Below are 81,897 nucleotides of genomic sequence, written 5' to 3'. Positions count from 1 at the left end.
CGCGGGGGCTGAAAGAGTACATAACACGCTCTACGGCTTAATGAAGTGTTTGCTTTCCGGCAAAGAAACACAACAGCCATTTGCCATTGTATTGACGGACATTGCAGAGGACACATGAAATCGATTTGCGTATATTGCGGTTCTTCCCCCGGCGCTACCCCGGCTTATGCCGAAGCGGCGCGCAAGCTGGCCCAGGAAATGGTCAAGAACAACATCGCGCTGGTGTATGGCGGCGGCAACGTCGGCCTGATGGGCATCATCGCCACTGAAATCATGAAGCTGGGCGGCGAAGCCACCGGCGTCATCCCCAAGGCGTTGCTGGACAAGGAACTCGGCCACAATGGCCTGACCCGCCTGCACATCGTCAAGGACATGCACGAGCGCAAGGCGATGATGGCCGAACTGTCGGACGGCTTCGTCGCCATGCCCGGCGGCATGGGCACGCTGGAAGAGCTGTTCGAAGTGCTGACCTGGGCGCAGCTGGGTTTCCATTACAAGCCGATCTGCCTGTACAACGTCGAAGGCTTCTACAACAATCTGATCGCCTTCGTCGACCATCTGGTATCGGAACGTTTTGTCAGCGCCGACCAGTCCAAGCTGATGATGCATGAGGCCGATCCGGCGATGCTGATCGAGCGCTTCCAGACCTTCACGCCCAGCTACATCACCAAGTGGGCCGACCGCGAGGCGGTGGCCAATCTGGTGCCGTAAGCGGCGACGTTTTCAGCGCATCGTCACCTGTTGAACGTCACCGGCCCCAGATTTTCGCCAGGATGATGGAAATAAAAATGCCCGCAGCTCTTTCGAGCACGCGGGCATTTTTTATTTCAGCTTCGGTGGCGATCAGGCATCCAGCGCCTGGCGGAAATCCCCGACCAGGTCATCGGTGTCTTCCAATCCCACCGATACGCGGATCAGCGATTCAGCGATGCCCATAGCGGCGCGGCGCTCGGCGCCCATCTCATAAAAGATGGTATGCGCCACCGGGATCACCAGCGTACGCGTGTCGCCCAGGTTGCTGGCAGGGACCGCCAGTTGCAAACGGTTCAGGTAGTCGAAGCAGTCGATGCCCTCTTTCAACTCGAACGACAGCAGGCTGCCGAATGAGCGGAACAGTTCTGTCGACAACGCGTGCTGCGGATGCGACTCCAGGCCAGGATAGTACACCGCCGCCACACGGGAATCGGCATCCAGCATCTGCGCCAGCGCCAGTGCGTTCTTGCATTCGCGCTCCTGGCGCAGCGCCATTGTTTCCGCTCCCACCGCGATGTGATGCGCCGCTTCCGGCCCCAGCGAGGCGCCGAAGTCGCGCAAGGCCTTGGCGCGGATCTGCGCCATGCCCCACTGCGGCGCCGGATTCTTTTTATAGTTGTCAGCGATATGCGGGTATTGGGCCCAGTCGTATTCGCCGGTATCGGTCAGCGCGCCGCCCAGCGCATTGCCGTGGCCGGCAATGGACTTGGTCAGCGAATTGACCACGAGGCCCGCTCCCACGTCCTTGGGCTGGAACAGGTAAGGCGAGGTCATGGTGTTGTCCACCACGTAGAGGATGCCGCGCTCGCGGCACAGTTCGCCAATGCGCTTCAGGTCCGCCACCTGGGTGCGCGGGTTGGCAATGGTCTCGACGAACACCAGGCGCGTTTGCGGGGTGATCGCAGCTTCCACGTTCTTCACATCGGTGGCATCCACCATCGACACCTTGGCGCCCTGCGCACCCACCGTCATCCACAGGCTGTTGGTGTTGCCGAACAAGAAGGCCGACGACACTACGTGGTCTCCCTCGCGCAGCAGCCCCTGGACGATGGCGCCGATGGCGGCCATGCCGGTGGCGAAGCAGATGGTGGACTTGCCGCCTTCCATCTTGGTGATCTTCTCTTCCAGCGCGGCGACCGTGGGATTGCCCTGGCGGCCGTAGCGGTAGCCGGGCTGCTTGCCCTGGAACACTTCGGCCAGTTGGCGCGCATCCTTGTAGCCGAAGGCGACGGCGGTGTGGATGGGCTTGTGCAGGGAGCCGTGTTCGATGTCTTTTTGCCGGTCGCTGTGCAGGATGGTGGTGGTGAAGCCGTAGGTCTTTTTATCGTTCATCGCGGAATCGGGAGATACTGAAGTTGGGCCAGGAGCGCGTGGCCGGTGGCGGAAAGCAAAATGATAAGCCAGTTTGGCTGCGCCCGCTCCAATGAAAAACGCCGGCGCCGCATAAGCGGCAACCGGCGTCGTTTCCAGGCGGTGCGAAGAGTATGGAATCAGTCCACGCGCGCCAGGTTCAGGTTCAACTGCGAACGCACCGCATCTTCCAGCGCCGGCTTCGGATTCTTGCGGGCGTATTCGATGCGATCGAGATATTCCTGCGTGATGTCGCCGGTGATGTAATTGCCGTCGAAGCAGGAAGCCTCAAAGTTCTTGAGCGCCGGATTGCATTCCGAGATGGCGCGCTTCATCGCTTCCACGTCCTGGTACACCAGCGAGTCGGCAGTGATCTCGCGGCACACTTCTTCCTCGGTACGGCCGTAGGCGATCAGTTCGTCGCGGGTCGGCATGTCGATGCCGTAGACATTGGGGAACTTCACCGGCGGCGCGGCCGAGGCGAAGATCACGTTCTTGGCGCCGGACTCGCGCGCCATCTGCACGATCTCGCGGCTGGTGGTGCCGCGCACGATGGAGTCGTCCACCAGCAGCACGTTCTTTCCCTTGAATTCGCTGCCGATGGCGTTGAGTTTCTGGCGCACCGACTTACGGCGCAGCGCCTGGCCCGGCATGATGAAGGTGCGGCCGATGTAGCGGTTCTTGATGAAGCCTTCACGGTATTCGATGCCCAGCTTCAAGGCCAGCTCCATGGCGGCCGGACGCGAGGAATCGGGGATCGGCATGACCACGTCGATCTCGCCGTGCTTGAATTCGCGGCGGATCTTGTCGGCCAGGAATTCGCCCATCTTCAGGCGGGTGCCGTAGACCGAAGCGCCATCGATGATCGAGTCCGGACGGGCCAGGTAGACGTATTCGAAGGCACAGGGGTTCAGTGTCGGGTTCTCGGCGCATTGCTGGTTGTACAGCTTGCCGTCGTTGTCGATGAAGATCGCTTCGCCCGGCATGACGTCGCGCAGGAAGCGGAAGCCCATGCCTTCCAGCGCCACGGACTCGCTGGCCATCATGTATTCGATGCCCTTGTCGCTCTCGTTGAAGCCCAGGCACATCGGACGGATACCGAACGGGTCGCGGAAGCCCAAGAGGCCATGGCCGGCGATCTGCGCCACCACTGCGTAGGAGCCGCGCACGCGCTTGTGCACCATGGCTACCGCCTTGAACAGCGCCGCCGGGTCCAGCGAATAGCCGGTGGTGGCCAGTTGCAGTTCGTGGGCCAGCACGTTCAGCAGCACTTCGGTATCGGAATCGGTATTGAGGTGGCGGCGATCGTTCTTGAACATCTCGATCTTCAACTGGTCCGCATTGGTCAGGTTGCCGTTGTGCGCCAGGATGATGCCGAACGGTGCGTTGACATAGAACGGCTGAGCCTCTTCTTCGCTGGACGAACCGGCGGTCGGGTAACGCACCTGGCCGATGCCGGTGTTACCGGGCAGCGAGCGCATGTTGCGGGTACGGAACACATCGCGCACCAGGCCGTTGGCCTTGTGCATCGAGAAACCCTGGTGATGGTTGGTTGCGATGCCCGCCGCATCCTGGCCGCGGTGCTGCAGCAGCAGCAGCGCGTCGTACAGCATTTGGTTGACGGGGCTATGAGAGACGATACCGACGATGCCACACATGGTGGACTCCTAACGAAAAACGAAAACGAAAATGAACCGCTACTGCAAACCGCGACCGATGCCCCGAACCACGGGAATGGCATCAGACAGGGACGGAAAAACTCACATGTTCCGCAAACTTGCCCGGGAGGAACGGCATCACCGACAGCGCTGCCTCTTCCACCCACGGGCTTAATACCGCATCTTTCCAGAATGGCTGCTGCGGGATCGAGGTGGTGCCGCACAACAACGCCACCGCCACCACGATCAGCACACCGCGCGCCACACCGAAGATGCTGCCAAATCCCCTGTCAACCAGCGTCAGTCCGCTGGCCTTGATCAATTCGCTCAAGGTTCTCGATACCAGCGCCATCAACAGCCGGGTACCGATGAACAAGGCGATGAACGCCACAATCAGTCGTGTCGATTCGCCGGGTATCACTTCCGGCAACATGGCCGCCAGCGCTTCGCCATAGGCATTGGCCACCACCAGCGCCACTATCCAGCTCGCCAGCGACAGCACTTCGCGCACCAGGCCACGCAAGGTGCCGATGATCACCGAACAGACCATCACCAGCAGCACCAGGTAGTCAAAGATCGTCACGATGACAATATGGAGCTATCGGCGATCAAATTCAAGCCGGAACGATCGTCGCATTCAGGCCCAGCTTCTTGATGCGGGCGCCCATCTTCTCGGCCTCGTCGCGGCTGGCAAACGGGCCGACTCGGATGCGCGTGCGGTCGCCCGACTGGGTCGCGATCTTCTGCGTAAAGGAATGGATACCCGCGCCACTGAGCTTGTTGCGCAATTCATTGACCTTGTCCTGGGTAGCCAGCGCAGCTACCTGGATCACAAACTTTCCGCCCGCTGTCGCCGGCTTCTTGTCGGCGGTGGAAGTCGACTTGCCTTCCAGGATTGCCAGCGCACGCGAATCATCGCTCTGCTCGGCCACCTTGGGCTTGGGTGCCTCTTTCTTCGGCGCTTCCTTCTTGGCTTCTTCCTTGCGCTCGGCCACGGCCGGCTTCTCCACCGGCTTGGCTGGAACCGCCGGGGCTACCGGCGGCGGCGTCGCCGCGGCGGGAGCGGGATTGACGCTTGCCGGCTCGACAATCTCTTCCTTCTGGTCCAGGGCCGACGCTGCCGACGCCAACTTCTCGCCGGCAGGCGGCGCAGCCTGGTCGGGCTGCGTGCCGCTGGCAACGGCATTGGTGGCTGGCTGGTCCTTGGATGGAATCTGGATGGCGATGTCTTCGTTCAGGGACTTCGGTTCGGAATCGAGGATCATCGGCAGCACGATGACTACCGCCAGCGCCAGCGCAACGGCCCCGATCAGGCGGCGGCGGGCGCGTTTCTTTTCCGGCAACAGCGGGTCGGCTGCGGCTTCCTTCCCTGCTTTGCCGCGTCCGCCTGGGGCGCGGCCTGATGTATTGGATGCGCGGCTGCTGCGGCTACGCAGGACGGATGTTTCCTCCGCGGAACGCGAACGGAATTCGCCTTGGTCTGAAGCAGATTCCTGCTTGTTTTTACGGAAAAACGAGAACAAGCCCATGCGGAGTCGAATTGAATTGATCTGAATGTCTGAAAAAACTGCCCGGCACATCAGGCCCTGGCGCGAATTGGAGGGAATGCACCCGTCTCTCTCGCATTCGCGCCTTGCGGCGGATGCGGCGCACGTATGAGCACCTCTGCCGGCCTTTGAGTCCGTTCCGGAATCAGTGCAAACCGGGACGGCGAACTTGCATTACGCCCGCCACGGTGAGGAAGGATCCGAAAACCACAATTCTATCATTCTCCCCTGCTCTGCTCAGGGCATTTGCGTACGCAGCAGCGGGCGTTTCGAAGGTCTCGATGCTGCGCGCCGCATCGGGCTTGAATTCCGGCTCCACACCGGCTTCCAGCAGGGCATCCTTGAGTTGTTGCGCCGTAGCAGCGCGCGGCAGCGGCAAGTCGGTCACGCACCAGTGGTCGATCTTGTCCTTCAGGTGGGCGATGACGCCTTCGATATCCTTGTCCAGCATGGAGCCGAACACCGCATAGGTATAAGGATGGAAGCCCATGTTGTCGAGGTTTTGCGCCAGCGTGGCAGCCGCGTGCGGATTGTGCGCCACGTCCAGGATCACCAGCGGCTGGCCCGGCAACACCTGGAAACGCCCAGGCAATTCGACCGTGGCCAGGCCCGTGCGCACATCCTGCGCACCCACCGGCAGCACTTCGCGCAGCGCTTCCAGCGCGGCCAGCGCGGCCGATGCATTCAATATCTGGTTGGCGCCGCGCAGGCTCGGGTAAGCCAGCGAATTGCGGCGCATGCCGCGTCCGCCGTAGGCCCACTGCTGCTTGTCGCCCTGGTAATTGAAGTCGCGCCCCAGCAGCCACAGGTCGGCGCCGATCTTCTCGGCGTGGGCAATCAGCGACTTGGGCGGTACCGGATCGCCGCAAACGGCGACCTTGCCAGGACGGAAGATGCCGGCCTTCTCGAAGCCGATTTCCTCGCGCGTATTCCCTAGGTATTCGGTGTGGTCAATATCGATGCTGGTGACGATGGACACATCCGCATCCACCACGTTGACCGCATCCAGCCGCCCGCCCAGGCCGACTTCCAGGATCACCACATCCAGCCTGGCATCGGCCAGCAGCTTCATGATGGCCAGCGTGGTGAATTCGAAATAGGTCAACGAGACATCGCCGCGCTGCGCCTCGACCGCGTTGAAGGCGGCCACCAGCTGTTCGTCGCTGGCCATGTCGCCGTCGATGCGGGCGCGCTCGTTGAAGTGCAGGAAATGCGGCTTGATGTAGAGGCCGACGCGGTAGCCGGCGCGCCTCAGGATCGATTCCAGCATGGAACAGGTCGAGCCCTTGCCGTTGGTGCCGGCCACCATGATGACCGGGCAGCCGAACTGGAGGTCGAGCTTTTGCTTGACCTGCATCACGCGGTCGAGCCCCATGTCGATCTGCTTGAAGTGGCGCTGCTCCAGCAGGGCCAGCCATTCGTTGAGGCTGCTTGGGGTCGGGGATACTTGCGATGTCATGGCGCCGCTCGATGGAAAAAACAAATCTGCAAAAAACAAAGCCCGGATTTGCTATCCAGCAAATCCGGGCCTGAAGTATACCGCGTATCAGGAAATGGTTTCGGCCGCCTGGTTTTGCAGCAGGGCCAGCAAATGGGCGATTTCCTCGCGCATCTGGCGGCGGTCGACGATCATGTCGATGGCGCCCTTGGTCACCAGGAATTCAGCGCGCTGGAAGCCTTCCGGCAGTTTCTCGCGCACCGTGTTCTCGATCACGCGCGGGCCGGCAAAGCCGATCAGCGCCTTGGGTTCAGCCATCACCACATCCCCCATGAAAGCGAACGAAGCCGACACGCCGCCCATGGTGGGATCGGTCAGCACGCTGATGAAAGGCAGTTTCTTTTCCGACAACTTGGTCAGCATGGAAGTGGTCTTGGCCATCTGCATCAGCGACAGCAGGCCTTCCTGCATGCGCGCACCGCCGGTAGCGGTGATGCAGATGAACGGCACCTTCTGCTCCAGCGCCGCCTGGGCGCCGCGGGCGAAGCGCTCGCCGACCACCGAGCCCATGGAGCCGCCCATGAATTCGAATTCGAAGCACGCCACCACCACCGGCAGGGTCATGATCGCGCCGCCCATGACTACCATGGCATCGGTTTCGCCGGTGGACTCCATCGCGTCCTTCAGGCGATCAGGGTACTTCTTGCTGTCCTTGAACTTCAGGGTATCGACCGGCAGAGCTTCCTGGCCGATCTCATAGCGGCCGCCTTCGTCGAGCAAAGCATCGAGACGAGCGCGGGCGCGGATGCGCATATGGTGGCTGCACTTGGGGCAGACGTGGAGGTTGGACTCCAGGTCGGTACGGTAAAGCACTGCTTCGCAGGATGGGCACTTGACCCACAAGCCTTCCGGGATCGACTTGCGGCTTGCGGAACCGCTGCGTTGAATTTGGGGTGGCAATAACTTCTCAAGCCAGCTCATAAGATCCTCTTTCAAATTTCCGGTGGCGCATTGTACCAGAGGCGATCAAGCGCGAATGTAAAGCCGGATTTCATTTCCAAAATGCAATAAACGCCGCTATCACCCCCGCGAAGACAGGGATTCAGCGGCGTTTTATATGAAGAAAGGACACTGGGTTTCTGCTTTCGCAGGGACCGCTGACTGCAGATCAAGCATCCAGCGCCTGGCGGATATCGGCCACGAAAGCCTGTACCGCTTCGCATGCCTTGTTCGGCGGCGTGTTTTCCAGCTCCGAGATGATACGGCTGCCGATCACCACGGCGTCCGCCGCCGCGCCCACTGCTCTCGCGGTGGCGCCGTCGCGAATGCCGAAGCCCACACCGATAGGCAGCTTGACGTGCTTGCGGATGGCGGCAATGCGTTCGGCCACTTCGACAGTGTCGATATGGCCGGCGCCAGTGACGCCCTTGAGCGACACGTAGTATGAAAAGCCGCTACTGACCTTGGCCACCTGGCGAATGCGCTCTTCGGTCGAGGTCGGCGCCAGCAGGAAGATCGGGTCCATGTCATTGGCTTGCATCTTCTGCGCGAACTCTTCGCACTCTTCCGGCGGATAGTCGACCACGATGGTGCCGTCGACACCGGCCTCCTTGGCTGCCGCGATGAAGGCATCGACGCCGAAGCGCTCGATCGGATTGGCGTAGCCCATCAGCACCACCGGGGTGTGGCTGTTGGTCTTGCGGAACTCGCGCACGTAGCCGAGCACGTCGCGGGTGCTGACGTTGAACTTCAGGGCGCGCTCGCAGGCGCGCTGGATCACCGGGCCCTCGGCCATCGGGTCGGAGAACGGCACGCCGAGCTCGAGGATGTCGACGCCGCCGGCCACCAGCGCGTGCATCAGCGGCACGGTCAGTGCCGGCGACGGATCGCCGGCGGTGATGAAAGTGATCAGGGCCTTGCGTTTCTGCTCGGCCAGCTTGGAGAAAGTCGGTTGGATTCTGGACATGATCTTTGCGTGTTCTGTGGTTGTTCAGGCTGCATGCCCGGACGGCGGCGCCGGCCGGGCCACGTGAAGTACCAGGCCGGGGCTCAGCCCTGGCGCTGCTGCACGGTATGCATGTCCTTGTCCCCCCGGCCGGACAGGTTGGCCAACACGATCTTGTCCTTGGGCAGGGTGGCTGCCAGCTTGGCCGCGTAAGCCAGTGCGTGGCTGGATTCCAGCGCCGGGATGATCCCTTCGATGCGGCAGCAGGTGTTGAACGCTTCCAGCGCCTCTTCGTCGGTGATGCACTCGTAGCTGGCGCGGCCGCTGTCCTTCAGCCATGCGTGTTCCGGGCCCACGCCTGGATAGTCGAGGCCGGCCGAGATCGAATGGGTCTCGATGATCTGGCCGTTCTCGTCCTGCAGCAGGTAGGTGCGGTTGCCGTGCAGCACCCCCGGCGAGCCCAGCGTCAGCGAGGCTGAATGCCGGCCGGAATCCAAACCGTCGCCGGCGGCTTCGACGCCGACCAGCTTGACGTCCTTGTAATCGATGTAAGGATAGAAGATCCCCATGGCGTTGGAACCGCCGCCCACCGCCGCCACCACATAGTCGGGCTGGCGCGCGGCGATTTCGGGCATCTGCACGATGCACTCGTTGCCGATCACCGACTGGAAGTCGCGCACCATCATCGGGTACGGGTGCGGGCCGGCCACGGTGCCGATGATGTAGAAGGTCGATTCGACGTTGGTAACCCAGTCGCGCATGGCTTCATTCAACGCATCCTTGAGCGTCTTGGAGCCGGACTCCACCGGCACCACCTTGGCGCCCAGCAGGTTCATGCGGTAGACGTTCTGCAACTGGCGCTTCACGTCCTCGCTGCCCATGTAGACGATGCACTCCATGCCGAAGCGCGCGCAGATGGTGGCCGTAGCCACGCCATGCTGCCCGGCGCCGGTCTCGGCGATGATGCGCTTCTTGCCCATGCGCTTGGCCAGCAGGGCCTGGCCGATCACGTTGTTGATCTTGTGGGCGCCGGTGTGGTTGAGGTCTTCGCGCTTGAAGTAGATCTGCGCGCCGCCGGCCAGTTCGGACCAGCGCTTGGCGTGGTAGATCGGGCTCGGGCGGCCGACAAAGTGCTTCAGCTCGGTGTGGAACTCGGCCAGGAACTGTTCGTCATGCTGGTAGTGGGCATAGGCTTCGCGCAGCTCGGTCAGCGCCAGCGTCAGGGTCTCGGCCGCAAAGCTGCCGCCGTAGGGGCCGAAATGGCCGCGCGCATCCGGCAGGTTATAAGGCGCCGACTGGTGCAAGGCGGCAGGGTCAATGGCTTGGCGCTCGGCGAAGTTGCCGAGCGGATTCAGTTCTTTCATGGAAATCCTCTGTACAGGTTGTGCGCTACGCTTGCGTAGCATCCGCCAGATGAACCGCCTCGATGAAGGCGGTAATTTTGGCGGCATCCTTGATGCCCTTGGAGGCTTCGACACCGCTGCTGATGTCGACCGCGTAGGGGCGAACGCCGGCCACCGCCTCAGTGGCGTTGTGTACGCTCAAGCCACCACTTAAAACGGCCCGAGGCGCGAGTTCTTTTGGAATGACTGACCAATCGAAGACCTTTCCGCTGCCGCCATAGTGCTCGACCAGGGTGTCGAGCAGCAACCCGTTGAAGAACGGGCTGGCAGAGCGATATTGAAGCTCGTATTCTAGCAAATCGGCAGGCTGCGTAGCGCTTCCGATGCGCGCTGCGCGCATGAAGGGCCGCACCACGGCGGCGGCGATGCCGGCGCATTGCTGCGGCGTCTCGTCGCCGTGGAATTGCAACAGCGTCAACGGCACGTGCGCCAGCACCTCCCTCACCTCTTCGATGCTCGGGTTGACGAACAGTCCCACCGTGCTGACGAAAGGCGGCACGCCGGCAGCCAGTTCGGCGGCCTGCTGCGCCGTCACATAGCGCGGACTCTTGGGGTAGAACACGAAACCGACGGCATCGGCCCCGCTGCCGACAGCGGCAGCGACGTCTTCCTTGCGGGTCAGGCCGCAGATCTTGATTCGGGTACGGTGGGTCATGGCGATTGCACCTGCAATAGTTGTCGGTCGTTCATGGTCTTGCTGTTCGCGTCGCAGCTACAGCCAGGGCCAGGAGCGCGCTTCCTGCGGCAAGGCCCAGGTGTCCGGATAATCGACGCGCGCCAGGTACAAGCCGTCCGGCATGAAGGTCGGCGCGGCGCGGCTGCGATCGCGCTGGGCCAGTACCTGGGCGATCCATTCCGGCGGCTGGTTGCCGTTACCCACGAAGATCAGCGAACCCACGATGTTGCGCACCATATGGTGCAGGAAGGCATTGGCCTTCAACGTGAACACGATCATGTCGCCGTGGCGGCGTACGGTGATGCTTTCCATCTTGCGCACCGGCGACTTGGCCTGGCATTCGACCGCGCGAAAGCTCGTGAAGTCGTGCTCGCCGATCAGGTGCTGCGCGGCCCGATGCATGCGTTCGGTATCCAGCGGCCGGAAGGTCCATCCGGCCTTGCCGGCCAGCAGCGGGGAACGCACCGGATGGTTGTACAGCACGTAGTGATAAGTGCGCGCCATCGCGGAAAAACGCGCGTGGAAACCGAATCGCGCCAGCATGTCGGCGCGGCTGGCGCCATGCACTTCCTCCGCCTGCGCTGCTGAGGCTGCAATGGCCGCATCATCCACATAAGGCAGTTCGCAAGCCCAGCGCACGGCAATGGTAGGCGGCAAAAAGGCATTGGTGCCGCGTACCCACGAGAACAAGTCGCGGGCGATGGTCGTGTCGAAATGCACCACCTGCTCCAGCGCATGCACGCCCGAGTCGGTACGGCCGGCGCACGTGGTGGCAATGCGCTGCAAGGTGAAACGCTCCAACGCGGCTTCCAGCTGATCCTGCACCGTCTGACGGTGCGGCTGGGTCTGCCAGCCCTGCCACTGCGAGCCATCGTATTGCACGCCCAGCACCACGCGGCGCAGGCCTGCGCCCTGTTCTGCCGCCAGTGCGTCCGATTGTCCTGATGTATCTGTCATTGCCTTGGTTTGTATTGCACGTATGCGGCCCGATATGCGGGACCACAAAAACAAACGGGCACCTCATGCGAGGTGCCCGCGAGATGGGGCTATTGTAATCGTTCGAAGGACTCAGGCCAGCTTCGACAACATGTCCTTGGCCCGCGCCACTTGTGCGTCGTTGCCGCCGCGCGTGACTTCTTCCAGCAATTCGCGCGCACCTTCCTTGTCGCCGATCTCCTGATAAGCAGCCGCCAGATCCAGCTTGGTCGTCATCTCTGCCTCAAAAGCCGATTCTTCATCTTCTTCCAGCAGGTTGGCCGATGCCGATGGTGCCACCGGCGACTCGGCCGGCAAATCCAGATCCAAGTCGGCCAGGCTCATGGCCGGCTTGGCATCGCCGCTATCGAGCAAGGATGAGGCTGAAGCCGAAGCGGGCAGGATCGGTTCGTTGTCGTCCGGCTTGGCGCCATTCTCCAGGTCCAGATCGAAATCGATGCCCTTGCCCAGATCGACCGCCGGCATGGCGGCAGATGGCTGGATCTCGGCGCCCTTGAAGTCGCTGAGGTCGAACTCCATGCCCTGCTCTTCCGGCTCGGGCGCTGCCGGCTCCTCAGGCGTTCCGCCATACAGGGGATTGGTCGGATCCAGCACGATGCCCAGGCTGGCCGCCTTGACCCATGCCTCATTAAGGCCGCCGCTCAACTGGTGCAAGTCGAGGGCAACCTTGTTGAAGTTGCCCACATCCTGGCGCTTGGCATAGATTTCCAGCAGCTTGGAATGCAGTGCCTGGCGTTCTGGTTGCGTCTGCAGGGCCAGCTTGAGGATGTCTTCAGCCTGCTCGTCGCGGCCGTAAGCGATATACATGTCGGCTTCGGCAATCGGATCGACCGGGCTTTCTTCCTCGGCCGCCGCTGCTGGTTCCTCTGCTACGGCTGCTGGCGGCTCTTGCTCGACGGCAGCTTCAGCGACGGCAGCCGCTGCCGATTCGGACGCAGGTGCGGGAATGGGTGCAGGTGCAGGCTCAGGCTCCGCGGATTCTTCGGCCGCCGGTTCTTCCGCCTTCTTCTTGCGGCGGCGCACGCCGACCACGCCCAGTGCCGCAACCAGCAATGCAGCGGCGCCGCCGACACCCGCGAGGATGTACGGATTCTCCAGCACACTGTCGATGAAGCCGGACTTGGAAGCGGGCTTGGCAGGCGCCGGGGCAACTGGCGCTGCCGGAGCCGCCGGGGCCGGTGTTGCAGCCGGCTTCTCTTCAGGCTTGGCAGCCTCCGGTGCCGGCGTGGCCTTGGCGGCATCGCCCGGCTTCTGCTGCTCGCCCAAATCGGCGATGGTCTTGTTCTTCATCTCCAACAGTTTCTGGAGATCGCCGACGTTCTTCTCAAGCTCCTTGACGCGGTCATTGGCATCGGACAGCGCGCGATCTGCAGCGGCTTTCTCTTCCGCCAAACCGGCATTGCCGGTGTTGCCCTTGCGGCCATTGGCGCGCGACAGTTCCAGCCGGTCTTTGGCGGACGATGCGCCGGAACGCTCCTCCACACGGGTAGTGATCTTGCCGCCCCCACTCTGGCGGTCGGCGCGAGGCTTGCCGGCAGGTGCGTTGGCGACCTGCGAAGCCAGCTTGTTGCGGTAGGCGTTGAAATCCTGCGCCTGCGCTACCACCATGCCATGCGCTTCATTCTGGTCGACTGCCGACGCGGTCGGCTGGTCGGGGATAGCAAGGACCCGGCCGGCGCGCAGGCGATTGATGTTGTTGCCCATGAACGCGTCGGGGTTGGCCCGATATAGCGCGATCAGCATCTGGTCCAGCGAGACGTTGGCTTGCTTGTTGCGCAAGGCGATGCCCGCCAGGGTGTCGCCCTGTTTGACGCGGTAATCCGCTGCCTTGCCCGCCGCCGGCGCGGCGGCTGCTGGCCGTACCACTTCGCCCGACGCAGACTGCCCTGTCGTAACGGGAGCTGCCTCAGGACTGGCAGATGCCGGCGTAGCGTCCGGGGAGGCTTGCTGGCGACGGATAAGTTCTTCCGCCAATGCCGACGGTGCCGCACGCTGGACAATCGTGGTCGCAGGTTCTTCACCGCTGACCGGAATCGGCGCGCTCGCCGCTGGCGCTGGTGTTACAGCAGGCGCCGGGGCTGGACTGGAAATCGGAGCTGGAGCTGGAGCTGGAGCCGGTGCAGAAGCTGGAGCTGCAGCAGGTGCCACCTGCTGGAGAGCCGGCGACGGCGCCTCAGATGCCGCTGACGGCGCCGGTTCGCTCTTGGCGGCCGGCGCGCTCGGCGTCAGTGGTGCAACCTGGGCGTTACGCGGCGTCTTGCTGTCGGCGGGGTCAAGCAAGAAGGTATATTCGCGCACCAGCTTCGCATTGCCGGCGGACAGCTCCAGCAACAAGTCGACAAACGGGTCGCTGACCGGCTGCGACGAGCTGATACGGATGAAATAACGTCCCTGGCGCTGCTCGACAGCGAAGCTCAGCGACGACAGGACGGGGTTGTAATCGACATTGGCGCGGCTGAATGCATCGGCCGATGCCAGCTTGGCCGAAAGCTTGCCCACCTCGTCGGCGCCCACTGAGGTGACTTCGATCTCGGCGCGCAGCGGCTGGCCCAAGGAGGACAACACGGTCAGCTTGCCCAGGCTGGCGGCATGCGCCCCCAGCGGGATGGCCAATGCAAGCGCCAGTGCGGCGCTGAGTTTCTTGATCTGGGACAGAGGAAGCTTCTTGTTTGTATTCAGAGGCATGTTTATATGGCGTAGAGAAACGTTCCGCTAATAACCCGTCACGCTCTTGTTCAATCAAAATGGAAGCGGTGATTGGGGGCATGTTGCCGCTCGGATCCCGGATGTTGCTCCGGTCCCGGCTCTGCTCTCTGTCCATCGGCTGCCCCACCGGGGGCACGCCTCTCACAGGGGCCGAAGAGCCAGACTTCAGACCCATTTCATCAAATCCAGCAAATCCGGCCTGTGGGCCTGCCGGCGCGGGCGCACCAGTCTTTACGGGCGCCATCAAGCCAGCATGCAAGCCACATTTTGTTGGCTTTCATGAAATGAATTTAGATTTTCAACTTATCATCAAGAACTTACACCCGCAAGTGTAACCAAGTTCTCAAGACGAGAAAAACCCGCCAGTCACCACTTGCACGGTCACTGGCGGGCTATTGTTGCAGACTGACAACGATGTAGGCAAGCCCTAAACGCATCAGACCCGCATATCCGACCGGGCCGCAACGGACCGGCCGCCGGGCAAACTTAGCTCAGGTTGCCCAGGATGATACGCAGCATGCGGCGCAGCGGCTCGGCGGCGCCCCACAGCAGTTGGTCGCCGATCACGAACGCGGAGATGTATTCCGGCCCCTGGTTCAGCTTGCGCACGCGGCCCACACCGATTTCCAGGCCGCCGGTGATGGCTGCCGGGGTCAGTTCCTTGACCGTGACCGGACGCTCGTTCGGGACCCATTTCACCCACTGGTTACCCGCGCGGATGATGGACTCGATTTCCGACAGCGGCAGGTCGCGCTTCAGCTTGATGGTCAGCGCCAGGCTGTGGCAACGCATCGCACCGATACGCACGCACAGGCCGTCAACCGGGATGACCTTCTCGTTGCCGAGGATCTTGTTGACTTCGGCCTGGCCCTTCCACTCTTCCTTCGACTGGCCGTTTTCCAGCTGCGCGTCGATCCAGGGGATCAGGCCGCCCGCCAGCGGCGCACCGAAGAATTCGGTCGGCACGTCTTCGCGGATGGTCTTGGCCACTTTGCGGTCGATGTCCAGGATGGCCGACGACGGTGTCGCCAGCTCATCGGCCACGGCCGCATTGATGACGCCCATGCCCTTCAACAGCTCGCGCATGTGGTTGGCGCCGCCGCCGGAAGCGGCCTGGTAGGTCATGGAACTGACCCACTCGACCAGGCCTTCCTTGAACAGGCCGCCCACGCCCATCAGCAGGATGGAGTTGGTGCAGTTGCCGCCGATGTAATTCTTGACGCCCTTGGCCAGCGCATCCTTGATCACATTGTTGTTGACCGGGTCCAGCACGATCACCGCATCATCCTTCATGCGCAGGGTCGACGCCGCATCGATCCAGTAACCGTCCCAGCCCGCTGCGCGCAGCTTGGGGAAGATCTCGGTGGTGTAGTCGCCGCCTTGCGCGGTAATAATGATGTCGCATTTTTTCAGCTCATCGATGCTGTTGGCGTCTTTCAGCGTCGTTGCCGTTTTGGCGAACGACGGCGCTTTGCCGCCTGCATTCGAGGTCGAGAAAAATACCGGTTCGATGTGATCGAAATCACCCTCGTCCTGCATGCGTTGCATCAGGACCGAACCCACCATTCCACGCCAGCCAACTAAACCAACCAGTTTCATCATCTTTCCCTATTTAGAACTTCCATGGTTATCAACTTCGATTGAACACATTTGCCGGACCATCCGGCGAGCAACCCGCCTCACGGCGGGATTGTCCTTTAGCCAAGCGCCTTGACCACGGCCTCGCCCATCTGCTGGGTGTTGACCTTGGTGGTGCCTGCCTCATAAATATCGGCGGTGCGCAGGCCTTGCGCAAGCACTTTCTTGACCGCATTCTCGATACGGTCGGCCTGTTCGGCCTTGTTCAGCGAGAAACGCAACATCATCGCCGCCGACAGGATGGTCGCCAACGGATTGGCGATACCCTTGCCGGCGATATCAGGCGCCGAGCCGTGCGACGGTTCGTACAGGCCCTTGTTATTGGCATCCAGCGAGGCCGACGGCAGCATGCCGATCGAACCGGTCAGCATGGCCGCTGCGTCGGACAGGATGTCGCCGAACATATTGCCGGTAACGATCACGTCGAAGTTCTTCGGCGCCTTGACCAGTTGCATCGCGGCATTGTCCACGTACATGTGCGACAGCTCGACATCCGGGTATTCCTTGCCGACTTCAGTCACGATGTCCTTCCAGAACTGGAAGGTTTCCAGCACGTTGGCCTTGTCCACGCTGCACAGGCGCTTGCCGCGCTTGGCTGCCGCCTGGAACGCGACGTGCGCGATGCGGCGGATTTCCGGTTCGGAATAGCGCATTGTATCGAATCCTTCGCGTGCGCCCTTGAACGGGCCGTCCGGCGCTTCGCGCATGCCGCGCGGCTGGCCGAAATAGATGTCGCCGTTGAGCTCGCGCACGATCAGGATGTCGAGGTTGGCCACCAGTTCGGGCTTGAGCGAGGAAGCGCCGGTCAGCTCTGGATAGCAGATCGCCGGACGGAAGTTGGCGAACAGTTGCAGGTGCTTGCGCAGGCCCAGGATCGCCTGTTCCGGACGCAGTGCGCGCTCGAGCTTGTCGTACTTCCAGTCGCCGACCGCACCGAACAGGATGGCATCGGCTTCCTTGGCCAGCTTGAGCGTACCGTCCGGCAACGGATGGCCATGCGCTTCATAGCCTGCGCCGCCGACCGGTGCGCTTTCCATCTCGAACTTTTCGCCCAGCGAATTCAGGACGCGCACGGCCTGGTCGACGATTTCGGGACCGATGCCGTCACCCGGCAGGATTGCAATCTTCATGGCACTCTCTCTTCTAGGAATGTTCAGGATTCTTCAGGGTTGTTTATTCAGGGGCATCAACGACAAGGGCGGTCATTTGACCGCCCTTTGCTGGTTGCTACGATCCTCAGATCGTGTTGCTCAGCCAGGGCTGTTCGTGCAGGTGTTTCTCTTCGTAAGCACGAATGGTGTCCGATTTGCGTAGGGTCAGGCCGATGTCGTCGAAACCATTGATCAGGCAGTACTTGCGGAACTCGCTGATGTCGAACGGGAAAGCCTGGCTGCCGTTGGTGGTGGTAACGACCTGCTTTTCCAGGTCGATGACCAGGCGATAGCCCGGGAAAGCCTTCACTTCGTTGAACAGATGATCGATCTGCTGCTCCGACAGGACGATGGGCAGCAAGCCGTTCTTGTAGCAATTATTGAAGAAGATGTCCGCAAAGCTGGGCGCGATCACGGCGCGAAAACCGTATTGATCCAACGCCCACGGCGCATGCTCGCGCGAGGAGCCGCAGCCGAAGTTCTTGCGCGCCAGCAGGATCGAGGCGCCCTGGTAGCGCGCCTGGTTCAGCACGAAGTCGGGATTGAGCGGACGCCTGGAATTATCCATGCCCGGTTCGCCGTGGTCGAGGTAACGCCATTCGTCGAACAGGTTGGGGCCGAAGCCGCTGCGCTTGATCGACTTCAGAAACTGCTTCGGAATGATCGCATCGGTATCGACGTTGGCGCGATCGAGCGGTGCAACCAAGCCGTCGTGGACGATAAATTTATTCATGGCACTGAGTCGGCGCGGCATGCACAAACGGCAACCGCGCCCTTCCTATTTGCTGTTCAACTGTTGGCCGCCCCGACATAACGTACGGAGCGGTTTTTCCTGTTACTTCTTGCTGGCGTCCTGCATCTTTTCGCCGACGTTCTGCACATCCTTGCCGAAACCATCGACGGTATTACAACCGGCCAGCGAACCGAACACGGCAAACAACAGGAACAGAGCGGAGATTTTTTTCATGGTTTTCTCTCTCAATGACAAGTTACAGGGAACGGACATCCACAAAATGCCCCGCGATGCCTGCCGCAGCAGCCATCGCCGGACTCACAAGGTGGGTGCGGCCGCCGGCGCCCTGGCGGCCTTCGAAGTTGCGGTTCGAGGTCGAGGCGCAGCGCTCGCCCGGCTCCAGGCGGTCGGCGTTCATGGCCAGGCACATCGAGCAGCCCGGCTCACGCCATTCGAAACCTGCGTCCTTGAAAATCTTGTCCAGGCCTTCGCGCTCGGCCTGTTCCTTGACCAGGCCGGAGCCTGGCACCACCATCGCCAATTTGACGTTGGAGGCGCGGAATTTGCCGCGCACTACCGATGCCGCTTCACGCAGGTCTTCAATGCGCGAGTTGGTGCAGGAACCGATGAACACCTTGTCGATACGGATGTCTTCAATCGGGGTATTCGGCTTCAGCGCCATGTAGGCCAGGGCCTTTTCCATGCCGTCGCGCTTGGTCGGATCCTTTTCCTTGTCGGGGTCCGGCACGCGCGCATCGACCGACACCACCATCTCGGGCGATGTGCCCCAGGTGACTTGCGGCTTGATGTCGGCGGCGTTGAGCATGACCACCATATCGAACTTGGCGCCCGGATCGGAATGCAGCGAACGCCAGTAGCTGACGGCACGCTCCCAGTGCGGACCCGATGGCGAATACGGACGGCCCTTCAGGTAATTCATCGTGGTGTCGTCAAAAGCCACCATGCCGGCGCGCGCGCCAGCCTCGATGGCCATGTTGCACACCGTCATGCGGCCTTCCATCGACAACGAGCGGATGGTCGAACCGGCGAACTCAATCGCGTAGCCGGTTCCGCCCGCTGTGCCGATCCGGCCGATCACGGCCAGCACGATATCCTTGGCGGTGACGCCGGCCGGCAGCGCGCCGTCGACCTGCACCAGCATGGCCTTGGACTTGCGCGCCAGCAGCGTCTGCGTGGCCAGCACGTGCTCGACCTCGGAGGTGCCGATACCATGCGCCAGCGCAGCGAAGGCGCCGTGGGTGGACGTGTGCGAGTCGCCGCACACCACTGTCATGCCCGGCAGCGTGGCGCCCTGTTCAGGGCCGATCACGTGCACGATGCCCTGACGCTTGTCGTTCATGCCGAAATACGTCAGGTTGTATTCTTTGGCATTGTCGTCCAGGGTCTCTACCTGCAGGCGGGAGATGGGATCGGCGATGCCGTGCGCCCGGTCTGTGGTGGGAACGTTGTGGTCCGCCACCATCAGGTTGGCCGAATTACGCCAGGGTTGACGTCCGGCTAGCTTTAAGCCTTCGAAGGCTTGCGGGCTGGTCACCTCGTGGAGCAGATGGCGGTCGATATACAGGATGGCGGTGCCGTCATCTTCCGTATGAACGACATGCGACTCCCAGAGTTTGTCGTAAAGCGTCTTGAGCATGTTGCAGTCCTGCAAAGGGCACTGAGCGTTGAAAATAGCATTTGATTATGCCATAAAGCGACAGGTCTTACCCTTCCTGGTGCGTTTTCCGCCGCGCGGCAACAACGGTCAATAATGCTGCGAAGCAGCAACAAAAGCGCAGAAGAAGCGGCACATGCAAAAAGAACAGCATTTCCGGTCACGGACTTTAGTCACTAAAGCCCTGCCGTTCAGCGTGTCTTGCGGGTCTGCTGGTACAAGGGGTCGACACGCTGCGCGTACACCGTCAGGTCGGCAATGCGATCCGCGCTGGAAGGATGGGTCGACAGGAACTTCATCGGCTCCTCGCCGCCCAGCTTCGACATCTTCTGCCACAAGGTCACCGCCGCCTTGGGATCGTAGCCGGCGCGCGCCGCCAGCTCGACGCCGATGCGGTCGGCCTCGGTCTCATTGGCGCGCGAATTGGGCAGCCCCATCAATCCCATGTAAGCGTACTGGGCGCCTTGCTGGCCGATATCGCCCAGGCCCAGCAAGGCGGCGCCGATGGAGATGGCCGAATTGGCCACCGCCTGCTGCGAAGCGCGCTCGCGCGCATGCTCGCGCAATGCGTGGGCAATCTCATGGCCCATGACGGCGGCCAGCTCGTCATCGGTAATCTTGAGTTTGTCGATCAGGCCGCTGTAGACCGCTATCTTCCCGCCGGGCATGCACCAGGCGTTGGTCTCGTCCGACGCCAGCACGTTGACTTCCCACTTCCATTGCAACGCATCCGGACGGAACACGCCGGTCTGCGGAATCAGGCGGTTGGCGATGGCCTTCACGCGCTGCGTCTGCGCGGCGTTGCGGTTCAACTGGCCCTTGCCCTTGGCTTGGGCCAGCACTTGCGCGTACTCCTTGCTGGAGGCCGCATCCATCTCTTGCGACGACACCAGCATCTGCTGCTTGCGGTCGATGCCTACGGCGCCGCCCTGGGTGGTTTGTACCGTTTCGCAAGCGACCAGTCCGGCCAGCGTCAAGGCCAGCATGCTGTTTTTCAATATGGGTTTAATGAGCGCCACGCCCGCCTCCATTGGATTTGATATTTGATGTCGGGAAGGAATGCCTGGCCGCGATGATACCGCCTTGGCCACGATTCTTCATCCCCGCCCTGCCGATTTCAAGTGAGCGATTCGACTGGCAACATCCGCAGGTGGTTCGCCAAAAATAAAGCCGGCGATCGCTTGGCGATGGCCGGCCTGCTGTCGAAAAAGATCGATCAGCGTAATTGCGGCGTATCGACCTTGACGTCGCCGCATTGCGCGCGATGACGCAGCGCGTGGTCCATCAGCACCAGCGCCAGCATGGCCTCGGCGATGGGCGTGGCGCGGATGCCCACGCAGGGATCGTGGCGGCCGAAGGTTTCGACCGCGATCGGGTTGCCGGCCTTGTCGATGGACGGACGCGGGGTGCGGATGCTGGAAGTCGGCTTGATGGCGATCGAAGCCGTGATGTCCTGGCCGGTGGAAATGCCGCCCAAGACGCCGCCGGCATTGTTGCCCACAAAGCCTTCCGGCGTCAGCGCATCCCCATGCTCCGAACCCTTCTGCGTCACCGAGCGGAAACCGGCGCCGATTTCCACGCCCTTGACCGCGTTGATGCCCATGAGCGCATAGGCGATCTCGGCGTCGAGCTTGTCGTACAGCGGCTCGCCCAGGCCGACCGGCACGTTCTGCACGACGACATCGATGCGCGCGCCGATGGAGTCGCCATCCTTGCGCAATGCATCCATGTACTCTTCGAGCTTCGGAATGATGCCGGCATTGGCGGCGAAAAATGCATTGTTGGGAACGTGCTCCCAGGATTCGAACGGAATCTCGATTTCACCCAATTGGCTCATGCAGCCCTTGAAGGTGGTGCCGAATTTCTCGAACAGCCACTTCTTGGCGATCGCAGCCGCGCCCACCGCCGGTGCGGTCAGGCGCGCCGACGAGCGGCCACCGCCGCGGGGATCGCGAATGCCGTACTTGTGCCAATAGGTGTAATCGGCGTGGCCGGGGCGGAAAGTCTCGAGGATGTTGCCGTAATCCTTGCTGCGCTGGTCCTGGTTGCGGATCAGGAGCGTGATCGGCGTGCCGGTAGTCTTGCCCTCGAACACGCCGGACAGGATCTCCACCGTATCCGGCTCCTGGCGCTGCGTCACATGGCGCGAGGTGCCGGGACGGCGACGGTCCAGCTCAGGCTGGATATCGGCCTCGGACAGCGCCATTCCCGGCGGGCAGCCATCAACCACGCAGCCGATAGCCGGGCCGTGGGATTCGCCGAAAGTGGTGACGGTGAAGAGAGTGCCAAAGGTATTGCCGGACATGGTTCTTTATCGCAGTGGACGAGGGAAGTAGTCGATTCTACCAGCGTCGGGGCCAGGCGGCGAGCGGCAGGCTTGCCGGCGCAGCCCCGACGGCATCCTCCGATTACTTCCACTCGCCCCGCAATCCCGCCACCTTCTGCTGCAGCAACTCCGGTGTTGCCTGCTCCGGCGGCACCGCCTCCCCCACCACCAGTTCCAGCCGCGAGAACAGGCCGCGCTTGAAGGAGCGCGCGAAGGGATTGCTGGTATCGCGCGACAGCAGGCTGCCCCACAGACCGCGCAACGCCATCGGCAATACCGGCACCGGTGTGCGCTCAAGGATCTTCTGCACCCCGCCGCGGAAAGGATTGATCTCGCCGTTGCGGGTCAGTTTACCCTCCGGGAAAATGCAGACCAGCTCGCCCTCATGCAAGGCCTGGGCGATGTCGACAAAGGCCTTCTCGGTCAGCCATGGGTCTTCCTTGACCGGCGCAATCGGTATCGCGCGGGCGGTACGAAACACCCAGGACAGGACCGGAATCTTGAAAATCCGGTGGTCCATCACGAAACGGATCGGACGCGGGCTGGCCGCCATGATGACGATGGCGTCCATATAACTGACGTGGTTGCACACGATCACACCCGCGCCATGTGCGCTGATCGCATGGCCATTGGTGATACGCACCCGATAGAAGGTATGGATCAGCAGCCAGGCCAGGAAACGCATCAGGAATTCCGGCACCAGCGAGAAGATATAGATCGCCACCACCGCATTCATGATCGCAGTCGCGAGGAAGATCTCGGGAATGGTCAGGCCGGCCTTCAACAGCACCATCGCCACCAGTGCCGCTACCACCATGAACAGCGCGTTCATGATGTTCATGCCGGCGATGGTGCGCGAGACATGGGCCGGATCGCAGCGCGTCTGGATCAGCGCGAACAGCGGCACGATGTAGAGTCCGCCGAACACGCCGATGCCCAGGCAATCGGCCAAGATGCGCCAGCTGCCGCCCTGCGCCAGGAAACCGACGACATCGACCGCCGCGCCCGGCGCCGCATAGCCGCGGCTGGCCAGGTAGAGTTCCACGCCGAACACCGACAGGCCGATGGAGCCGAACGGCACCAGGCCGATTTCCACCTTGTGGCCGGACAGGCGCTCGCACAGCAGCGAACCGGCGCCGATGCCAACCGAGAATACCGCCAGCAGCAGCACGAACACACTATGGTCGCCATGCAGGTAATTCTTCGCATAGAGCGGGAACTGCGCCAGCATGATGGCGCCGTAAAACCAGAACCATGAATTGCCCAGCAGCGACAGGAACACCGGCCGGTTGCGGCGCGAGAAACCGATGTTGCGCACGGTCTCGGTGAACGGGTTCCAGTTGACCTTGAGGTCGGGCACCGGCGCCGGCGAGTTCGGGATGCCCTGGCTGGCCAGCCAGCCGAGCACGGCGATACCCAGCGTCACGCCGGCCACCAGCTGCAGCCCCCAGGGCTTATGCACGACCAGCACCGCCCCCAGGATTTCGCCCAACAGGATGCCGACGAAAGTCCCCATCTCGATCACGCCGTTGCCGCCGATCAGCTCCTCACGCTTCAACTGCTGCGGCAGGTAGGCATATTTCACCGGCCCGAAAATGGTCGAGTGAATGCCCATGCCGACTACCGCTGCCACCAGCAGCCAGAGATGATGGGTCATCCAGCCATATGCGGCCACGGCCATGATGGCGATTTCCAGCAGCTTGACGAAACGCGCCACGCGCCCCTTCTCCAGCTTGTCGGCCAACTGGCCGGCGGTGGCGGAGAACAGGAAGAACGGCAGGATGAACAGGCCGGGAATGAGGTTGTTGAGCAGCCCGGTATCCATGTCGGTCCACGACAACGCGTCGTAGGTCAGGATAGTCAGCAGCGCGGTCTTGAAGACGTTGTCGTTGAGCGCGCCAAGGAACTGGGTCCAGAAGAAAGGAGCGAAGCGTCGTTGGGCCAACAAGGCGAACTGATTATTCTTTTGCATGGAGAAGTCGGTGGCTGTAATCGGATGGACGGCAAAACTTCAAACAATAACGAGACGCAGCGGGCAATAAAAAACCGTTCCCCGAGGAACGGTCTTGATATGGCCTGGTGGGAGCAGGCCCCAGTATAACGGAGCCGCCATCATGGCCGGGCTACACCGGCGTTGGCTCAGGTGTTGTTCTCTTCGTGCTCGGCCGGCCAGTCGCGGATATAGGCCTTGAGCATCTTGTTCTCGAAACCTTGCGCGTCCAGCACCGCCTTGGCCACGTCGTAGAAGGACATCACGCCCAGCACGGTGCGCGCCTCCATCACCGGCACGTAGCGCGCGTGCTTTTCCAGCATGATGCGGCGCACTTCGTTGAGATCGGTGTCCGGGGTGACAGTGATGGGCGCATCGTTCATGTGCCTGCGCACGGTCGACGAACCCAGCGCGCCGCCGCTCTTGTGCAGCGTCAGCAATACCTCGCGGAAGGTCAGCATGCCCACCAGGTCGCCGTACTCCATCACCACCAAAGAACCGATGTCTTTCTCCGCCATCGCAGCGACCGCCTCCTGAATCGGGGTTTCGGGCGTGACGGTGAACAGAATGTTGCCTTTGACCTTGAGGATTTCAGAGACTTTCATGATGTCATCCTAAATTTATATTGTGCTGTTTTGACTGTAGCCGATGGTGCCTGAAAAATCCAATTCGTGCAGGCAACATCGCATGGCTGCGCACGCTCTCGGCGTAAGTAGCATGGTACGGGCAAGGGCGCGGTTTCGGCAACCGGCAATCGCGCTGCTTTGCAACTATTTCATTGAATATCCGACACGCGCTGACTAAGCTGAAATTACCAAGACTTTGGGAGATGAGTGTGTCCACCGCGCTGCCCGACCGGGAATATGCCAGCTTCAGCGACTTCTATCCGACATATCTGAGTGAACACTCGCATCGAGTCAATCGTCAACTGCATTTCCTCGGTTCGACGCTGGCGTTGCTGAGCCTGATGCTGCTGCTGATCACCCACCAGTGGTGGTGGCTGCCGGCCGCCATCGTCTGCGGCTACGGCTTTGCCTGGATCGGCCATTTCATGGTCGAGAAAAACCAGCCGGCCACTTTCCGCCATCCTCTGTATTCGTTCCTCGGCGACTGGACCATGTATTGGCAAATGCTGACCGGGCAGATTTCTTTCTGAGAAAGCCTAGCGCTCCCACATCTTGCGCCGTTCCTCCAGCGGTACCGTCGCATAAGGTGCGGGCGCGACAGCCGCCATGACCTTTTGCTGCACCACTTCCTGTGCGCTGCAATATTCGTCCAGCGACTGGTCCAGCGCGGCATCGACCGCCCCTTCCACGCGCGTGGCCAATGCCCCTTCCTCGCCCGTGTGGATCAGCACCGCCGGGTCGAATACGAACAGGCGATACACCTGCGCCAGCTTCAGCCCGGCAGGATTGGCGACCAAGGCCCAGCGGTCCATGCCATCGACGATGCGCTTGTTCCATGATGCTTTGCGGGAGACCTCGGGCCTGATCGACGCGACCCAGCCGGCCTCCTCCATCTTGCGCAGCAGGTTCTGCAATTCGCCCAGGCCGAGCCTGGTGGCGCGCCTGATATCCCCCATGTCGACCACGGCAGTTTCCTCGCCGGTGCGCGCGGCGTGCAGGAACTTGAGGATCTTGACCGCATCGATGAACTCCGCCCCCGGCGATGACACATGCCACCAGCGTTCGTAGCGCACCACCGGCAGTGCCGCCGTCAGCAGCGCGCCCATCAGCGTGATCATCCACATCATGTAGATCCACAGCAGGAAAATCGGCAGCACGGCCACTGCGCCGTACACCATCGTGTAGGTGGGGAACTTGAGGATATAAACCGCGAACAGCCGCTTGGCGATTTCCACGCCGACCGCCGCCACCAAACCGCCTGCCAGCGCATCGCGCCAGTCCACGGCCCGGTTGGGCACCGTGCTGTAGAGCAAGGTATACGCCACGGTCGACAGCATCAGCGACACCAGGGTGTAGAAGCTGGCGCCCAGCCAGGGCAAACTCTTGACCGCGCCGCCGGTGGCCGTGGACAAGAACGATGTCACGCTGATCGACACCCCGATCAGCAACGGCCCCAATGTGATGATGGCCCAGTACACCAGCACGCGCTGCACCAGCGGGCGCGATTTCTTGACGCGCCAGATCTGGTTGAACACGCTTTCGATGGTCGACATGGTCATGACCGACGTCAGAATCAGCGCCACCGCGCCCAACGCCGACAGCCGCGCCGACTTCGAGGCGAACTGGTTGAGGTAGCCCAGGATGGTATTGGCCACGCCCTTGGGCATCAGGTTCTCGACGAAATACGCTTCCAGCGAAGCACGAAGGGTGGAGAACAGCGGAAAGGCAGTAAACAGCGCCAATGCGATCGTCAGCATCGGCACCAGCGAGAGGATGGTGGTGAAGGTCAGGCTGCCGGCCACTTGCGGCAAGCGGTCCTCGCCCAGCCGGCTCACGGCAAAGCGGAACAGATCGCGCAACTGCTGACGGGTCAAGCCACGCATATGGGTCAGGGAAAAACGGAAAGAAGACATCGGATCGGTTCACTTCAAATGCAAGGAGCGCAAGGAGACCTCCTCGCATGCCCACTGGTTCCTGCCGGCCAGATTGCCATCGAATCGCATCAGCCATGACATCAGCCATACGCCGACCGGTCAGCAGGATTAATCCAATCCGGTTCAGATGGGCCTGAAAATTGGATTATCGCCAATATTTCTTCATTTTCCGAACTTTTAGTGAAAAGTTTTCAACAAAAGGCTCATCAATCAACTTAATGTCGACTAAACTTTTTCCGGGGACATCGACAGTATCGCAAACCGGCCAACGCAGCCGGACTCGGCGGCGTCGACCATCCGGGTAACTGACCATCGACCATGCGCTCTGGCAAGCCGGGACAACGTCTCCTGGCATCGGGCGCAACGGTAATCTTTTCGGGGGATTTCCAAATGCGTCACCTTGTCGGAATTTCACTTGCCGCCCTCCTCCTGGCTTCCGTTGGCAATCATGCCGTCGCCGCCCCGGCCGCCGAAACCAGCGTGGCGTACATCGGCTTCGCCTGCGCGCTGTCGAGCCCGGTCGAAGCTTCTGTACGCATCGGCAGGAGCATGGCCAACGCGGCGCAACTCGCCGTCGACGCCGCCAACCGCCAGAAGATCAGGATCAACGGCAAGGAAGTCACCTTCGAACTGCTCACCCAGAATGACAATTCCGACCTGCGTACCGCGCCAATCGTCGCCGAATATTTTGTCAAACGTGGCGTGATCGGCGTCATCGGCCACGGCAATTCCGGCACCAGCATGGCCGCCTCAGCCGTCTACAGCCGCGCCGGCATACCGCAACTGGCGCCCTCCGCCAGCAGCCGCGCCTACACGCAGCAGGGCTTCCAGACCACCTTCAGGATGGTCGGCAATACCGAGAAAGGCGGAAAATACTTGGCAGAATATGCGGTCCAAACCGCCGGCCTCAAGCGCATTGCCGTGATCGACAATGGCATCGCCTCCGGGCACGCGTTCGCCGAAACGTTCGCGCAAGCGGTGCGTGCACAAGGCGCCGAGATCACCAGCCATGACTCGGTCAGCTACAAGACCTCGGATTTCAGCAGCGTCCTCAGTGCGGCCAAGAACAACAATCCCGACGCCATCTTCTGGGGCGGCCTGTACGACCAGGCGGTCATGCTGGTGCAAGCCATGCAGCGCCTCAACATCAATGTCCCGCTCATCAGCGGCGCCAATAGCATCATCAGCCCGCGCTTCCCGAAACAGGCCGGGACGGTGGCCAACCAGATCATCTCGCTCGAAGCGAGCCAGCCGATAGAAAAGCTCAAGGGCTGGAAAAACTTCCAGCGCGGCTACGAGGAAGATTTCGGCAGTTATATCGATCCGTATGCGCCGCTGGCCTACGACGCGGCGCAGGTATTGATCGCAGCGGTCAAACAGGCCAATTCGCTGGCGCCGGACAAGATCACTGCGGCATTGCACAGCATCCGCTTCAACGGCCTTACCGGCGCGATCGCGTTCAACGGAGAGGGCGATCTGGTGGCGCCGGTGTTCAGCATCTACGCGCTGCGCAACCAGCAATGGCAGTTGCTGCAGGTCATCGACGGGAAATAGCGGCGGCGCCGCTCACGCGCTGCAGCATCGACGCCCGCCCTCACCGGCGTGCCAGCGCGCCGGAACGCGACTCGCCTTTGGCCACTGCGCCATCCGCTCTTCACTGATGGCAAGAGAAAAAAACAGAAATATAATAAGTTGCATGAACACTGCACATTCCCACTCCGCCTCCGTCAACGCCACCATCCTGGTGCTGTATTACTCGCGCCATGGCGCCACCCGCAAGCTGGCCGAACTGATCGCCCAGGGCGTGGAAAGCGTACCGGGCTGCGATGCCCGCCTGCGCACGGTGCCTGCGGTATCGACGGTAGCCGAAGCGGTGGAACCGGATGTGCCCGCCAGCGGCGCCCCCTATGTAGAGCTCTCCGACCTGGAAGAATGCGACGGCCTGGCGCTGGGCTCGCCCACGCGCTTTGGCAACATGGCCGCGGCGATGAAATATTTCTGGGACGGCACCGCGCCGCAATGGCTCTCGGGCGCGCTGTCAGGCAAGCCGGCCGGCGTGTTCACCTCCACCGGCAGCATGCACGGCGGACAGGAATCCACCCTGCTGTCGATGATGATTCCCTTGCTGCATCATGGCATGCTGCTGGTCGGCCTGCCCTATACTCATCCTGAACTGATGAATACCAACAGCGGCGGCACCCCTTACGGCGCCAGCCACTGGGCGGGAGTCAACGGCAACCAGCCGCTGTCGGACGACTCGCGTACCCTGGCAATCGCACTAGGCAAACGGCTGGCAGAAACTGCCAAACAATTACGGAGACCATCATGAGCAGCTCTCAGGCACACATTGCACGCTATTTCCATGCTGGAGCCATCGTCAGCCTGATTTCCCTGATCCTGTTGTGCGTAGCGTGGGAGCTGGCGCTGGCGCCGCTGCGCCCGGGCGGCTCCTGGATGGTGCTCAAGGTAATTCCCCTGCTGCTGCCGCTGCGCGGCGTATTGAAACGCGACGTCTACACCATGCAATGGTCGTCGATGCTGATCCTGGTCTACCTGGCCGAAGGCCTGGTGCGCGCCACCAGTGACGCTTCGCACACGTCCATGCTGCTGGGCTGGGCCGAAGTCGCGCTGTCCTGCGTCTACTTCCTGTGCGCCCTGCTCTACCTGCATCCATTCAAAAAGGCCGCCCGGGAAATCGCCCGCCAGGCGATCCAGAAGGCCTCGCAATAAGCCTTTGCTGCCCCGCGCCATGTCCGGCGCGGGCTCCCCCATACAGGCGGGCATGCGCCCGCATCGTGCGATGAACCAATTCCTGCAAGCCTGCCGCGCTGCCATCGGCGCGGCGCATGTCCTCACCGAAACCCACGACACCGCCGGCTACCTGACCGACCAGCGCGGCCGCTTCACCGGCCGTGCGGTGGCGGTGCTGCGCCCGGCAGACACCACCGAGGTGGCGGCCATCGTCAAGCTGTGCGACCGGCATCGCGTGCCGCTGGTGCCGCAAGGCGGCAACACCGGCCTGGTACTGGGCAGCGTGCCCGACCAGCAAGGCAATGCCGCCGTGCTGTCGCTTAAACGCCTGAACCGCGTGCGCGCCGTCGATCCGGTCAACAACACCATGACGGTCGAAGCCGGCTGCATCCTGCAGCACATCCAGCAGGAAGCGGCTGCCGCCGGCCGGCTGTTCCCGCTGTCGCTGGCCGCCGAAGGCAGCTGCACCATCGGCGGCAACCTCTCCACCAATGCCGGCGGCACCGGTGTTCTGCGCTATGGCAATACCCGCGAGCTATGCCTTGGGCTGGAAGTGGTCACGGCGCAAGGCGAAGTGATGAGCAGCCTGCGCGGCCTGCGCAAGGACAATACCGGCTACGACCTGCGCGACCTGTTCATCGGCGCCGAGGGCACGCTGGGTGTGATCACGGCGGCGGTTCTGAAGCTGTTCCCGCAACCACGCGCGCAAGTCACCGCGCTGGCCGCGCTGAAGACGCCGGCGCAGGCGCTGCAATTGCTGAACCTGGCGCAATCACGCTGCGGCCCGGCGCTGACCGGCTTCGAGCTGATGTCGGACTTTTGCCTGCAACTGGTATGCAAGCACTTCCCCGACCAGCGCCTGCCCTTCGCACAGCGCCACGCCCAATACGTACTGCTGGAATTGTCGGACAACGAATCGGAAGAACACGCACGCGCCATGTTCGAAGAAGTGATCGGCAACGCGCTGGAACAGCAATTGATCGACGACGCCGTCATCGCCTCATCGATCGCGCAATCGAAAGCGCTGTGGCAATTGCGCGAAAATATTTCGATGGCCCAGGCCCACGAAGGCAAGAACATCAAGCACGACATCTCGGTGCCGATCTCGCGCATTGCCGAATTCATCGAGGCCACCGACACGCTGGTGCAGCAGGCATCGCCCGCTTGCCGCATGGTGACCTTCGGCCATCTCGGCGACGGCAACCTGCACTACAACGTCTCGCCGCCGCTTGGCATGGCCGATACCGACTTCATCGGCCAGCAGCATGCCATCAACCTGGTGGTGCATGACAGCGTCGACCGTTTCGGCGGCTCCATCTCCGCCGAACATGGGCTCGGCGCACTCAAGCGCGATGAGATCACGCGCTACAAGTCGCCGGTCGAACTTAAACTGATGCGCACCATCAAAACCGCGCTGGATCCGCATAACCTGATGAATCCGGGCAAGGTCATCTGACCTGCCGCGACGACGGCGCCAGTCCGTCGCACACACAATCGGGAGCGGCAGGGAGAACAGGTGCGCGCCATCGGCGGCGCACAGTTCTTTCCTTGCCGCGAGGACGCCTTGATGCATCTCCCCCTGTTTTTCTCCCGCCTTTCGCACGCGCTCAGCGCATCAGTGTCGGCCTTGTCCCTGCTCAGTCTCTCGCCGATGGCATCGGCTGCGATCTACAAATGTATCGATGCGGCCGGCAACGCCACCTACAGCGACCATGCCTGCACCGGCGCGCAAGAGCTCGCGCCACCGCCGCTGCCCGTTGTCCCTGCCGTCAAACCGGCCAGACCGGTGCCGCCGGATTCCGCCAAAGAAAAAACCGAAGCCGCGAAGAGCGCAATGCAAACCCGCAACCATGAACGGCAGCAGTTGCGCGCCGAGGCCGCACAGAAAAAGGCATGCGCCAAACTGGCATTGCGCCGCCGCTGGGCCGAGCAAGATGTGCAGCAAGCAAGCACCTTGCCCCTGCGACCCAACGATAAAAAGCTGGAAAACGCCCAGCGCAAAGCCAGGCGCGCCGATGAGCAATACCGGCTTGAATGCGGTGGCAACTGAAGCCCCCTCCCCCCGCTGGCATGCATTCCGCAAAAAATAAAGGGGCGGAAGCCATATCCGGTCATCCGCCCCAAACTTCCCCCTCAGGAATGCTTGCGTCCAGGTTCGTGAGTCGCCTGCCGCCGTATTACGGCAACCGCGCCTGCGCCGGCGTGACGTCGATGACATAAGGCGCAGTTGAGCCATTCGATACCGTTTCGCCGTGCAGGTTGAATACGCTGACCAGTTGCGACAGCTTGGACGCCTGCTCCTGCATCGACTGCGCAGCGGCCGCCGCTTGCTCCACCAAGGCGGCATTTTGCTGGGTATTCTCATCCATCTGCGTAATGGCGCGATTGACCTCTTCGATGCCGTTGCTCTGCTCCTGGCTGGCGGCGGTGATCTCGGCCATCACATCGGTCACGCGGCGCACGCTGGCCACGACTTCATCCATGGTGCGTCCGGCCTGGGACACCAATTGGCTGCCCGTACCCACCTTCTCCACCGAATCGTCGATCAGCGACTTGATTTCCTTGGCCGCCGCTGCCGAACGCTGCGCCAATGAACGCACCTCGGACGCCACCACGGCAAAACCGCGCCCCTGCTCGCCTGCGCGCGCGGCTTCCACCGCGGCATTCAACGCCAGGATGTTGGTCTGAAAGGCGATGCCGTCGATCACGCTGATGATGTCGACGATCTTGCGCGATGAATCGTTGATCGATGCCATGGTCTGCACCACCTGATTGACCACCGTCCCGCCCTGCTCGGCCACCTGCGAAGCCGATGCTGCCATCTGGTTGGCCTGGCGCGCGTTGTCGGCGTTCTGCTTGACGGTAGAGGTGAGCTGTTCCATCGCCGATGCAGTCTCCTCCAGCGAACCGGCCTGCTGCTCGGTGCGCGCGGAGAGGTCGAGGTTGCCGTTGGCGATTTCGGCAGATGCCGTGTTGATGGTCTCGGTACCGACGCGCACGTTGCTCACGATATTGCGCAGGTTGGAATTCATGTCCTGCAGGGCCTGCAGCAGCTGGCCGGCTTCATCCTTGGTCTTGACCGTGATCTCAGCCGAAAGATCGCCCTGGGCCACCTGGCGCGAAACCTTCACCGCGGTATTGAGCGGCCGCGTGATGCCCACTGTCAGGAACCAGGCGCAAGCCACGCCGAACACCAGCACCAGCGCTTCCAGCACACCCAGCAATATCGCGCTCTGTTTGGCGATGCGCTCGTTGCTCGTCGCCAGCGCATCAAGCTCTTTGCGCTGCAGGTTCATCAAGGCCTCCACCCCTTCCTGATAGGCCTTGGCCGCCGGCAGGTAATCCTTTTCCAATGCGTTCTTGATCAGCTCCTGGTCCGGATTGTCCTTGGCCTTTTCCTTGTAGATCACATCGCGGGTAGCGAGGTATTGCTTGCGCAGGGTGCCGACGATTTTCCCGAGCAGTTGCTTTTCCTCTTCGGTCACGACCAGTTCCTGGACCTTCTTCTGCAGTTCGCTGGAGACACGCGTGGCTTCGTCGGTCTCCGGCTTGAAGAAAGCCGACAGCGAAGGGTCGCTGCTCTTGGCCACCGCGGTAGCGCGCCGGATGCCGCTATAGGTGTTGCGATACCAGTCGGAGATATAGCGCTCCTTGGCGATAGGCTTGTCCATCATCTGCTGGGTGGCCTCGGCCAGCGTCTGCAAGCGCCAGATGCCGATACCGGTAATCGCCACCGACAAGCCAAGAATGATCGCAAAGCCCAGTGCCAGGCGTTTGCCGATGTTCATATTGCCGATAATGCTCATGGTCTGCTCCATCCTCCGCCGGCTGCTGCCGGCATGTATCGTTTTTGATCCTCATGTCCATCCGCGCCGGCGGCCAACAAGCCAAGCCCCGAAAAGCACCCGGCTCGCCATTGCATCTTGCATCAAGCCCATCGGCGCGATCGTTGGAATAACCGGACGGGCACCTGCCAATTTATTGGATAGGAAACGTGGCACAGCCGCGCGGGCTACGGGTTTCCGTGCGGATATAGGGAAATGCGCCTGGATGCTCCCAAGCGCTGGGAAAACGATGGAAACCGGGTCGCCGTCAGGCCTGGCGCATGGTTGGCTGTTGCGGCTGAATTGCCTGCAGGAATTGTTCCGGCGGCACCGGGCGCCCCATGAGGTAGCCCTGCAGCGCATCGCAGCCGACCGATGTGAGGAACGCCTGCTGTACTTCGGTTTCCACCCCTTCGGCCACGATGCGCAGGTTGAGCGTGCGCCCCAGCGCCACGATGGCCGAGACGATGGCGGCATCCTCGGTGCCCGCCGAAAGGTCGCGGACAAAGCCGCGATCGATCTTGAGTTCGTTGGCCGGCAAACGCTTGAGGTACAGCAGGCTGGAATAACCGGTGCCGAAATCGTCGATGGAGATATCCACGCCCAGGTCGGCGATCTTCTGCAGCGTCTGCATGCTGGACGCGGTGTCGTACATGGCAGTCGATTCGGTCACTTCGAGCGTGAGGCAATGCGGCGGTAACTGGTGCTTCTCCAGCACCGCCTGCACCACATCGAGTAACTGGGGATCGTTGAACTGCAACGCCGACAGGTTGACCGCGATCTTCCAGTCCTGGTAGCCGAGCGTGAGCCATTCGCGCATCTGGCGGCAGGCTTCATCGAGCACCCAGGCACCGATCGGGATGATCAGGCCGGAGCGTTCGGCCAGCGCGATGAAGTCATCGGGGCCAACCATGCCATGCACCGGATGCTGCCAGCGCAGCAGCGCCTCGGCGCCGATCACGGGACCGTCGGGCGACATGAACTTGGGCTGGTACACCAGGCGGAACTGGCCGCGTTCCAGCGCTACGCGCAAGTCCTGCAGCCATTGCAACTGGTTGTGCGCATTGGCGTTCATCGATGGTTCGAAGAAGTTGTAGCCGTTACGGCCGCTGCGCTTGGTGTGGTACATGGCGGCATCGGCATTGATCACCAGGTCATGGCGCGTGTTGCCGTCATCCGGATAGATGGCGATGCCGATACTGGCCGAGACGCGCAGCTCATGCTTTTCCACCATAAAGGGCTGGTTGACTGCCTCGACCAGTTTCTCGGCGACCGGCATGGCGTCGTCCGGCTTGTCCAGCTCCACCAGGATCACGAATTCATCGCCACCCAGACGCGCCACCGTGTCGTGCGCGCGCATGGCATTGCTCAGGCGCTGCGCCACCTCCACCAGCAAGCGATCACCGATATGGTGGCCGAGCGAGTCGTTGATGGCCTTGAAGCCATCCAGGTCCATGAACATCAGCGCAAAACGGCCTTTGCTGCGCGAAGCCTTGTTGATGGCCTGGGTCAGGCGGTCTTCCAGCAGCGTACGGTTAGGCAACTTGGTCAGGTGGTCGTGCAGCACCATCTGGGTCAGCTCCTCGTTGGCTTCGGCCAGTGAGCTGGCCAGCTTGGCGGTGCGCGACTCAAGGCGGGCATCCAGCACCGACGTCAGCAGTGCGATGGTCAGGACGGCCAGCGTCACCACGATAATCAGGATCGCCAGCCAGCCGGGGCTGACGCCTTCGCGGGCGGCCATGCAGATCGAGTTGGCCGGGAAATTGGCGGCATCCATGCCGGTGTAATGCATGCCGACGATGGCAATGCCCATCACGATCGACGCGGCGGCGCGGGCGGCTTTCACATGCGGGGTATTGCGGCGCAGGCGAAAGGCAATCCACAACGCCGCGGCCGACGCCACGATTGCGATGACCAGGGACGCGACGAACAAGAGCGGGTCGTATTCGATGCCGGGACTCATGCGCATGGCCGCCATGCCGGTGTAATGCATGCTGGCGATGCCGGTTCCCATCAGCAGCGCGCTGCTCAGCAACCGGCGCAGCGGCAGTTCCGGACGTGTGGCAATCCACAGCGCATAGCCGGACACGGCAATGGCGATCACCAGCGACAGCATGGTGATCCAGGGGTCGTAGCCCAGCAGGATGGGCAAGCGGAAAGCCAGCATGCCGATGAAGTGCATCGACCAGATGCCGATCCCCATCGCCACCGCGCCGCCGGCCAGCCACAGGCGCGCCGCCATGGAATGCAGGTTGCTGGTGGTATTGATGCGCTCGGCCATATCCAGTGCCGTATAGGAGGCGAGGATGGCAACGAACAGCGAAACGGCAACCAGGAGGCTGTCGTAGGATGCGCTTAACATGGCAGTGGGGCGATGCGTATCAGAACGTCTGGTTTTCGGGATAACGACGTCACCGCTGGCGGCCCTTCCGCAGCAGCGGGCGTTCAGTTTTCCCATCCCGACGGGGAAAAACCGCCTGCATCAAAACAAATCCGGACAAGTACGACGGGGAGCTTATAAGGCGCGTCATTCTGCCACAATCAGGAAATACCCTTTGTCGAATTGCTATTTTAACAATTTCCTGCAGTCCAGACATTGCCGTCACAGCGCTTCTTGCGGCAAATACCACAACTTTATTGCGTATGGTCGATCAGTTGACGATCAACAGGATCTTTACAAGGATCAGGAATCTCATCGATTCTTCAGTATCGGCAAGGCCTCCCTTTTAACGGCCGGCATCGAGATAAACTTTACCAAGGACAACATGCTTCGTCTCCTTTTGTTCAGACAACCGACCCGATTCACGCTTGAGCTTTCCTTCGCCTGGGTATTGTGCGCCTGCCCGTTGCTGGCTTTTCTTCCCGGCACTGCACACGCCGGCATTGCTCTCGTCCAGCCGCCCAAACAGGTGGACGCCAGCAAACCGCTGGAGTTGACGCTGCTGGTCAGCGAAGACGATGAAGATGAACACACCTATCAGTTGCCGGAAACCATCACGGTGTCGGCCTCGGCAGACATGATTGCACCGATGCGGGTCCCGCTGGCGCGCGAGGCAGGCAATGGCGGCCAGACCAGCCTGACGCTGAAAAAAGGGGAATTCCGCAAGATCCGTTATCGCGGCATGTTGCCGGAACGTTTGCGGGGCATGGTGCGCATCGAGCCCATCGATATCGATGCTTCGCCGGCGCTGGTCATGGTGATCCGCCCCGCCCCCGGGCAGCCCCCGCTGGCCGATGCCGCGTCACTACCGCCTTCGGCCTCAGTTGCCGCGCCGGGTGCGGATACACCTGCCAGTGCGCCGGTGGCTCAGGATCTCCTGGACAATAGCCGCCTGTCGTTCAACGAACCGGTGTATTTCCTGGTTGGCGACAGCGGCAACAACACCAATGCCAAGTTCCAGCTGAGCTTCAAATTCCGACTGTTCATGCCGGACGATCCGCGCTCGCGCGGCCTGCTCGACAATCTCTATTTCGGCTACACGCAATTCTCGCTGTGGGATCTCTCCGCGCCGTCCGCGCCATTCCGGGACACCAACTATCGCCCCAGCCTGTTCTACTACCTGCCCGACACCGGCATTCGCAATGGCTTCGTCAGCCGCATCGCCCTGGCCACAGGCCTGGAACACGAATCCAACGGCCGGGACGGGGTCGAGTCGCGCAGCGTGAACACTTACTTCATCCAGCCCACCTTCAGCTTCGGGAACCTCAACGACTACCACCTGACGGTTTCCCCCAAGGTTTACGCCAGCCTCGGTCCGACCAACGACAATCCCGACATCAGCGACTACCGCGGCCATGTCGACCTGAAGCTGGCCTACGGCAAGCCGGACGGCTGGAAATTCGCCACGACCCTGCGCAAGGGACAGCGCAGCAACTATGGCAGCGCCGATACCCAGATCTCGTATCCCTTGTCCCGCCTGATCCCCGGCACCGCCGGTTTCCTGGTGGCGAGCTATTTCTACGGCTACGGGGAAAGCCTGCTGACCTACAACCAGAAGGAACATCCGCAGTTCCGCATCGGCTACGCACTGTGGCGCTGACGGCCTGCGGGTCTATCTGAGGCCAGCAAAAGAAAACGGGGATGACATCGTCATCCCCGTTGTTCATGACGCAACGCAATCGCTCATGCAACCGGCGTACGCATCGTCACGAACTCCTCGGCAGACGTCGGGTGAATCCCGATCGTCATGTCGAACTGCGCCTTGGTGGCGCCGCATTGCAAGGCCACGGCAAACCCCTGGACGATCTCGCCGGCCTCGCCGCCAACCATGTGCACGCCAAGTACGCGGTCGCTCCTGGCATCCACCACCAGTTTCATGAAGGTGCGCTCGGTGTTGCGTGAAAGGGTATTTTTCAGCGGCTTGAAGTCGGTCTTGAAGATCTTCACCTCGCCGACTTCCTTGCGCGCCTGTTCCTCGCTCAAGCCGACGGTACCGATGTTGGGATGACTGAACACCGCAGTCGGGATGTTCTGGTAGGACATCACCCGCTCGCCATTGCCGAACAGGCGCGACACTACCGCCATCGCCTCGGCCAACGCCACCGGCGTCAGCGCCACGCGGTCGATCACATCGCCCACGGCGAGGATGGAGGGTACGTTGCTTTCAAAATTCTCGTTGGCCTTGATGGCGCCATTCTTTTCCAGCGCCACGCCGACCTTCTCCAGGCCCAGCTTCGATGTATTGGGTGTGCGGCCGGTAGCGAACAGCACGCACTCGGCCTCCAGCACATCGCCATTGGACAGGCGCACGGTCTTGACCACATGCTCGCCGGCTTGCGCCGCCTCGACCGCATCGATGTTGGCATTGAATACCAGCTTGATGCCCTTCTTGGCCATCTCGTCGGCCAGGAACACGCCCAGATCGGCATCCATCGAGCGCAGCAGGCGGTCGCGGCGGTAGACCAGCGTAACTTCGCTGCCCAGGCCGTTGAGGATGGACGCCAATTCCACCGCAATGTAGCCGCCGCCCAGGACCACTGCCCGCTTGGGCAAGGCCTTCAGATGGAAGAAGTCGTCGGACGTGATGCCGAATTCCTTGCCTGGAATATCCGGACGTTCGGGATAGCCGCCGGTGGCCACCAGGATATGTTTGGCGGTGAAACGCCGGCCATCGACGTTGACCGTATGCGCATCCTCCACGGTGGCGAAGCCGCGGTGCAGCGCCACGTTGGCGCCGTCCAGCAGGCGCTTGTAGATATCGTTCAGGTGCGCGATCTCGCGGTCCTTGTTGGCGATCAGCGTGTTCCAGTCGAAGCTGGGCTGGGCATTCAGGCTCCAGCCATAGCCTGCCGCATCGCCGAAATCGCTGTGGTAATGCGCGCTGTAAGACATCAGCTTCTTGGGGATGCAGCCGACATTGACGCAGGTTCCGCCCAGGTCGCGGCTCTCGGCGATACCCACGCGGGCCCCGGTTTGCCCGGCAAAACGCGCGGCGCGCACCCCGCCGGAGCCACCGCCGATGGTGAACAGGTCGTAATCGTATTGGCTCATAATTTCTCCATTAGCATGGCTTGCTTGTTGTCCTGTAATGATGCGGGCGGCACGTCCGATTGCAAGGGATCAGTTCTTGCGCGTATCCAGCGCGCGCATCACCACCAGCACCGGCACCAATCCGACCGCGACAATGGACAATGCCGGCAGCGCCGCCTCGCCCAGCCGTTCATCGCGCGCCAGGTTGTGGGCAATGACGGCCAGGGTGTCGGTATCGAAAGGCCGCAGCAACAAGGTCGCCGGCAACTCCTTGACCACATCGACAAACACCATCAGCGCCGCCGTCGCCAGCGAGCGCCACAGCAGCGGCACATGCAGGCGCCAGGCGATGGCGCCGCGGCTGCTGCCCAAGGTGCGCGCCGCCTCATCCACGCTGGCGGGGATGCGCGTGTAACCTGCTTCCACCGACTGCACCGCGACCGCCGTGAAGCGTACCAGATATGCGTAGATCACACCCAGCGAGGTGGCCGTCAGCAAAATACCCAAACTGGCCGCCGGCCACACTGCCTGCAACCAGGCAACCGGCAGCAGGATGCCCACCGCGATCACCGAGCCTGGAATCGCATAGCCCATCGACGCCAGCCGCGCCACGCCGCGCAACAGCCATCCCGACACGCGGGACATGCCGCCGGCGCGCTGCGCGAAGCACAACGACAGCGCCAGCACGATCGCCACCAGCGCCGCCATGCCGCCGAAGCGGAAACTGTTCCACACCCAGCCGGCATAGCGGGAAAAACTGAACAGCGATGCCGAACCGCCCTCGAAACCGGTCTGCGCCGTGCGTCCCAGCTCGCCCCACCACAATTGCAGCAGGATCAGCACCGGCAGCACGAACCCGAGCAACACCGGCAAACCGCACACCAGCCAGGCCAGCACTGCCCGGCCGCCACCCAGCACCGGCAAGCGCGCTTCGGCGCCGCCATCATCGCCGCGATGGCCGCGTACGCTCGAAAAACGCATGCGCTGCTGCTCGCGCCGTTCCAGCCACAGCAATACCGCCACGAACAGCAGCAGCGCCGACGCGTACTGGGCAGCGGCGATGCGGTCGTCCAGCACCATCCAGGCCTTGTAGATGCCGGTGGTAAAGGTCGTCAGGCCGAAGTAGGCGGAGACGCCGTAATCGGCCAGCGTCTCCATCAGCGCCAGTGCGGCGCCGGCCATCAGCGCCGGGCGCGCCAGCGGCAGCGCCACGCGCACGATGCGTTCGCGCAGCGGCGTGCCCAGCATGCGCGCGGCCTCCATCAAATGCGTGCCGCGCTCGGATAAGGCATTGCGGGCCAACAGGTAGGCATAGGGATAGAGCGTGAAAACGAACAGAAAAATGGCGCCGGGCAAGCCGCGCACATCGAACCGGAACCCCGGAAACCAGCCGCGCAGCGTGCCTTGCACGATGCCGGCGTATTGCAGGAAATCGGTATAGGCATAGGCGCAGACATAAGCCGGCATGGCCATCGGCAGCAGCAGCGCCCAGGAGAAGAAACGCTTGCCGCGAAATTCGAACAGGCTGATCGCCACGGCAACCGTCCCGCCCACCAGCGCCACGCCCAGCGTCACCATGAGCGCCAGCCAACCCGACGTGACAAGGTAGCCCGGCAGCACGGTCTGCATCTGCTGGCGCAAGCTGTCGATTCCGGCCGCATCCAGGCCGAACCAGGCGCCGAGGATACCGAGGATGGGCAAAGCGATCAGGACTGCGAGCAAACCGATGATGTGCATGAGCTAAAAAGAATCAGAAGGACGGCAACAACAACATGGAAATACGGCAAAGGATGCATATCGGCATGGCGCGGGAGCAGTTTGTCCCGGCGCATACGCTACACTGCAGCAAATGCGAATTGTAACCATTTAAGTGAGTACTACATGTTTCTCGAAGTCGATCAGGTCAGCATCCGCTATCCGCGCACCCCGACGCCGGCGGTCGACGCCGTCTCGCTGCAACTGCAGCCGGGCCAGTTGGGTGTGCTGCTCGGCCCCTCCGGCAGCGGCAAAACCAGCCTGCTGCGCGCCATCGCCGGCCTGGAACAGGCGCAATCCGGCAGCATCCGGCTGGACGGCCGCGTACTGGACGGCCACGGCATGCGCGTACCGGCCGAGGAACGCCGCATCGGCATGGTATTTCAGGACTTCGCGCTGTTCCCGCACCTGGACATCGCCGCCAACGTCGGCTTCGGCCTGCGCGGCATGGCGCGCGCGCAACGTGCCGCGGTAGTTGACCAGATGCTGGCGCTAGTCGGCCTGCCCGACGCCCACAAGAAATTCCCGCACCAGCTCTCCGGCGGCCAGCAGCAGCGCATCGCCCTGGCCCGTGCGCTGGCGCCGCAACCGCGGCTGCTGTTGCTGGACGAACCCTTCTCAAGCCTGGATGTGGAATTGCGGGAAAGGCTGGCGCATGACGTGCGCGACATTCTCAAGCGCACGCACACCACCGCCCTGATGGTCACGCATGACCAGATGGAAGCCTTCGCCGTAGGCGATGTGGTCGGCGTCATGAAACAGGCCCGCCTCGAGCAATGGGACACGCCCTATTCCCTCTACCATCGCCCCGCGACGCGCTTCGTGGCCGACTTCATCGGCCATGGCGTGTTGATGGAAGGCCGCTTGCAGCAGCCTCGGCAAGATGGCGTATTCGAAGTGGAAACCGCAGCCGGACGGCTGCGTTCAATGACGATGAGCGGAAAAAATCCGAATTACCACGGCTACTCGGAGTACCTGGATAACCAGCCCCGCCAATCTCATCAGCGTCATCAGGATGAAGTACCGGAAAATCCACCCGGCGCACACCCGGCAGTAATCGACATACTGCTGCGCGCCGACGATGTGATGCACGACGATGCATCGCCCTTCAAGGCACAGGTATTGCGCAAATCATTTCGCGGTGCGGAATTCCTCTACACGCTGGAACTGGAGAACGGCCAGCAGCTACTGTCGCTGGTTCCCTCGCACCATGACCATGACATCGGCGAATGGATCGGCATCCGGCTGGATGTCAGGCACTTGGTCACATTCCCGGCCAGCCATCGCACGCAGAATCTGGACGCGGATGTCTGAACTGCATCTTCCCATCGAGCCGGTGGGGACGGTAGCGGCAGCATGGCCGCCATCGTCCATCACCAGCCAGTCGAGCGCGCGACGCATTAGCCGCGCGCCTTGGACAGCACCAGCAACCAGCGGCGGAACAACAGGATTTCAACGTGGCCGGGCTCTATGCCGGCGCTGCATTCAATGACGGGGTTGACGCGGTAGCGCCGTACGTAAGTATCGCGGCAGGCGAAGATTTCGCGGCGGCCGATACGCAGGCTGAACGACGACGGCGTGGAAGAAACAACGGCGAAGCGTGTGTTTGAAGCAAGATCGAAGTGTGTCATGGCAGTGATTCCTCTTCTTGTCTGTAAGAGACTTCACTGTAGCACATATACTGTACAAATACACAGTATTTTTCATACAGTAGTTTTGGCGCGACGGCCCACTATACAACAAAGCCGCCAATAGGCGGCTTTCCCCTTCCGGCGTGGCGCTCAGGCCACGCCATGCTCCAGCCGCGCACGGACGAAACCGATATGCTCGCGCAGCACATAGAACTGGTCGGCAAAGGCCAGCGGCATCTTCATGCGGTTGACCGCCGCTTCGATCTCATCCAGGCGCTTGAGCATCTCGGCCTGCTGCTCCTGCGTCTCGCGCGAAATCCCCCGCTCCAGCGCGATCAGCTCGCCATACCAGTGATAGATGCGCGAACGGATGCGCCAGCCGTACAGCATTGGCACCAGTCGGATGCCGGGAATCAGCAGCAGGATGATCGGCAGCAGGATCACCACCGCCCGGTCGACCAGGCTGGCCATCCAGAACGGCAGCGTACGGTAGAAGAAGGTCTTGCCCGACTTGTAATAGCGTGCGGCATCGTCGCTGATCGGATATTCATGCTCCAGCGGCGCCGGAAACTCCCCCGCCTTTTGCATCACGTTGGCCTTGCCATGTACTTCGTGCGCCGCCTCGATCAGCAGGTCGGACAAGGCCGGATGCAAGTCGTCGCGCGCCACCAGTTCCGCCGTCGGCGCCACCAGTTGGGTATCGCGCGAAGGCAGGTTGCGCGCCAGATCGAACACGCCCATCGGCATCTTCAGGATGTTCAGGTAGCGGAAGCGCCGCACATAGGCATCGGCCTGCGAGAAATCCAGCAGCCGGATGCCAGGCGTGCGCAGCAGCTTGCCCATGGTCGCCACCGATACCGAATCCCCCATCAGGAAAGCGGCATCGATCTTGCCGCTCGTCAGCGCCTGGGCCGCGTCATCACCGCCGATGCTCAACAGCTCGGTGCCGCCGCCCTGCTCCACGCCATTTGCCTTGAGCAGCGTCAAGGCCAGCACGCTGGAGCCGCTACCCTCGCCGCCGATGGCGATGCGCTTGCCCGCCAGTTCCGAGAGCTGGCGCAACGGCGGCGCGGGCTTGCCGTCCTCGCGCAGCGGCGGACTGCGGTAATAAATGGATACCGGCACATAAGAGATGCTGCCCAACGACACCAGCGGCGCCAGCGCATCGGCGCTCACCGCGCTGGCCAAACCGCCCTGAACGAAGCCCACATCCACGTCTTGCGCCGGATCGGCCAGCCGCTTGAGGTTATCCAGCGAGCCGCCGGTCTCGACGATATTGAGCTTGATGCCGTCGCGCGCCAGGATGGTGCGGTAGCGTTCGGCCACGCGCCAGAAATTACTGTCCTTGGGGCCGGCCGCGATGGTGATGTCGGACGGCGGCGCCGGCCTGATCAGCCAGATCACCAGCCAGGCGCCGACCAGGATCAGCAGGATGAAGGGCCCGAAACTGACTGCCAGGTCGCGCCAGGAGATGGCGACGAAGCGCGCCTTGATGCGGGTAGCCGAGGGCTTGTAGGCGGAGAGTTTTTTGTCTTTGAGCATGCGCCCTATTCTAGGGCCTCTTCGGCCGGAATTGCGACGTACAAATGCCCGCTCGCAATTCCGCCACAGCGCTCAATAGGTTTTGTACGGCAAAAACTTGCCGGAAAGCATCACATTGACGCGATCGCCATTCGGATCGGCCTGGCGCTGGATGTCCATCTTGAAGTCGATGGCGCTCATGATGCCATCGCCGAATTCCTCATGGATCAGCTCCTTGATGGTGCTGCCATAGACGCTGACGATCTCGTACCAGCGGTAGATCAGCGGGTCGGTCGGCACCGGCGTGGGCAGCGAACCCTTGTAGGGCACGATCTGCAGCCACAGGGTTTCCTCGTCGGTCAGCGCGAACAGCTCCTGGGCGGCGGCGGCCTGCTTGGCGGTCAGCGTCATCTGGCCGAGCATGGCGGCGGTCGTCCACTCCTTGCTCTGGCCGATGCGCTCGGCGATCTGGGCCCAGGTCATCTTGTTCCTGACCTTGGCGGTGATGATCTTCTGGGTGACTTGGTTGCGGTCCATGTGCTCTCTCCTCGAATCGGTTGACGAAAATAGCGGGCGACGACTCATGCGTCCCGATTCGTCATTGAGCAAGGGATATGCCAGGCCGGAGGCAAAAAGGGCTGCCCGCAGGCAGCCCTTTGCTATCGAACGCGGTGCACTGTCACGGCATGTACTGCCCCCCATTCACCTCAATGATCTGCCCCGTCACATACCCCGACATCTGCTCCGAAGCCAGATAGAGGAAAGCCCCGCTGCACTCGTCCGGATCGCCGATGCGGCCCATGGGAATGGTCTTGCGGAACGCTTCCAGCTGCTCCGGCGTGGTGAAGCGTTCCTGGAACGGCGTCATGATCACGCCCGGCGCCACCGCGTTGACACGGATCTTGTCGGCCAGCAGTTCCTTGGCCATGCCGCGCGTGATGGTGCTGACAAATCCCTTGGAAGCCGCGTAGATCAGCGCGCCCGGGCCGCCGCCGTGGCGGGCCGCGACCGAGGTGACGTTGATGATGTTGCCGCCGCCCTGGCGGCGCATGACCGGGATCACGGCGCGCGTGAAGGCGACCACCGAACGGGCGTTGATGTGGACGATGTCGTCGAACAGTTCGTCGGTGACCTTTTCGAGCGGCTCGCGCTTGACCAGGCTGCCGGCGTTGTTGATCAGCACGTCGATGCGGCCGAGCTGCTCGACTGCGCTGGCGATTGCCTGGTTGATGGCGTTGCTGTCGCGCACATCAGCGCCGATGGTGATGGCTTTGCTGCCGGTTTCGCGCACGTCGGCGGCAACCAGTTCAGCTTCCTTTGCCGAGCTGTTGTAGTGGACGATGACGTGTGCGCCGCGCGCGCCGAAAGCGCGGGCTGCGGCGGCGCCGATGCCGGTGCTCGCGCCGCTTATGAAGACGACTTTTCCAGCCAGATCTAGCATGCTGTTCTCCTGTGAAAATTAAACGGTGATTGATCGTTCATGCTCCGGCTTATGGGATTGGGCGGCCCTGCGCCCTGCCGGTATCGCTTGTTCTGTATCGGGCATCGCAGGCATGGCGCCGCGACGGTGCTGCCAACGCCGCCGTTGTGGAGAGCCGCATGGGAGCGGCAACGGCGGCGCGTCATGCTTGAGTGGTCTTAATCGTGTACCGATTCGTCCTTGTTGCGCGCCGCGCCGCGGTAAGCGTCGCGTACGTGAATCAGATGGTTGCGCATGGCATCGGAGGCCTTCTGCGGATCGCGCGCCTTGAGCGCATCGAGGATCTCGCGGTGGTCCTGCAGGCTGCGCTCCAGCGTGGCCGGGATGCGCGAGGTGATGGTGCGGCTCTTCTTGCCCAGCATGTAGAGGCTGCCGGCGATGCTTTGCAGGAATGGGTTGTCGCAGGCTTCGATAATGGCTTCGTGGAATTCGACATCGGCGGCGGCGAAGGCGGCCGGGTCGGACAACAGACGCGCTTCGTCTTCCACGTTGCGCACCAGGTGCGCCAGTTCGGCCTCGCCGATGTGGGTGGCGGCCAGTGCGGCCACGCCGGTTTCGATGATCAGGCGCGCGTCGAACAGCGCTTCAAGCGTGCCGGCGTTGAGGTCGATGATCATCTCCAACGGCTCCAGCAGCTCACGCGTTTCCAGCGAACTGACGAAGGTGCCCTCCCCCTGGCGGATGCGCAACAGGCCCAGTAGCGCCAGGCCGCGGATCGCCTCGCGCACGGCCGGGCGTCCCACGCCCAGCATGGCGGCCAGTTCGCGCTCGGGCGGCAGCTGCTGGTCGGGTTTCAGCAGGCCGCTGCGGATCATGGTCAGCAAGCGCTGTGCGACTTGCTCGGAAATGGACTTCTGGACGATGGGATCAAAAGACATACTGTCGGAGTGAGCGCCTAAGGGTCGGATGAATCATTGCCATGGAGGCAATGCCTTGCTGGCCGCCGGCTATGCCGGGAAAGGTAAGACCAATGGCTGTGGAGGATAGGTACCCGGCGGTGAAGTGTCAAGCCATGAGAATTTCTGCTGCACTGCAGAACAAACCTGAACGAAACGGGCCCGCAGGCCCGCTTCGAAACAACTCATCCGTATCAGAACATCCAATGCCACTTTCCTTCTTGCATGCTCGCCTCCTCAACCGCCATGACTGGGCTTGGCTACGCCGGCATGCAGGCACGTCTGGCGGCTCAGCATCAGCGTCACGATTGCCGAAATCGCCAATGTGCCCGCCACCACGTACAGGCCGGCGGTGTAGCCGCCCGTCACGCTCTTCAGCCAGCCGATGGCAAACGGGCCGACGAAACCGCCCAGGTTGCCCAGCGAATTGATCATCGCAATGCCCGCCGCTGCACCGGCGCCGGAGAGAAAGGTGCTTGGCATGGCCCACAGCGGCGCCTTGGCCGAGCTGATGCCCACGTTCACCACCACCAGCGACAGCACCACGAACAACGCAGTGGTGGCGTTGCCGGCCAGCAGGAAGCCCACGCAGGCCAGCACACAGGGAATCACCACGTGCCAGGTACGCTCGCCACGGCGGTCGGAGTGACGCGCCCACAGCACCATCGCGACCACCGCCACCACGCTCGGCACGCCGGTCAGGAGGCCGGTCTGGAACGGCGTGAAACCGAATTCGCGGATCATCAGCGGCGCCCACAGGCCCAGTGTGTAGAGACCGGCGGAAGTGCCGAAGTAGATCAATGCCAGGGTCAGCACGCGCATGTCCTTCAACGCACGCCAGGCACTGGCGGTATGGCCGTGGCCGCCCTTCTTCGCATCCGCCTCGGACTTCAGGCGCGCCACCAGCCATTCGCGCTCATCGTCGTCCAGCCACTTGGCCTGCTCCGGCTTGTCGGTAAGGAATTTCAGCACCACGAAGCCGAGGATCACCGCCGGCGCCGCCTCGATGATGTAGAGCATCTGCCAGTCGGCCAGGCCGAACACGGAGGGCATCTGCATGATGGCGCCCGACAAGGGCGAACCCAGCGCCACCGAGATCGGCGCGGCGGCCATGAACCAGGCGGCCGCTACCGCGCGCTGCTTGGCCGGGAACCATAGCGAGAGGTAAAGGATGATGCCGGGGAAGAAACCGGCTTCAGCCACGCCCAGCAAAAAGCGCAGCACATAGAAGCTGTTGGGGCCGACCGCGAACGCCGAGATGGCCGAGATCAGGCCCCAGGTCACCATCACGCGGGCGATCCAGATGCGCGCGCCGACCTTGTGCAAGATCAGGTTGGACGGCACCTCGAACAGGAAGTAGCCGATGAAGAACAGCCCGCCGCCCAGGCCGAAGGCAGTCGGCGACAGGCCCAGCGCCTTGTTCATCGTGATGGCGGCGAAGCCGACGTTGACGCGGTCGAGGAAGCTGATGAAATACAGCAGCATCACGAAGGGAATGATGCGCCACATGAGTTTGCGGGATACGCGTGTTTCGATATCGTTTTTCATTGTCTCCTCCTTGGAGAGGGTGGCGGGGTTCGCGGCCCCGTCTTGGATTTTTGTTGGAATGCGCAAACAGCTTCCCCCGCAGTGCCTTGCGGCACTGACGTTCAGTACACACGGAAGAAGTGGCGGCCGCGCGGGCCGCCGGTTCAGGTTCAGGCCGCCCGTTGCACTTGCGTGGCCTTGGTGACAAAGGCGCACACGGCCTCGGTCACCTGCACCGTCGTAGCCTTGCCGCCGAGATCGCCGGTGTGCAGCGCCGGATCGGCGGTGACCACCTCGACCGCCTGCATGACCTGTGCTGCAGCCTCATGCTCGCCCAGGTGTTCCAGCAGCATCACCACCGACCAGAAGGTGCCGACCGGATTGGCCAGCCCTTTGCCCATGATGTCGAAGGCCGAGCCGTGGATCGGTTCGAACATCGATGGATAGCGGCGCTCGGGATCGATATTGCCGGTGGGCGCGATGCCCAGGCTGCCGGCCAGTGCAGCGGCCAGGTCGGACAGGATGTCGGCGTGCAGGTTGGTAGCCACGATGGTGTCCAGCGTGGCGGGACGGTTGACCATGCGCGCGGTGGCGGCGTCGACCAGCTCCTTGTCCCACTTCACGTCCGGGAACTCCTTGGCAATCTGCAGCGCGATCTCGTCCCACATCACCATCGCATGGCGCTGGGCGTTGCTCTTGGTGACCACGGTCAGGAGCTTGCGCGGACGCGACTGCGCCAGCTTGAAGGCGAAGCGCATGATGCGCTCGACCCCGGCGCGGGTCATCATCGAGACGTCGGTTGCGGCTTCGATCGGATGCCCCTGGTGCACGCGGCCGCCGACGCCGGCGTATTCGCCTTCGGAGTTTTCGCGCACGATGACCCAATTCAAATCTTCCTGCTTGCAGCGCTTGAGCGGCGCATCGATGCCGGGCAGGATGCGCGTCGGGCGCACGTTGGCGTACTGGTCGAAACCCTGGCAGATTTTCAGGCGCAGGCCCCACAGCGTGATGTGGTCGGGGATGTGCGGGTCGCCGGCCGAACCGAACAGGATGGCATCCTTGCCGCGCAACGCGTCCAGGCCGTCGGCCGGCATCATGGCGCCGGTCTTGCGGTAGTAGTCGCCACCCCAGTCCAAGTCTTCGAATTCGAAGGCGAACTTGCTGCTGGTGGCGGCCAGCGCTTCCAGCACCTTGCGGCCGGCGGGAATCACTTCCTTGCCGATGCCATCGCCCGGGATGGTTGCGATGCGATATGTCTTCATGTCTCCGGCCTTTCGAAAAATGTGTTGGTGACCGGTACTGTATCGACATTGATTACTAAGAACCGACGCTATACTTAAAGCATTCTTAACTTTAAATTAAAGATAAGCTCATGCAGGATACCGTCCTCCCTGCCGACCTGCGCTTCTTCTCCGTGCTGGCCATGGCCGGCAGCCTGTCGGCCGCGGCGCGGGAAATGGGGCTGACCACGGCGGCGGTCAGCAAGCACCTGGCGCAGATGGAAAGCCGTGCCGGCGTGCCGCTGGTCAACCGCACCACGCGCCGGATGATGCTCACGCCCGAGGGCGAGCTCTATCTGGAGCATGCGCGCCGCATCCTGGATGAGATCGATGAATTGTCCGAGCTGCTGGGCAGCTCCAAGCGTCGCCCGGAGGGCCTGTTGCGGGTCAACGCCACGCTGGGCTTCGGGCGCAGCCACGTGGCGCCGGTGATTTCGAAGTTCGTCGGCGAGCATCCGCAGGTGTCGGTGCAGTTGCAACTTTCCGTGATGCCGCCGCCGCTGACCGACGACAGTTTCGATGTCTGCATCCGCTTCGGCGAGCCGCCCGACACGCGCGTGGTGGCGCGCCGGCTGGCGGCCAATGCGCGCCTGCTGTGCGCTACGCCGGACTATCTCAAGAAACGCGGTATGCCGATTACGCCGCACGACCTGACCAAACACAACTGCGTGGGCATCCGCCAGGGCGACGAAGCCTATGGCGTGTGGCGGCTTTCTTCCGGCTCAGGTACGGCGCGCAAGACCGAGACGGTGAAGATACGCGGCAACCTCACCACCAACGACGGCGAGATCGCCGTGAAATGGGCGCTCGATGGCCACGGCATCCTGATGCGCGCCGAGTGGGACATCCGCCCCTATCTGGAAGACGGCCGCCTGGTGCAGGTGCTGCCGGGCTGGCAAACGCCCAACGCCGACATCTTCGCGGTGTATTCGCAGCGGCACCAGATGTCCAACCGCATCCGCAGCTTTGTCGATTTCATTGCGCGCGAACTGGCTGATATTTCACCCCGGGGCTGAAAGCCTCTTACGCCCACATTCCGGCGGGGTCCTGACTTTCGTCAGGACAACGGATCAGTACGCGCTGGCCTGATCCAGCAATGCAATATCCTCGGCCGGCAACGTCAATTGCGTCGCCTCCACCAGCGCATCCAGCTGCTGCAGCGAGGTTGCGCTGGCAATCGGCGCCGTCACGCTGGGGCGGGCGATCAGCCACGCCAGCGCGACCGATGCCGGCGTGCTGGACTGGCGCTGCGCCACCGTATCGAGCGCACCGAGGATCTTCAGGCCGCGCTCATTGAGATATCCCTTCACGCGGCCACCGCGCGCGGCGCTCTTGCCGAGATCGGCTTCGGAACGGTACTTGCCGCTCAAAAAGCCGCTGGCCAGCGAATAGAAACCAATCACGCCCACGCCATGCTTGAGGCAATACGGTTCCAGCTCCGTCTCGAATGCGGCGCGTTCGATCAGGCTGTATTCCGGCTGCAGCGTCTGGTACAGCGGCAATCCCAGCCGCTCCCCCACCTCGCGCGCCTCGGCCAGCCGCCTGGCGTCATGGTTCGATGCGCCGATGATGCGCACCTTGCCCTGCTTGACCAGCGTGCCGTAGGCATCCAGGGTTTCTTCGAAAGGCGTCGACCTGTCGTCGTCGTGCGATTGGTAAAGGTCGATGTAATCGGTCTGCAGGCGGCGCAGCGAATCTTCCACTGCACGCAGGATGTAGTCCTTCTTCAAGCCGATACGGCCCTCGCCCATGTCCTTGCCGACCTTGGTGGCGATCACCACCTTGTCGCGCCGGCTGCCCTGGGCCAGCCACTTGCCGATGATGGTCTCGGATTCGCCGCCCTTGTTGCCCGGCACCCAGCGCGAGTAGACGTCGGCGGTGTCGATCAGGTTCAGGCCCGATTCGACGAACTTGTCGAGGATAGAAAAGGATGTCTTCTCGTCGATACTCCAGCCGAAGACGTTGCCGCCGAAGGCCAGCGGCGCGACGGCGATATCGGATTTGCCCAGCTTGCGGTGCTGCATGAAGCTCTCCTTGTTGTGCATGCGGCACGCTTGTCCATGAGGCGCCGCCAGTGGATGGAAGGAAAAACTGATCCTGCAATTTTATTCCTCGACTGCAATATCTGCTTGGGCCCCACGTCTTCTATACTTGCGACTTAGCAGCGAAAGAATCGGTTGGCCCCCATGCCACCGATGGACGCACGCCAATAACACCAACACCACCCGCAATAATGGAAATTGTCTTCACCGTTCTGATCCTGCTGCTCGCCGTTGCCGTCTCCGGCGTGGCAGCGCGCCTGGTCCCCTTCAAACTGCCGCTGCCGTTGTTCCAGATCGGCCTGGGCGCCGTGCTGGCGTTGCCGCTGTTCGGCTTGAAGATCAGTTTCGACCCGGAACTGTTCTTGCTGCTGTTCATCCCGCCGCTGCTGTTTACCGACGGCTGGCGCATGCCCAAGCGCGAATTCTTCCGCCTGGCGCAACCTATCCTGGCGCTGGCCCTGGGCCTGGTTTTGTTCACGGTAGTCGGCGTGGGCTACTTCATCCACTGGATGATCCCGGTGATCTCCCTGCCCTCGGCCTTCGCGCTGGCTGCGGTGCTCTCGCCCACCGACGCGGTGGCGGTGTCGTCCATCATCGGCAAGGGCCGCTTGCCAGCCTCGATGCAGCACGTGCTGGAAGGCGAGGCGCTGATGAACGACGCGTCCGGCCTGGTGGCATTCAAGTTCGCCATCGCAGCGGTAGTGACCGGGACCTTCTCGCTCCTGGATGCCAGCCTGAGTTTCGTCCTGATCTCGGTGGGCGGCATTGCCGTCGGCCTGATCGTCGCCTGGGGTTTCGGCCTGGTACGCCGCAAGATCATCGAATGGGCCGGCGACGAACCCGGCATCCAGGTGGTGCTGCTGATCCTGATCCCCTTCACCGCCTATATCTTCGCCGAACACTTCGGCCTGTCCGGCATCCTGGCGGCGGTCTCGGCGGGCATGCTGATGCCCTACATCGAAACCGCCGGCGGCGAATCGGCCGCGACCCGCATGCAGGGCCGCAGCATCATGACGATGATGGAGTTCGTGTTCAACGGCATGTCGTTCCTGTTGCTGGGCCTGCAATTGCCGGGCATCGTCAGCCTCGCCCATGCCGATGCCAAGACTGCCGGCGATGTCCCGGTGTGGCACCTGTTCGCCTACATCCTCGCCATCACCGTGGCGCTGATCGTGCTGCGCTTCATCTGGGTGTGGATCAACCTGCGCATGCGCCGCTTCGCCAACGCAGTGCGCGGCCAGAGCGGGCGCAACCGCAAGTTCGACCTGCGCCTGATCGGCATCACCGCGCTGTCGGGCGTGCGCGGCGCTATCACGCTGGCCGGCGTGATGTCGATCCCGCTGCTGCTCAAGGAACATACCCCCTTCCCGGCGCGCGACCTGCTGATCTTCCTGGCCACCGGCGTGATCGTGTGCTCGCTGCTGTTCGGCAGCTTCCTGCTGCCGTGGATGCTGAAGGACCTGCAACTGGATGCCGAGGCCAAGCGCCGCCGCACGGAAGAAATGAATGCGCGCATGCGCCTGTCGGAAGCGGCAGTGCGCCGCATCGAGGAAGCCCAGGAGCGCATCGGCCACGGCCTGGACGAGTCCGACCTGGCCTTGCTGACGGAAGTCAGCGGCAGCCTGCTGGCGACCTACCGCATGCGCATGAATGCCGAGAGCGATTCGGAAGAAACCCATCGCGCCGCCAACCGTTTCAAGCAGTTCGAACGCGAACTGCGGCTGGAGGCGATTCGCGCCGAGCGCATGGAAATCCACTACCTGCGCGCCGAGCAACGCATCAACGACGAAACATTCCTGATGCTGATCAACCAGATCGACATGGCCGAAACCTGGCTCCTGGGCTCGCTCAACGCTTCAGACTAAGACGCGCCAAAACCGGAAAAGAAAAAGCCCGCAACGGCATCGCCGTGCGGGCTTTGTTCATGCAGAAAGTACGCTCAGGCTACGGCGTTCACCGTGGTGCCGATGACTTCGCCATTAGAATTACGGGAAATCTGTTCGCGGCGGTTGCGCTGTTCAAGTTCAGCCTCTGCGCGCTTCTGGTCGGCCTGGATCTGTTCCTGGCGGAGCTGCTCGGCCTTTTGCGCCATACGCGCTTCATCGGCCCGGCGAACCGCCTCCGGATCGGTGACCGATGAGGTGGCGGATGTAGATGTGGTGCTGCTGGAAGTGGGTACGATTGCGAGATCGACAGACACGTTAGCCTCCTGTTGCTATCGCTGATGTTCGGTGCCAATGCTTTATGGTACGCCCATTGCCGGGCTCTGCCACGCGGCGAAAGCATGCATCGGCAAAAAAAACTGCGGCATCGGCACAGTCTGTTATACGGGAAGCAATCAATTCGGAAGAAAAGATGCCAAAAGGCAAAGCCGAATTGCCGCGCCGGCAAGTTTGGCGGGACTGGAAACTCAGTGGCAATCCGGTACGTTCTGGTCCAGATAAACCTCGAAGGCTACGCTGTTGGACCACTTTTTCCTGACGCCGGCCCAGAAGGCAGCATCCCAGCGGCCGGCCGCCTGCCTGAGCGCGGCGAGATCGGCAGCGTCGGCGCCGCGCACCTTCAACACCAGCGCCTGGCGGCCGACGGGCGCCAACTGGGCGGAGAATTTCTTCCACTCGGGCAGCTTCAGCAATTCCTTCATCATGCTGTCGTCATGCACGGCCGCGTCGCATTGGCCGGTGCGCACCGCCAGCAGCGAATCGGCCGGCGCGCGCATCACCTTCTCGATAGCGCCATAGCGCGAGGCCAGCGTGCCGACGTAGGGCGAGCCTTCCGAAACGCACACGGTGCGGCCCTTCATGTCGTCCCACTTCCTGATGGTGGTGTCGGTGCGCATGATGGCCATGCCGCCGGCGCGGTAGCCGGTGGAGATGACGACGGTATCGGCATCGCCCGCCTCGCCCTCGGGCGCCAGCGTCAGCACCACATCGGCGCGGCCGCTCTTGAGCGGCTGCATGGCGTTGCCGCCGGGCGCGTTTTTCAGGTAATCGGATTTGAGCTTGAACTGGGCGGCGAGATCGTCGGCCAGCACGGTATCGACGCTCTCGGGCGTGCGGAATTTCATGCCGCCCTTGTAGGCCGGCGGCACGTAATCCAGCCCCACGCGCAGGACACCGGCCTGCCGGGCCGCATCGAGCACGCCCGCCTGCACGCTGCCACAGACCAGCAGCAAGAGCGGGAAGAACAGGCGGTCGAGCTTCATGGCCTCAGGTTCAGACGTATTGGTAACGCAACAGACGGTGCTTCAATTTTTCCAGGATCACCTGGTCGATCAGTGCGGCGAGAATGGCGATGGTCAGGATATTGGCCATCACCCCCACCATGTCGGCGGTCTCGCCGGAATACGCCAGTGTACGGCCCAGCCCCTTGCCGAAGCCGACCAGCATCTCGGCCGAAATCAGCGCGCGCCAGGCATTGCCGAAGGCCAGCTGGGCGCCGGTGATCAGCTCCGGCATCACCGCCGGCAGGTAGACCCGGCGCAGCATGCCCAGGCGCGACGCGCCCATCACGCGCGCGGCCGACACATGCACCTGCTGCACGCTTTCAGTCGCGTTCATCACCGACAGTGCGGCCGGGAAGAATGCGGCGATGGCCACCACCACGATCATCGGCAGGTTGCCGAAACCCATCAGGATCAGGAACAGCGGCACCCAGGCGATCGACGGAATCGACTGCAGGATCACGATGGCCGATTTGAGCACCTCGCGGAAGAAGAACAGCACCGCGCCGACCAGCCCGAAACCGATGCCGAACAGCAGCGCCGAGCCATAGCCCAGCCCCAGCCGGTACAGGCTGCCGTACAGCGCCAGCCGGAAATTATTGGACTGCACTTCCTCCCACAGCCGCACCACCACCGACGGCACGCCCGGCATCAGGAACGACGGCAGCGACCACGCGGCGATCTGCCACATCAACAGGATGGAAGCGATCGCCAGCACCATGGCGAGTTTCTTGCGGAGACCGGTAACGCGACGCTGAGAGCTCATAACGCTTATAAATGACGATGGCCGGAAACCTCCGGCCAAGGAAAATCGGGATTGGAGTTCTGCGCGGCGATGCTGCCACCGCCGCGCAGGATATTACAGCTTACGGGCGTTTTGCCAGGACAGGTCGGTGATCGAGTTGACGTCGAACGGCTTGCCGTCACGCGTCTTCAGTGCACCTTGCTCCTGCAGGATGTTGGAAATTTCCTGCATGCGGTCCTGGTCCTTCTTGGAGATCTTGGGGGTGAAGGTCTGGCTCTTGATGGCGTCGCGGATCACGTCTTCGCGCAGCACTTCGCCATGCTTGAGCGTCTTCAGGGTAGGCTCGGCGATGAAGTAGCCGGCAATCAGCTTGGAGGCTTCGGCAGGCTTCTTCTGCAGCAGCGCGATGGCGTCGCGCTGGGCATCCAGCGACTTCCACACGGCGTCGCGGCGCTTCTTCAGCGTATCGCCCGAGGTGATCACCACCATGCAGGGGAAGGGCCAGACTTCACCGATTTCATAGATCTGCTTGACCGGCGCGATCAGTTGCGCGATGCGCGCCTGCGGCTCGAACAGGAAGGCGGCGTCGACGCGCTTGCCCACCAGCGACTGCACCGCCACCTGCGGCGACACGCCCATCACGTTCACGTCGTCCGGCTTGACGCCGGCATCCTTGAGCACCACCCCCTTCAGCACGGTGTCGGCGGTGCTGCCTTCGGCTTGCGAGGCCAGGGTCTTGCCCTTGAGGTCGGCCACCTTGTTGATGCCGGAGTCTTCACGCGCCACCAGCGCGTGGTAGCCCAGCTGCGCGCCGCCCACCACTTTCAGGTCGGCGCCCTTGGAAGCCCAGGCCACGGCGTTGGAGAAGCCGAACACGCCGCTGTCGAGCTGGCCGCCGACGATGGCCTTGACCAGGTCGGTACCGGACTTGAATTCGATCAGTTCCACATCCAGGCCGTACTTCTTGTACAGGCCGGCTTCATAGGCGGCCATCGCTTGCGCGTCGTCCATCACGCGCAGGTAGCCGATCTTGAATTTCTCCAGCGCCAGCGCGTTGTTGGCGAAAGCCAGTGCGGCCAATGCGGGAACCAGGATGCGTGCGAGTTTCATACTCCAACCCCTTCTAGTGTTTTTGAAAAATCATCCTGTTCGGCATGGATGCCGAGCAGGCAAAGGATCTCGCGGCGGATGGCCGCGAATTCGGACAGGTCGTGCGTCTTTTCGTGATGCACCAGGTTGAATTCCTTGAGCACCTTGGCCGGGCGTGGGCTGAACACGAAGATGCGGTCGGCCAGGAACAGCGCCTCATCCACATCATGCGTGACCAGCAGCACGGTCGGTCCCTGCTGGCGGATCAGGTCGCGCAGCGCGTCCTGCAGCGTCATGCGGGTGAGCGCATCGAGCGCACCGAAGGGTTCATCCAGCAGCAGCGCCTTCGGCTGCGAAATGAAGGCGCGCGCCAGGGCCGCACGCTGGCGCATGCCGCCCGAGACCTGGTGCGGGTAATACGATTCGAAGCCCTTGAGCTTGACGTTCTCCAGCCACACGCGCGCCTGTCCGGCCGCCTTTTTCTTGTCGACCTTCTGGAATTCCAGCGCCAGCGCCACGTTCTGCTCCAGCGTGAGCCAGGGATACAGGGCGTTTTCCTGGAACATCAGCGTGCGTTCCGGATGCGGCGACTTGATTTCCTGGCCGTCGCCGGTGATCGAGCCCGAACTGACTTTTTCCAGGCCGGCGGCAATGTGCAGCAGGGTCGACTTGCCGCAGCCGGACGGGCCGACCAGCGCAACCAGTTCGCCCGATTCGATGTCGCGGCTGAATTCGTCGATCACATGCAAGCCGCCGAAATGCTTGGCGACGTTCTTGAAAGATAGCTTCATGTCGTCCCGCGGCGCATGGGCAGCCGCTGCAGTGGATAGGATTGGTTGGGAAGGAGGATGACTGGCGAACGATCCGGCGGTGTCTTGCGCGGCGCCGATGCCCTGCGGCCTGTGGCCGTCTTGTCTGGCATGCGGGCGAAATCCCCATTTATTTCACGTTAGCGCTGGACTTTACTGTTGCTGCCAAGACAAGACAACTACTTTAAATTCTTATGCTTATTCGAAATTCGAATAAGGAGGCCTCAAAAATTGCATAAAGAGAAAAAGATTTGCCAATGCAACCTCAGGGCAACTTGATCTCCCTCTTGGCCAGGAGAGCCTGCACACTGGGATAATCCAGCCGCAAACCCAACTCCTGCTTGAGCCGCCGGTTATCCAGCCGGCGCGATTCCGACATGAACGACAGCATCATCGGCGATACGCCACGTTCCAGCTCAGCCCGCGGCAAGCGGGGTGGACGCGAAAGTCCCATGGCATCGGCCACGGCGTCGAAATAATCGGCCATCTTCAACTCGGTGTCGTCCACCGCATGGTAGATGCGGTTGGGCGAGCCGCGCCACAGGGCCGCGACGGCTGCACGCGCCAGGTCGTCGGCATGGATGTGGTTGGTGTAGACATCGTCGGCGGCCACCAGCGCGGGCGTGCCTTTCTGCAGGCGCTCGACGGGCAGCCGGTCGGCTGCATAGATACCGGGAACGCGCAGGATGGACAAGCGTGCGCCGCAGCGCCTGGCCCAGGCGCGCAGCACGTTTTCCGCATCCACGCGGCGCACCGCACGGGCATTCTGCGGCCTGACCGGATGGGTTTCATCAAAACGCTCGCCGCCGCAATCGCCGTACACCCCGGTGGTGCTGATATAAACCAGGCGCGTGCCCTCGGGTAAAATGGCGGCCAAATTGCGGGTGCGGCGGTCATATTGGCCTGCCGACTGCGGTGGCGCCAGATGTAAGACGGTCGGCGCCAGTCGCGCCAGCCGGCCCAGCGTATGCGGCCGGTCAAGGTCGGCCACGATGGGGACCGCGCCGGCCGCGCGCAGTTCGGCACAGCGTTGCGGGTTGCTGGTAACGGCCAGCACGCGGTAGCGCGGCAGCAACAGCGGCAGCAAGCGCAGACCAACATCGCCGCAACCCAGTATCAAAACACGTGGCAAGCCAAGTTTTTTCACAGTTTCCTTAACCTATTTTCCTTAGTCCAGAAGCAGAATTGTATGAGTTTCCAAGTCACAGTCCAGCCAAGCGGCCGCCAATTCACCTGCGATGAAGGCGAAACCATCCTCAATGCGGCCATCCGCGCAGGCGTGGGCCTGCCCTATGGCTGTAAAAACGGCGCCTGCAGTTCGTGCAAGGGCAAGCTGGTCTCGGGAGAAGTCGAGCACGGCCCGCACCAGGAGCGCGCGCTGTCGGCCAACGACGAAAAGCTGGGATTTTCGCTGTTCTGCTGCGCCAAGCCGCAGTCGGACGTGACGATCGAAGCGCGCGAAGTGGCCGGCGTGGGCGAATTCCCGGTCCGCAAACTGCCGGTGCGCGTAGCCGCGCTGGAAAAGAAGGCCGACGACGTCATCGTGCTCTCGCTGCAGTTGCCGGCCAACGACCGCCTGCAGTACAAGGCCGGCCAGTACGTCGAGTTCCTGCTGCGCGACGGCAAGCGCCGCAGCTACAGCATGGCCAACGCGCCGCACAAGGACGAGCACATGAGCCTGCACATCCGCCACCTGCCGGGCGGCCTGTTCACCGACCAGGTGTTTTCCACAATGAAGGAACGCGACATCCTGCGCATCGAAGGCCCGCTGGGCACCTTCTTCCTGCGCGAGGATTCGGAAAAGCCGATTGTGCTGCTGGCCTCGGGTACCGGCTTCGCGCCGATCAAGGCGATCGTCGAGCAGCTCGAAAACGCCGGCTCGACGCGCCCGGTCACGCTGTACTGGGGCGGCCGCCGCCCGCAAGACATGTACATGAACGAACTGTGCGAAGCATGGGCGCGCACGCTGCCCGCCTTCACCTATGTGCCGGTGGTGTCCAATGCGCAGCCGGAAGACAACTGGAACGGCCGCACCGGTTTTGTCCACCAGGCGGTCATGGCCGACTTCCCGGACCTGTCCGGCCACCAGGTCTATGCCTGCGGCGCCCCCATCGTGGTGGAATCGGCGCAGCGTGACTTCGTGGCCCAGTGCAAGCTGCCGGAAGACGAGTTCTACGCCGATTCCTTCACCTCGGAAGCCGACCTGGCCAGCAGCGCACCGGCCACCAACTGAGGCTGCACAAGCCCCGGCGAGGCCCGCGCGTGTCACGCAGCCGTCATGCGCGTTTGCGATCATGGCGCAAGTCGGTGCCGATTTCGGAAAAGGTGTGGTGCGACGGCAGGCGATGCAAATGCAACGCTTGCCGGATTCAGGCAGAATGACGGTCAATTCTTTTTGACGCTGTGCGCAAAACGTCCTAATATTGAACGCATGATCGCCAACGCCACATTTTTACGACGTCGCAGCCAACCTCAAGGAGGTTTGCTGCTGTGCGCGTGAGATGAAACGAATCGCGAAGCCACAGGCAAACCCTGTGGCTTTTTTTTATCCGCCATTTCGGGTTGCCGTGCGCTTTCCACCGTTTCAGAACCTGTTCAACGTCTCGGCGGGAGTTGGGCAAATGTCATTTCAGGATGGGATGCAAGGCGCAAAACGTAGTCGGGCCGATGGCCCGGCGAGGCTTTGCAACGCAGCAGACCGCCTGAAAGGGCATTTGAACAACCCCGATGAGACGTTGAGCAGGTTCTTAGGCCGGTCTGCCCCGCACCATCCCCATCCACCCATTCTTGCAGGAGCCCATCGATGGAATACAAAGATTTCGACAGCAACAAGCTGATGTACGTCACCAACCGCCCCGAACTGGTGTTCACCGAAGGTGACGGCATGTGGCTGACCGACCATCAGGGCAAACGCTACCTGGATTACCTGCAAGGCTGGGCGGTCAACGCGCTGGGCCACTCGCCGCAATGCATCCAGGACGCACTGGTGGCGCAATCCAAGAAGCTGCTCAATCCCTCGCCCGCGTTCTACAACGCGCCGTCGATCGAGCTGGCCAACCTGCTGACCGCGAACTCGGTGTTCGACCGCGTGTTCTTCGCCAACAGCGGCGCTGAAGCCAACGAAGGCGCCATCAAGCTGGCGCGCAAATGGGGCAAGAAGAACCCGGCCACCAACGGCGACTCCCGCTTCGAGATCATCACCTTCAAGCACAGCTTCCACGGCCGCACCATCGCCACCATGTCGGCCAGCGGCAAGGACGGCTGGGACACCATGTTCGCGCCGCAAGTGCCGGGCTTCCCCAAGGCCACGCTGAACGACCTGGCCAGCGTCGAGAAACTGATCACCAAGCACACCGTCGCCGTGATGCTGGAGCCGGTGCAAGGCGAAGGCGGTGTGATCCCCGCCACCCGCGAATTCATGCAAGGCCTGCGCCGCCTGACCAAGCAGGCCAACCTGCTGCTGATCGTCGATGAAGTGCAAAGCGGCATGGGCCGTACCGGCGAACTGTTCGGCTACCAGCTCTCGGGCATCGAGCCGGACATCATGACGCTGGGCAAGGGCATCGGCGGCGGCGTGCCGCTGGCGGCACTGCTGGCGCGCGAAGAAATCGCCTGCTTCGAAGCCGGCGAACAGGGCGGCACCTACAACGGCAACCCGCTGATGACGGCGGTAGGCGTGGCGGTGATCAAGGAACTGTTGAAGCCCGGCTTCCTGGAAACCGTGCGCGAACGCGGCCAATACCTGCGCGAACGCTCGCTGGCGCTGTGCGAAAAGTACGGTTTCGAAGGTGAGCGCGGCGAAGGCTTGCTGCGTGCGCTGGATCTGGGCCGCGACATCGGCCCGCAGATCGTCGAGACTGCGCGCGACATGGGACCGGTGGGCCTGCTGCTGAATTCGCCGCGCCCCAACCTGCTGCGTTTCATGCCGTCGCTCAACGTCAGCAAGGACGAAATCGACCAGATGTTCTCCATGCTGGAAGACGTGCTGGTCAAGATCGGGCAATAAGCAATGCGGACGCGTCGCTTACCGGGAATGTCCGATCCGGCGGTTATGCCGCCTGCTTCTGCCGTCCCGGCTGCGATGCGCCCGGCCGGCGCCATTGCGGCGCTGTGCGTCGCCTTGGTGCTGGCTGCATGCGGCACAGCGCCCCCTGTCGAACGCCTGCCGGGCGCCCCGGAATCGAATACGCCGGCGCTGCCGGCATCCGACGCCGGCAATGAAGTCGCCATCTATGCCCTCTCGCTGATCGACACCGGCTACCGCTTCGGCGGCAAGAATCCCTCGGCCGGCCTGGATTGCAGCGGCATGGTCAGCTACATCTTCGGACAGGCCGCCAACTACAGGATCAGCGGCAGCGCCGCCGATATCGCCCGCAAGGGCCGCCAGATCGATGCCAGCCAATTGCGCGCCGGCGACCTGGTGTTCTTCAACACCATGAACAAGCCCTTCTCGCACGTGGGCATCTACCTCGGCGACGGCCGTTTCGTGCATGCGCCATCGACCAACGGCCGTGTGCACATCACGCGCATGGACAACCCCTACTTCTCCAAACGCTTCGAGATGGCGCGCAGCTATTTCAACTGAACTCCTCGCCCCGCTATTCCAGCTTTTGCGCGTTGGCTTCCCAGTTGCGGCCATCGAAATCGGTGTACGCGATCCCGCTGCCGGCCAGGTCGAAATCGTCCAGACAGCGCACATTGATGGTGTAAAGCTCGGGAGCCGCGCGCGGCCGCGTAAAGACATGGATGCCGCAGCGGGTACAGAAATGGTGCCTGGCCGCCATGCTGCCGAACTGGTAGGTTCCCAGGCTGGCCTCGCCTGACAGTAGCGTGAAATTTTCCGGCTGCACGCGCTGGTGCAGAAAACCCTTCTTGCTGCAGATGCTGCAATTGCAGACGGTCACGCGCTCTATCGCCACCTTCGCTTCAAATGTCACCGCGCCGCAATGGCAACTGCCGTGATAGGTCGGAAGGTCCGGTTGCATGTCGCGCTCCTGGCGAACGGAATGGGGAAGATCAGGCCGGTAGTTTGCGCGCGGCACGCACGCGCGGTTTGGCGGCTGCGGTGCCGGCTTTGGATTTGGCAGTCACCTTGGATACCGGCGTCTTGGTCTTGGCCACGATCTTGCCCGGCGCGCGCTTGCGTCCAGGCGCCTTGCCGGCGGTCTTGGCATCGCCGGCCTCGTGCTTTTCCTGGCCGCCATATTGTGCCGTCAAGTTAGCGCTGTAGCGGGTGAACGAAATATCCATGTGCCGCCGCATTGCCTCGCGCGCCTGTTCGGGGTCGCGCGCATGCAGCGCCTTCATCACCCGCGAATGCTCCTCGATCGCCTCGTACCACACCACCTTGCTGTCGAAATGGCTGTGCAGGCGCTTGAACAGCGGCCCCAGGCGCGCATCGAACAACTGCGTCACCAGCCCCACCAGCACGCTGTTGCCAGTGGCTTCGGCCACCCGGATATGGAACAGGCGATCGGCCTGCAAGGGATTGATCCCGGCATTGGTGTGCTCGATCATCAGCTGGAAGGCTTGCTCGATGGCTTCGATCTGCGCCTGGTTGGCATTGCTGGCGGCGGCATAAGCCACCTCGCCTTCAATCATCTCGCGCGCACGGATCAGTTCCAGCGGTCCTTCTTCGCTGGAGAGATCGATCTGCCCTTCGCGCGGCGCCGGCGGACAGACATAGATACCCGACCCCATGTGCACTTCAATATAGCCTTCGACTTCCAGCGCGATCAGCGCCTCGCGCAACGAAGGCCGGCTCACGCCGAGCTGCACCGCCAGGTCGCGCTCTGACGGCAATCGGGAGCCGACCGGAAATTCGCCGTCGACGATCAGTTTGCGCAACTGGTCGCTGATCTGCCGGTATAACCGCTGCGGCTCAATCGCTTCTATGGGCATGGATGAATCCGATCAAGTTTTTATCTGCCTGGAAACCGCATGCAACAGCTAGATGGCTTCCCATGCGACTTCCTTTTATGACGCCGGATTGTATCTCAGGCCCGGCAGGTCTCCACCACACCGGGCCGTTTTTCCATCAGCTCAATGCCGATGGGAACGACAGGCCATAAGGCACAGCCGCATCGCGCAACATCGGCGCAATGGTCGGGTGCAGTGCCACGCCCTCTTTCAGTTGTAGCGCGCGCCGCTGCATGCCGCGGTCGCCCGGCATGCGCACCTGCTCCACGCCGGGACGCGGCGGGTTGCTACGGCAGGACTCGGCAACAAAATCCATCTGCCGCAGGAAATCATCCTTGCCGCCGAAAGCCGACGGGTCGTACAGCGACATGAACACGGTCGCACCCCAGCCCGCCGGCGGATCGGCGCGGCCGAAGCCCGACAGCCCGCCGGTCAGCGCCTCGATCAGCACCGCCAGGCCGAAACCCTTGTGCCCGGCCGACAAGCCGCCCAGCGGCAGGATGGTGCCTGGCGGATCGGCCGCCAGCACGGCCGGGTCGCGGCTGGGATTGCCCTGGCCGTCGATCAGCCATTCCTCTTCGAATTGCTTGCCGGCCTTGTGGAGCCGGTTGCTCATGCCATTGGTGGTGACCGAAGCCGAGATATCGATCAGGAACGGCGTGCCCGAGGTCGGGATACCGGCGGCAATCGGGTTCGGCGTGAACACCGCGCGCGTGCCACCGAACGGCGCCACGCTTTGCACTGCGGGATCAGAGCTGGCCAGAATCATCATGAAGCCCTCCTGCGTGGCGCGCAGCAGGTAGGCCGCCAGGCAGGCAATGTGGTGGCTGTGGTGGATGGTCAGCGAAGCACTGCCATAGTCGCGCGCCTTGGGGATCAGCGCGTCGATGCCCTGGTGCACCAGCCACGGCCCCGGCAGGCGGCGGCCATCCCAGGCCAGCGCGGCGGCGCGTTCGGACAGCACTTCCGGCTGGCCGCTCTTGGCCATCGCGCCTTTTTCCAGCTCCTTCACATACGGCGCCAGCAGCGCCAGGCCGTGGGTATCGTGGCCCAGCAAGTCGCCATCAACCAGCGTCGCGGCGACGCTATCGGCCTTGGGTGTTTCCAGTCCGGCCTTTTGCAGCAGGTCACTGGCGAAGCGCGTCAGTTCGGCAGCGGAAAAACGTTCGGGTGAAGCCATTGAAAACAACCATCCTTTCATTGGGTGAAATAAAGAAACAATATTCAGGTCGCGGCCCATGCTTCTGCATGCTTTGCCTGCGTGGGAATTAATTCCGGATTCCGTCTCTGATGCGCAAGTCCGGTGCCTCGCCGCTTTTTGTCTTGTCTGTTTGGTTATTTCTTGTCGCCGCACTTTGCTGTACGATGATTCGATACGGACAGGTAATGTGGTCAGACCAATTGGATTAGAATTTCATATCCGATAGCGAGTGTCAAGGATGAATCCTGTGCATCAAAACAATTCATCCATCTCGCGCCGCAACAAATTCCGAGGCCGTATCTTGCCTTGCAAAGCCTTATCCAGCCTGCCTTCTGCAGCCATGGCACCGAGCCTGCGATGCTGCACCGGCACAGCGCCGGATACGAACTCCCTCCTTCTTTCAAAATTGCCGTTTCAATTTGGTATTACCACTTGACCAAACAAAGAATGCTGCAATAGACTCGCTGCCAATCGAACAAGTCACGTCGCATGCTGCGGCCATTTGCAACGTCGGGGAGACGGGCACAAGGCAGCAGATGCAGGAACGGGCAACACCATGACCCAGCCGCCGCAGTATCCAATACCGCAGGCAGCAACAGGCAACGGAGACATCTCTTGGCATACGCAGCAATGAGCGCGAACGGCAAGTCACACGGCAGCTGGACCCATGCCGCCGTGGCCGCATTGCCATCTACTACATGCGCCCGGCTCGCGCTGCACCGTGCCTCCTCTTTCGGTTCCCTGCTGGCCTTCCTGCTGATCGACTTTTCCCGCTATTTCTTTGACCAGGGCGACAGTTAATCCTGGCACCCGCAGGACGGCGCATGCACGCTTGCGCCGGAACCACGAAACAGCACCGTATCGCGCCAATGCGCGCACGGCATTTTGATGTTGCACAGGCAGTGTCCGGTTTTACCGGCCGACACGCCCGTCATCGAGGGAATCCCAAATGACTGACACTACAAAGAAACTCACCCGCCGCAGCCAAGCCTGGTTCGGTCGCCAGGACCGCGACGGCTTCATCTACCGCTCCTGGGTCAAGAACCGCGGCATCCCGCACGACCAGTTCGACGGCCGTCCGGTCATCGGCATCTGCAACACCTATTCCGAACTCACCCCCTGCAACTCGCACTTCCGCGCCCTGGCCGAACAGGTCAAGATCGGCATCTGGGAAGCCGGCGGCTTCCCGCTGGAATTCCCGGTGATGTCGCTGGGCGAGACCCTGCTGCGCCCGACCGCCATGCTGTACCGCAACCTGGCCAGCATGGACGTGGAAGAGTCGATCCGCGCCAATCCGCTGGATGGCGTGGTACTGCTGATGGGCTGCGACAAGACCACCCCTGCCCTCCTGATGGGCGCAGCCTCGGTGGACGTGCCGACCATCGGCGTGTCCGGCGGCCCGATGTTGTCCGGCAAATACCGCGGCCGTGAAATCGGTTCGGGCACCGGCGTGTGGCAAATGTCGGAGGATGTGCGCGGCGGCAAGATGACGCAGGAAGAATTCTTCGAAGCCGAGAGCTGCATGCACCGCTCGCACGGCCACTGCATGACCATGGGTACGGCTTCCACCATGGCCAGCATGGTCGAGGCGCTGGGCGTGGGCCTGCCGCACAACGCCGCCATTCCGGCAGTCGATGCGCGCCGCAATGTGCTGGCACGCAATGCCGGCCGCCGCATCGTGGACATGGTCAAGGAAGACCTGGTCTTGTCCAAGATCCTGACCCGCCAGGCTTTTGAAAACGCGATCCGCGTCAATGCCGCCATCGGCGGCTCCACCAACGCGGTGATCCACCTGCTGGCGATCGCCGGCCGCATCGGCATCAAGCTGGACCTGAAGGACTGGGACGACATCGGCCAGAAGCTGCCCTGCCTGCTGGACCTGCAGCCATCGGGCAAATTCCTGATGGAAGACTTCTACTACGCCGGCGGCCTGCCGGCGGTGATCCGCCAACTGGAAAGCGTGATCGACAAGTCCGCGCTGACCGCCAACGGCAACACCCTGTGGGACAACTGCAAGGACGCGCCGAACTGGAACGAGGAAGTGATCCGTTCCTTCGACAAGCCGTTCAAGGAAGCTGCCGGCATCGCCATCCTCAAGGGCAACCTGGCCCCGGACGGCGCCGTGATCAAGCCGTCGGCCGCCACTCCCGCCCTGCTGAAGCACCGCGGCCGCGCCGTGGTGTTCGAGAACAGCGACGACCTGCACAAGCGCATCGACGACGAGAACCTGGATGTGGATGAAACCTGCGTGCTGGTGCTGAAGAACTGCGGCCCCAAGGGTTATCCGGGCATGGCCGAAGCCGGCAACATGCCGCTGCCGCCGAAGGTGCTGCGCAAGGGCATCACCGACATGGTGCGCGTCTCCGACGCCCGCATGAGTGGTACCGCCTATGGCACCGTGGTCCTGCACGTCACACCCGAAGCCGCTGCCGGCGGCCCGCTGGCGCTGGTGCAGAACGGCGACTTCATCGAACTGGATGTGGATGCGCGCAAGCTGCACCTGGACGTGTCGGACGAAGAGCTGGAACGCCGCCGCGCCGCCTGGCAGAAACCTGAAGCGCCGGCCTCGCGCGGCTGGGTCAAGCTGTACGTGGATCACGTACAGCAGGCCAACCTCGGCGCCGATCTCGATTTCCTGGTCGGCAAGAGCGGCGCCTACGTGCCCAAGGATAACCACTAAGCAATCGGCAACACCCGGGCGGCAAGGCAGCCGACTTCAGAATCGCCACCTGCCGCCCGGAACATCAACCCCCTTTGGATAAACGGTTGGCTCGGGAACACCAGAAACAAAAATAGAAATACATCCGGACCGCTGCGTACAGAGCCACAGGCCGACGCAGCAACAAGGAAGCAGCATCAGTAACAGGGAGGCGCGGTACAGCACAAATGGCGGCCGCACCATTCCACGCAGTAATTGCATCAGGTGGACCGAGACAACCATCATGGAGACGAAGCAATGAAAGTACTGATCACCGATTACGATTTCCCCGACGTCGACCTGGAGCTGGCGCTGTACAAGGCTGCCGGCGTCGAAGTGGTGACGGCGCAATGCCGCACCGAGGAGGAAGTCATCGCCGCATCCGAAGGATGCCAGGGCCTCCTGGTGCAATATGCGCCGGTCAACGCCAAGGTATTCGCAGCACGCCCTGAAATCCGCATCGCCAGCCGCTACGGCGCAGGCTTTGACACCATCAACACCGAAGACGCCGCCAGGCATGGCGTGTGGGTCGGCAACTCGCCCGACTACGGCGTGGGCGAAGTCGCCACGCATGCGCTGGCCATGGCGCTGGACCTGATCCGCAACATCACCGTCTACGACCGTGCCGTGAAGGCCGGCGAATGGCACTACACCACCGCCGGCATCATCCCGCGCGCATCCGAAATGACGCTGGGCATCGTCGGCCTGGGCCGCATCGGCAAGCGCATGGCGCATATCAGCCGCAACGTGTTCAAGCGCGTGATTGCTTACGACCCGCATATCATCGACGGCGACTTCCCCGCCTACGTGGAACGCGTGGGCCGCGAGGAGCTGTACAAACAAGCCGATGTGGTCTCGCTGCACACCCCGCTGAACGACGAAACGCGCGGCATGGTCGATGCCTCGGTGCTGAACCTGCTCAAGCCGAACAGCTACCTGGTCAACTCCGCGCGCGGCGGCCTGGTCGACATCGACGACCTGCTGGCAGCGCTCGATTCGAACAAGCTCAAGGGCGCCGCGCTGGACGTGCTGCCGGTGGAACCGCCTGCGACGGCATCGGCTATCGTACAGCACAAGCGTGTGCTATTGTCGCCGCACGCGGCGTTCTACTCCGACGTCGCCGCGCACGAACTGCGCCGCAAGGCAGCCCAGAACCTGATCGACTGGGACCGCACCGGACGGCCATCCTACGTGGTCGTCGAAGGCAAAAAAGACAATAAAAAATAGCAAGAGATAACTCCCGTGCGCCAAGGCGCGCGGGAATCGCCAAAAACGCCGGCGGCCGCAAGCCGCCCGGCAGATGCAGCATCGGGGGCAATCCAGCGCCGTCGATGAAAGTGTAAAGGGGACGACTCAGATCCCCGCATGCCGCCACAGGCAAGATGGCATATCGGCCGGCATCCCCACGAATAGAAAAAAGTCGCCGCAGGCATTCCCGCAAGGACGCCTGCAGCGCCGAAAACGAGGATATACACGAGGAGCAATTGCATGGCATCAGTACAGATTCGCGCTGTCAAGAAACAGTTCGGCAGCACCCAGATCATCCGTGGCGTCGACATCGATATCGAGGACGGTCAGTTCGCCGTCCTGGTCGGCCCTTCCGGCTGCGGCAAGTCCACCCTGCTGCGCATGCTCGCAGGGCTGGAAGAAATCAGCGGCGGCGAAATCCTGATCGGCGGCACGGTAGTCAACAACGTGCAGCCCAAGGATCGCGACATCGCCATGGTGTTCCAGAACTACGCGCTCTATCCGCACATGACAGTCAGGGACAACATGGCGTTCTCGCTGACGCTGGCCAAGAAGGACAAGTCCTTCATCGAGGAGCGCGTCAAGAAAGCCGCCGACATCCTCGGCCTGAACCAGTTGCTCGAACGCTATCCGCGCCAGCTCTCCGGCGGCCAGCGCCAGCGCGTGGCGATGGGCCGCGCCATCGTGCGCGACCCGCAGGTGTTCCTGTTCGACGAACCGCTGTCCAACCTCGATGCCAAGCTGCGCGTGCAGATGCGCACCGAGATCAAGGAACTGCACCAGCGCCTGAAAACCACCTCGGTCTACGTCACCCACGACCAGATCGAGGCGATGACCATGGCCGACCAGATCGTCGTGATGCGCGACGGCCTGGTGGAACAGCGCGGACGCCCGCTGGAACTGTACGACCACCCATCCAACCAGTTCGTGGCCGGCTTCATCGGCTCGCCGGCGATGAACTTCATCCCCGGTACGCTGCGCCTGTCGGCCGACCGCGCCGAGGTTGAATTCGCCGACGGCACCCGCCTGCCGGCGCCCTATGGCCGCCAGCTGCAAGGCAACGACGGCCAGCGCGTGGTCTACGGCGTACGTCCCGAGCACCTCTCCATTGGCGCGGCCGGCGACGGCATTGCCACCAAGGTCATCGTGGTCGAACCGACCGGCGCCGACACCGAGGTCTACAGCCGCTTCTGCGACGCCAGCCTGACTTCGATCTTCCGCGAACGCCACAGCTTCGGCGCCGGCGACACCATCCATCTGGTGCCCGACCATACCCGCACGCACCTGTTCGACGCCGAATCGGGCCAGACGCTGGCGCGGCGCTGACACCGTTCCCACGCCGGCCACCCGATCGTGGCCGGCATTGTATGAGCATTACCGCAGCAACCAAGCAAAGCAGCACACCAGCATCAATCTTTAGCAATCAGTAATCGGCAAGGCAGCATCAGAACAACAATCCGCACCATAGCGGTCCATTCCCATTTCAACCGAAGGAGTAGGAGACATGAGCAAGCTGACAAGACGCGATTTCCTGGTAAGCAGCGCCGCTGCCGCGGCCGCATCGAGCGTGGGCATGAACGCCTTCGCCGCACCTGCAGGAGCGGCTGCGGCCGACAGCATCAAGTACCCGATCGAACAAGGCGCTACCCTGCGCGTCCTGCGCTGGAAACGCTTCGTACAAGGCGACGAAGACCTGTGGAACGCCAACGTCAAGAAATTCACCGAACTGACCGGCATCGCCGTGCGTACCGACAGCGAAGGCTGGGAAGACGTGCGTCCCAAGGCCGCCGTTGCCGCCAACGTGGGCAGCGGTCCGGACATCGTGCTGGGCTGGTTCGACGACCCGCAGCAATACCCGACCAAGCTGGTCGACATGACCGACCTGGCCGAGTCGCTGGGCAAGCGCTACGGCGGCTGGTACGACGTCTGCCGCAAGTACGGCACCAAGGATGGCAAGTGGATCGCCATGCCCCTGGGCGTGATCGGCAACGCGCTGGTCTATCGCGAAAGCCAGATCAAGGCCGCCGGTTTTGACGCCATCCCCAAGGACACCGCCGGGTTCCTGAAGCTGTGCCAGGCCTTGAAGGCCAAGAACACCCCGGTCGGATTCGCGCTGGGCAAGGCGGTGGGCGATGCCAACAACTGGGCGCATTGGCTGCTGTGGTCGCACGGCGGCAAGCTGGTCGACAAGAAGGGCGCGGTCGCCATCAATTCTCCCGAGACCCGTGCTGCACTGGAATACGCCAAGCAGCTGTACGCGACCTTCGTTCCGGGCACGCTGTCGTGGCAGGATCCGTCCAACAACAAGGCTTACCTGGATGGCCAGATCAGCATGACCGCCAATGGCATCTCGGTGTACTACGCGGCCAAGAATTCGACCGAAGCGAAGATGCAGGAGATCGCCAAGGATACCCAGCACGCGCACTTCCCCATCGGCCCTGCCGGCAAGCCGACCGAGCTGATGCAGATCACCCAGATGATGATCTTCAAGCACACCAAGTATCCGAACGCGGCCAAGGCTTTCGTCCAGTTCATGTTCGAGCCGGACCAGTACAACCCATGGATGAAGGCATCCATCGGCTACGTCAGCCAGCCGCTCAAGGCCTACGAGAAGAACCCGATCTGGACCGAAGACCCGAAGGCCACCGTGTACCGCGACTCCGCATCGCTGATGCTGGATCACGGCCACGAAGGTCCGCTGGGCCAGGCGTCGGCGGCTTGCATGGCTGACTATGTGGTGGTGGATATGGTGGCAGAAGCTGCCAGCGGTTCCAAGACCGTCCAGCAGGCCATCGACCGCGCGGCCGATCGCGCCAAGCGCTTCTATAAGGCTTGATGTTTTGCGGCCGGACCGCGGCCGCCGGTATTGGCCGGCGCGCACCGATCCGGCGGCATCGGCGCCGGGTCTGATTGGCGAGTTGTCAGGGCTCGCCGGCACGGCGCCAGTGCCGCCATGGCATTGAAATAAAAACAGGCATTTTCCGCCCGGAGCGATCCGGTGCGGCGACTCAACCGAGGCTTATTATGCTATCCCGTTTCCTGAATAACCGTAACGTACTGGGCATGCTGTTCATGGCCCCGGCCGTGATCCTGCTGGTGGTGTTCCTGACCTACCCGCTGGGGCTGGGCGTCTGGCTCGGCTTCACCGACACCAAGATCGGCGGCGAAGGCAGCTTCATCGGACTGGACAACTACACCTACCTGTTCGGTGATTCGCTGGCCCAGCTATCGCTGTTCAACACGCTGTTCTACACCATCAGCGCCAGCATCCTGAAGTTCGGGCTGGGCCTGTGGCTGGCGATCCTGCTCAACAAGAACGTGCCGCTGAAGACCTTCTTCCGCGCCATCGTCCTGCTGCCCTGGATCGTGCCCACCGCCCTCTCGGCACTGGCCTTCTGGTGGCTGTATGACGCCCAGTTCTCCGTCATCAGCTGGGCCCTGACCAAGATGGGCCTGATCGACCACTACATCGACTTCCTCGGCGATCCTTGGAACGCGCGCTGGTCGACCGTGTTTGCCAACGTCTGGCGCGGCATTCCGTTCGTGGCGATCTCGCTGCTGGCAGGCCTGCAGACCATCTCGCCCTCGCTGTATGAAGCGGCGGCCATCGACGGCGCCAAGCCGTGGCAGCAGTTCCGCTACATCACCCTGCCGCTCCTGACCCCGATCATCGCGGTGGTGATGACATTCTCGGTGCTGTTCACCTTCACCGACTTCCAGCTGATCTACGTGCTGACCCGAGGCGGTCCGCTCAATGCAACCCACCTGATGGCCACGCTCTCGTTCCAGCGTGCGATCCCGGGCGGCGCGCTGGGCGAAGGCGCTGCGCTGGCAACCTACATGATCCCGTTCCTGCTGGCAGCCATCATGTTCTCGTACTTCGGCCTGCAACGTCGCGGCTGGCAACAAGGAGGTGACAAATAATGGCCAAGAAAAAAGACGACCAAATGGAAACCCAGGGCATGGATTTCCTTCAATCCACGCCGCGTCGCTGGGTAACCATCTACCTGCCGCTGATCATCTTCCTGTTCGTGCTGCTGTTTCCGTTCTACTGGATGGTGATCACCGCCTTCAAGCCGGATGCGGAACTGCTGTCGCAAAGCGGCAATCCGTTCTGGGTGATCGCGCCGACGCTAGCCCACTTCAAGAAGCTGCTGTTCGATACCCAGTACCCGGCCTGGCTGCTCAACACCGTGATCGTGTCGGTGGTATCGACCTTCGCCTCGCTGGCGGCCAGCGTGTTCGCCGCTTATGCGATCGAACGCCTGCGCTTCCAGGGCTCCAAGCAAGTCGGCCTGGGCATCTTCCTGGCCTACCTGATTCCGCCGTCGATCCTGTTCATCCCGCTGGCGGCGATCGTGTTCAAGCTGGGCCTGTTCGACACCCGCTGGGCACTGATCCTGACCTACCCGACCTTCCTGATCCCGTTCTGCACGTGGCTCCTGATGGGTTACTTCCGCTCGATCCCCTATGAGCTGGAAGAGTGCGCGCTGATCGACGGCGCCACGCGTTGGGAAATCCTGGTCAAGATCATCCTGCCGCTGGCGGTGCCGGGCCTGATCTCGGCAGGCATCTTCGCCTTCACGCTGTCATGGAACGAGTTCATCTACGCGCTGACCTTCATCTCTTCCTCGGAAGTGAAGACGGTGCCGGTGGGCATCGTCACCGAACTGGTTGACGGCGACGTCTACCACTGGGGGGCGCTGATGGCGGGTGCACTGCTAGGCTCGTTGCCGGTGGCGGTGGTGTACTCGTTCTTTGTGGAGTATTACGTGTCGGGGATGACGGGGGCTGTGAAGGAATAGCGCTCGTCTCTCTTCCCCCGCTCGAACAAAACCCCACGTCCTTGCGGACGTGGGGTTTTGTTTTGGGCGACCGGTATTGTGCGGAGAAAGACCAGTGTTGTTCAGTATCTTCAAGATGTGATCACACGTTTAAACGTTGATCGCTCGGGAAAGACCTGTGAACACCAGGGTTCGCAGGAAAGTCGCGTTACCAGCTTTACGGGGATCGTTGGAAGTCTCCTCAGTTGTACCCCGGCAGACCATCCCCCACCACCACAACCTGCTGGGGAAAGATGCCCTGTTCACCACGCCAACCTCGCTCATGCTCGACGTCCGCCTCACGCCGCTGGAACACAATAGCTGACAAGTTCTACGCATGCTTCACTCTGCGGAGGGTATCGGACCGCTGACGAATCTGGGGCAGTTGCGCCGCTATCTCACATCTACCCTTCTGGGACAGCGGGCTGAATACGAGACCGCCTGGTGCGTCCTCATCGTGCTTCGGCTGACCGGCTGTAAGTTATGGCTGCCTATCTCAGAAGATAAACAGCCTGGCATCCGCTACTTCACCACTTCCATCAATTTACCGAAGCTGTCCACTACATCGTATTTGACGTTCTCCGGCGCATAGCGCCGATTCATCTCGTCAAAAAACTTGCGTGCACACTTGATCTTGTTTTTTTCGATCTCGCGCAGCTCCATGGATGACATGGTGCCTTTGGTTTCGGCGACAAAGTAGATGTGCTTGACGCTTCCTTCCTTGAAGGCGATGGCCCAATCGGGGTTGTAGTCCCCTACCGGAGTGGGAATCAAAAATCCACGGGGTAGTTTGGCGTAGACCACGACCTCATTGGCCGTATCCAGCTCTTTCACGAATTCCCGCTCTACCTTTGAGTCCGTCAGTACATAGTCATAGATATGCCGCTGGAGCTTATCACCGGCCTTGCTGAAGTCCTGCTTCGTCTGGCCAGACGTGAAAATATCGAGGGCGAACTTGTCCTCCACGGGATCGTAGGCCAGATGTTCGATGATGACCGTGGCTTTCTGTTCATTGATAAGGCGCGTAGCTTCGGCAATGAAGCTTTCCGGATTGGTCTTGAACTGGGCGAAAACAGCGACGTTGATCCCCTTCAAGATTTCCACCACCGTCCGTCGCGTGAGTTGCGTGCCTTCAGCCAGCTTGCCGATCAGATCATACTTGACTGCTGAGTGGATCGACTGCTTGTGATACTCGGTTTCCGTTTCGGAAACCTTGAACCCATCTCCTCGCTTGAGCGCATCCTCAGTCACCTGGTCGGTCTGCTCACCCACCTGAATGGTGTATTGCAGCGGAGTTACCCGCAAACCATCGTTCTTGTCATTGAGCGCAGCCACTGCCTTAGCCGTAAGTTCATCCGAATCGAACTCGACACTGTAGGCTGCCTTGCGGTTGATGCGCTGCCACAATGCCTTGAACTCCTGTTTCTCGAAGTTAGAGTTGAGTGGATTTTTTTTCGGCTTACGGTCATCATCGATGTCCGGCAACTGGCTGGCGCTGAACACGCCGTCGATAAGCTGGAACACCTGCTCTGCATGTGGCTTCAATTCTTCAGGCAAGTCAGCCAGGGTTCCGGCTTTCTTGGCCTCGTGATAGGCCTCAGTAATCCGATCCGCGTCATCGGTGTAGTCGTTCTTAACCAGATAGCGATAGATTTGTTTTGCCATCTGCGGCGTAATCGGGACGTCACCGCTGGCCGTATGCAGTACCTTGCCAGAAAAGTATTCCTCATTCGCCAGCCGCGGCCGCGCAGACAACGAATCGCTGATGTCCTTTTGCAGCGCCGCAACGAAATCCTTATAACTTTCACTGGCGACTACAGTCAGCACGTTCACGTCGTGAACGATGGCGGGGTGATCCATCCGATCGCCCTGCTGGTTGACCGATAGACGCAGGCCACGTCCAACTTCCTGCCGTCGCGAAATGGTGTTGTCGCTATGCTTGAGTGCGCAAATGACAAATACATTCGGGTTGTCCCAGCCCTCGCGCAGCGCCGAGTGCGAAAAGATGAAACGCACCGGTTCGTTCAGTGACAGCAAACGCTCCTTGTCCTTGAGGATCAAATCGTAGGCATCCACGTCATCGGAAAGCCCGGCGTTCTCGCCGCGCGCGGCAACCGTGGGGTCGGCCAGCCGCTTGGTCTTCTTGTCAATGGAAAAGTAGCCACTGTGGGTTTTATCCACCGGGATGCTCTTCAGGTACTTGACGTAGGCAGTCTCGTCCAGATCAAGCATCTCGTTGAGATACAGGTTGTATTCCTCCTCGAAAACATGGGCGTACTCGCCCTTTTCATCGGACACGGAATAATCCCGGTACTTGGACACCTCATCGATGAAGAACAGGGTCAATACCTTCACACCTTGCTGAAACAGCGCCTGCTCCTTGTCGAAGTGAGCCTTGATTGCATCACGAACCTGGATGCGGCGCAGTGCCGTTTCGGTCACATCACCCGTGGCGTCGCCCACCGTCAGCTCCATGCCGTTGGTGAAGCTTAGCGTGTCAGTGTTGGCATTGATGTCGGAGACGACAAAGCCGTCGCGGTACTGATCCAGCCCGTTAGAGAGGTCAAAAAGATTAGCTCCTTTGCCAAGCTTGCGAACGACGCGTTTGATTTTTCTGTCCGCCTGCTTCTGCTCAAACTCCACCCGCGCCTCGGGCGGCTTCTTGCTAGAAATTTCGATCGATTGCAGATAAAGGTAACCCGCCGCACCCGCCAAGCCCTTCACCGATATGCCGCGCACGGCGATCTTCTTCACCAGTTTCTGGTTATAGGCGTCCAGCGCGTCCAGACGATGGACCTTGTTGTGCATGGTCTTATGGGTGGCCGAATAGCGCAACACCATCAACGGCTTGAAGTTGACCAGCGAATCCAAGGTCTTGCCGCCTTCCATCTTCTGTGGCTCATCCAGAATCAGGATTGGGCGGTTGACACTGATGACGTCAATGGGCCTGCGCGACTGGAAGTCGTCCAACTCCTCGTAGATGCGACGGTTGTCTTTGCCGGCGGCATTGAATGCCTGCACGTTGATGACCATCACATTGATGCCAGCGTCCGAGGAAAAACTCTCCAGGTGATGCAACTGCTTGGAGTTGTAAATGAAAAAGCGGGCCTTCTTTTGGTAGCTCTGCAGAAAATGCTCGGCCGTGATTTCCAGCGACTTGGCCACGCCTTCGCGGATGGCAATGCTTGGTACCACGATGATGAACTTGCTCCAACCGTACAGCTTGTTCAGTTCAAAGATGGTCTTGATGTAGCAATAGGTCTTGCCCGTGCCAGTTTCCATCTCCACGTCCAGATTCACACGGGCGATCTTGGTCTTTGCCAGTGCATCGGAGATGGGCAGATTCTGCTGACGCTGCACCTGCTGGATGTTGTCGAGCAAGGTCGTATCCGACAACACCAAGTCGGCATTCTTGAAGCCGGCCTCAGAGAACAGGCTGTCCATCCCAGCCTTGGCCTTGCCGGGATCAATACGGTAGCTGATCGCCTCGCTAAACACGGACGGCTGCCCCTTGAAGCAATCCACCACGGCCTGCACGGCGACGGTCTGATAGGCCTGTGTCTTGAATTTCAATTTCATCGCATCGGCCTCAAATACTCTTCACTTCGGTAACGGGCGAAAGCAACTTGAAGATCTGTTCCACATTAATCTTGACCGCGCTGTCCTTGAATCCGGCATCGCGGAACACCACACGCAGCGGCTTGTGCGTGGCCAGCTCCTTGACGAAGGTTTCATCGATGCCGCCATGAGCGTCAAAGCAGGCAACAAGATCATAAGGTGGCGTATTAACGAAAAAAACCTCCTTTCCCTGAATCGTTTTCTTCTCGATGGACAGGGTAAGATCAATGCCCCAGTCCAGCATCACTTGGAATAGCAGGTCTTCCGCCGTGCGGTCGGGTTTGATGTTGTCCACGAACAAGTCGAGATTGGCCTTGTCCAGCGAGTCGGGAGCGTAATAAACGTCGACCATGTTCGATGTATCTATCTTAAGGATGCGGAAGCCGACATCCCTACTCCATTTGGAGTGCTGCTCAGACGCTAATATTTGTTTCCCCGCAAGGCGAATGCGCTCCATTCCGACAGCGGCAATGCTCCTGTAGCCAGCCTTGTAAGCCTCACTCTCAGCCTCCACAACCTCGGGGAGTTGGACCAGAATGAAGCGCCGATCACGGCCATCCGCCGCATTCAACTCCAACGTCGCTGCAGCCGTCGTACTCGATCCGGCGAAGAAGTCCAGAATGATACCTTCATCGCAAGAAAGTTGAATGAGAGTCTGAATCAGTCCAACAGGCTTTGGAGTGTCAAACACAGACCGCCCTGCAAACAGTTCTTTCAGAAGATTCTTCGCACTCTCGTTCGTACCAACCTCTTCTGCAAAAAGAATGCTCTCTGGAGTAAGTCCTCTCTCCTTTGCTTCAAGGTACGTTTTAATCCGAGGAACACCATTCCCATCCTTGCCAAACCAAATCTTTCCGTCAGCGATCTCCTTCTTCATCACCTTCTCGGTGTAGAGCCAACAGCGTCCACTTTCGAGTTCATGCTTCTTCCCATTGGGTGCCGTCAAAATGTAGAACTGCTCCTTGGTTCCATGTCCAGCTTGTGCATGCGCCGGGTCTGACTTCCAGAGTCCACGAGGGTCGTTATCTGGATTCTTGTAATTCGCCAATGCCTTTGCAGACATTGGAAGTTGTTTGAGAGCACGCCCCCCCGGCTCCTGCTCCCTTGAGTAGCACACAACGTAATCGTGGCGCGATGAAACGACCTTCCGGTTCTCCCTATTGGTTCGCTTCTCCCAGATGAAATTAGCAACAAAATTTGTCTCGCCGAAAATCTCGTCGCAAATTCGAATGAGATTTGCAATTTCGTTGTCGTCCGCCGATATGAAGATCACCCCATCGTCGGATAGTAGAGTTCTCGCCAATTTGATACGAGGGTAAAGCATCGAAAGCCAGTCCGAATGAAAGCGGCCATTAGTCACGGTATTGGCGACTAGCCGATTACCTTCCTCATCCATCTGATTGGAACGACGCAGATATTCATCCGTGCCCTCAGCAAAGTCATCCTCATAGATGAAATCGTTTCCCGTGTTGTATGGTGGATCGATATAGATCATTTTCACCTTGCCCATATACGTCTCCTGCAATAGCTTCAACGCATCCAGGTTGTCACCTTCGATGAACAAGTTCTTCGTCGTATCGAAGTCCACGCTCTCTTCGCGGCAAGGTCGCAACGTCTTGGCAATCGGCGCATTGACCGCCAGCAGCGCCTCGAGCTAACCGGGCCAGTTCAGGTGGTAGCGTTCCTGTGGCCCTTCCACAATAGCGTCGGACAGCTCCTGCCGAAGCTGGTCAAAATCCACCGCCAGTTTCATGTTGCCGTCCTCGCCCCGAGCCTCCGTCACGCAACCAGGAAACATCTCGCGAATGCGGGCGATGTTGTCTTCTGTCAGGTTGGGGGAATGCATCTTCAATTTATCCATATTCAATTCTCGATTCGCTCTGCAGCTTTGGCATAGCGAGTAAATTTCTGTTTTATTGCAACAATGATTGGAATGGCTCGGTTCATGCTGCGTCAGAGCCGCTCTGATTCTTTAGTTCAGCAAACTTCGCCGCCATCGTTGGGTTACCCCGAGCCAACTTCTTGATCGTCAGATCCTCGGTCTTATCATTCGCGAGCCGCAGGTTTTCGCCGATTTGTAGAGCGCATTCTTTCTCTGTCAGAGAGCCAGACTTGCCATTGAAGAACCAGTCGAGCGCGCGAAGCGCGGTGGACTTTCCTGCCCCGTTCGGCCCGATGAAAGTCGTGACGAAGTCGAAGGGAATCGTCACGTCTTTCAACGTGCGAAAGTTCTTGATGCGGGTAGATTGGAGCTTCATTTCGGTTTCAACTCCTTGAACCTGTCATCTGTTTTTTGAGTCCATCCAGCTCTGTTTTCAGCTTCCGCAGTTCGGCATTGATCTCAACCTTGCGATTGAACTGTTTTTCCTTCGCCAGCCGAGCTGTGATCTTGTCCAACTCACGCTGCTTGATCTGGGTCTGCTCTACGCGGAGCACCAAATCAGCCAAGGACTCCTGCGGCCACACCTGCAATGGGATAAGACGAGACAACAGTTGCTCGTACAGCCCCCCCATGTGCAAGGCCACTGGCATGGCCACACGTTCGCAGCCAGCAGGCAACCAGTCTGTCGCAAAGTAGTCGGAAAGCACCCAGCGTCTGGCGTCAGTCTCATTGGGTCGCTTGTAGGCAGCGACCACCTTGATTCGACCCTCATAGGTCAGCTCAAACACGATGGGAAACGAGATCGCTCCGTCGATGCAAAGCAGCACATCGCGATGCAATTCCGGTGTCTTGAGCTGGAGACTGAAAACCTGAATTTCGGGCACGCCTGCCCGAGCGGGGAGATTCAGCGTTTCTGGGGCCAACTTGTATGCCCAAACAATCTGCTCCACCTGTTTGACAAACAGGTCTTTCAATCGAGCATTGGCCCCGCTGTGTTCGTACACTTTACTCTTGGACAACGTGCGCCCAAAGGCGGCCTGCACGGGGTAGCCAATAAGAGCTGAATGCCGCGACGTATGATTGACTTGACTCATCCGCCCTCCTGTATCACCAAAAAGGCAATCAGTTCGAAGTCGTCCAGCCCGGAGATGATACCCGTAAGCGCCGTGGTCTTGCCACCAGTGAATAGGCTGTCGAGGTCTTTTTCTTCCTTTACCTCGATCATCGATCGAATGGCCTGATTTAACAGATCGGAGTACGGCTGCATATTGCGGCCGTCCGCTGTGGCTTTATTGAACTGTTGGCAGACATCCACAATCGGTTCTGCTTGCCCCTTGCAGCACGAACGCGTCAGATCGAGCAGGCGCTTGACCTCGGTATAGTCGTGGATCACCTGGCCTTCCTGACTGATGTAGATCAGGTAGTACGGGTGCAGCCGGTTGTGTTGAGGCAAGTGTGCGGGCGGGTTCACGCCCGAGTTGCGATTGCGCAGGGTAAAGATGACACCAGGCGCAAGGCCCAGATCAGAGTTGGCCTGAACGACGGCATGCAGGCCGCTGGGTGACCTATGCAGTTCGCCATGGGTCTTGACGTAGTCCAGCAAGTCCATGCGGAAGTCGTTCAAGCCCAGGTCAGTGATGGAAACGCCTGTCTTCAGGTCTTCCAACTCGATGACTTCTTCCTGTAAGCGGCGCAGTTGCTCCTTGCGGTACGCCATGTCGTTGGCCTGCGCGGAAATCACGTTGTCGTCGCCGGTGGCGGTGACGTCCACGATCATCATCCGGTTTTCGACACGCTCCTTGAGATTGATGTATTCGTCCAGCGAAATATCGGGCCAGTAGTTCACCAACTGAATGCTGCTATTGGGCGAACCGATGCGATCCACGCGTCCGAAGCGCTGGATGATGCGTACAGGATTCCAGTGGATGTCGTAGTTGATGAGGTAGTCGCAATCCTGAAGGTTCTGGCCCTCGGAAATGCAGTCGGTGCCGATGAGCAGGTCGATTTCCGCCGGCTCGTTGGGCAGCACGATGACTTTTTCCTTCGAGCGCGGCGAGAACAGCGTCAGCAGTTCCTGGAAGTCATATGCTTTGGGCAACGTGGACTTGGGCCGGTCGCTGCCTGTAACCTTGCCGGAATGCAGTTGCTGGTGAGCCAGCAGGTCGGGCGCTAGATTAGCGTAGAGATAGTCCGCCGTATCGGCAAAGGCGGTGAAGATCAGCACCTTCTTGTTGCCAGGATTGATCGGATTGGTGATCTTTCCCAAAACAAGTGCCTTAAGATGCTGAAGCTTGGCGTCGTCAGCGGGAGTAATCTTCGCCATCGAAGCCAGCAGCGCGTCTATGTTGGTGAGATCGACCTTGAGGTCGTGCTCCCATGACGGCAAGTCCATATCGGACAAGCTGATCTTTACCTTACCCCCGACATCGTCGCCCTCATCCAGCCCTTCAAACGGATCATCTTCTTCTGCATCAAGGCTTTCCAGCACTTCGGTCAGATCGCCCACGCTGGCAGCGTTGCCGGTCTGGTTGAAAGCCGCAATCTTCACCAACGTGTTCTGGTGATTGGCCTGCAGGGATTGCAGCGTGAGACGAAATGACTGGACGGAGCTTTCCAGACGTTTGAGCAGATTGGTCGTCATCAGCGCCTGCAAACTCTTTTCGCGGTCAACTTGCTTGAATTTTCCAGCACCACCTGGAACCTGCGTGTCGTACATCTCTTCGTATTTCTTCAGCCGGCTCGGCAGGATGTAGCTGATCGGGGCATAGACAGCGAGTTTGAGCCTAGACAGGTGCTCGAAAATCTCGTTGAAGCCCATCACGTCCGAGCGTGGGGTCAGCGCGCAATGGAATGACAAGGGCTTGCGACGCTCGGGAAAATGGCCGATGTCTTTGGTGTCGTAGAAGGTCTGGATATGCTTGCGCGAGCGTGCGATGGTGACGCTATCCAGCAGCTCGAAGAAGTCAAAGTCCAGTGCATCAAGGATTGCTCGAGGCGTGCGCTCCTCTGGTGAGAGCCTGGACCAGGCATTGAAGGCAGTCTGCGCGTTGCGAAAGACTTCCTCCACCGACTTGCTGGTGCGCAGCTTCTTGCTGAGGCTCTCGGAATCTCCCTCATAGGCCAACGCGAGCTGATTCCGCAAATCGGTGAAGCGGTTGTTCACTGGCGTGGCCGAGAGCATCAGCACCTTGGTCTTCACACCTTCGCGGATGACCTTATTCATCAGCTTCTGGTAGCGGGTCTCCCGATCCTTGAAGGCGTCGTTGTTACGGAAGTTGTGCGACTCGTCGATGACGACGAGGTCGTAGTTGCCCCAGTTGATGCGGTTAAGTGGTGTACCAAAGGATTCGCCGCTGGTGCGACTCAGGTCGGTGTGGCACAGCACGTCATAGCCGAAACGGTCGCGAGCAAAGATGTTGGTCTTGAGATTACGGTTGTAGTTGAGCCAGTTGTCCGCCAGCTTCTTCGGGCACAGCACCAGGACGGACTTGTTCCGTAGCTCGTAATACTTCACTACGGCCAGCGCGGTGAAGGTCTTTCCCAAGCCGACGCTGTCTGCTAGGATGCAACCGTTATAGGTTTCCAGCTTGTTGATGATGCCGGTTGCCGCATCCCTCTGGTAGTTGAATAGCTTATTCCAGATCAGGGTGTCCTGATAGCCGGTGCGGTCATTGGGCAACACGTCTTCGTCAATGTCGTCCAGAAACTCGTTGAAGATGTTGTAGAGCATCAGGAAGTAGATACTTTCGGGCGAATTTTCCTGATAGACGGACGCGATGTGCTCACAGATTTGAGCGGTCACATCCTCCAGTTTTTCGGGGGCGTTCCAGATTTGATCGAACAGGCTGAGGTAGGTATTCGCAAAAGGGGCCTCGACCTTGTTAACCAAATTGGAAACGGCATTGCCCTGGCTATACCCC

At 61.4% G+C, this 81,897-nt stretch carries 69 protein-coding genes and 1 pseudogene; 22 read left to right on the top strand and 48 right to left on the bottom strand.

The genetic code is table 11. The features are described 5' to 3' along the window. Nucleotides 1-114: 114 nt before the first annotated feature. Nucleotides 115-711, top strand: coding sequence for an LOG family protein (locus AKL28_RS14905; protein WP_050468950.1), 597 nt, complete (start codon nucleotides 115-117; stop codon nucleotides 709-711). A 132-nt stretch (nucleotides 712-843) separates the two neighbouring features. Here the strand turns inward: AKL28_RS14905 and AKL28_RS14900 are convergent, their stop codons facing one another. The 20 genes from AKL28_RS14900 to AKL28_RS14805 form a co-directional block, all read right to left on the bottom strand. Beyond that, nucleotides 844-2,085: a cystathionine gamma-synthase family protein gene (locus AKL28_RS14900; RefSeq protein ID WP_050468949.1), complete on the bottom strand. Its 1,242-nt coding sequence runs from the start codon at nucleotides 2,083-2,085 to the stop codon at nucleotides 844-846. A 158-nt stretch (nucleotides 2,086-2,243) separates the two neighbouring features. Then, a complete protein-coding gene (purF, locus tag AKL28_RS14895; protein WP_050468948.1) occupies nucleotides 2,244-3,761 on the bottom strand; it encodes an amidophosphoribosyltransferase in 1,518 nt (505 codons plus the stop codon). A gap of 82 nt (nucleotides 3,762-3,843) precedes the next feature. Further along, nucleotides 3,844-4,344: a CvpA family protein gene (locus AKL28_RS14890; protein WP_050468947.1), complete on the bottom strand. Its 501-nt coding sequence runs from the start codon at nucleotides 4,342-4,344 to the stop codon at nucleotides 3,844-3,846. Between the two features lie 31 nt (nucleotides 4,345-4,375). Further along, complete coding sequence (locus tag AKL28_RS14885; protein WP_050468946.1) at nucleotides 4,376-5,290, bottom strand: SPOR domain-containing protein; 915 nt, start codon at nucleotides 5,288-5,290, stop codon at nucleotides 4,376-4,378. Nucleotides 5,291-5,453: 163 nt separating this feature from the next. Next, complete coding sequence (gene folC / locus AKL28_RS14880) at nucleotides 5,454-6,767, bottom strand: bifunctional tetrahydrofolate synthase/dihydrofolate synthase (protein WP_050468958.1); 1,314 nt, start codon at nucleotides 6,765-6,767, stop codon at nucleotides 5,454-5,456. A gap of 87 nt (nucleotides 6,768-6,854) precedes the next feature. Next, on the bottom strand, nucleotides 6,855-7,727 hold the full coding sequence (accD, locus tag AKL28_RS14875; protein WP_050468945.1) for an acetyl-CoA carboxylase, carboxyltransferase subunit beta: 873 nt from the start codon (nucleotides 7,725-7,727) through the stop codon (nucleotides 6,855-6,857). A 187-nt stretch (nucleotides 7,728-7,914) separates the two neighbouring features. After that, nucleotides 7,915-8,712 carry a tryptophan synthase subunit alpha gene (gene trpA, locus AKL28_RS14870; RefSeq protein WP_050468944.1) on the bottom strand — a complete coding sequence of 266 codons (798 nt, stop codon included), beginning with the start codon at nucleotides 8,710-8,712 and terminating at the stop codon, nucleotides 7,915-7,917. Nucleotides 8,713-8,795: 83 nt separating this feature from the next. Next, the gene (gene trpB / locus AKL28_RS14865) at nucleotides 8,796-10,055 is read right to left on the bottom strand and encodes a tryptophan synthase subunit beta (protein WP_050468943.1); all 1,260 of its coding nucleotides are present in this window, start codon (nucleotides 10,053-10,055) and stop codon (nucleotides 8,796-8,798) included. A 25-nt stretch (nucleotides 10,056-10,080) separates the two neighbouring features. After that, on the bottom strand, nucleotides 10,081-10,755 hold the full coding sequence (locus AKL28_RS14860; protein ID WP_269432193.1) for a phosphoribosylanthranilate isomerase: 675 nt from the start codon (nucleotides 10,753-10,755) through the stop codon (nucleotides 10,081-10,083). 51 nt (nucleotides 10,756-10,806) lie between these two features. Then, nucleotides 10,807-11,727, bottom strand: coding sequence for a tRNA pseudouridine synthase A (locus AKL28_RS14855; RefSeq protein ID WP_050468941.1), 921 nt, complete (start codon nucleotides 11,725-11,727; stop codon nucleotides 10,807-10,809). A gap of 111 nt (nucleotides 11,728-11,838) precedes the next feature. Then, entirely contained in the window at nucleotides 11,839-14,451 is a 2,613-nt protein-coding gene (locus tag AKL28_RS14850; protein ID WP_050468940.1) for a FimV/HubP family polar landmark protein, read from the bottom strand. A 507-nt stretch (nucleotides 14,452-14,958) separates the two neighbouring features. Beyond that, entirely contained in the window at nucleotides 14,959-16,071 is a 1,113-nt protein-coding gene (asd, locus tag AKL28_RS14845; RefSeq protein WP_050468957.1) for an aspartate-semialdehyde dehydrogenase, read from the bottom strand. A 98-nt stretch (nucleotides 16,072-16,169) separates the two neighbouring features. After that, nucleotides 16,170-17,240 carry a 3-isopropylmalate dehydrogenase gene (leuB, locus tag AKL28_RS14840; protein WP_050468939.1) on the bottom strand — a complete coding sequence of 357 codons (1,071 nt, stop codon included), beginning with the start codon at nucleotides 17,238-17,240 and terminating at the stop codon, nucleotides 16,170-16,172. A 106-nt stretch (nucleotides 17,241-17,346) separates the two neighbouring features. Continuing rightward, complete coding sequence (gene leuD / locus AKL28_RS14835) at nucleotides 17,347-17,994, bottom strand: 3-isopropylmalate dehydratase small subunit (protein ID WP_050468938.1); 648 nt, start codon at nucleotides 17,992-17,994, stop codon at nucleotides 17,347-17,349. A 102-nt stretch (nucleotides 17,995-18,096) separates the two neighbouring features. Continuing rightward, the gene (locus AKL28_RS14830; RefSeq protein WP_050468936.1) at nucleotides 18,097-18,228 is read right to left on the bottom strand and encodes an entericidin A/B family lipoprotein; all 132 of its coding nucleotides are present in this window, start codon (nucleotides 18,226-18,228) and stop codon (nucleotides 18,097-18,099) included. Nucleotides 18,229-18,250: 22 nt separating this feature from the next. Continuing rightward, nucleotides 18,251-19,651, bottom strand: coding sequence for a 3-isopropylmalate dehydratase large subunit (gene leuC, locus AKL28_RS14825; RefSeq protein WP_050468955.1), 1,401 nt, complete (start codon nucleotides 19,649-19,651; stop codon nucleotides 18,251-18,253). A gap of 209 nt (nucleotides 19,652-19,860) precedes the next feature. Next, nucleotides 19,861-20,700 (bottom strand): M48 family metallopeptidase, encoded by an 840-nt coding sequence (locus AKL28_RS14820; protein ID WP_050468935.1) that lies wholly within the window; start codon nucleotides 20,698-20,700, stop codon nucleotides 19,861-19,863. Between the two features lie 185 nt (nucleotides 20,701-20,885). Further along, nucleotides 20,886-21,974 carry a chorismate synthase gene (aroC, locus tag AKL28_RS14815; RefSeq protein ID WP_050468934.1) on the bottom strand — a complete coding sequence of 363 codons (1,089 nt, stop codon included), beginning with the start codon at nucleotides 21,972-21,974 and terminating at the stop codon, nucleotides 20,886-20,888. 103 nt (nucleotides 21,975-22,077) lie between these two features. After that, nucleotides 22,078-23,967 (bottom strand): MFS transporter, encoded by a 1,890-nt coding sequence (locus AKL28_RS14810; RefSeq protein ID WP_050468933.1) that lies wholly within the window; start codon nucleotides 23,965-23,967, stop codon nucleotides 22,078-22,080. 167 nt (nucleotides 23,968-24,134) lie between these two features. After that, nucleotides 24,135-24,590 (bottom strand): CBS domain-containing protein, encoded by a 456-nt coding sequence (locus AKL28_RS14805; protein ID WP_050468932.1) that lies wholly within the window; start codon nucleotides 24,588-24,590, stop codon nucleotides 24,135-24,137. A 230-nt stretch (nucleotides 24,591-24,820) separates the two neighbouring features. Here AKL28_RS14805 and AKL28_RS14800 point away from each other — a divergent pair, with 230 nt between their 5' ends. Continuing rightward, nucleotides 24,821-25,141, top strand: coding sequence for an Mpo1-like protein (locus AKL28_RS14800; RefSeq protein WP_082221506.1), 321 nt, complete (start codon nucleotides 24,821-24,823; stop codon nucleotides 25,139-25,141). 6 nt (nucleotides 25,142-25,147) lie between these two features. On the opposite strand, the gene AKL28_RS14795 is transcribed toward AKL28_RS14800, so the two are convergent. Then, nucleotides 25,148-26,524 (bottom strand): YihY family inner membrane protein, encoded by a 1,377-nt coding sequence (locus AKL28_RS14795; protein WP_082221505.1) that lies wholly within the window; start codon nucleotides 26,522-26,524, stop codon nucleotides 25,148-25,150. 411 nt (nucleotides 26,525-26,935) lie between these two features. Between AKL28_RS14795 and AKL28_RS14790 the strand changes: the two genes are divergently transcribed. The 5 genes from AKL28_RS14790 (at nucleotide 26,936) to AKL28_RS14770 (ending at nucleotide 31,346) form a co-directional block, all read left to right on the top strand. After that, nucleotides 26,936-28,099: a branched-chain amino acid ABC transporter substrate-binding protein gene (locus AKL28_RS14790; RefSeq protein WP_050468929.1), complete on the top strand. Its 1,164-nt coding sequence runs from the start codon at nucleotides 26,936-26,938 to the stop codon at nucleotides 28,097-28,099. A 142-nt stretch (nucleotides 28,100-28,241) separates the two neighbouring features. Beyond that, complete coding sequence (wrbA, locus tag AKL28_RS14785; protein WP_050468928.1) at nucleotides 28,242-28,874, top strand: NAD(P)H:quinone oxidoreductase; 633 nt, start codon at nucleotides 28,242-28,244, stop codon at nucleotides 28,872-28,874. Beyond that, complete coding sequence (locus tag AKL28_RS14780; RefSeq protein ID WP_050468927.1) at nucleotides 28,871-29,275, top strand: DUF2069 domain-containing protein; 405 nt, start codon at nucleotides 28,871-28,873, stop codon at nucleotides 29,273-29,275. Before wrbA ends, AKL28_RS14780 begins: the two co-directional genes overlap by 4 nt. 70 nt (nucleotides 29,276-29,345) lie before the next feature. Beyond that, entirely contained in the window at nucleotides 29,346-30,752 is a 1,407-nt protein-coding gene (locus AKL28_RS14775; RefSeq protein WP_050468954.1) for an FAD-binding oxidoreductase, read from the top strand. A gap of 111 nt (nucleotides 30,753-30,863) precedes the next feature. Further along, nucleotides 30,864-31,346, top strand: coding sequence for a DUF4124 domain-containing protein (locus tag AKL28_RS14770; RefSeq protein WP_156226357.1), 483 nt, complete (start codon nucleotides 30,864-30,866; stop codon nucleotides 31,344-31,346). 127 nt (nucleotides 31,347-31,473) lie between these two features. Here AKL28_RS14770 and AKL28_RS14765 read toward each other — a convergent pair whose 3' ends face one another. Both AKL28_RS14765 and AKL28_RS14760 read right to left on the bottom strand, forming a co-directional pair. Beyond that, entirely contained in the window at nucleotides 31,474-33,102 is a 1,629-nt protein-coding gene (locus tag AKL28_RS14765) for a methyl-accepting chemotaxis protein (RefSeq protein ID WP_050468953.1), read from the bottom strand. A gap of 286 nt (nucleotides 33,103-33,388) precedes the next feature. After that, nucleotides 33,389-35,482, bottom strand: a complete 2,094-nt coding sequence (locus AKL28_RS14760; RefSeq protein ID WP_050468925.1) for a putative bifunctional diguanylate cyclase/phosphodiesterase — start codon at nucleotides 35,480-35,482, stop codon at nucleotides 33,389-33,391. A 403-nt stretch (nucleotides 35,483-35,885) separates the two neighbouring features. Between AKL28_RS14760 and AKL28_RS14755 the strand changes: the two genes are divergently transcribed. Further along, nucleotides 35,886-37,160: a phospholipase A gene (locus tag AKL28_RS14755; protein ID WP_050468924.1), complete on the top strand. Its 1,275-nt coding sequence runs from the start codon at nucleotides 35,886-35,888 to the stop codon at nucleotides 37,158-37,160. A gap of 83 nt (nucleotides 37,161-37,243) precedes the next feature. On the opposite strand, the gene gorA is transcribed toward AKL28_RS14755, so the two are convergent. Beyond that, entirely contained in the window at nucleotides 37,244-38,611 is a 1,368-nt protein-coding gene (gene gorA / locus AKL28_RS14750) for a glutathione-disulfide reductase (RefSeq protein WP_050468923.1), read from the bottom strand. 69 nt (nucleotides 38,612-38,680) lie between these two features. Beyond that, on the bottom strand, nucleotides 38,681-40,327 hold the full coding sequence (locus AKL28_RS14745) for an ABC transporter permease (RefSeq protein WP_050468922.1): 1,647 nt from the start codon (nucleotides 40,325-40,327) through the stop codon (nucleotides 38,681-38,683). Between the two features lie 144 nt (nucleotides 40,328-40,471). Here AKL28_RS14745 and AKL28_RS14740 point away from each other — a divergent pair, with 144 nt between their 5' ends. Then, entirely contained in the window at nucleotides 40,472-41,659 is a 1,188-nt protein-coding gene (locus AKL28_RS14740; RefSeq protein WP_050468921.1) for an ABC transporter ATP-binding protein, read from the top strand. A gap of 86 nt (nucleotides 41,660-41,745) precedes the next feature. Here AKL28_RS14740 and AKL28_RS14735 read toward each other — a convergent pair whose 3' ends face one another. The 7 genes from AKL28_RS14735 to AKL28_RS14705 all read right to left on the bottom strand — a co-directional run bounded on the left by AKL28_RS14735 (nucleotide 41,746) and on the right by AKL28_RS14705 (nucleotide 48,662). Further along, nucleotides 41,746-41,976 (bottom strand): hypothetical protein, encoded by a 231-nt coding sequence (locus AKL28_RS14735; RefSeq protein ID WP_050468920.1) that lies wholly within the window; start codon nucleotides 41,974-41,976, stop codon nucleotides 41,746-41,748. Between the two features lie 150 nt (nucleotides 41,977-42,126). After that, nucleotides 42,127-43,518: a TAXI family TRAP transporter solute-binding subunit gene (locus AKL28_RS14730; RefSeq protein ID WP_050468919.1), complete on the bottom strand. Its 1,392-nt coding sequence runs from the start codon at nucleotides 43,516-43,518 to the stop codon at nucleotides 42,127-42,129. A 72-nt stretch (nucleotides 43,519-43,590) separates the two neighbouring features. Continuing rightward, the gene (gene cynS, locus AKL28_RS14725; RefSeq protein WP_050468918.1) at nucleotides 43,591-44,034 is read right to left on the bottom strand and encodes a cyanase; all 444 of its coding nucleotides are present in this window, start codon (nucleotides 44,032-44,034) and stop codon (nucleotides 43,591-43,593) included. 142 nt (nucleotides 44,035-44,176) lie between these two features. After that, nucleotides 44,177-44,938, bottom strand: a complete 762-nt coding sequence (locus AKL28_RS14720; protein WP_050468917.1) for an SDR family NAD(P)-dependent oxidoreductase — start codon at nucleotides 44,936-44,938, stop codon at nucleotides 44,177-44,179. A gap of 197 nt (nucleotides 44,939-45,135) precedes the next feature. After that, entirely contained in the window at nucleotides 45,136-45,855 is a 720-nt protein-coding gene (locus AKL28_RS14715) for a FadR/GntR family transcriptional regulator (protein ID WP_050468916.1), read from the bottom strand. 255 nt (nucleotides 45,856-46,110) lie between these two features. Then, complete coding sequence (locus tag AKL28_RS14710; protein WP_050468915.1) at nucleotides 46,111-47,421, bottom strand: MFS transporter; 1,311 nt, start codon at nucleotides 47,419-47,421, stop codon at nucleotides 46,111-46,113. A gap of 149 nt (nucleotides 47,422-47,570) precedes the next feature. Continuing rightward, the gene (locus AKL28_RS14705) at nucleotides 47,571-48,662 is read right to left on the bottom strand and encodes a tartrate dehydrogenase (protein ID WP_050468914.1); all 1,092 of its coding nucleotides are present in this window, start codon (nucleotides 48,660-48,662) and stop codon (nucleotides 47,571-47,573) included. 110 nt (nucleotides 48,663-48,772) lie between these two features. On the opposite strand from AKL28_RS14705, the gene AKL28_RS14700 reads away from it, so the two are divergent. Next, entirely contained in the window at nucleotides 48,773-49,696 is a 924-nt protein-coding gene (locus AKL28_RS14700; protein WP_050468913.1) for a LysR family transcriptional regulator, read from the top strand. Between the two features lie 54 nt (nucleotides 49,697-49,750). Here the strand turns inward: AKL28_RS14700 and AKL28_RS14695 are convergent, their stop codons facing one another. Then, nucleotides 49,751-50,704, bottom strand: a complete 954-nt coding sequence (locus AKL28_RS14695) for an aldo/keto reductase (protein ID WP_050468952.1) — start codon at nucleotides 50,702-50,704, stop codon at nucleotides 49,751-49,753. Between the two features lie 209 nt (nucleotides 50,705-50,913). On the opposite strand from AKL28_RS14695, the gene AKL28_RS14690 reads away from it, so the two are divergent. Next, on the top strand, nucleotides 50,914-52,587 hold the full coding sequence (locus AKL28_RS14690) for a Na+/H+ antiporter (RefSeq protein ID WP_050468912.1): 1,674 nt from the start codon (nucleotides 50,914-50,916) through the stop codon (nucleotides 52,585-52,587). Nucleotides 52,588-52,661: 74 nt separating this feature from the next. Here the strand turns inward: AKL28_RS14690 and AKL28_RS24505 are convergent, their stop codons facing one another. The 6 genes from AKL28_RS24505 to AKL28_RS14665 all read right to left on the bottom strand — a co-directional run bounded on the left by AKL28_RS24505 (nucleotide 52,662) and on the right by AKL28_RS14665 (nucleotide 57,735). Then, nucleotides 52,662-52,922: a hypothetical protein gene (locus AKL28_RS24505; protein ID WP_156226356.1), complete on the bottom strand. Its 261-nt coding sequence runs from the start codon at nucleotides 52,920-52,922 to the stop codon at nucleotides 52,662-52,664. A gap of 210 nt (nucleotides 52,923-53,132) precedes the next feature. Continuing rightward, a complete protein-coding gene (locus AKL28_RS14685) occupies nucleotides 53,133-53,927 on the bottom strand; it encodes a type 2 periplasmic-binding domain-containing protein (RefSeq protein WP_050468911.1) in 795 nt (264 codons plus the stop codon). 10 nt (nucleotides 53,928-53,937) lie between these two features. Next, on the bottom strand, nucleotides 53,938-54,711 hold the full coding sequence (locus AKL28_RS14680) for an ABC transporter permease (RefSeq protein WP_050468910.1): 774 nt from the start codon (nucleotides 54,709-54,711) through the stop codon (nucleotides 53,938-53,940). 93 nt (nucleotides 54,712-54,804) lie between these two features. Next, entirely contained in the window at nucleotides 54,805-55,800 is a 996-nt protein-coding gene (locus tag AKL28_RS14675; protein ID WP_050468909.1) for an ABC transporter substrate-binding protein, read from the bottom strand. Then, nucleotides 55,797-56,570 carry an ABC transporter ATP-binding protein gene (locus tag AKL28_RS14670; protein WP_050468908.1) on the bottom strand — a complete coding sequence of 258 codons (774 nt, stop codon included), beginning with the start codon at nucleotides 56,568-56,570 and terminating at the stop codon, nucleotides 55,797-55,799. The genes AKL28_RS14675 and AKL28_RS14670 overlap by 4 nt, the downstream gene beginning before the upstream one ends. Nucleotides 56,571-56,853: 283 nt before the next feature. Beyond that, nucleotides 56,854-57,735, bottom strand: coding sequence for an SDR family oxidoreductase (locus AKL28_RS14665; RefSeq protein ID WP_050468907.1), 882 nt, complete (start codon nucleotides 57,733-57,735; stop codon nucleotides 56,854-56,856). A 42-nt stretch (nucleotides 57,736-57,777) separates the two neighbouring features. On the opposite strand from AKL28_RS14665, the gene AKL28_RS14660 reads away from it, so the two are divergent. From AKL28_RS14660 to AKL28_RS14650, 3 genes are all read left to right on the top strand, one after another. Then, on the top strand, nucleotides 57,778-58,821 hold the full coding sequence (locus AKL28_RS14660) for a CDP-6-deoxy-delta-3,4-glucoseen reductase (protein ID WP_050468906.1): 1,044 nt from the start codon (nucleotides 57,778-57,780) through the stop codon (nucleotides 58,819-58,821). Between the two features lie 570 nt (nucleotides 58,822-59,391). After that, nucleotides 59,392-60,594 (top strand): acetylornithine transaminase, encoded by a 1,203-nt coding sequence (locus tag AKL28_RS14655; RefSeq protein WP_050468905.1) that lies wholly within the window; start codon nucleotides 59,392-59,394, stop codon nucleotides 60,592-60,594. 45 nt (nucleotides 60,595-60,639) lie between these two features. Further along, entirely contained in the window at nucleotides 60,640-61,173 is a 534-nt protein-coding gene (locus tag AKL28_RS14650; protein WP_050468951.1) for a C40 family peptidase, read from the top strand. A gap of 13 nt (nucleotides 61,174-61,186) precedes the next feature. On the opposite strand, the gene AKL28_RS14645 is transcribed toward AKL28_RS14650, so the two are convergent. From AKL28_RS14645 to AKL28_RS14635, 3 genes are all read right to left on the bottom strand, one after another. Beyond that, on the bottom strand, nucleotides 61,187-61,573 hold the full coding sequence (locus AKL28_RS14645; RefSeq protein ID WP_050468904.1) for a GFA family protein: 387 nt from the start codon (nucleotides 61,571-61,573) through the stop codon (nucleotides 61,187-61,189). 31 nt (nucleotides 61,574-61,604) lie between these two features. Next, complete coding sequence (locus tag AKL28_RS14640) at nucleotides 61,605-62,489, bottom strand: FadR/GntR family transcriptional regulator (protein ID WP_050468903.1); 885 nt, start codon at nucleotides 62,487-62,489, stop codon at nucleotides 61,605-61,607. A gap of 136 nt (nucleotides 62,490-62,625) precedes the next feature. Beyond that, nucleotides 62,626-63,687: an Ldh family oxidoreductase gene (locus AKL28_RS14635; protein ID WP_050468902.1), complete on the bottom strand. Its 1,062-nt coding sequence runs from the start codon at nucleotides 63,685-63,687 to the stop codon at nucleotides 62,626-62,628. Nucleotides 63,688-64,323: 636 nt separating this feature from the next. On the opposite strand from AKL28_RS14635, the gene AKL28_RS24500 reads away from it, so the two are divergent. The 8 genes from AKL28_RS24500 to AKL28_RS25305 all read left to right on the top strand — a co-directional run bounded on the left by AKL28_RS24500 (nucleotide 64,324) and on the right by AKL28_RS25305 (nucleotide 72,802). Further along, nucleotides 64,324-64,509 carry a hypothetical protein gene (locus AKL28_RS24500; protein ID WP_156226355.1) on the top strand — a complete coding sequence of 62 codons (186 nt, stop codon included), beginning with the start codon at nucleotides 64,324-64,326 and terminating at the stop codon, nucleotides 64,507-64,509. A 148-nt stretch (nucleotides 64,510-64,657) separates the two neighbouring features. Continuing rightward, nucleotides 64,658-66,388, top strand: a complete 1,731-nt coding sequence (locus AKL28_RS14630) for an IlvD/Edd family dehydratase (protein ID WP_050468901.1) — start codon at nucleotides 64,658-64,660, stop codon at nucleotides 66,386-66,388. A 276-nt stretch (nucleotides 66,389-66,664) separates the two neighbouring features. Continuing rightward, entirely contained in the window at nucleotides 66,665-67,633 is a 969-nt protein-coding gene (locus tag AKL28_RS14625) for a C-terminal binding protein (RefSeq protein WP_050468900.1), read from the top strand. Between the two features lie 261 nt (nucleotides 67,634-67,894). Beyond that, nucleotides 67,895-68,980 carry an ABC transporter ATP-binding protein gene (locus tag AKL28_RS14620; protein WP_050468899.1) on the top strand — a complete coding sequence of 362 codons (1,086 nt, stop codon included), beginning with the start codon at nucleotides 67,895-67,897 and terminating at the stop codon, nucleotides 68,978-68,980. 178 nt (nucleotides 68,981-69,158) lie between these two features. Beyond that, a complete protein-coding gene (locus AKL28_RS14615) occupies nucleotides 69,159-70,490 on the top strand; it encodes an ABC transporter substrate-binding protein (protein ID WP_050468898.1) in 1,332 nt (443 codons plus the stop codon). A gap of 188 nt (nucleotides 70,491-70,678) precedes the next feature. Next, nucleotides 70,679-71,578 carry a carbohydrate ABC transporter permease gene (locus AKL28_RS14610; protein ID WP_050468897.1) on the top strand — a complete coding sequence of 300 codons (900 nt, stop codon included), beginning with the start codon at nucleotides 70,679-70,681 and terminating at the stop codon, nucleotides 71,576-71,578. Beyond that, a complete protein-coding gene (locus AKL28_RS14605) occupies nucleotides 71,578-72,459 on the top strand; it encodes a carbohydrate ABC transporter permease (protein ID WP_050468896.1) in 882 nt (293 codons plus the stop codon). Before AKL28_RS14610 ends, AKL28_RS14605 begins: the two co-directional genes overlap by 1 nt. Before the next feature lie 208 nt (nucleotides 72,460-72,667). Then, nucleotides 72,668-72,802: a hypothetical protein gene (locus tag AKL28_RS25305; RefSeq protein WP_269432192.1), complete on the top strand. Its 135-nt coding sequence runs from the start codon at nucleotides 72,668-72,670 to the stop codon at nucleotides 72,800-72,802. Between the two features lie 197 nt (nucleotides 72,803-72,999). Here the strand turns inward: AKL28_RS25305 and AKL28_RS14600 are convergent, their stop codons facing one another. From AKL28_RS14600 to AKL28_RS14580, 6 genes and pseudogenes are all read right to left on the bottom strand, one after another. Beyond that, nucleotides 73,000-76,056, bottom strand: coding sequence for a type III restriction-modification system endonuclease (locus AKL28_RS14600; RefSeq protein ID WP_050468895.1), 3,057 nt, complete (start codon nucleotides 76,054-76,056; stop codon nucleotides 73,000-73,002). 10 nt (nucleotides 76,057-76,066) lie between these two features. Continuing rightward, entirely contained in the window at nucleotides 76,067-77,683 is a 1,617-nt protein-coding gene (locus AKL28_RS14595; RefSeq protein ID WP_231602445.1) for a site-specific DNA-methyltransferase, read from the bottom strand. 66 nt (nucleotides 77,684-77,749) lie between these two features. Further along, on the bottom strand, nucleotides 77,750-77,956 hold the full coding sequence (locus AKL28_RS25060; RefSeq protein WP_231602444.1) for a hypothetical protein: 207 nt from the start codon (nucleotides 77,954-77,956) through the stop codon (nucleotides 77,750-77,752). Nucleotides 77,957-78,047: 91 nt separating this feature from the next. Next, a pseudogene (locus tag AKL28_RS14590) lies at nucleotides 78,048-78,353 on the bottom strand (AAA family ATPase); the annotation flags it as partial. A 7-nt stretch (nucleotides 78,354-78,360) separates the two neighbouring features. Next, nucleotides 78,361-79,071, bottom strand: coding sequence for a DUF4391 domain-containing protein (locus AKL28_RS14585; protein WP_050468893.1), 711 nt, complete (start codon nucleotides 79,069-79,071; stop codon nucleotides 78,361-78,363). Beyond that, nucleotides 79,068-81,897: DEAD/DEAH box helicase (locus AKL28_RS14580; protein ID WP_050468892.1), on the bottom strand; the 2,830-nt coding region annotated here is incomplete at its 5' end. The genes AKL28_RS14580 and AKL28_RS14585, both read right to left, overlap by 4 nt.

Origin of the sequence: Herbaspirillum chlorophenolicum (genome assembly GCF_001189955.1) — a bacterium.
Classification (GTDB): Bacteria; Pseudomonadota; Gammaproteobacteria; order Burkholderiales; family Burkholderiaceae_D; genus Herbaspirillum; species Herbaspirillum chlorophenolicum.
The sequence above is the reverse complement of the archived record's forward strand: the minus strand, read 5'-3'. Positions and strand labels throughout refer to the sequence as shown.

Coding starts and splice junctions, on each gene's coding strand:
- AKL28_RS14830 (WP_050468936.1), bottom strand. CDS start 18,228: ATGAAAAAAATCTCCGCTCTGTTCCTGTTGTTTGCCGTGTTCGGTTCG.
- AKL28_RS14780 (WP_050468927.1), top strand. CDS start 28,871: ATGAGCAGCTCTCAGGCACACATTGCACGCTATTTCCATGCTGGAGCC.
- AKL28_RS14810 (WP_050468933.1), bottom strand. CDS start 23,967: ATGCAAAAGAATAATCAGTTCGCCTTGTTGGCCCAACGACGCTTCGCT.
- AKL28_RS14600 (WP_050468895.1), bottom strand. CDS start 76,056: ATGAAATTGAAATTCAAGACACAGGCCTATCAGACCGTCGCCGTGCAG.
- AKL28_RS14755 (WP_050468924.1), top strand. CDS start 35,886: ATGCTTCGTCTCCTTTTGTTCAGACAACCGACCCGATTCACGCTTGAG.
- AKL28_RS14705 (WP_050468914.1), bottom strand. CDS start 48,662: ATGAAGACATATCGCATCGCAACCATCCCGGGCGATGGCATCGGCAAG.
- AKL28_RS14740 (WP_050468921.1), top strand. CDS start 40,472: ATGTTTCTCGAAGTCGATCAGGTCAGCATCCGCTATCCGCGCACCCCG.
- AKL28_RS14630 (WP_050468901.1), top strand. CDS start 64,658: ATGACTGACACTACAAAGAAACTCACCCGCCGCAGCCAAGCCTGGTTC.
- purF (WP_050468948.1), bottom strand. CDS start 3,761: ATGTGTGGCATCGTCGGTATCGTCTCTCATAGCCCCGTCAACCAAATG.
- trpA (WP_050468944.1), bottom strand. CDS start 8,712: ATGTCCAGAATCCAACCGACTTTCTCCAAGCTGGCCGAGCAGAAACGC.
- folC (WP_050468958.1), bottom strand. CDS start 6,767: ATGACATCGCAAGTATCCCCGACCCCAAGCAGCCTCAACGAATGGCTG.
- AKL28_RS14735 (WP_050468920.1), bottom strand. CDS start 41,976: ATGACACACTTCGATCTTGCTTCAAACACACGCTTCGCCGTTGTTTCT.
- AKL28_RS14855 (WP_050468941.1), bottom strand. CDS start 11,727: ATGACAGATACATCAGGACAATCGGACGCACTGGCGGCAGAACAGGGC.
- AKL28_RS14670 (WP_050468908.1), bottom strand. CDS start 56,570: ATGAAGCTATCTTTCAAGAACGTCGCCAAGCATTTCGGCGGCTTGCAT.
- AKL28_RS14900 (WP_050468949.1), bottom strand. CDS start 2,085: ATGAACGATAAAAAGACCTACGGCTTCACCACCACCATCCTGCACAGC.
- AKL28_RS14745 (WP_050468922.1), bottom strand. CDS start 40,327: ATGCACATCATCGGTTTGCTCGCAGTCCTGATCGCTTTGCCCATCCTC.
- AKL28_RS14765 (WP_050468953.1), bottom strand. CDS start 33,102: ATGAGCATTATCGGCAATATGAACATCGGCAAACGCCTGGCACTGGGC.
- AKL28_RS14730 (WP_050468919.1), bottom strand. CDS start 43,518: ATGCTCAAAGACAAAAAACTCTCCGCCTACAAGCCCTCGGCTACCCGC.
- AKL28_RS14675 (WP_050468909.1), bottom strand. CDS start 55,800: ATGAAACTCGCACGCATCCTGGTTCCCGCATTGGCCGCACTGGCTTTC.
- leuB (WP_050468939.1), bottom strand. CDS start 17,240: ATGAAGATTGCAATCCTGCCGGGTGACGGCATCGGTCCCGAAATCGTC.
- gorA (WP_050468923.1), bottom strand. CDS start 38,611: ATGAGCCAATACGATTACGACCTGTTCACCATCGGCGGTGGCTCCGGC.
- AKL28_RS14695 (WP_050468952.1), bottom strand. CDS start 50,704: ATGCAGCACCGCAAGCTGGGCAAATCCGATATCGCCGTCGCGCCGCTG.
- accD (WP_050468945.1), bottom strand. CDS start 7,727: ATGAGCTGGCTTGAGAAGTTATTGCCACCCCAAATTCAACGCAGCGGT.
- AKL28_RS14635 (WP_050468902.1), bottom strand. CDS start 63,687: ATGGCTTCACCCGAACGTTTTTCCGCTGCCGAACTGACGCGCTTCGCC.
- AKL28_RS14805 (WP_050468932.1), bottom strand. CDS start 24,590: ATGAAAGTCTCTGAAATCCTCAAGGTCAAAGGCAACATTCTGTTCACC.
- leuC (WP_050468955.1), bottom strand. CDS start 19,651: ATGCTCAAGACGCTTTACGACAAACTCTGGGAGTCGCATGTCGTTCAT.
- AKL28_RS14760 (WP_050468925.1), bottom strand. CDS start 35,482: ATGTTAAGCGCATCCTACGACAGCCTCCTGGTTGCCGTTTCGCTGTTC.
- AKL28_RS14615 (WP_050468898.1), top strand. CDS start 69,159: ATGAGCAAGCTGACAAGACGCGATTTCCTGGTAAGCAGCGCCGCTGCC.
- AKL28_RS14795 (WP_082221505.1), bottom strand. CDS start 26,524: ATGTCTTCTTTCCGTTTTTCCCTGACCCATATGCGTGGCTTGACCCGT.
- AKL28_RS14715 (WP_050468916.1), bottom strand. CDS start 45,855: ATGTCTTTTGATCCCATCGTCCAGAAGTCCATTTCCGAGCAAGTCGCA.
- aroC (WP_050468934.1), bottom strand. CDS start 21,974: ATGTCCGGCAATACCTTTGGCACTCTCTTCACCGTCACCACTTTCGGC.
- AKL28_RS25060 (WP_231602444.1), bottom strand. CDS start 77,956: ATGGATAAATTGAAGATGCATTCCCCCAACCTGACAGAAGACAACATC.
- AKL28_RS14700 (WP_050468913.1), top strand. CDS start 48,773: ATGCAGGATACCGTCCTCCCTGCCGACCTGCGCTTCTTCTCCGTGCTG.
- AKL28_RS14605 (WP_050468896.1), top strand. CDS start 71,578: ATGGCCAAGAAAAAAGACGACCAAATGGAAACCCAGGGCATGGATTTC.
- AKL28_RS14885 (WP_050468946.1), bottom strand. CDS start 5,290: ATGGGCTTGTTCTCGTTTTTCCGTAAAAACAAGCAGGAATCTGCTTCA.
- AKL28_RS14685 (WP_050468911.1), bottom strand. CDS start 53,927: ATGAAGCTCGACCGCCTGTTCTTCCCGCTCTTGCTGCTGGTCTGTGGC.
- AKL28_RS14625 (WP_050468900.1), top strand. CDS start 66,665: ATGAAAGTACTGATCACCGATTACGATTTCCCCGACGTCGACCTGGAG.
- AKL28_RS14610 (WP_050468897.1), top strand. CDS start 70,679: ATGCTATCCCGTTTCCTGAATAACCGTAACGTACTGGGCATGCTGTTC.
- AKL28_RS14775 (WP_050468954.1), top strand. CDS start 29,346: ATGAACCAATTCCTGCAAGCCTGCCGCGCTGCCATCGGCGCGGCGCAT.
- AKL28_RS14770 (WP_156226357.1), top strand. CDS start 30,864: ATGCATCTCCCCCTGTTTTTCTCCCGCCTTTCGCACGCGCTCAGCGCA.
- AKL28_RS14690 (WP_050468912.1), top strand. CDS start 50,914: ATGGAAATTGTCTTCACCGTTCTGATCCTGCTGCTCGCCGTTGCCGTC.
- cynS (WP_050468918.1), bottom strand. CDS start 44,034: ATGGACCGCAACCAAGTCACCCAGAAGATCATCACCGCCAAGGTCAGG.
- AKL28_RS14660 (WP_050468906.1), top strand. CDS start 57,778: ATGAGTTTCCAAGTCACAGTCCAGCCAAGCGGCCGCCAATTCACCTGC.
- AKL28_RS14655 (WP_050468905.1), top strand. CDS start 59,392: ATGGAATACAAAGATTTCGACAGCAACAAGCTGATGTACGTCACCAAC.
- trpB (WP_050468943.1), bottom strand. CDS start 10,055: ATGAAAGAACTGAATCCGCTCGGCAACTTCGCCGAGCGCCAAGCCATT.
- AKL28_RS14680 (WP_050468910.1), bottom strand. CDS start 54,711: ATGAGCTCTCAGCGTCGCGTTACCGGTCTCCGCAAGAAACTCGCCATG.
- AKL28_RS14620 (WP_050468899.1), top strand. CDS start 67,895: ATGGCATCAGTACAGATTCGCGCTGTCAAGAAACAGTTCGGCAGCACC.
- AKL28_RS14850 (WP_050468940.1), bottom strand. CDS start 14,451: ATGCCTCTGAATACAAACAAGAAGCTTCCTCTGTCCCAGATCAAGAAA.
- AKL28_RS14650 (WP_050468951.1), top strand. CDS start 60,640: ATGCCGCCTGCTTCTGCCGTCCCGGCTGCGATGCGCCCGGCCGGCGCC.
- AKL28_RS14720 (WP_050468917.1), bottom strand. CDS start 44,938: ATGCTAGATCTGGCTGGAAAAGTCGTCTTCATAAGCGGCGCGAGCACC.
- AKL28_RS14790 (WP_050468929.1), top strand. CDS start 26,936: ATGCGTCACCTTGTCGGAATTTCACTTGCCGCCCTCCTCCTGGCTTCC.
- AKL28_RS14710 (WP_050468915.1), bottom strand. CDS start 47,421: ATGAAAAACGATATCGAAACACGCGTATCCCGCAAACTCATGTGGCGC.
- AKL28_RS14645 (WP_050468904.1), bottom strand. CDS start 61,573: ATGCAACCGGACCTTCCGACCTATCACGGCAGTTGCCATTGCGGCGCG.
- AKL28_RS14585 (WP_050468893.1), bottom strand. CDS start 79,071: ATGAGTCAAGTCAATCATACGTCGCGGCATTCAGCTCTTATTGGCTAC.
- AKL28_RS14640 (WP_050468903.1), bottom strand. CDS start 62,489: ATGCCCATAGAAGCGATTGAGCCGCAGCGGTTATACCGGCAGATCAGC.
- AKL28_RS14820 (WP_050468935.1), bottom strand. CDS start 20,700: ATGGAGGCGGGCGTGGCGCTCATTAAACCCATATTGAAAAACAGCATG.
- AKL28_RS14905 (WP_050468950.1), top strand. CDS start 115: ATGAAATCGATTTGCGTATATTGCGGTTCTTCCCCCGGCGCTACCCCG.
- wrbA (WP_050468928.1), top strand. CDS start 28,242: ATGAACACTGCACATTCCCACTCCGCCTCCGTCAACGCCACCATCCTG.
- asd (WP_050468957.1), bottom strand. CDS start 16,071: ATGAAACTGGTTGGTTTAGTTGGCTGGCGTGGAATGGTGGGTTCGGTC.
- leuD (WP_050468938.1), bottom strand. CDS start 17,994: ATGAATAAATTTATCGTCCACGACGGCTTGGTTGCACCGCTCGATCGC.